Source organism: Micromonospora sp. NPDC047707, assembly GCF_040704235.1.
Lineage (GTDB): Bacteria > Actinomycetota > Actinomycetes > Mycobacteriales > Micromonosporaceae > Micromonospora.
The window spans coordinates 172,419-261,761 of the sequence record NZ_JBEYSU010000008.1; the positions used below are offsets into that span (position 1 = coordinate 172,419).

The window sequence follows — 89,343 nt, forward strand, 5'->3', positions numbered from 1 at the left end:
CGGGCACCCCGACCAACTGCCGGATCAACGGCAGCAAGTGCGACGGCAGCGCCGACCGGCCACCGTCGCCCCCGACCGGCCTGCGCTCGACCGGCCGCACCACCAGGACCGTGTCGCTGGCCTGGGACGCGGCAGCCGGCGGGGACTTCCCGGTAGCCGGCTACGACGTCTACCGCGGCGGCACCCTCGCCACCAGCGTCACCGGCACGTCGGCTGTGGTCACCGGGTTGTCCCCCGACACGGCGTACACGTTCACCGTGACGTCGAAGGACACTCGTGGGAACCGGTCCGCGGCGAGCACACCGGTCACGGTGACCACGCTCAACCCGTCCGACGACAACACGGCGCCAAGTCCACCGGGCAACCTGCGCTCGACGGGCAGGACGTCCAGCAGCGTGTCGTTGGCCTGGAACGCCTCGACCGACGCCAGCGGGATCGCCGGCTACGACGTCTATCGGGGCGGCACCCTGACCCTGTCCGTCACCGGCACCACCGCGACAGTGACCGGGCTTGCGCCGTCGACGGCCTACACGTTCACGGTGAAGGCCCGCGACCGGTACGACAACGCCTCGGCGGCCAGCAACGCGGCGACCGCGACGACCGATGACGTGGTCGGCGGTGGCGGCCATGCCCGGGTCGGATACTTCGTCCAGTGGGGCATCTACGGCCGGCAGTACTTCGTCAAGAACCTGGACACCACCGGCGCGGCGGCGAAGCTGACCCACATCAACTACGCCTTCACCAACCTCGACCCGGTGAACCTGACCTGCCTCAACGGCGTCACCAAGGGCACCACCCCCGACCCGCAGGACCCGGACCAGGGCACCGGCGCCGGTGACGCCGACGCCGACTACGCCCGACCGATGAGCGCTGCGCAGTCCGTCGACGGGCTCGCCGACACCGGCTGGGAGCCACTGCGGGGAAACTTCAACCAGCTCAAGAAACTCAAGGCCAAGCACCCGCACCTCAAGGTGTTGATCTCGCTCGGCGGCTGGACGTACTCGAAGTTCTTCTCCGACGCGGCGGCCACCGACGCGGCGCGGAAGAAGTTCGTCAAGTCCTGCATCGACATGTACATCAAGGGCGACCTGCCGGCGTACAACGGCGCCGGCGGCGCGGGCGTGGCCGCCGGCATCTTCGACGGTATCGACCTGGACTGGGAATGGCCCGGCGCCGAAGGACACCCGGGCAACCACTGGGGCCCGCAGGACAAGGCGAACAACCTGCTGCTGTTCGCCGAGTTCCGGCGGCAGCTCGATGAGCTGGGCGCGACCACCGGCAAGCGGTACCTGTTGACCGCGTTCACGCCGGCCGACCCCGCGAAGATCGCTGCCGGCTGGGACATCAGCACCTCCGACGGCACCCCGAGCGTGTTCGACTACATGGACTTCGCCAACGTGCAGGGATACGACTTCCACGGCGCGGGCAGCGACAACTCATGGGAGCCGAACCGGACGGGCCACGCCTCCAACCTCTACACCGACGCGCAGGACCCGTACACCGTCCACTTCAGCTATGCCGACGCCATCCAGGCCTACCTGGATGCCGGCGTGAACCCGCGCAAGCTCACCATCGGGCTGCCGTTCTACGGCCGCGGCTGGCAGGGCGTGACCGACGGCGGGGTGCACGGCGAATGGCAGGCCGCCACCGGCGCGGCGCCCGGCCAGTTCCCGGAGGAGGCCGGTACGCGGGGCTACAGCAACCTGATCGCCAGCGTGCCGGGCTGCACCGTCCACCACGACGAGCAGTCGATCTCGACGTACTGCTACACCGGGCCCGGTGGCCAGTGGTGGACGTTCGACGACCCCTGGTCTCTGCAGCGCAAGACCGCTTGGCTGAAGTCCAAGGGCCTGCTCGGCGTGATGATCTGGGAGATGTCCGGCGACACCGGAACACTGATGAGCGCCGTCGACGGCGGACTGAACTGAGCACGTACGCCCGGGTGGCGGAGTTCGGCCGACCCCGCTCCGCCACCCACGTCCGCTGCGGCGATCCGCTCACCGCCCTGGGTGGTCGGTCCGGGACGTGGCGTGGGACAAGGTGAGCGACGCCGGGCCCGCGACGACTACGGTGTCGTCATGGTTGGCGACCAGGTTGACGAGGCGGCGTCCGACGCCCACCGGGCGGCGCCGCGGACCGGCCGCACCGGTGACGACCCCATCCTCGACCGGGGTCCGGGCCGTGCCCGGCCCTCGGGCGACTGCCCGTACGCGGAGGTCGACCCGGCGTGAGGAGATCGGCACGGGGTCTGATCGATCTGGTCATCGAGCCGGGAACCTGGGAGTCGTGGGACGAACCCGTTGCCGACCCAACCCCGCTCGACGCCGACTACGCGGAGGCGCTGGCGGCCGCGCGCCGGGCCACCGGAGTCGACGAGGCGGTCATCACCGGCGCGGGCCGGCTCGGCGGGCGGCGGGTCGCCGTCATCGCCGGCGAGTTCGCATTTCTCGGCGGCTCGATCGGCGTCGCGGCGGCCGAGCGGCTCACCCGGGCCGTCGAGCGGGCGACCGCCGAGCGGATTCCGTTGCTGGCCGCGCCCGCGAGCGGCGGCACCCGGATGCAGGAAGGCTCGATCGCGTTCGTGCAGATGGTGAAGATCAGCCAGGCGATCACCGCGCACAAGGTCGCGGGGCTGCCATACCTGGTCTACCTGCGGCACCCGACAACCGGCGGCGTGTACGCGTCGTGGGGGTCCCTCGGGCACCTGACAGTCGCCGAGCCGGGCGCGCTGATCGGCTTCCTCGGGCCGAAGGTGCACGAGGCGCTGACCGGCTCGCCGTTCCCGGCCGGCGTGCAGGTCGCCGAGAACCTCCACCGACACGGTCTGATCGACGCGGTCGTCGCGCCGGAGCAGGTGGCGCCGCTGGCCGCGCGAGCGCTGGCCACTCTCAGCGCGCCGCGCCGCCTCCCCCGTCCGCCCGTCCCGGCGGAAGACCCGCCCGACGAACGCACCGCCTGGGACGCCGTCCGACGATCCCGGCGAGCAGACCGTCCCGGAATCCGCCGACTGCTGAGACACGCCGGCCGGGATGTCGTGCCGTTGCACGGTACGCAGAGCGGCGAAACCGGAGCCGGTGTGATCGTGGTGCTGGCCCGCTTCGGGGAGGCCCCCGCCGTGGTTGTCGGACACGACCGGCGCGACAGCCCGCCCGACCCCGCTGGCCTTCGGGCCGTCCGGCGGGGGTTCAAGCTCGCCGCGGAGTTGGGCCTGCCCGTCGTCACCGTTGTCGACACGCCGGGCGCCGCCCTGTCACCACAGGCCGAGGAGGGTGGCCTGGCCGGAGAGATCGCCCACTGCCTTGCCGATCTCGTCACCCTGCCGGTGCCGACCCTGTGCGTGTTGTTGGGTCAGGGCAGCGGCGGCGCCGCCTTGGCCCTCCTGCCGGCCGACCGTGTCATCGCCGCAGCGCACGGCTGGCTCTCGCCGCTGCCGCCGGAGGGCGCGTCGGCGATCCTCCATCGCACCGTCGAACGGGCGCCGGAGATCTCCGCCGCGCAGGGCATCCGTGCGCAGGACCTGCGGGCGAGGGGCATCGTGGACCGGATCGTGGCCGAGCGACCCGACGCCGCCGACGAGCCCGCGGCGTTCCTCGACCGGCTGGGGGCGGTACTGGCGCACGAGCTGGCCACCCTGCTCGACGTCGACCCGGCGGACCGCCTCCAGGCCCGCCGGGCCCGCTACCGTCGACTCTGACCGCGAACTCCCGCCGAATGGTCGCGATCGCCAGGTCGCCTGCTCCCGGGCTCGACCTGGTGGGTTGTCGTATAGCGGATTGACCTCGTCACCTGGATCGGTCGAGGCTTGCGGAACAGGACGCCGGATGGCTGTGCCCGCGTCCCGGACCAGGCGCACGGGCCCGGGTGGCTCCTGGCCAGGTGAACACCGGCGGAGGTCAGAAGGAGAATGGCAGTGGAGGAAGCGGCGTGGATCGGGTCGCTGGCGGCGACCGGCGCGGGGGCGCTGGTCGGCGCGGCCGCCAGCGACGCCTGGCAGACAGCCCGCGACGGCGTCGTCGCGCTGTTCCGGCGGAGCGGGCCGCGCCGGGCCGCGCTCGTCGCGGCGCAGCTCGACACCGATGCCGAGATGCTGGAGCAGACCGACCCGGCCGATCGCGACCAACTCCGCCGGCAGCTGCTGCCGGCCTGGCGGACTCGGCTGGCCGATCTGCTCGCCGAGCACGCCGATGAGGTCGGCGCCGACAGCGCCGTGGCCGCCGAGCTACGCACGGTGACCGCCGCCGTCCTGGCCGAGCTGTCCGCACCCCAGCAGACCTGGGTGCAGCGGGTTCACGCGTCCGCGCCCGGCGCGATCGCCCAGGGCGTCCAGGGCGGCGGAAACATCGTCAACCACTACGGCGAGGCGGCGCCGACGCCCGCGAGTGGCGACCCGGCGGGCAGGTGAGCAGCACCGTCGGCTCGCGCTACGTCCAGCATGTCACCGCCACCGCCGGGTTCGCCTACGGCGTGATCGGCGCCGACATCCACGTCCTCGGCGACGGCACTCCCCTGTACGTGCTGGAAGACCACCGCTCCGCCCGGCCGCCCGACTCGGTATGGCTGCTCGACGTGCCCAGCCGCATGCTCGACGCCCGCTACGCCGTCGTCGACTTCACCGGCCGCCGGACCGAACTCGCCCAGCTGCACGCCTGGCGTACCGACGTCGGACGGCGGCTGGCCGCCCGATGGCTGCACGCCCCGGGTGGGCAGGGCAAGACCCGGCTGGCCGACCAGTTCGCCGCCGAAGCGCGCGCCGCCGGCTGGAAGACCGTCACGGCCACCCACGGCCCGGGCGCTGCCATCCCCCAGCCCGGCAGCCAGGATCTACGCCTGGACGGCTCCGCCGGGCTGCTGCTCGTCGTCGACTACGCCGACCGGTGGCCGCCCAGCCACCTGAACTGGCTGCTCAGCAACGCCCTGCTCGGCCAGCCCGGGGTGGCCACCCGCATCCTGCTGCTCGCCCGGATCCCGACCTGCCCACCCGCCCTCGTCAAGACCCTCACCGATCTGCAAGCCGGCGTCTCGCACCAGTGTCTCGGCCCGCTGCTCGCTCCCGCCGGCGACCGGGCCCGCATGTTCACCGCCGCCCGTGACGGGTTCGCCGCCCACTACCCTGCCACCGACATCAGCGGCATCGAACCGCCGGTTCGGCTCGACCATCCGGACCTGGGCCTGACCCTGGCCGTCCACATGGCCGCCCTCGTCGCGGTCGACGCCCACGTCCACGGTCGACGCCCACCCGACGACGCGGCCGGACTGACCTGCTACCTGCTGGAACGCGAACACCAGCACTGGGAACGTCTCTACCAGCACCGCAACCACGACGGCCACCCCACCAACCTGGAGTACGAGAGCCCGCCGAGCGTCATGGCACAGGCGGTGTTCACCGCGGCGCTGACCGGGTCGGTCGACCATCCCACCGGCAAGGCCATTCTCACCGGTCTCGACCTGGAAACCCACCCGCAGCGCATCCTCGCCGACCACGGCAACTGCTATCCACCGGCCGACCCGACCCGGGTGCTGGAGCCGCTGTACCCGGACCGGCTCGCCGAGGACTATCTCGCCCTCACCGTCGCCGGCCACTCCGCCCACCACCGCAGCTTCCCCTGGGCGGCCCCCACCGCGATCGCCCTGCTCAGCCGCGACGCCGACGGAGCAGCCCCGGCGTGGGCGCCCCGCGCGATCACCTTCCTCGCCTCGGCAACGCAACGTTGGCCCCACCTCGGCACGGCCACCGTCCACCCGCTGCTGCGCACGGACCCGAAACTGGCCATCGACGCCGGCAGCGCCGCCCTGATCGCCCTCAGCGACCTCACCCACCTACCACTCGACACACTCAAGGCCATCGAACGACTTCTACCCCGCGACCGGCAGTTCGACCTCGAGCCGGGTGCCGCGGCGATCACCCGTGCGCTCCTCCGCCGCACCGACACCGCCACCACCGACCTCGCCGACCTCGCCGACCTGCGGGACAGGCTCAGCAGGCGACTCGTCCACGCCGGCCACTACGACGAGGCGCTGGTGCCCGCCCAGGATGCCGCCGAGGCGTACCGGCGGCTCGCCGAGGCCGACCGCGCCCACCTGCCGCAACTCGCGGCAGCGCTGGACAGCCTCTCCCAGCGTCTGGCCGAACGCAGCCGCCATCACGAAGCGCTCGCTCCCGGCCGGGAAGCGGTCGACCTGTTCCGACACCTGGCCGACGTCGAGCCGGCCGTGTTCCGGCCCCTGCTCGCGGCGTGCCTGCACAACCTCAACATGCTCCTCGGCGACCTGGGGCGCCTTGAGGAGGCCCTGACGGCGGCCCAGGAAGCGGTCCACCTGGTGCGGGGTCTGATCGAGAGCGACCCGTCCACCGACCCGAAACTGCTCGCCGGGTCGCTGCACAACCTCGCCGTCCACCTGGCGAAGCTGGGGCGGCGGGAAGAGGCACTGGCCGCCGGGCAGGAAGCCGTCGCCATTCAGCGGCGGCTGGCGCAGGACAGTCCGGCGCGCCTGCCCGGCCTCGCGACGATGCTGAACACCCTCGGTCTGGACCTGCGGAACCTGGGCCGCCACGACGAGGCGCTGGCCGTTGCCGAAGAAGCCGCCGACAAGTACCGGCGGCTGGTCGACATCAACCCGGCCGTGCACCGGCCCGGACTCGCGATGACGTCGTACAACCTCAGCCTCCACCTGTCGGCGCTGGGCCGCGACGAGGAGGCGCTCGCCGCCGCGGCGGTCGCCGCCGACCTGTACCGGCGGGTCGCCGAGGCCGACACCGCCGTGTACCTGCCCGCGCTCGGAGCGTCGCTCGACCGCCCCGGCCGGCTCCTGTCGAAGCTGGGCCGGCGACAGGAGGCCCTGGCCGCGCACCAGGAGGCCGTCACCATCCACCGACGGCTCGCCGAGGTCAACCCGACCGCCTACCAGCCCGGCCTGGCCATGGCGCTGACCCGCGCCGGCGCCGAACTGGCGGGGGTCAGCCGGCGGCGAGAAGCCCTGGAGAGCAGCCGAGAAGCAGTAGCGCTCTACCGGCGTATCGCCGAACGCCATCCGACCGCCCACCTGCCCGGCCTGCCCTACGCACTGTACGGATTCGCATGGGTACGTGCCCGGGTGGGACGCGAGCTGCGCCAGGCACTCTCGGCGGTCCGCGAGGCCATCGCGCTGTACCGGCCCCTTGCCGAACAGGAGCCGGACACCTTCGGTCCGGAACTGTGGTCGGCACACCGCACCCAGGCCGATGTGCTCGACAAACTCGGTCGTAAGGCGGAAGCGGCGCAACTACGTCACGCGCTCGCCACGGCGGCAGCCACCGTACCCCGCACCAACTCCGGCGGGCGAGCGCGATCCTCGGCAGCCGATGGTCCGCCTGAGCGGAATGGCGACGCCGGTCACCGTGCCGGGCTGTCCGGTGGGTCGAGGGAGAAGTAGTCCTCCTCTTCCTGCGTCAGGTGCAGGCGGAGCACGGCGTCCAGCCCGTACAGGGTGGCCAGCAGGTCGGGCACCGCGTCGCGGCGCAGTCGACCGTCCGGTTGTTGCGCCAGGTGGCCGCCGATCCGGTCCACCAGCCGGCTGATCTCCACATGTGTCCGGCTCATCGTCGAGGTCGCCTCGTCGCTGCCGAGCGGGCCAGCGAGGGCCGGATAGAGCTGCCGCTCCTCGGCCGCCTCGTGTGGCAGGACCTCGTCGACCAGCCGGCGGTGCACCTCGCGCAGCGCCGGCACGCACTCCGGCGCGTCGGGGCGGGTCGCCACCAGGTCGGCGGTGTCGCGCAGCCGGTCCAGCACGCCCCGCACCGCGACGTGCTCGCCGGCGTACCGGTCGAGCAGTTCCCGGGTCCGCGGCGGGACGTCCCGGCGGCGCACGCCGCCGCCGAGGGCGCGCAGCGCGTTGAGGATGACCAGCACGTCGATGCCCTCCTGGAGGAACGCGCCGGCGACCGGAGGCAGCCTGCCAGCGGCGGCGAACGCCATCGCGACGACGGCCAGGCCCATGCCGACGGTGGCGCTCTGCACCGCGATGCGGCGCGCGTACCGGGCGATCTCGACGGCGTCGGCGAGCCGGTCCAGCCGGTCGACGGTGAGCACCGCGTCGGCCACGTCGGCGGAGGCGGTCGCTCCGGTGGCGCCCATCGCCACGCCGACGTGCGCCTCGGCCAGGGCCGGCGCGTCGTTGACGCCGTCGCCGACCATCACGGTGACCGCCTGCCGGGACTCCGCCCGGACCCGGGCCACCTTCTCCTGCGGCGAGCACTGGGCGATCACATCGTCGACGCCGACGGTCTGCGCCACCTGCCGGGCGGTACGCGGCCGGTCGCCGGTGACCATGATCAGCCGGCGGAGCCCCGCCTCCCGCAGCCGCCGCACGGTCCGCCGGGCGTCGGGGCGTACCGGGTCCTCCAGCAGGATCGCCCCGAGTGGGGCCCGCTCGTCGCTGACCCAGACGGTGGAGTGGCCGGCCAGTTCGGCGCGCTCGCGTACCTGCTGCGCCCACTCGGGCGGATCGCCGACGAGCTGGCCGACCCGGATCATCCGCCCCTCCACCCGGCCGGTCACCCCGCGCCCCGGTTCCTCGGTGACGTCGGTCGGTTCGGCCAGCGGCAGCCCCCGGTCCCGGGCCTGCCGGACCAGAGCCGCGGCCAGCACGTGCGGGGAGAGCTGCTCGACGGAGGCGGCCAGGCGAAGCAGTTCGTCCCGGTCGCCGCCGGGCGCGACGACCGTCTCGGCGGCCCGGGGGTGGCCGGCGGTGAGCGTGCCGGTCTTGTCCATCAGCAGGGTCCGGGCGCGGCCGAGCAGCTCCAGCGAACCGCCGTCGCGGACCAGCACGCCGCGCCGGGCCGCCCGGGACAGCCCGGAGACGATCGCGATCGGCGTGGCCAGCAGCAGCGGGCAGGGGGTGGCCACCACCAGCACCGCCACCGCCCGGAGGAACTGGCCGGTCAGCAGCCAGGCGGCGCCGGCCAGCAGCAGGGTGAACGGCACGAACGCGGCGGCGTACCGGTCGGCGAGCCGGACCATCGGGGCCTTCCGTGCGGTGGCCTCCTCGGCCAGCCGGACGATCCCGGCGTACGTGCTCTCCGCCGCGTTCTTCGTCGCCCGCAGCCCGAACCCGGCGCCAGCGTTGACCACGCCGCTGGCCACCTGCTCGCCGGTGGTGCGAGTGACCAGCTGCGACTCGCCGGTGACCACCGACTCGTCCAGCGTGGCGGGCTCCTCCACGGTCCCGTCCACCGGTACCGCGTCGCCGGGGCCGACCACCAGCCGGTCCCCCACCGCCACCCGGTCCAGCGGCACCACCTCGATCCCGCCGTCCGGGGTACGCCGCCGGGCCTGCCGCGGCGCGCGTTCCAGCAGCGCCCGCAGGTCGCGGGTGGCCCGGCGCTGGGCGTAGTCCTCCAGCGCCTGCCCGGTCGCGACCATCACCGCGATCACCGCGCCGGCCAGGTACTCGCGGACCAGCAGGGTGCCGACCAGCGCCAGCACGGCGACCACGTCGACCCCGAACTGCCGATGCCAGAGCTGTCGCAGCGTCGACCAGACGGCCGGCAGCAGCGCCACCAGGGTCACCGCCGCCCAGATCAGCTGGGCCGCACCCCGCAGCCCGGCGGACCACAACCCGGCACCGACCAGCACGGCCAGGGTGAGCAGGGTCAGCGGGGCCCACTGGCGCCAATCCACCCGGTGCCGCCGCACCGGCCGCTCCGGCACGCATTCACCCGATTCCGCTCCCACCTGCGGATCGTCTCAACGGCGCGCGTCGCCGGACCGGGCAACCGGGGCAATCCGAACGGAGGCGAAGAGCCCGGGCGCGGGGGCCGGGTCCTGCCCGACGGCCGGTTCGTCATCGCCGCGCCGGCAAACCGCCTGTTCGACCGCGAACCTTCGCGATGCAGAGTCACCTACCCCGTCCACGTGACCGACACCGTCACCCCCGGGCAGATGTCGACCCCTGTCGGGATGGTGATCGAAGTCGTTGACCGGGGCGTGTTGACTTGGGTGACGTAGTGGCGAGCTGATCGACCTGGCGAAGGGTGGTTCCCGTGACCGACCGTATCGAGCGATCGGATGCCGCGCCGCCGGCCGTCGACGTCGCGGTCGCCGCCGCCCGGGTCGCGGTCGCCCGCCTCGCTCCCGAGGAACTGGCCGTCTTCGACGAGCTCGCCGCTGAATGGCGGAGACGGCCCGAGCGGGTCCGCTGGTCCGCGCCGGGACGGTCGGTCGGCTTCGGCGTCGAGACGGTCCTCGTCACCGAGGTCGCCCTTCAGGCCGCCGGGCAGGCCGTCGCCGAGGTACTCGTCCTCGGCGGGGCCCTGCTGGGCCGACGTTGGTGGCGGCGCCGGCAGAGCGAGCCACCGGTGGTGGTCGGGGTCGTCGAGCCTGGCGAGGGGGGCAAGCCGCCGCGGTTGGCGCTCACCGCTGAGCAGGCCCGCCGGCTGCGGTACGCGTGCCGTCAGCACGCCACCGCGCTGGGCCTCGACGCCGCGCGGGCGCGGGTCCTCGCCGACGCCGTGGTGGGTGCCCTGCATCTCGACTCCGAAGCCAAGTGACAGCGCCGTCGACGCAGCGATCCGCGCCGGCGCCGCTCACCTGGCTGTACGTGCTCGTCGCCGCGCTGACCGCCAGCTTCGGTGCGATGGTGGGCGACCTGGTGTTCCACGCATACCGGCCGCTGGCCGCCGGGTACGCGGTGGCCCTGACCGGGTGCGATCGGGCCTTCCCCGGCTACCCGTTCACCGGGCCGGACCATGACCTCGCGACGGTGAACGCCTTCCTTGGTTGTATGCGCGAACCGACACAGGTACGCGGCTGGACCATGCTCGCCGGCGCCGCGCTGCTGGTGGCCGGCCTCGCCGTACTCCTGGTGCTGGTGCCGCTGCTCGATGCCACCCGGCTGCGGCGGCACCGGCTCGCGCTGCCGGCCGCGCAGGAGCGTTTCGCCGTGCTCCGCGCCGAGGCCGGGCTGACCGGCCGGCGCGGGCCTCAGCTGATGGTGGCCGGTCCGCCGGTGCGTGAGGCGTTCACCACCGCCCGGCCTGGAGGACGGCCGTTGGTCGTGCTGCCGGCGGCGGTCGCGGCAGCACACGCCGATCCGGCCCGCTTCGACCCGGTCGTCCGGCACGAGCTGGCACACGTCCGGGCGCGTGACGTGGCCTGGGTGTCGACCATGCGTGGGCTGCCATGGGTGGTTCTTCCGGCGGTGCTGGCGGTGGCGGCCCTGCACCCCCGGGACAACTGGCCGGCCGTTACGCCGGCGCTGGTCCGCTCGGCGATCCTGGTCGCGGCGATCGCGCTGCTCGCGGCGGCGCTGCTGCGGCTGCGCGAGCACGCCGCCGACCGGCTCGTCGCCGACGACGGCGGCCCAGGCCCGCTCGCCGCCCTGCTGGCCCAGGCACCGGCCGGCACGGGCCGGGCCGGGCCGCGTCGTCTCCTGCGCCGCGCCCTGGGCCGCCATCCGGATCCCACGGCGCGGATCGCGGCTCTGTCGGCGCCGGCGGCCACGTTCGACGGCGGCTTCACCCACGCCCTCGTCACGGCCGTCGTCACCGTGACCGCGATGGGCGCCGCGAACGGCGTCGCCCACGCCCTGGACGCGACCCGTGACGCATCGGGGCCGCCGGCCGTCGTTGCCGGGCTGCTGTTCGGTCTCGGCCTCACCCCGGCGTTGTTCCGCCGCGCAACCGCCAACCGCGGCGCCGGCGGTGCCGGGGTCTGGTGGCGGCCGGTGGCCGGGGCGGCAGCCGGCTTCGTCGCCGGGGCGTTTCTGCTGCCGGTCACCTCGGGGATCGAGGCGGTCGCCTTCCCCGGAGGCACCACCGACCCCGGGTCCGCGCTGAGCAACGCCGCCGTGACCGCCGTGGCGGGCACTTCGCTCACCGTGCTCTGTGTCCTCGTCGCGCGGCTGCTCGCCGACGCGGCCCCGTCGCCCGACGTGCGCGACCGCACGCGGCGGGCGGTGACTTACCTCGCTGTGGGCGCCGTCGTGGCCCCCGCCGTCTGGGCGGTACCGGTCGCCTCGCAGGCCGTCCGTTCCCCGCGCGGTCACGTCCACGACTGGTTCGTCTTCTTCGCGCCGACGGTGTGGTGGTCGCTGTCGGCGCTCGTGCCGCTGGCCCTCGCCGTGCTGCTCCGTCGCAGGGCGGGGCGGGGGTGGTGGCGGGTGCCCGCACTGACCGCCGCCGGTGCCGCGCTTGCCGCCGCCGCGGTGGCGGCGGTGCACGCCGCCCGGCATCCGACTCGCACCGTCGCCGAGTGGATGGCGGTGCTGCAGGACGGGCAGTGGGCGGCGGCACTGGCCGGCTGGGCGGTCCTCGTGGCCCTCGGTGTCCGGCGCCGACGGCACGCCATCCCGACCGCGATCGTCGCCGCCTGGACGACGACGGCGGCGGTCGGCGTCGCGCTGCACGTCCAGTCATTGGTCGCCGGCTTGCCGCCGAACCTGTGGCGGTTCCGGATGCACGCCGTCGCCCCGCTGGTGTGGCTGCTGTACCTGACAGTGCTCACCGTCCCGGCACTCGCGGCGGTGGCTGCCGTCCGGAGCCGGAAGCCCCCGACCGCGTCCCGGACGCCACCCCCGCCGCCGCCGTCGACGGCGGCGGCGGCGCGGTCGGTGCCGGCGGAGGTCTCTGGCGGAGGTACCGATCCGGTGCACGCCGCACGAAAGTGGGCCGCGCCGCTCGGCGCCTCCGGCGTCGCGCTCGCCCTGGCCCTGCTGGCGAGCGGGCCCGCCGCCGCGCTGTTGCGCGCTCCCGGCACCGCCAGGTACGCCGCCGCAGCCGCCGACACCGGATCGCCGTCCCCGACCGCCCGCCCACCCACACCGCCGCCCCCGCGACCCGGCCACGCCGCCGACCCGGGCCGGTTACTGACGAAGACGGAGGCCGAGACGGCGGCCCGAGCGGTCAAACCGGCCCTGCCGGCTCACTGGCTGTCGAAACCGTGGAGCAAGGCGCCGGAGAACCCCATCACCCCCGACACCTGCCTACCGTTCGTCCGCGACCGGTTCCTGGACCCGCTCACGCCACACGAACGGGTCGACACGACGCTCCGCTACGAGACCCGACCCGGCCCGGTGCCCCTGGCCTCCACCACCCTCGACGTCGGGGTCACCTCGTACGCCGACCGGGTCCCCGCGACGGTGCTCACACAGGCCGAGGCCGAACGCGCCGCGTGCCGCCGCTTCGTCACCCGCGGAGAACCACCCATCACCGTCGACGTGGTGCCCGGGGCCGCGCCCGGCCTGGGCGAACAGTCCTGGCGGGTCGACCTGCGGATGTCCGCCGCCGGTTCCGGGATGACGCTGACCGGGACCTCCGCCTACATCCTGATCCGCATCGGACACAACCTGGTCAGTGTGCAGATGACCGCCGTCATGGAGCCGCTGGACGACAACCTGCTCCGCCAGGCGGTGACCCGCACCGTGGCCGCCCTGTCGGCGCCGCTCACCGCTGCTCCGGCCGGCACGCCGTCCCGACAGCTCCCGGGCCCGTCCGCACCGTCGCGCCTGCCGCGCTGACACGCATCCCGTTGGCTGGCCGGCACAGCAGCGTCGACCTCAGGTCAGCCGGTGCGAACGAGCAACGGGCGCGCCGGCGGGGCCGCGGCCGTTCCCACCCGAGGGGGAAGCCGACGGAAACGCCGGCGGCATCCCGTGGAAGCTGTCTAGGGTCAGGGCGACAGCGGCACCAGCGGCACGGGACACGACCCATGGATGCGTTCCTCGAGGCGGTGTGGGACACCAGCACCGTGACCGGTCGCCTGGTGACCACCCTGGTGATGATCGTGGCGGCGGCGCTGTTCGCGATCATCGCAGGGCGCCTGTCCACCCGCCGGGTGGACGACACGCACACCCGCTACTACCTCCGCAAGGCGGTGCACTACGTCACCGTCGCGGTGCTGCTGATCGGTCTGGCCATTCTCTGGCGGCCCTTCGCCGGTCGGATCGGCGTCGTCGTCGGGCTGATCGCCGCGGGCCTGGCCCTGGCCATGCAGGAGGTCATCGGTGCCTTCGCCGGCTGGATCAGCATCCTCACCGGTCGTCAGTTCCGGGTCGGCGACCGGATCCAGATGTGCGGCGTCCGCGGCGACGTTCTCGACATCACACCGCTGCGTACCCGGATCCTGGAGAGCGGGTCGTCCACCGACCCGGAGTCGTGGATCCGTGGACGGCAGTACACCGGGCGGGTGGTGTCGCTGTCCAACCGGTTCGTGTTCACCGCACCCGTCTACAACAGCAGCACGGTGCTCGACCATCTCTGGGAGGAACTCACCCTGCCCATCCGGTACGACGCCGACTGGCACCTGGCCGAACGGATCCTGCGGGAGGAGGCGGAGTCGATCTCCTCCACGGCGGACGCTCGGCGCGCGATAGCTCAGATGCGACACCGCTACCCGGTCGCCGAGGCCGAGGTCGATGCCCGGGTCTTCATCCGCGCCACACCGAACTGGGTGGAACTGACCGCCCGCTTCGTGGTGCCGGTACGCGCCGCCCGTCAGGTCAAGGATCAGGTCACCCGCCGCGTCCTGGACCGCCTCGCCGAGCACGGTCTGCGCGTGGCCTCGGTCACCCAGGACATCACCGTCCGCACGCCGTCGACGACGGCCGACGCGGCCCTGCGGGCTGAGCGATGACCGCCTCGCCCGGTGGAAGTGTTCCCACCCACGTCCGGCCGACATCCCCTCGCCGACGGCTGGTCCGCGGATGCGGTTCCACCGGACAGAATCGGGTACGCCCGCAGGATGGCAGGAGAACCCAGCCCGGAGCATGTGTACGTCCGGGCCCGGTCGGAGGGCGAGCGCCGGCTGTCGATGAGCGCCCTGGAACAGGCGTCCACGGGGTTCATCGCGGGGGTCACCATCGTGTTCGGGATCGTCGCGCTGGGCGTCGCCCGCGAACTGGCGGCGCCCGATTTCGCCTCCGGGGTGGGGCATCTGGTCGGCGCGCTGGCGTTCGGCATCGGTCTGGTCTTCGTGGTCGTCGGCCGCACCGAACTGTTCACCGAGAACTTCTTCGACCCCGTGGCCGCGGCGGTGGCCCGCCGGCGGATCCCGGCCGTCTGGCAGCTCGCGCGGCTGTGGATCCTGGTGCTCGTCCTCAACTTCGTCGGTGGCGCGGTCATGGCGGCCGTGTTCACCGTCGAGGGAACCCTGCCGTCCCGCGCCCACCACACCCTCGCCCTCGTCGCGGAGGAGATCGCCGCGAAGGGAGGCCTTGGGACCTTCACCCGGGGCATCGCCGCCGGAACCCTGCTGACCCTGCTGTCGTACCTGCTGCACGCCGTCGGCTCCGCCGGTAGCCGCATCGTCCTGGCGTACGTGGTCGGCTTCTTCCTCGCCCTCGGTCCGTTCGACCACGTCGTGGTCTCCGGCCTGCACCTGTTGTTCGGCATCTGGCTCGGCGCCCACGTGTCCTACGCCGACCTGGGGCGCAACGTCGTCCTCTCGGGTGCCGGAAACCTGCTGGGCGGCCTGCTGCTGATGACCCTGACCCACGCTGTGCAGGTCAGGTCCAGCGCCTGAGCCGACCGGCCGGACTGTCCGACCCGGCGACCTCGGCACCTGTGACCCGGGCCGGCTCGGCCTTGCACCGAGCCGGCCCGGGTCAGCCGATCATGGTCGCGGGCTGCGCCGACGCCCGGTCGGCCCTGGGCGCCGTTGCTAGCGTTGCAGCGTCAGCAGACCCGGTCGGTACGGCAGGAGGCCGTAGTCGCCGCCGGAGTTGGGGGAACGACCCTGGTAGAGCAACTGCAGATTGCAGGGATCGACGGTCATGGTCTGATCGGCGTTGGCCCGGATCAGCTCGCCGTGGCTGATGTCGTTGGTCCAGGTGGCGCCACTGTTGGCTCTGCCGGCGAACGGGTTGCTCTCGGTTGCGGCCTGCGGTGTCCACGAACCGCCCAGGCTGGTGGCGGTGAACGAGCGGAAGTAGCGGCCCTGTGCGCCGATCGCCTCGACGAGCATGAGGTATCGGTTCTGGCCCTGGAGCTTGTAGACCTGAACCGCTTCGAACAGGTTGTTCGTGGAGTCGCTCATGATCACCGTCGAGGTGGAGCCGAAACTGCCCGGGAAGTTGCCGATGGGCATACTGGCCCGGTAGATCCTGCCGTTGTCCCCGGCGAAGAACAGGTACATGTTCGTGTCGTCACCGATGATTGCCTGGTCGATGGGTCCGGTCGAGGAGTCGGAGATGCTGCCGGTAAAGAGTGTCTGCGGCGCCGACCAGCTGTTCGCGTTGGTCGGGTCGGTCGACGTGCGGTAGGAGAACGCCGGGCCACCCCACTGGTAGGCCAGCACCCAGACGTTTCTCGGGGCGAAGTGGAACAGGGTCGGCGCGACAGCCGCGAACGGCATGGGGTTCTGGCTCGCCGAGGCCATGTCCGACCAGTTCGTGAAGAGACCGAAGTTCATCGAGCCCCACGTCGTACCCGTGTCATGCGTCGTGGCGTAGACGAGATGCCTGCCGTTGTAGGGGGCGTGGGTGAAGTCCTTGAGCGAGACCCACCCCGGCCTCGGGTTCGCCAGCACACCTGTCGACGTCCAGCGGTACGTCGACGGAAGCGCGCACGTGCCGGGCGGCGGCGTCGTAGGGGTGCCCCCGCCGTCGACGCGGACGAGTTGCCACTGCTGGTTGCCTTGCCGGGCAGCCGCGACCTCAGCCGGTAGTAGCCACCGCCCGAGTCCACGAACTGCCACTGCTGCTGGTTGCCGTTGTTCCGCGCCCACTGCACGATCCGCGCACCGTCATTCGTGGCCAGGTTGTACACGTCCAACGCCTTGCCACTGTTGCGGTTGATCAACACGTACCACGCGGTCGGGTCGACTGTTGCCGCGGCGGCGGGTGTCGACACCACCGCCGCGGCGGCGACACCGACCACGACGGCCGTCACACCGGCGGCGACGACCCGCGGCAGCCAGCCCCGCCGAGACGGCGGCGCGAGTGATGGAGACCTACCAAAGGCAAACATGATCCTCCCTCAGTGCTGAACCCAACGGTTTTCGACGATGGGCGCACCGTGCGGCGCGTAGTGCGCCCGCCCTGACGAGCGTTAGCGCTAACAATGCGTCCGCACACCCTTGGGGTACGCCTGATCCGAACTCTCCGACGAAAGCGGGCTGCCCGTTGAACCGCAGACGTCGTCGCCCTTAACTATCGCCTGTTAGCGATAACACGCTGCTAGTCAAGCTGCCGTCTTCTGGTTTCACCGGGGCGGTGCCGCCTCACCCAGGTCGAGCAGCCCACCGGACTCCAGGACGGGCCGGTGGCCCGGAGACCGGCCCGGCGACCGGCTCAGCGGCGCGGTGGGGCACCGACGCTGCGGCGAGGGATCAGGGTCGGTGCGATGGTGTGCCGCCCGGGGCCGGTGCTGTTCGTCTCGATCTGGGCGAGCAGCAGGTCCAGACTCGCCTGGGCGACCGCGGCGAAGTCGGGTCGCACGGTGGTCAGCGGCGGGATGAAGTACGCCGCCTCCGGCACGTCGTCGAAACCGACCACGCTGATGTCGTCGGGCACCCGCCGACCGTGCTCGTGCAGAGCCCGCAGCACACCGAGCGCCAGGTGGTCGTTGGCCGTGAAGATCGCGGTGACCTCCGGCATCCGGACCAGCATCTGCCCGCACCGGTAGCCGGCCGCCGCGGACCAGTCCGCCGGCACCAGCGGTGGGATCTCGGCACCGGCCGCCTGCAACGCCTCCCGCCATCCCTCGATCCGCCCGGCGCTGTCGAACCAGTCCGGCGGCCCCGACACGTGCCATACCGTGCGGTGCCCGGCGTCGAGTAGGTGCTGGGTGGCCGCGCGGGCGCCGGCCACCTGGTCGACCGTCACCAGCGGCACCGGCCGGCGCGGGTCACCGTCCACCGTGACCAGCGGAACGTCCTTGGGTAGGCGTTCCAGAGCCTCCCCCGCCGACTCGACCGGCGCGATCACCACGATGCCGGCGACCCGGTGAGCCAGGTGCCGCTCCACCGCCGCCGAGATCGACTGATGATCCAGGTCGCGGACGCTGCCCACACTGACGGCGAAGCCGGCCTCCGCGGCCTCCTGCTCAAGGGCGGCCAGCAGGGACGCCGGGCCGTAGAGGGTGGTGTTCTGCGCGACCACGCCGATCACCTGCGACCGGCCGGTCACCAGCGCGCGGGCCGCCCGGTTCGGCCGGTAGCCGAGTTCGGCGATCGCCGCCTGGACCCGTAGCCGGGTCTGCTCGCGTACGTTGGGGTGCCCGTTCAGCACCCGGGACACGGTCTGGTGGGAGACGCCGGCGAGGCGAGCCACGTCCGTCATCGCAGGACCGCGCACGGCCACCTCCCTCTCCCGCCTCGCCCTCGCCGACGGCGCCGCTCGGCCGACGGAAGCCCCCTGGAGGGTACGAATCGTTCGGGCAGCCGCCACCGCGGTGTTTCCGAGCGGCCGGTGCCGGATCGCCGCCAGTCTACGCCAGTTGTCATGACGCCCACGGCGCGGCTGAGCTCCCGGTCGAGTGTTCCCACCGGAATGGCGATGAATTGGCGGACACCATTCTTTTCTGGGGGGGCCGGCGGCACCGCGCAAGCGGCCGCCACCTCTTTCCGGCCTGCGAGCGAGAGGTCCGTTCCCGCGCCGCGGGCGGGAACGGGAACGGCATTGCCGGCCGGTGCGTTCACCCGGGACGAAAGCGCGTCAAATTGTTCTCGCAATCCCGCCTCGGGGAGAATTTCCGGCCGTGACGTCAACCGGTACCAACCACTACGCGAATCCACGAACTGTCACTGCCGCCGGTTCCCGTCGTTACCCGACCACTGGTTCAGAAGCCCTGGGCGAGCCGGTAGTACGCCTGGTTCCACCGCAGTTCGTCAACGAGGCGGCTCGGGACGGTGTCGGCGTCGATGACCACCGCTCGGTACGGGAAATCTCGGCCAGGTCGCGCAGTTCCTCCACACCGACCGCCTGCGAGAGCACCGTGTGGTGGGGAGCGCCGGCGGTGATCCACGCCTCCGCCGAGCCGGGCAGGTGCGGACGGGGCCGCCAGACCGCCCGGGCCACCGGCAGCCGGCGCAGCGGGTGCGGCGGTGGCACGACGTCGACGACGTTGGCCACCAGCCGGAACCGCTCCCCCATGTCCGCCATGCCCAGCACCACGGCCGGACCCGGCGCGGCGTCGAAGACCAGCCGCACCGGGTCTTCCCGGCTTCCGATGCTCAACGGGTGGATCTCCACGTTCGGCACACCGGCGGCGATGCTCGGGCACACCTCGAGCATGTGCGCGCCGAGGACGAGTTCCTGACCCGGGGTGAGGTCGTAGGTGTAGTCCTCCATGAAGGAGGTGCCACCGTCGACGCCGACCGCCATCGCCTTGAGCATCCGGACCAGGACGGAGGTCTTCCAGTCACCCTCGCCGCCGAAGCCGTATCCGTCGGCCCTCAGGCGTACCGCGCGCCGGCACCGTCCACACTGCTCATGGCCCACCTCCGCACAACGACGGGCTTAGTGTTAACGCTCACATCGACGTCGTCAAGACACCTGCCGGCAACAGCTCCGTAACGGGAGGGAACAGCCGGGCCCGCCCCGCCCCGAGGATCACGGCGGATCGACAATCTGGGGGTGGTCACCGGGTTGCGACGTCACCCCGGCAGGCAGGTGTGCGGGCAGCCGGCCGACGGGCGCGTGCCGCCGATGCGAGATCGTCGATTGTTATCAAGAACATCACCGGCTGCGTGGCGACGGTCAGTCCGGGGGCGGCGACGACCGCGCCGCGTACCAGCTGCGGCCCAGCGTGGCCGTCACGCCGTGCGCGACGGTGCTGAACACCACGACGAGGCTGCCAGCGGCCCAGAGCCGCCAGTCCCGGACGCCCTCCTCCCCGCTGTACGTAAGGTAGAACAGTGCTGACACGCCGACCGGCCCGAACCAGCCCAGGAACACCGTGTCCCGCCGCGGCATCTTCAGCGCTGGACGCACCGCCAGCACCAGCGGCAAGCGACGCAACAGCAGCACCGCCACCGCGAACCCGGCCGCCGGCCAGCCCAGGTGATGCCACTCGCGCCACGGCACCTCGACTCCGAGCAGAAAGAACACCGGCAGCACCAGGTACCGGGTCAGCGCGTCGTCCAGTTCCTGCTCCGAGGCCCGCGACTCGTTGCCGATCACCCCGTTGTAGGCCAGCCCGGTGACGAACACCGCGAGGATCCCGTCGGTGTGCAGCAGCCGGGCGACACCCAGGGCCGCCACGCCGAGCACCACCGCGAAGACCAACAGAGAGCCCTCCTCGACCTCCTCCCGGGCTTCGGCCGCGCAGACCGCCCGACCAGCCGCGTAGCCGACGACCAGACCGACCAGCACCGCCCCGAGCACTCCCCACACCGCCTCCCGAACCTGACCGCCCGCCGTGAGGTGTGCCGCGGGGATCAGCGCGAGCACGACGAAGACAAAAGCCAGTCCGTCGTTGGCGCCGGACTCCCCGCTGATCACCTGCCGCAGCCGACCCGGCAGTTGCCGCTCGGCCGGGCCGCCGGAGACGATGCTGGAGGCCAGCACCGGATCGGTCGGGGTCAGGCAGGCTCCGAGCAGCACGGCCAGAACCAGCGGCAGGCCGAGGACCAGCCACGCCAGGGTGGCGGTGACCACCGCCATCCCCGCCATGACCACGGTCAACAGCACACCGACCTGACGAACCACCGACCGGTACTCCGACAGGGGAAACCGCAGCGCCACCGCCATCAGCGAGATGGCCAGCAGGATCCTGCTGGCCTCCAGCATCAGGCCGGACGCCAGCTGATGGGGCAGGTCGATCAGCCCGAGAGCCGGGCCCGCCAGGACGCCCAGGGCGAGAGCGAGCAGCGGCTCGCTGAACGGTGCCCGACGGATGGCGCTGGACAGGAAGGCCAGCAACACCGCCAGCACACCGACCAGGGCATAGCTGAGATGGAGCGACTCCACCCCGCGGCGCTACCCCGATCGCCGTGGCTCCACTCCCCGCTCGCAGGGACATTTCGACACCACGGCCGGGTAGCGTCGCCGACCAGCGGCTGTTCGGCCCCGACGTCCGGAAACATCCCCGTCGTCCCGGCCCGAGTTCGACCTCCCACCGCGCGCGCCTGACAGACTCGACTCATGGACCGACCTGTCGTTGCCGAGTTCCACGACGGTCCGCTCGACGGCACCCGCCGTGTGCAGCGTGAACTGTCGCCCGTACATGTGGAAGAGGTTCCCGGTCCGGCCGCGCCTGGCTGGTCGATGACCAAGGCCGAGTCGGCGGGACGCTCGATGGTGTACGTGCTGCGGGTCGACAACACCACCGGGCGGCCGGCCCCGGACGGGGACGGCCGCTACCGGTACGACTTTCACGGCTACCAATCAACGTAGGGGTAGCTCGGGTAGCCGTAGCCGGCTCCCCGTGCGGCCGCGGACGTCCCCGGCGGGGTCGACGAGGATCTGGTCGCTGTCGCTGAGTCCGCGAGCGGCCGGCTGCCCCGCGTGCGACGTCGCGTCCGGGCCCTGACCAGCGCCACCGTGCTCACCGCCGGCTCACTCGCACCGCTGCCGGGAGCTGTCGGATTTCCAACTCGGACGGCAGCCTCGCCCGGGCGCCCGCAACCATGGGACGGACACGGTGCGTAAGTTGCGGTACGACGAGTATGGAGGTTGGTACTTGCCGTGATGCCCGAGACCGCAGGCGAGGTTTCCCGGACGATCGACCGACGTATGGCACTGGCCCGGGAATGGGATGAGCTTGTCGAGGAGGTCCGCAAGCTCGACGACTTCAAGGATTTCTTGAAGCCCCCCCGGCTGGAGATGCTGTTGCCGGCCGCGGCGGACGGTCCCGTCGTGATCGTCAACGTCAGCCGGTGGCGCTGTGACGCCCTGGTGGTACGAACGAGCGGCGTCGAGGTCGTGAACCTTCCGAGCCTGACACTTCGTGCGGTGGTCGGTCAGACGAACGAGTATCTGCGGGTACTGCAGGAGGTGGATCAGGCTACCTACATCCTCCATCAGGCGCGGCGGCGCTACGACGACGGCGACCGGTCGCTGGACTCCATCCGTCGGTACACCGCCGCCAAGCAGTCGTGGCAGCGCGCCGCCGGCGAGCGTGACAGGACGCTCACCACCACCCTGCGATGGTTGTGGGATCAGATCGCCGAACCGGTGCTGGCGTGCCTGGGTTTCGTGGCGACGCCGGCGGACGGGGCGTGGCCGCGAATGTGGTGGTGCCCGACCGGCCCGCTGACCCTGATGCCGCTGCATGCCGCCGGCTACCACGATCCGACGGACACACCGGCCGGCCGTACCGTCCTGGACCGGGTGGTGTCGTCCTACACACCGACCCTGCGGGCATTGCTGGAGGCGCGGCGTCCGCTCGGTTCACCGCCGGCGGAGGCCCGAATGCTCGTGGTCGCGCTCGCCGACACCCCCGACGAGGTGCCGCTGGCGGCGGTGGAGCGTGAACGGGACGTGCTCGTCTCACACTTCTCCCCGCGGACCACGCTGTTGGAAGGTGCGATGGCCACCGCGGCGGTGCGGGACGAGCTCGCCCGGCACCGGTGGGCGCACTTCAGCTGCCACGGAAGCCAGAACATGGCCGACCCGTCCCAAGGCGGCCTGCGGCTGCATGACGGGAGCACGTTGAGCATCGCCGAGATCAGCGCCCGGCAGCACGACGGGGAGTTCGCCTTTCTGTCCGCCTGCATGACCGCGGTGGGCGGGGTGGACCTTCCCGACGAGGTCATCACGCTGACCGCCGCCCTGCACTACACCGGTTACCGCCAGGTCATCGGCACGTTGTGGTCGGTGTACGACGACACCGCAGCCGATGTCGCCGAACTGGTCTACGACGATCTCATGTCGGACGGCACCTTCGCTCCGGCCCGCTCGGCCCACGCCCTGCACGGCGCGATCCGCCATCTCCGCGACGTCAGAGGGCTGCCCGCCAGCGCGTGGAGTCCGTTCACCCACACCGGGCCCTGATGTGACAGTGCCCGCCACCTCTTCCCGGAGTGGTCCCGTTGACCGACCATGACGATTCCGCGCCACCGCCGGACAGCGAACCGCTGCCGTACCGTGAGGTGACCGACGAGAAGTACGCCGAGTCAGCCGCCCGCACCTTCACGGTCGACGAACCAGATCCGGGTACGCTCGTCCTCCGCGGCCCGTGCCCGCGCTGCCACGCCCTCATCGATATCGCCGTGGTCGACGGCGTCTTCCGGGCGTCCCGGCTGCTCGGCGCGGGGCCGTGGCGCCGAGGGCGGAGCACGGCCGACCACGAGGAGCCGATGCTGTGCACCTGCCAGGAATCCCACCCTGGCCGGCCGGATGATGCCGTCGGCTGCGGCGCGTACTGGACGCTGGTGCTGTCGAGGCAGGACGGATGACCCCGACCGCGCCGACCGATTCTGCCCAGCCGAGTCCGAGGTACCGGCTCTCCCCCGGTTCTCGCCCGGCCACCATCGTCGAACTGCGGACCGCCCAGGTGCGCGACCGGCTGCTGCGCACCGAACTGGCCCGCGTGCGTACCGCGGCGGCCGCCTGGCGCAACGGCTTGGGGGCGTTGCTCGCCGCGCTCATCGGGTTCAGCCTGATCAAAGGTCGCTCTGATGTCGGCCAGCTCACCACGGCCTGGGCTGCCTGGGTCGGCGTCCTTCTCCTCTTGGCGCTGGTAACGGGCACCGTGGGTGCTCTGCTGTTGATCCGGGCGGCGCACGGCCGCCCGGCGGTCACCGCGACCCGGGCCCTGACCTCGGTCCTGGCAGCCGACCACCTTGACGCGCTCGCCTCCACCGCCGCGCTGCGACGTGGCATCGCTGCCACCCTCGGCTGCACTCTCCTTCTCGTCGCCGCGGTGGGGGCCACCTGGTACGGCCCGGAGCGGGAGAAGCCATCCTTGCAGGTGACCACCTCCGCGGGCGCCGTCTGCGGATCGGTGGTCCGGCTCAACCGTGGCGTTCTCGTGTTGAAGACCACGGCGGGTGAGGTCGCCACCGACCTGACCACGGCTCTGACGATCACCGCGGTGGGCAGGTGCCCGTGACGCCCCGCTAGCTGATCCGCTGCGTGCCCGCTCCCAGCGGCGATCATCCCCGACCGTCGTCAGGAGGTCCGGTGCGAATGTCCGAACCCGAAGCAAGCGGCGACCGGGTGGCACTGGAGCGCGCCGTCACGCTCCTGACCACCCTGGTGGCCGCCACGCCGGCCGGCCACCACGACCACGCCAGGTATCTGTCCTGTCTCGGCAGCGCGCTGCACCTACGGTTCCAGCTCGGCGGGGCCGATCCCGACCTCGACGAGGCGATCCGGCTTGCGCGGCAAGCCGTTGCGGCCACCCCCGCCGAACTCGTCGCCCGCGCGGCGATGCTGTCCAACCTGGGCAACGCGCTACTGGATCGATTCGGGCGAACCGGTGTTGTGGCGGACCTGGACGAGGCCGTTGACGTTGGCCGCCGAGCCGCGGCCGCCTCCATCGGCGACCACCACCATGTCGTCTGCCTGTCCAACCTTGGCGGCGCGCTGCTCACCCGGTTCGGTCACACGGGATCGATCGCGGACCTCGACGAGGCGATCGGCATCGCCCGGCAGGCCGTAGCGACCACCCCCACGCACCACCCCGACCACCCCAGGCGGCTGGCCAACCTCGGCAGTGCTCTGCGGACCCGTTCCGAACGGACCGGCTCCGTCCCGGACCTGGACGAGGCGATCGACGTCGCGCGGCAGGCCGTGGCGACGACTCCGGCGCACCACCCGGACTACGCTGGCCGCCTGGCCAACCTCAGCCGAACGCTGAGAGTCCGATTCGAACGAGATGCCGGGACCGATGCCGACCTCGACGCGGCGATCCGCTTCGCGTGGGAGGCCGTAACAGCCACTCCCGCTCACCACCCGAAGCGCGCCACGCGCCTGTACCACCTGGGCGGCGCCCTGCTCGCCCGGTTCCACCGCACCGGGGCCGCGGCCGACCTGGATGAGGCCATCGGGTTGCTGCAGACGAGGTTCGAGCACACACGATGCCTGTCGGACCTGAACGAGGCGGTGGTCGTAGGTCGGAAAGCGGTGACTGACACCCCCACCGACCACCCCAGCCACGCCCTGTTCCTGTCCAACCTCAGTACTGCGCTCCACCTGAGGTTTCAGCACTCCGGGGCCACGGCAGACGTGGTCGACGCGATGCGCGGGTGGGAGCTGGCAAGCCGGTCGCCGGTCGCGCCGATGCGGGTGCGCCTGAACACCGCGGGCCATCGGGCCCAGCTGCTCGCGGCTCAGCGGAGCCCCGCAGCGGCCGTTGAGGCCTACGCCGCGGCGGTGGAGTTGCTCCCCTTGCTGGCGTGGCGAGGACTCAGCCAGCGCGAGCAGCAGGACCTGCTGCGCCTGAACGCCGGCTCGTTGCCCCGCGACGGCGCCGGCTGCGCAATCGCCGCCCGCCTTCCCGATCGGACCGTCGAGCTGCTCGAGTGCGGCCGCGGCACCTACTGGTCGCAGCTGCTCGACACCCGGACCGATCTGACCTCGCTACGGCAGGTCGCGCCCGATCTGGCCGCACGTCTGCACCGATGCAGCGTCGCCCTCGAACAGCACGCCCGGACGGACGTCGTCGGCTGACGATCGATGAGGAGGTGCGATGCCCGATTACTGGGACTTCCGGGTCGCCGAGGCGGTGGCGGTCATGCGACAGGTGCAAGCAGGTGCGGACCCCGCGGCGCTGGATCACGCCATCGGCCTGCTGCGGCAGACCGTGGCGGCCACCGCACACGGCCATCCGAATCGCGCCATCCACCTACAGAACCTGAGCAGCGCACTGATGTTGCGTTTCACGTTCACGGGTCTGCGAGCCGACATCGACGCCGCGGTCGACGCCGGGCTGGCGACCGTGGCTCAGGCCACGCGTGGCGACCCGCGGTTGGCCCAGTACCGGCATCAGCTCAACCGCATCCAAGTCGAACGCATCAGACTCTTCGGCCTGCCCGACGACCTGGACGCCGCCATCGCCGTCCTGCACGAGGTCGGCGCCGAACCGGACCTTCAACCAGTGCAGCGCTCCATGCTGGCCGAGAGCCTGGGCGCGGCACTACACCGTCGGTTCCTGCGCGACCACGACCCGGGGGACCTGGACGCCGCCATCGCCTTCGGACGGACCGCCGTCGCGCACGCACCCGATCGACTTCAGGCGTTGTGCGAACTGGGCAACACTCTGTGTACCAGGATCCAGGTCCAGGAGTCGCTCGATGACATCAACGAGGCCACCGACCTGATCCGGCAGGCACTCGCGGCGGTTTCGCCGGACGACGCCGCCCGTGCGGCATTGTGGTTCAACCTGAGCTTCGCGCTGCGGACACGGTACGTGCACACCGACGACGCAGCGGACCTCGCCGCAGCGGTCGACGCGGCTCGCGACGCAGTGGCCGCCATCAGCTCCGACCGCGGCGACCGTGGCTCGTACCTGGTCAATCTGGCGGCCCTCCTGCACATGCGGGCAGATCTGTTGGGCGGCGCCACCGACCTCGACGAGGCGATCGCCTTGGGGCGGGAGGCGCTGATCGGGGGTGTCGACGGCCAGGAGTCGCAGACTCACCAGTACCATCTCGCCGCCGCTCTGATCACCCGGTTCGCGGCCCTCGGCCGCTTCGCGGACCTCGACGAGGCGTTGAACCTCCTCGACGGCGCGGCGCAGACCATCAGCCCCGACAAACCCGTGGACCGGGCGGCGGCGGTGTCCGCGCTCAGCATCGGTCTGCGTATCCGGTTCGAGTGCGACGGCACCCTCCAGGATCTGGCTCGCTCGGTCGACCTGGCGCGCGAGGCGGCAGCCTGCCCGCTCCCCCCGGCCCACCGAGGAATGATGCTCGCCAATCTTTGCGCGAACCTGCGGCTCAGCGCGATGCACACCGGCGCACTGACCGAGATCGACGAGGCCGTCACCGCCGGCCGGGAGGCAACGGTGCTCCTGCGGGCACCGTCTTCGAAGGCGGCGAAGGCGATGGCCAACCTCGGCATCGCGCTGCGCACCAGATTCGAGCTGGCCGGGGCGCTGGGTGACCTCGACGACGCACTGGCCAAGCTGCAGGCCGCCCTGTCGGCTGTACCCGCAGGCCATCCTGACCGGACCCGGTGGACGTCACATCTGGCCATCACGTACCAGATCCGGCATGCACGGCTCGGTGAGCTTGCCGACCTGAACCGGGCGATCCGCAACGGCGCCGACGCGATCGCCGCCACACCGGTCCGGCACTACGACCGGCCACCCATGCTCGACCAGGCCGCCACCGCCCTGCTGACCAGATTCGATCTCACCGCGGATCCCGCCGACCTGCACCGGGCGCTGGAGTATCTCACCGAGGCAATCACCACCAGCCCACCGAGCCATCCGCAGCGCGCAAGCTATGTCGGCAACCTCTCCATCGCCCGGCGGCTCCAGTTCGAACACCGCGGGCGGACCTCCGACCTGGACGACGCGATCAAGCTCGGCCGCGAGGCGTGTCGTACAGTCGGGCCACAGCACTCCATCCGGCCGGTCACCCTGATCGATCTCTGTGAGGCGCTCCAGCTGCGGTTCGAGCGCACCGGGCAGGCCGTCGACCTGGACGATGCGGTCCGCACCGGAGAGCAGGCCGTGGCTCAAGCGCCCGCGCACCATCCGGAACGCGCGGCTGCCCTGTACAGCCTGGGCCTGGCCCGGCGACTCCGGTTCAGGCATGCCGCCCGCCGACAGGACGCCGATGCCGCCACGCAGGCATGGCGCGAGGCAGCAGACACCGTGACGGGCGCCGTGGAGATCCGACTCCTCGCCGCCTACCAGCGGGCGCAGCTCGCAGCTTCGTCCCCACACGAGCCGTGGTCGGCCGTCGCGGACGGGTACGCAACGGCGGTGCGGCTGCTGCCGCTGCTGGCCTGGCACGGCACGGCACGCGTCAGCCAACAGCGGACCCTGGCGAACTGGCCGACGCTCGCCAACGACGCCGCCGCCTGTGTGCTGGCCGCCGCTGACCCGGGATGGGCACTGGAGCTGCTGGAGCAGGGACGGACCGTGCTGTGGACGCAACTACTCAACGCCCGGGCGGACCGCGCCGCGCTCGGCGTTGCCGCTCCACAGTTGGCGGCCGCGCTCGAACGCATCCGGGACGAGCTCGACCGGACCACCGGCGTGGTACCGACCCAGGCGAGTGGGTCCTGACTCTCGACCCGCTCGATGCCGCCACCGGCAGGCTGGTGGCCGGTCAACGGGACGTGCGAAGCTGGATTTCGTTCTCAATCCGCTGTGGTCCCGGCCAGCGCGGAGTCGATGAGCGTCGCGGCAGCGGTGCGGGCGTGGCCGGCCGCTTCGCTCGTGCCGGCGATGGCGGCGGTGGTCTGCGCCCCCTCGGCGAGGATGGCCAGTTGGAAGGCGAGTGACGCAGGGCCGCCCGCGTCGGCAATGAGTTCGGCGAGACGGGCCTGGAACTCGGCCTTGTGCTCGCGGACGAGGTCGGCGATCCGTGGCGCGCTGGCACCGAGTTCGCCGAACGTGTTGATGAACACGCAGCCGCGAAAGTCGTCCTCGTCGAACCAGCGGGACAGCATGTCGTAGATGGCGAGCAGCCGATCGCGTGGTGTGTCGCCGGTCGCGACGGCCGCCTCGACGAGCTCGTTCCAATTCTGGCGCCGACGGTGCAGGACCTCCTCCACGAGGCTCTCCTTCGAGGGGAAGAGCTGGTAGAGACGCTTGAGGGAGACGCCGGCCTCGGCTCGTAGGGCATCCATGCCGACCGCCTGGACGCCGCGGCTGTAGTAGAGCCGGTCGGCGACCACCAGCACCTTCTCACGGATCGCCTCGTCGGCCTGTGCCGGCATGGTCTCCCCTCCTGTCCAGGTCCCGGTGACGACGCTCACGGCGGGATACCCGCCGAACGACTAGCGCCGAGAACGAACGTTCTCTAGCCTACTCCACAGAGCGCGAGAACGGTCGTTCTCCGACCAATCCAAGGGAGACCCTCATGCCGTACGTCACCGTCGGAACCGAGAACAGCACCACCATCGACCTCTACTACGAAGACCACGGCCAGGGGCAGCCCGTCGTGCTCATCCACGGCTACCCCCTCGACGGGCACTCCTGGGAGAAGCAGAGCTCGGCCCTGCTCGCCGCCGGCTACCGGGTGATCACCTACGACCGGCGAGGCTTCGGGCAGTCCAGCCAGCCCACCATCGGCTACGACTACGACACCTTCGCGGCCGACCTGCACACCCTCCTGGAGACACTCGACCTGACCAACGTCGTCCTCGTCGGTTTCAGCATGGGTACCGGCGAGGTGGCCCGCTACCTGAGCCGGTACGGCTCCGCCCGCGTCGCGAAGGCCGCCTTCCTGGCCGCGCTGGAGCCGTTCCTGCTGAAGACGGCGGACAACCCCACCGGCGTGCCGCAGGAGGTCTTCGACGGCATCCTCGCCGCCGTCACCGCCGACCGGTACGCCTACTTCACCGACTTCTTCCGCACCTTCTACAACACCGAGGAGCTACTCGGCGGCCGACTGTCGGAGGAAGCCCTGCGGAACAGCTGGAACGTCGCCGCCGGCGCCTCCTGGTACGCCTCCGGCGCCGCCGTACCGACCTGGGTCACCGACTTCCGTGCCGACATCGACAAGATCGACGTGCCGGCGCTGATCGTGCACGGCACCGCCGACAACATCCTGCCGATCGACGCCACCGCCCGCGAGTTCCACAAGCGGCTGCCGCAAGCCGACTACGTCGAGATCGCCGGCGCCCCGCACGGACTCCTCTGGACTCACGCCGGTGAGGTGAACGAAGCCCTGCTGGCCTTCCTGGCCAGGTAACGCCAACCCGCCGAGGAGGGGCCGCCCCGGTGGTGCGGCCCCTCACGGTGGCACTGCCACCGTCGAGGACGGTGCTGCCCGGCGGACTGGTGCCGGTGCGTCCCGCCGGCCCCACCGGCGCCCCTCGACCCCGAGGGGGTCGGGGCTGCCGACCAGGGCCTCAGGCGGGCGCGAGCAGCAACTCGAACACCGAGGTGAAGAAGGCGTCGAATGCGGCGGTGGAGCGATCGGCACGCGCCCGGATGAGTGTGCCTTCCCAGGCGTTGACGAGAAAGCCCGCGGTGACCTCGGGGGCGAGGTCGGTGCGGACCGCTCCGGCACGTTGCGCCTCGGTCAGGGTTGCCACGATGAGAGTGGTCCACGTGTCGAGGCTGTCCCGTACGGCGCCTCGGATGGCGTCGCTGTGGTCGGCGATCTCGCTGCCGAAGTTGCCGTACAGGCAGCCGCGGTGGTATCCGTACGCGACAACCTCGTCGCGCAGGAACTCGAAGTGTCTCCGGAGCCGCTCGACCGGGGGGACCGCCTCATCGGTGAGGTCCGCGAGCCGGCGTCCGGCGCCGTACCGCTCGAGCGCCACGATCGCGAGGGCTTCCTTGCTGTCGAAGTGGTTGTAGAACGACCCCTTCGGTACGCCGGCGGCGTCGGTGATGTCCTTCACGCCGGCGGCGTTGTAGCCGCGGGCGTGGAACCGATCGAGCGCGGCCGTCACGATCTCCTCACGCATGCTCTTCCTGCCCATGACGCATCACCTCCGATCCCAATATGACCAGTCGTCTCACCGCTGTCCAGTCCGCCCCGCTGTGATCCAGGGCTCGTTGACGACGATAAGACGACCGGTCATATTTGCTTCCACGCAGCCCGGCGACGCGACGATGGGAGACCTTGCGGTGACCGATCTGATGAACTCCGTTATCGAGGCCCACGGCGGTCTCGACCGCTACCGGCGATTCCGCTCCGCCACGGCCCACTTCCGTTCGGGCGGGGCGCTGTGGGCCGTCAAGAATCAGGAAGGCATCTTCAGCCAGGCCGCTGTGCGAGTCGACCTGCGCCGGCAGCACGCCAGCCACTACCCCTTCACCGCACCCGACCTGCGAACCTCGTTCACCGCCCAGCGCGTGTCCGTGGAGAGCGACACCGGCGAGGTGAAGGCCGAGCGCCTGGACCCGCGTGCCGCCTTCGCCGGCCACGTCCTCGAGACCCCGTGGGACGACCTGCACGTCGCCTACTTCGCCGGCTACGCCATGTGGACGTACCTGACGTCCCCGTTCACCTTCGCGTCGCCTGACTTCGTGGCCGAGGAACTGCCCCCGGTGGCAGAGGACGGGCAGTCCTTGAACCGCCTCAAGGTCACCTTTCCCGACCACATCGCCACCCATTGCCGGGAGCAGACGTTCTACTTCGACCAGGACGGGCTGCTGCGCAGGCACGACTACACGGCCGAGGTCATCAATGCCGGCCCGGCCGCACACTACTGCTCGGACTACCGGGAGTTCGGCGGGATCATGGTTGCCACCCGGCGGCGCGTCTACCCGCTCGGTGCGGACGGAGTAGTGGCTCGTGACCTCGAACTCGTCACGATCGACATCGACAGTGTTCTGTTCGCCTGATTCCGGCGAGCCGCAACCCTCCGGTCCTGACCGATGGACTGACGGTCCGGGCCCTGCCCGCAGCGCGCGGGCAGGCCCCGGCTCCGTTCACGCCTGGAAGTCCGGATTCATCTTGATGATGGAGAAGTGCCCGCCCTGCGGGTCGGTCAGCACCGCGAAGCGCCCCGGCGCGATCTCCGGTGGCGGCACGGGTGCGGCGCCACCGAGCTCGACGGCTCTGGCCGCCGTCTCGTCGGCGTCGCGACCGCGAAGTAGACCATCCAGTGGTTCGGCAGGTCCACCCGGGTCTGACGTCGTCCCGATTCGGCCCTCGGCGGCGAGCTTGCATCGGTTTTCTTACACACCCTCGCCTGCCCGCCGTCGAGCCTGCCAAGATGCCCTCAGAAAGATCGTGAAGCGTCTCTCAGCTCCGGTCGTAGCCCGAGCACCCGTGCTGGTCACGCCACGTGGCCGTGTCCCGGGTGCCCGGCGTTTGGCAGCGACACTGGCGGGAGGGCCGGTGGGGGGTACGTCGACAACTCAGGCCCGGCACGTGCGCGTCGAGGTACTGCACCGCTTCCGCGTGCTGGTCGACGGACGGTTCATCGCGCTGTCCGAGGGCAGTCAACGGTTGATCGGCTGCCTTGCCGTCGCCGATCAACCCCGCCCTCGGACCACCCTGGCCGGCACACTGTGGCCGGAACGCAGCGAGCGCGACGCGCACGCGTCGCTGCGGCAGGCGCTGTGGCGGCTCAACCGGCACGTGTCCGGGTTGCTGGAGCAGGAGAACCAGCACATCGGGCTGGCCCGGGGCACCGAGGTCGACCTGCACGAGATCTACCGGCTCTCCGACGCGGTCTCCGTGAGCGAGCCGAGAGTGAACCGGCAGGCGGTACGCCTGCTGGAGGGCGATCTCCTGCCGGAGTGGTCGTACGACTGGTTGGACGGTCACCGCGAGTCGCTGCGCCAGGTGCGCCTGCACACGCTGGAGGCACTCGCGCGCAACGACCTCAACGCGGGCCGTACCGCCACCGCCCTGGTGGCCGCGCTCGCCGCGGTGGGCCTCGACCAGTTGCGGGAGAGCGCCCAACGGATCGTGATCGCCGCCCACCTCGCCGAAGGCAACACGGCGGAGGCGGTCCGCCAGTACGTCCGCTTCCGCGACCTGTTGTGGGAAGAGCTGCAGCTGCGGCCCAGCCGGCAGCTCCAGGAGATGCTGCCCGAAGGGGCCAGCTGACCCACCCGCACCCGCCCGGCTGATACTTCGGTCCACCACGTGGGCGATCCTTCCTGCCCGTTCGGCCGTCGCCGGCTCCGCGTACCGTCCCGACCCGGGGTGCCGGCTGTCCGTTCGAACCTCGGCGCAGGCGTCAGCGGAGACGCGCCGACAACGCGCGCGCGACGGCTCGACAACGCGGGCGCGACGGCCCGGCCACGATCGGGAGACGGGCCGACGACGATCGACGGCGAGAATCCGCCCATGAGCGTGCAGACGACATACCCCGGCGTGTACGTCCTCGAACGTCCGTCCGGCAGCCACGCGATCACCGGTGTGTCGACGTCGTTGACCGCGTTCGTCGGCGCCGCCCGCAAGGGCCCGGGCGACACCCCCGTGCCGGTGTCCAGCTTCGCCGACTACCTGCGGCGGTTCGGCGACGTGATGGACACCGCGCAGCCGATGGGTCACGCCGTCGGGCAGTTCTTCGTCAACGGCGGCGCCCAGGCCGTCGTGGTCCGGGCGCTCGGGGCGGGCGCGGCCGCGGCGACACTGGCCCTGCCCGCCGTGAACGGGCTGACGGTGACCCTCACGGCCCGCTCGCGCGGGGCGTACGCCAACGGCAGCGGCGCCGGGACGACCGGGCAGACCGGCCTCTTCGCCCAGGTGAAGGCGGCCGACGACTTCCCGTCCGACCGGTTCAACCTGGAGCTCACCGAGTGGACGCCCGGCGTCGGCGGCGGGCCTGCGACGGTGACCGTCAAGGAGGTCTGGCGGGAGCTGTCGATGTCCCCCGCCAGCACCCGTTACCTGGTGTCGGTGCTCAACGCCAGCACCCTGGTCACCGCCCAGGTCACCGGCACGCCGGCGCCCGCGCCCTCGGCCGGGACGTCCACCGGGGCGCTGAGCCCCGCCAACGTCACGGTGACCGGCAAGGCGTTACGACTCTCGGTCGACCAGGGCCCGGCGAACGACCACGTCCTCTTCCCGACCGAGGACCCGCCCGTCTCGCACACCCTCGCGCAGGTCCGTGACCACATCAACGCGCCCGGTTCGATCTGGCCGGTGACCGCCAGCGTGTCCGGCGGCAAGCTCGTGCTGACCAGCAAGACCAGCGACCTGGACAGTGCGGTCGTGGTCGGGCTGAGCGGGCTGAACGACGCGTCGGCCGACCTCGGCCTGGGCGTGGCCCGCGGCGGCGTCGAGGTGAGTGCGAGCGCGCCGTACCGGCCGGCCGCCGCCGCGGCGGCGCCACTGGCCGGCGGCTCCGACGGGGCGACCGTCGGCGCGAACGAGATCGTGTCGGCCACCGCCGGCCAGGGCCTGCTCGCCCTGGACACGTTGGACTTTCCCCGGTTCAACCTGCTCTGCCTGCCGGGCGTGACGACCGCGGACACCGCCTCGATCAACACGGCGCTGGACTACTGCCGCCGGCAGAACGCGTTCCTGGTGATCGACCCGGCGCCGGGGCTGAACCCGGCGCAGCTGAAGACCGCCGCGAACCTGCTGCGGGCGCAGGGCGCCCACGGCGCGGTCTACTGGCCCCGGCTGGTCACCGCCGACGGCGGCGCGGACGGGTGGGGTCCCAGCGGCGCGGTCGCCGGGATCATGGCCCGCACCGACGCGTCGCGCGGGGTGTGGAAGGCCCCGGCGGGGCTGGAGGCCGGCATCGCCGGAGCGGTCGGGCTCACCGCCCCGACCAACGACGACGTCTCCGGCGCGCTGAACCCGCTCGGGCTCAACGTACTGCGCACCTTCCCCGGCGTCGGCATGGTGGTGTGGGGCGCCCGGACCCTCGCCGGCAGCGACGTCCTCTCCAGCGACTCCAAGTACGTCCCGGTCCGCCGGCTGACCGACTACATCTCGGCCAGCCTCTACCTGGGAACGCAGTTCGCCGTCTTCGAGCCGAACGACCCGGACCTCTGGGCGCAGCTGCGCCTGGCGGTCGGGGGCTTCATGCGCGGGCTGTTCCGGCAGGGCGCGTTCCAGCAGTCCGAGAAGCACGCCGAGTCGGACAGCTTCTTCGTCGTCTGCGACTCGTCGGTCAACCCGCAGACCGAGATAGACAACGGCCGGGTCAACGTCGTGGTCGGGTTCGCCCCGCTCAAGCCCGCCGAGTTCGTGATCATCACCATCACCCAGCTGAGCCAGGCGGGAGAGTGACATGGCCGAGTTCAGCGTGAACCCCACGCGCTTCGACCCGTACAAGAGCCACATGTTCCGCGTCCGGTGGGACGGCGTGTACGTGGCGGGGTTGTCGAAGATGTCCCCGCTGAAGCGGTCGACGGCACCGGTCACGCACCGGGTCGGCGGTGACCCCGGCCACGACCGCAAGAGCCCGGGCCTGACCACGTACGACGCGGTCACCCTGGAACGTGGCGTCACGCACGACCTCGCCTTCGAAGCCTGGGCGAACAAGGTCTCCAGCCTGCGCCAGCCGGGCATCTCGTTGCGGGACTTCCGCAAGGATCTCATCGTCGACGTGTTCAACGAGGCGAACCAGAAGGTGCTCAGCTACAAACTGTTCCGCTGCTGGGTCTCCGAGTACCAGGCGCTGCCCGCGCTGGACGCCGCCACGGCAGTGGTCGCCATCCAGAGCATCAAGCTGGAGCTGGAGGGCTGGGAGCGCGACACGTCGGTCACCGAGCCCGCCGAGCAGAGTGTCTGAGGCGGGCCCGGTCATGCCGGCGGCACCCGGTCTGGCGCGGCTGGTCGCCGCGCTCGACGACGGCGACGGCCTCCTCGCGCAGGCCGTCGCCGTGCTGCGCGCCGCCGCACCCGAGCCCGACCCGGCGCACCTGCCGGCCAGCGCCGCCGACCGGCAACTGCTCGCCGTGCACGAGCGCGCGGTGGGCCGCCCGCTCGAACTCACCGTCGCCTGCCCGGGCTGCGGCGCGCTGACCACCCTGCCGCTCGGCCGGGCCGACGTCGGCGAGCACCACCCGCGCAGCGCCTGGTGCTCGCCCGGGGTCGGCGTACGCGAGCCCAGTTACGCGGACCTGCTCGCCGCCCGGGGCGACCCGCACCGGCTGCTCGCGCTGTGCCGGGTCGGCGAGGGTGCCACGCTCGACGACCTGGCCCGCGTCGAGGGGTCGCTGTGCGGACCGCTGCGTTCGTCGTGCTGCGACTGCGGTGGGCCGCTGGAGGTGGACGTCGACGTGGTCGCACTGGTGCTGCGGGCGCTCAGCGGTCTACGGGTCGACATCGACCGGGAGGTGCACCTGCTCGCCTCCCGGTACGGCTGGGACCTCGCGGTGATCGAATCGCTGCCGGACGAGCGTCGTCGCCGCCTGGCCGCCCTGGTCGCGGGGACGACGCCGTGAGCGTGCCGCCGGCCGTCGCGCGGCTGGTCGCCCGCGCTACCCGGCCCCCGGTCACCGTCGACTCGCCGCTCGCCGCCCACCTGGACGACGCCGGGACCGCACTCCCGGCCGTGGCCCCACCGCCGGTCCCCCACCTGTCAACGGCGGCACCGCCGGTCCCCCGCCCGTCCCGCGAGTCTCCGCCGGCCGCGTCCCCGAACGATCACCCGGCCGAGCCGCCGAACGACCACCATCGGGCGGGAACGTCGTCGCCGGCCCGGCCCGCCGTACCGCGTCCGGGCACGCCGGCCCCGGCCCCACCCCTGTCGTCCCCGGCACGCCGGTCTCCGCCGGCTGATCCGGCCGGGTTGCCGGCTCCGGGCGCGACCGACCGGACGGCGCCCCGTCCGGTCGGTGGGCCGCCGACGGCGCCGGCGCCGGTCGTCGACCCCACCGTCGCGGACGTCGAGGGGATCCCGGCCGCGTCGCCCACCGGCGCGCCCGCCCGACCCGATGTCGCCGGCTGGCCGGACCAACCGGAGGGCAGCGCTGCGTCGGCGCCGCCGGCGGCCCGGCCCGCCGCGCTGATCCGCACGCCCGAGGTCGCGGCGGTGCCGACCGACCCCACCGTCCCCACCCCGACCCCGGCGGCACCCGGGCCGGGCACGCCGGCGCCGGAGCGCACGACGCCGGTCGGCGCCCCGGCGCCCCGCGACACGGTGAAACCCGCCCCCGTGCCACCGGTACAGATCGGACGCATCGAGATCCAGGTCGCCCCGCCACCCACCGAGACCGACCCGTTCAGCGGCTGCCGCGCGCTCGAAGAGGGCGTCACCGCCCGACGAGGGGGTGGCTGGTGAGCCTGTTCAGCCCCGGACCGCCCGTGCTGGCCGGCGTGGACGAGGTGCTCCGTGTGCTGACCACCGAGGCACTGAAGGGACTGGCCACTCCGGTCGGGGTCAGCGTCGGGCCGCTCGACCGCCCGGTCGACGGACCCCGGCTCAACTGGTTCCTCTACCGGATCGAGCCGGCGCCCGCGTACGCCAACATGGAGTCGCCGCAGCACGGCTGGCGGACCCGGCGCGGCCGCCCGCCGCTCGCGCTCACGCTGCACTACCTGCTCACCGCCGACGCCGGTGAGCTGACCGAGAGCGGCACCGAGGACGACGTGGTGCACGCCGCCCTCTCCGCGCTCATGTCGGCGCTGCACGAGAACGGGATCTTCGGCGCGGACACTCCGGTCGCGACCGGCCCCGACCGCGCCGTCACCGACGTCGCGGGCGCGTTGGAAGGCATGGTCGAACCCCTGCGGATAACCATCGAGCAGGTGCCGATGGAGACGATCACCGCGCTGTGGAACACCGGCTCGCACGCGCTGCGACTGTCGATCGGCTACCAGGTCAGCCTGGTCACCGTGCCGGCGCTGACGGCGTACACGCCGGGGCCGCCGGTGCGCGCCCGCCGGGTCGGCGTGGCACCGTCGCCGGCGCCGGTCGTCGACGACGTCCGGCCGGCGGTGGCCTGGTTCGACCAGGCTCTCACCGTACGGGCGCACGGCGTGACCGACCAGCGCCAGGTGACGTTGGGCCGGCTACCCGGCGATCCGGACGATCCCACCGACGGGCGTCCCGACCCGGCCACCACGCACAGCACCGGGCCGTGGCGGCTCACCGCCAGTCCGGCACCGGGCGGCCTCACCGTGCACCTGCCCAACGGTGAACTCGTCCCTGGCGCCCGGCCCCTCGTGGTCACCAACCTCGCCGACGGGTTGGCGGCCGGCAGCGGGTCCGCGACGGTGACGGTGGTGCCGGTCGTCGTGTCCGCCGCCGCGCCGCTGGCCTCCGGCGCCACGGCGACGCTGACGGTGCGGCACGTCACCGACGGCGGTCAGGCGTTCTTCGCCGGGCGGGCGGTGCCGTACACGGCACTGTCCGCGACCTCGATCCAGGTCGTCGTGCCCGCCCTGCCGCCCGACGCGCCCGGCGCGACGGTCCCGGTGAGCCTGCGGTGCGGCACGGTCGCCGGGCCGGCGACGGAGCTGGCGGTGGCGCCGTGAGCATCGCGACGGTGGAGGCGCCCGCCCGGGGGACACCCTCGGCGCTGACCGACCCGCGGCTGCTCGCCTGGCGGCACCTCTTCGTCTCCGGCGCCGCCGACGTGCTGCGCCGCTACCGCGAGGCGTGGGCCGACCCGACGCTGGACGACGCGACCCGCGCGGTCGCCGCCGTCGGTGTCGTCGACCCGCACCCCCGCGTCGCGCTCCTGCCGCTGCCGACCGAGGGCGAGTTCGCCGAGCTGGTCCGGGTCACCGGCATCGACGCCGCCGCCGAGGCGGTACTCGCGGTGGCCTGGTGGGCGGCGGTCGAGCCGCAGGTGGCGATCGTCTGCGGCTGCGTGCACGACGACGCCGGCCGCCGCCGGCCGAGCCTCGGCCTGCTCGCGCACGTCCTCGCCGGTGTCGGCGTGACCGTGCCGCTGACCGTGGGCGCCACCCACCCGCTGGTCCGCGGCGGGCTGCTGGACGTCCTGGTCGACCCCGACGCCCCGATCCGGCTGCCCACCACCACCGTCGCCGCGATCGCCGGCCAACGCCCCGCACCACCCGCGCCGGGCGGGGTCGCGCCGCGGGTCGCCGCCGCCGCGACGCGGATCGCCGCGCTGCTCGACGCGGGCGTCCCCGTGCTGGTCCGCTGCGAGGTGCCCGACGATCGTGCGCCGGTGCGCGACGCCGTGGCGGCGCAGCTCGGCATCGCGCCGGCTCCCGGGGTACGGCCGCCGGCGGTCGCCCGGCTGCTGCTGCGCCTCCGGCACGAGCTGCCGGCGGTCCTCCTCGAGCCGGGCGACGCGCCGCCGGACGGGACGGTGCTCGCGCTGGGCGGCGCGGACGATCCGGGCCCGCCCGGGTGGCACGTCGTCGAGCTGGCCGCGCCGCCGCTGGCCGTGGCCGAGCAGGTCTGGCGGCGCGCGCTGCGGCAGGCCGGCGTCGCCGTGAACCCGGACGAGCTGGCCGACCTGGTCGGACGGCTGCCGCTGGCCGAGCCGGCGATAGCCGCCGTGGTGGAGCGGGCCCGCGTGGCGGCGGCCGTGGACGGCCGGGCCGCGACGGCCCGGGACGTGAGCGCCGCACTGCGGTCCCAACCCCGCCACGACCCGGGTGGGCTCGCCCGCCGGCTGCCGCCGACGACCACACTCGACGACCTGGTCCTTCCCCCGGCGACCCTCGCCGCGGTACGCGACGTGGTCGCGCACGCGCGGCACTCCCCCGCCGCGCACGACCGGCTGGGGCTGACCGGCCGGTTGGGCCGGGCCGTCATCGCGCTGTTCCACGGGCCGTCCGGCACCGGCAAGACCGCCGCGGCCGAGGCGGTCGCCGCCGCGATCGACCGTGACCTGTGGGTCGTCGATCTGGCCCGGGTGGTGACCAAGTGGCTGGGCGAGACCCAACGCAATCTCGACAGCGTGCTGCGCGACGCGGCGGTGGCCGGCGCGGTGCTGCTCTTCGACGAGGCGGACGGGCTGTTCGGTAAGCGAGGCGACGTCACCGACGCCCGGGACCGCTACGCCAACCTGGAGATCGACCACCTGTTGCAGCGCATCGAGGTGCACGCCGGCGTGGTCGTGCTGACCAGCAACCGTCCGTCCGCGCTGGACGAGGCGTTCGCCCGCCGGATCCGGCTCGCCGTCCGGTTCGACCTGCCCGACCACGGCGAGCGGGAACGGATCTGGCGCCGCCACCTGCCCGACGTCGACACCGCGGCGGTCGCCCGCGAGGAGCTGTCCGGGGCCACCATCCGGGCCGCCGCGCTGGCCGCCACGGTCAGCGCCATCGCCGCGGGCACGGCGGTGCGGGCCGAGCACCTGCACGCCGCCGTCCGCCGCGAGTTGGAGAAGAGCCGCCGTCCACCCACCGCCCGGAGGCCCCGGTGACCGACATCCACGTGAACGTCGACCAGCCGCCCGAACCGGGTCTGCTTCGCGCCGCCATCGAGGCCGCGTTGGCCGGCCGGGCCTGGCCGGACGGGCCGGAGGCGGCCGTCGCGCGAGCCGTCGCGGACCACGTCACCGGCACCGACCACGGACCGAGGAGCAGGTCATGTTGATGCGCGGGATGCTGCTGTCCTTCTCCGACCCGGTGGCGGGCATGGTGCCGAGCCTGGTGCCGTTCCAGTACAACCCGGCCGAGGTGACCCGGGTACTGCGGGTGCAGCGCGGTGAGTCCGGCGGGTCCGGGCTCCGGGTGGGCGGACCGCCGGTGGAGTCGTACACGTTGAAAATCGAACTCGACGCGCTGGACGCGATCGACAAGCCGATCACCGGGTCGCTCGGCATCGGACCGCTGCTGGCGACCATCGAAGGGCTGCTCGAGCCGGGCGGCGGCGGGTTGGCCGCGCTGGTCGGGGCGATCACCGGCGCACTCGGCGGCGGTGCAGGCCCCGCGCCGGTGCCCGCACCGTCGCTGCCGCTGGTGGTACTCGCCTGGAGCCTGGAGCGGATCGTCCCGGTCCGGGTGGACAGCTGCACGATCCACGAGACCGGCTTCGACGCGATGTTGCAGCCCGTGCAGGCCACCGTGGACCTGTCGCTGACCGTGCTGCGCAGCCGGGACCTCAGCCCGGACCTGAAGCTGGCGAACGTGCTGGCGACGGCCTACCAGGCGGTACGCACCGCCAGCGCCACCGTCGGCATCGCCCAGGGCGTGGAGTTGATGCTGTGACCGGCCGGTACGCGGACCAGCCGCAGCTGGACGTGGCGCAGGACGACGGCACGACGCGGCCGATGTCGACGCCGCGGATCAGCGTCGCGCCGAGGGCCGACGTGGTGTACCCCGTCCGCGCCGGCGACCGGCTCGACCTGCTCGCGGCGGCGGCGTTGAACGACAGCACCCGGTGGTGGGTGATCGCCGACGCCAACCCGGCCGCCGACGCGCTCGCCCTGGAGGAGCCGGGGACGATGCTGGCGGTGCCCGATGCCTGAGACGCGCACCGTGATCACGGTCGACGGAAACCCGCTGACCGCGCACCAGCTGGAGCTGGTGCAGAGCGTCAGCGTCGAGGAGTCGCTCGGCAGCCCGGACAAGGCCAGCGTCACCGTCGCGATGGACACCGACAACAACAGCGCGTGGCACAGTTCGCTGGACGCGCTGGTCGCGCCGGCCACCCCGTTCACCGTGCGGGTGGGCCGGGGCGGGGCCAGCTACGAGATCGACGCCCGCAGCGTGAGCGCGAACTGGAGCTTCACGCCCGGCGGGCGGTCCACGTTGACCGTGGAGGGGATGGACCGCAGCGTCGAGATGGACCGCCGCGACGTGCAGCGGCTGTGGCAGGACACCACCGACTCGACGATCGCGCGGACGCTGTTCACGCAGTACGGCCTGGCCGCGCAGGTCGAGTCCACCCCGGCCGGGACGGACTCGGCCACCTACTCGCCGCAGCAGAGCGCCACCGACTGGGCCTTCCTGCGGGGCCTGGCCGGGCGCAACGGGTTCGACCTGCACGTCGAGTCGATCGGCGGAGTGGTCACCGGGGTGTTCAAGCGGATCGACCCGACGGCGGCGGCGCAGACCACCATCCGGCTGGGCTACGGCGAGCTCGGCGGCCGGGCCACCGCGTCGGTGCAGCTGCTCGCCGGTCAGGAGGTGCACCTGACCCGCACCGTCCCGGGAACCACCGACACCGACGTGGCCAGCGACCCGGGCACCGGGCACGCGATGGGCCCGCGGTCGCTCGGCGGGGCCACCCTGATCCGTACCCACGCCGCGGCCGGCATCAGCGTGCTGGACGCCCGGACGACCGCCACGGCGATGGCCGAGCGCAGCGCGTTCGGCGCGTCGCTGTCCACCACGCTGACCGCCCCCGACATGCCGCTGGTCCGCGCCCGCCGCACCATCACCGTCGCCGGGCTCGGCCCGACGCTGGACGGGCTGTGGCTGGTCAAGTCGGTGCGGCACACGATCACCGCCGGCGGGCACAGCCAGGCGTTGGGCCTGATCCGCAACGCGCTGGGCAGCGGGTCGGCAGGCGCCGGCGGGCTGGCCGCCCTCGCCGCGGGGGCGGCGCTGTGAACGCCGCCCACGTCGGGCTGTTCCCCGGCACGGTGCACGACAACGACGACCCGGAGAAGAAGTGCCGGATCAAGGTGGTCGTCCCGGAGCTGCTGGACGGCCCGACCGGCTGGTGCCTGCCCGCACTGCCGTACGCGGGGGACGGCTGCGGCTTCGCGTTGGTCCCCCCGGTCGGCGCGGCCGTGCTGGTGCAGTGGCCGCGCGGCGACCTGTCCGCGCAGCCGGTCTGGTCGGGCGCGAACTGGAGCGCCGGCAAGGCGGTGGCGGGTGCCGGGCCGAACACGGTCGTGCTGCTCACCCCGGGCGGGCACCGGCTCGAACTGTCCGACGAGGAGGGCGCGCTGACCGTCACCTGCTCGGCGGGCCCGGTCATCACGCTCGATGACGACGGCGTGCGGATCGACAACGGGTCGGGCGCGACCATCGTCATGCAGAACGGGCAGGTCGACATCAACGACGGCGCCCTGGTGGTGAAGTGACGTGCCCGGCTACCTGCTCACCACCGCCACCGTGGCGACCTGCCCGCACGGCGGGTCGGCGAGCTTCACCGCGGGCCAGGACCGGGTGCTGGCCGACGGCGCCCCGGTGCTCGTGCTCTCCGACAGCACGACGATCACCGGCTGCCCGTTCATGGTCGGCAACGTCGCCAGCCCGTGCACGACCGTGCGGTGGCAGTCCCCGGCCGTCCGGGTCACGGCCGGCGACCCGGTGCTGCTCGACACCAGCGTGGGGCTGTGCCTGAGCGCGGCGTCCGCGCCGCAGGGCACGCTCCAGATCAGGACGAACCAGTCGAAGGTGGAGGGCAGATGAAGCGGTTCGCCGCCCAACCCTGGGCCGTCGGCGCCGGCCGCCGGCTGGCCACCCGGTCGGCACTGGAGCACCTGGACGACCTCGTCCGCATGGTTCTGCTCACCGGGCCGAACGAGCGGCTGCACCGGCCGGGTTTCGGCGCCGGACTGGGCCCGTCGACGCTGTTCCAGCCGCTCTCCCCGGACCTGGCCGGCACCGTGCGGGCCCGGGCCCGGGGCAGCCTCACCGACGCGCTCGGCGACCGCCTCGACGTCGTGGACGTGACCGTGACCGTCGCCGACTCGACGGTGTCCGCACAGGTGGTCTACCGCCCCCGGCCGGCAGGCGAGACCCGGACTGTCACCCTCACCCTGCCGGCGGCGGCGCTGTGACCACCTTCGACGCCTACACCGAGCCGGTGCAGCCGCAGGCCAGTCCGCTGCGCCGGCCGGAGGCGCTGTTCACCGGGGGCAGCGTCATCGGGCTGCGCGCGGCCAGCGCGACCGGTTCGGGAAGCACCCGCACCGTCTCGGTCTGGCTCTACGACGACCCGCCGGCCGGGCTGACCGCCGCCGGGCTGTGGACGTTCCAGGGCCGCCCGGCGGTCACCGTCACCGGCCCGGGGACGGTCGTCGCGGCGACCACCGACCCGGACGGGAATCCGGTCCCCGCGCACCTCGACCTGCCCGTGCAGGCGGTGGGCGCGGCGCTGCCCGGCCGCGCGCCGTACCGGCTGGGCGTCGACCCGGCGGGCCTGGCCGGGCTCGGGCTCCAGGTCGATCCGCTGCGCCGGCACCTGCCGGTACGGCTCCGCCCGGAGTGCGGCGACGTGCCGGACTGCGTGCGGATTCCGGAGCAGCCCGCCCCGCTCACCCCGCCCGACTACGACACCCTGGCCCGCGACTACGCCGAGCTGCGGGCGATGCTCCTGGAACGGCTGGACGTCCTCGCGCCGAACTCCGACCACTCCCCCGCCGACGTCACGGTCACCCTGCTCGAACTGATGGCGCACCTCGGTGACCTGCTGCACTACCGCCTGGACCGGATCGCCACCGAGACCTGGCTCGGCACCGCCCGCCGCCGCGCCAGCGTCACCCGGCACGCCCGCCTGGTCGACCACCCGGTGCCCCCCGCGACCAGCGCCGCCACGTTCGTGCAGGTGCGGCGGGCCCACCCGAACGCCGGACCGACCGACAGCAGCTTCGTCGTCCAGCCAGGGGACACCGCGACCGACGCCGTCGGGGACCCGGAACGGTCGCCCGACGCCGCGCACTTCACGCTGGAGACCGACGCCCCGGTCACCGTCTTCGCCTCGCACGCCGAGGTGCCGCTCTACGACTGGACCGAGGCGGACGCGGTGCTGACCGCCGGCGCGACCAGCGCGGTGCTGGTCCGCCCCCGCCCGGCCGACGGCGCACCGCTGGCGACCTGGCTGCCGGTGGGCTCGCTGCTCGCCTTCGAGGTGGTCGCCCCCGGGCCGGCCGGCGCGCAGCAGGACTGGGCGCGGCGGCTCACCAACTGGCCGCCGGACGACGGCGGCGGCGAGCAGATCCGCCTCCCCCTCGCCTCGTACCCGGCGCAGGTGGTCCGGGTGACCCACGCGGTCGAGATGACCGACCCGCTCTCCCCGGGCCTGCCGCTGGTGCGGGTGTCCTGGGACGCCGCCGACGCGCTGACCCGGCCGGTGCCGGTCAGCGTGGACCACTCCGGCGGCACGCCCCGCGTCGGCGTGGCCCGGCTCGGCGTCCTGCCCGCCCACCACGGTCTGCTGGTCGACGGTCCGGCGGCGATCGCGCCGCTCGACCCGCTCACCGGCGGCCGACCCGACCCGGCCCGCCAGCGGGTCGCGGACTACCTGCTCGTCCGCGCCGCAACGGCGGGACTGTCCTGCGCGCCCGGCGGCCGGCCGTGGCGGCTGGACACCCGGGTGGCGCTGCCCAGCGGCATCACCGTCGGGGCGACCCGGGTGACCAGCCTGCTGCGGGCGACGGCGGAGGGGTTCAGCGTCGTGGTCGACCACGACGACGACCACCCGCCCCGGTTGCGGTTCCGCACCGGCGTGCTGGGCGTGGTGCCGCCGGCCCGGTCGGCGGTGACCGTGCGCTACGAGGTCGGCGCCGGCCCGGGCGGGCTGATCGCGGCGAACACGTTGACGCGGCTGGTGCGGAGCACCTCCCCGGCCGGGCAGCCGTGTGTGTGGGCGGAGGCCGACGCGAGGGTCACCGCGCGCAACCTCACGCCGGGGGTGGGTGGCGCCGCCGCCGTGCCGCTCGACGACGTACGCCGGGACGCTCCGCAGGCGTACGCGGCGGTGCCCCGGCGGGCGGTGCTGGTGAGCGACCTGCCGCCGTTCGCGACGCAGGTCCCCGGTGTGGCCCGCGCCGCGGCGCGCCGGTCGTGGTCCGGATCCTGGCCGGTCGGCCTCGTGGCCGTGGAGTTGGCGGGCGACGTGGACGACCCGTCGGTCGGCGCCGCGGTGGCCGAGGTGATGGACGCGGTGCGGATGGTCGGCACGGAGGTGGTCACCCTGCCGGCGACCCCGGTGGGCCTGCTCGTCGCGGTGACGGTGTGCCTGACCCCGGGGACCGATCCCGCGCTGGCCCGGCTGCGGATCCTGGCGGCGCTGCGGCCGGGCCGGCCGGGGGCGGTCTTCACGCCCGCCGCGCACCCGCTCGGCACCTCGGTGTACGTGTCGACGGTCGTCGCGGCCGTCGCCGGGGTGCCCGGGGTGGACGCGGTGCGGGTGACGGAGGCGCGCCGGCTGTCCGAGCCGGCCGGGACGTACCACGAGGTGCTGGTGGTCGGGCCGGACGAGATCGCGGTCTGCGACGACGACGCCGCCGCGCCGGACCGGGGCCGGATCGAGCTGACCGTGGAGGGTGGCCGATGAACGCACCGGAGCCCCGTGAGCTGACGCCCCGGCCCGACCCGCCGCCGGGTCTGCCCCGGCTGCGTCGCCGGCTCGCCGACCGGTACGACTTCCGCGACGGGCTGCTCGCCGGGATCGCCGGGGTGACCGGGGCGGGCGGGGCCGGACCGCTGGGCGCGCGCCTGGACGTGGCGGGCGACCCGGCCGTCGTCACCGCCGCCGAGCTGTGGTCGCGGGTGGCCGACTCGGTGGCCGCGTACACCGAACTCGCCGCCGGCGAGCGGTACCTGGGCACCGCGCAGGACTGGACGGACCTGCGCCGGACCATCGATCTGCTCGGCCACCGGCCGACGCAGCGGACCGCGGCGCACGGCTGGATCCGCTGCACGACGGACTCCGGGGCCGGTCCGCTCGTCCCGGCCGGCACCCGGGTGCAGGCGCCGGGCACGTCCACCCGGGCCGCGCAGACCTTCGAGGTGGTCACCGACACGCAGCTGCGCGCCGACTGGGCCGACCTCACCGTCACCGCCGTGCCGACCCCGCAGCCGCCGCCGGGCCGCGGGCTGCGGCTGCTCACCGATCCGGGCTTCGGCGCCGGCGACCGGGTGGCGCTGGTCGCCGAGAAACCCTCGGGGTACGTGCCGATGCCGTCGACCTGGTGGGGCTGGCTCGGCTGGATGTCGATCGTCTACACCCTGTTCGCCAGCAACCTGACGCTGCGCGCCGTGGTGACGGTGACGAAGAGGTCCGACGACCTGGGCGCCTTCCTGGTCACCACCGACCGGGAGCTCGCCGGGCTGCTGGCGCCGGTCAGCGGCACCACGTACGCCGCCTACCGGGTACGCGCGAAACTGTCGCTGGCGCACCGGCTCAGCAAGTTGTCCTACGTGAACTCCTCCGGCGCCGCCGCCACGGCCGCCGTCAGCTACCCGGGCGAGGCCGCGGCGGTCGGCTCCGGCCACCTGCTGGTGACCGACGCGAGCGCGGCGAGCCCGGGTATGAACATCCTCGTCTCGAACGCGTACGGCGCGTTCGTCACGACGGTCGAGTCGGTCAGCGGCGTGGACTGGTCGGTCGCCCCGGGGACAAAGCACCACGTCGGCCGGATCGAGCTGACCGACCCGCTGCCGCCGGGCCAGCGGAACGACGACATCGAGATCCTGCTCGTCGACCACCGGGTCGTCGCCCAGCACCACGAGCTGCCGCCGCTGGCCCCCGGCGGGACCCGGCTGCGGGTGCATCCCCGGCCCGCCGAGGTGCCCACCCGGATCGCCGTGCAGACCAGCGCCGGCTGGGAGCTGGCGGACTGCTCGCGGGACGCCGGCGACACCACCGACGACGTGGGTGGCATGCTGCTCGTCCTCGGCTCCGGGCTCACCGGGACGGCCGCGAAGGCCCCGGCGACCGCCAACCTCGTCCCGGTCCGGCACGGCGAGACGCGCCGCGGACCGCTGACCGTGGCCGACGGCGGCACCGTCGTCCCCGGCCCGGTCACCGCCGACGTCGACCAGTCGGGCCGGGTCACCGACAGTCTCACCGTCCGGGTCGGCGGGGTGGCCTTCGACGAGGTCGACAGCCTGTACGGGCGGGACCCGACCGCACCGGTGTTCACCACCCGGCTCGCCGCCGACGGCCGCCTCGTGGTCCGCTTCGGCGCCGACGCGGTACGCGGCGAGGTGACGGCGACCTGGCGGGTCGGCGGCGGCCTGGTCGGTGAGCTGGACGCGACGCGGATCGACACGTTGCTCGGCAGCGTGCGGGGCGTCCGCAAGATCGCCGGGGTGGGCCGTACCACCGGGGCCGCCGACCAGGAGGACTCGCTGCAGATGCGGCGGGCCGCCGCGGCCCGGGTCCGCGCGCTGGACCGCGCGGTGTCACTGGACGATCTGGCCGACCTGGCGCTCGGCGTGCCGGGGACGAGCCACAGCGTGGCGTGGCGGGGCGCGGGCCCGGTGGGCTGCCCCTGCGGCGGGAGCGGTCTGCATGTGGCGTCGCTGCGGTTCGGCGACACGGGGGTGCGCGCACCGCTGCCCGCCGAGCTGACCTCGCTCGCCGGCTACCTGGACGCCCGGCGGGACACCTCGGTGGGCCTGTGCGTGTGCGCGGGCGTGCCGAGCGCGCTGACCGCCACGCTGACGGTGACCGCCGACCCGCGCCGGGACCCGGTGACGGTCCGGGAGGCGGTCGGCGCGGCGCTGCTCGACCCGGCCGGCCCGCTCGCGCCCCGACCGCGCGACCTGGGCGTGCCGGTCGACGCGAGCGACGTGCTGGCCGTGGCGCAGGCGGTCACCGGGGTCGTCGGCGTGGTCGCGCTGTCGGTCACCCCGGGCGTCCGCGCGCCGTCCGCCGCCGAGGCCGCGATCGGCCGGACACCGGCTGAACGGTACGAACTGTTGAGCGTGACGGCGGTGCATCTCCAATGAGCGAACGTTTCCTGCGTATGGTGCCGCCGGCCCTGCTGAACACCGGGCCGGCCGGCGCCGACACACCGCCGCTGCTCGCGTTGCTGACGGCGTTGGAGGAGCAGTGGCTGCTGCTCGCGGCGGACGTCGACCGGGTGCTCGACGACGCCTTCCCGGACAGCGCCGCGGACTGGGCGCTGCCGTACCTGGGCGCGCTGCTGGGGCTGCCGCCGGACGCCGACCGGCGCGAAATCGCGTACGCGACCGCGCTACGCCGGCGCAAGGGGACCCCGGCCGCCCTGGAGGACTTCGCCGAGGTCGTCACGGGCTGGTCGGCACGGGTGCGCGAGGGCTGGACGGCGACGGTGTGGTGCCAGCAACTGCGCCACCCGGTCCGGCGTACCGCCTCGCTGGACCTGCGCAACGGCGAGCACCTGCTGGCGGGCACCGGGCTCGACCCCGCGCGACGGTCGGTCACGCCGGGCGGGTCGTTCCACCCGGCGGCGGCGACCGTGCAGGTGTTCCCGTGGCAGGTGCTCGGCTACGAACAGGTCCAGGTGGCGCCGCTGGGGGGCGGCCGGTTCGCGCTGCACCCGCTCGGCGGCAGCGCGCCGCTCTACCTGCGGCCGCGACCGCTGGAGATCGCCAGCGACGCCGAGGACGAGCGACCACCCGGCGAGCCGCCCGCACCGCGTCGTCCGCGCACGCCGGACGAGCTGCCGGTACGCGCCACGTGGCGGCTGATCGACGCGCTCGGCGACGTGAGCTACGGGCCGGTGTGGACGCTCGCGGCCGACCATCCCCTCACCGGTGACGGGCCGGCGCTGCTGGAGCTGACCGTGGACGGCGTGCCGCTGCCCTGGGCGAAGATCGGGCTGACCGCCCTGCCGCCCGCCGGGTCCCCCGCCGCCCCGGCGGGGACGGTGCTCGTCGACCCGTACCGGGGGGTGGTGAAACCCGCCGGGGACGTGCCGGGCACCCTCCGCGCCACGTTCTACCGGGCCGTCCCGGGGCGGCTCGGCGCGGTGGCGAGCACCGCCGAGACCCGCGACGACGCGGGCGTGGTGATCGTCGTCGATCCGGCGTCGGGTCCGCACCCCGCCGGGCAGATCGTCGTGCCCACCCTGACCGCGGCGTTCGCCGCCGCCACCGCGGCGACCAGCAGTTCCAGCGAGCCGGACGCCCCGCAGGTGGAGATCCGCCTGCTCACCAGCGACCGGCTCGCCGCGCCCGCGGCGCCGGTGACCGGCACCCCGACGCTGACCCGGTGGCGGGTCGTCGCCCCGACCGGGTGCACCCCGGTGGTCACCGGGGACCTGTCCCTGCAGCTGACCGACGTGCGGATCGAGCTCTGCGGGTTCCTCCTCGCGGGCGCGCTGCGGATCGGCGCCCAGCTCGCCGGCGTCGACCTGGTCGGGATGACCGGCGACCCGACGTCCGGGCACGGGATCGACGTGGACCCGACCGCGTGGACGGTCCGGCTGGCCGCGACGCGCTGCCTGCTCGGCCCGATCCGCGCCGACCTGTCCGCGTACCCGATCCAGCTGACCGACTGCGTCGTCGACGGGCGGGGCGCGGCGCTGATGCCGTGCGGCGGCGATCCGGGCGGCGACCCGACCCGCGCCGCGATCGCCGCCGCCGACCGGTTCCCGCCCGACCTCGTCGCCACCGGGGTCACCTTCGTCGGGCCGGTCGGAGCCGACGAGGTGTGGGTGACCGACTGCCTGTTCACCGGCGGGCTGCGCACCACCGTCACGTCCACCGGCTGCGTGCGCTACTGCCACCTGGGCGAGCACGACTCGCCACAGGCCCACCCGCCCGCGTACCACTGCCTGACCGGGCCGTTGCCGCGCTTCGGCGGGATCGGCTTCGACTCGGCCGGCTACTACGCGCCGGTGGTGGACGCCCCGTCGGCCCGCCCGTCGCCGGCACTGCTCACCGGCGCGAGCGACGGTGGCGAGATCGGCGCCTACCACCACGCCCGCCGCGGGCCGCTGGCCGCCCGGCTGGCGCAGCGCCTGCCCGAGATGACCCCGCTGACCGTGCATCCGCACCTGAGCGTCGCGCACCCGGAGGAATGACATGACCGGAGACGTCACCAGCGTCCCGTTGCGCGCCACCGACCGGTGGACCGCTGCACTCATGCAGCAGGGCCGGGTGCTGCTCGACACCGACTGGAACCTGGTCGTCGGGGGCTCCGCCCGGGACGCCCGGCAGCTCGCCCACGACGCGATCGGCCCGGCCGGGGTGCCGGTCGGCAGCACCGCCTTCAAGGTGGAGTTCGTGGGCGGGGCGTTGACGGTCCGCGCCGGGACGATGTGGATCGGCGGGCTGCTCGCCCGCAACCCCACCGACCTGGGGTACGCGGCACAGCCGGAGGTCGCCGCGCTGCCCGCGTCCGGCCTGGTGAACGTCTACCTCGACGCGTTCGTCGAGGAGGTGCAGGCGGCGGAGGACCCGAGCCTGCTCGACCCGGCCCTCGCCGGCGTCGACACCACCACCCGCACCCGGGTGGGCTGGCGGGTACGGGCCGTCCCCGCGACGTCCCCCACCTGCTCGGGCGCCGGCCTGCCCGTACCGGTGTCGACCGGCCGGCTGGACGTCTCGCGGACCGCCGCGCCGGTGTCACCGGACCCGTGCGCGCCTCCGGACGACCCGCGCAGCAAGCTGCCCGACGGGCTGCTGCGCATCGAGGTGCTCGACGCGGGCACGGAGAAGACGGCCCGGTTCGCCTGGTCGTATGCGAACGGCAGCGACGCGGTGGCGGCGACGGTGGCCGGCACGACGGTGACCCTCGCCCCGTCGCCCGCGGTGACGTTCGCCCCCGGCGACCTGGTCGAGGTGTCGACGCTGGCGCGCCGGGCCGACCGGCGCGACCACGGCGCGCTGTTCACCGTGGCGGCGGTGGCGCCGTCGGCCGGCGGCGACACGGTCACCCTCGGTACGGCCAGCCCGCTGGCGGGCGACCCGCCGGGTACCTGCCTGCGGCGCTGGGACGGGCAGGTCGTCGGCGCGGCCACCGCGGTCCCGCTGACCCTCGGCGGGGCCGACGTCGGCATCGCGTTCACCGCCCGCGCCGGCGGCTACCAGGTCGGCGACTGGTGGGGGGTGCGGGTCCGCGGCAGCGCCGCCGACGCGGTGGAGACGCTGACCGACGCCCCGCCCGACGGCGTCGTGCACACCGCCGCGCCGCTGGCCGTGGTGGACCTGACGAACAAGACCGTGCTCACGGACTGCCGGCCGACCTTCCCGCCGCTGACCGACCTGCGCGGCGGGACCTGCACGGTGACCGCGTTCCCGGGTGACGACCTGCAGGCCGCCCTGGACGCGTTGCCCGCCACCGGCGGCGAGCTGTGCCTCGCCGCCGGCACGTTCCGGGTCGGTGCCCCGCTGACCGTGACGGGCAAACAGCGGGTGGTGATCACCGGGATCGGACCGGCCACGGTGCTGGTCGGCGAGAAGCACGAGGCGGTGCTGGTCGCAACCCGCTGCCCGGACATCGAGGTCACCCGCCTGCGGGTGGAGTCCGGCCGGGCCCCCGACACCCCGCCCGGTGCGGAGCACCTGCTGGGCGCGTTGACGTTCCTGGGCTGCGACGGGGTGCGGGTGCGCGACTGCGAGGTGTGGTGCCCGGACTCGTCCGGGCGTGCGCAGTCGGGCATCTACGCGGCGCCCGACCCGGACGGCAGGCGTCCCGGCGCGGTGGAGGTGCGTGGCAACCGGCTGGAGATCGGTGACCACCAGGCGGGCGTCATCGTCGCGTCGGCGACCGAGAGCACGGTCGTGGACAACACCGTCGTGCTGTCGGCCGGCAAGGCGACCACGCTGATGACCCGCCTGGTGGCCCGCGAGCTGGGCCGGTTCGTCGCCGGCCACCTGGCCGCCGACCCGGCGGCCGGCGGCGGCGCGGCGGTCGAACTGGCCGACGGGCGCACGGTACGGATGGGCGGCCCGGCCGCGCTGCGCCGGGTGGCCGCCGACTGGGCGAAGGCCACCTCGACCCGGCGGCTGAAGTCCCGTGCCTCGCTGCACCAGGGGCTGGCGCGGTTCGTCACGGCCAGCGCCACCGAACCGCACCAGGCGGCGGTCGGCTCGGTCAGCGGCCGGTTCCTCGCGGCGGCGCTGAAGGACACCCGGGCCGTCGGGCAGGGCATCGTGGTGGCCGGCGACCGGGCGAACCTGGTCCGGGTCGAGGGCAACGAGGTGACCGGGGCGCTGCAGGGCGTCCATGTGGCACTGCGGGCGGCCGGCGGGGGCCGGCGGGTGCTCGGCCAGGTGGTGATCAGCAACAACACGGTGTCCTGCGCGGTGCCGTTCTTCTGGGGCCGCCAGCGGCACGCCTTCTACGTGGGCAGCTTCAGCAGCCTGACCATGCTGGACAACCACGCGCGGTTGCACCGTACGGGCGACCAGACCGACGGCACGCCGGTCGACGCGGTGCGGGTGACCGGCCAGCTCGGCGCGTTCCTGCAACTGCGCGGCCTCGACGCGTCCGGCCCGTTCCGGGCCGGCGTGGTGCTGCGCGACGAGGGGGCTGCGCAGAGGGTGTCGTTGCGTTACGTCAGTGACGTGCTCAACCCGCTGGGCGTCGGGGTACGCGTCGAGTCGGGCTCGTTCCTGCTGGACCGTTGCTTGCCATGACGGCGGGGAATATCCTCGTAGGTCCAGGCATGCGCCAACCCGCGGTAGGGACAGCCGAGACCTTGTGTAGCGGATGAGGGGTTCGACACCCCGTATGGCTGGACGGCACGGATGAGAAGGCGCCGACGAGGTCGGCGCCTTCTGATGTGTCCGGGATCGTTCGGGCTCACCAGCCGTTGGCGGGGGTGATCGTGCCCCCGCCGGTGGGTGAGTAGTCGGCGTTGAGCTGGCGGATCCGGATCCGGCCGGCGGCGAACGCGGCCCGGATCGCGTTCTCCAGCGCGGGGTCGCCGAGGTTCAGCCGGCCCGGTGCGATGGCGGCCTGCAACTCGGCCCGCCAGGTGGGCTTGAGGGTGGTGGCCGGCGTCGGGAAGCTGCCCACGGTGGACAGCTTCACGTCGGTCGCGATGAGAGTCACCTGACCGTTGGCGTCGATCTGGGCGGTGTAGAAGTCGCCGCCGGGCACGTTCGAGCCGGTCGGTCCCTGCAACCCGATCTCGCCGCGGGCCAGTGCCGCCCGCCAGGCCGCCGCCTCGCCCTCGTCGGCCCGGATGCCGGTGATCAGCGACCGGGCCGTCTGCGCCGACGCGGACCGCTGCCCGAGCACCTCGCCGGAGAACGGGTCGACGACCTGGCGGGCCGGGTTGGGAACGAACGCGCCGGTGGAGACCCGGATGGTCAGCGCCTGCTGCGGTTGCTGCACCGGTGCCTGCTGCTGGACCGGCGCGGGTGCCTGCTGCTGCACCGCTGCCGGCGCCTGCTGCTGGACGGTTGCCTGCTGCTGCACCGCCGCCCGGCCCTGCTGGACGAAGCCGCCGTCGCTGTCGCGCACAACGATAGTGGTCGAGGCGGAGGACTCCCCCACCCGCAGCGACGGCCCGACGTTGCCCAACCCGATCATGGCCGCGCCCGCGTACGCCCGCACGCCGCCCATGAACTGCCGGCCGAGCTGGAACGCGCGCTGCTGGGTCGGGGTGACCGTGGTGGGCTGGCGGCCGGCCAGCCCGCCGACGGTGAGCCCCAACGCGCCGGCCTGCAACGTCTGGCTCCAGTCGCCCCCCGACTGGAGGTACGTCCCGCCGGCGCCGGCCAGGCTGGGCAGCCCCACGCCGACGCCGAACCGCGCTCCGGGTGAGCTGAGCCACCGGGAGCCGGTCCCGGCCGCACCGCCGAACATGCCGAGCCCGGCGCCCCACGCCCCGGAGCGCAGCACGAAACTCGCCCGGCTCTCGCCCTCCGGGACGTCGCTGAGCGCGGCGCCGGTCATCGACCCGATCGCGTTGCCGCCGCCACCGGCGAGCGCACCGCGCCACAGCTGCCCGCCGCGACTCAGCCCGGTCGCGCCCATGCCGAGGTTGCCGGCCAGCCCCAGGCTCGCCCCGCCGCCGACGCCGATCGCGAAGCCCTCCCCGCCGACCCGTCGCCCCTCGCTCAGACCGGTCCGCAGCGCCGCCTCGCCACCGTGGCCGGCGACCAGCTCACCGCCCGCCCCACCGGCGAACCCGAGCAGGAAGCCCTCACCGCCGACGACCGCCCCGGTGCCGACCGCGGTCATGCCGGTGGCCAGCAGGCCGGTCGCGCCGGTCCCGGCGACGCCGGCCGCGACCACCGGGGCGGCGAGGATCGCGCCGATGGACAGCGCCACCGCGAACGCCAGGTTCCGGGTGATGGTCAGGCCGGTGACGATCGAACCGGCCGCCGCGACCGCCCGGTCGATGCCGTCGAGCACGATGGTCTGCGCCTGGTCGGCCTTCTCCACGGCGGTGAAGACGGCGTCCGCCATCTCGGTCAGCGAGCCGCGTTGCTGGGCGTTACGGAAGCGGCTGAGCGCGATGTTGGAGTCCGCCATCGGGTCGAGCATGCGCCGCTGGACGTCGACCGGCTCCTCACCGCTGACGACGCTGACGAAGAAGCCGACGACGTACTGGTCCTCGTAGTTCAGTCGCATGTGCTCGCGCATGCGGTACTCGGTGCTGTCGTTCACGTCCCGCGCCCGGCGCGCCGCCTCCTGCAGCGCGGCGGTGACCTCGGCCCGCACCCGGTCGGCGAGTTCCTGCGGGAAGACGAGCAGCTCGCCGTCGTGCATGACGTACGCCATACCCGGCTGCTCCTGGTAGGGCCGGATCGACTCGATCAGCCGGATGTTCGCGAGCACGCCGGACCGGTCGGCGCCCGCCGCCGGGGACAGGGCGCGGGCCAGTCGCTGCTGCTGCCGCTGCGCGCTCGCCCGGCCGAGTTCCGCACCGAGGCCGGGCTCCAGGTTGGCGAGTTCCTGGCGCAGGACCGACCGGTCGGCCCGGCTCAGGTCGGGACGCTGCAACCAGGCGGTGATCAGGTCCACCTCGGCCCGGATCTCGTCCGGGTCGGTGAGCTGTCTGCTGTTCCGCTCCCGCAGGATGCGCGGCATCTCGGTCTGCTCGGGCAGCTCCGGCTGGGCGGGCCCCTGCCCCGCCCGTCCGCGGCCACGGCGTCGCGGTGGCGGCCGGTCGGCGGCCCGGATGGCGGCCTGCCGGCGGGCGAGCTCCGCCTGCAGGGCCTCCTTGGCCTCCATCATCCGGTCGGTCTCCTGCGAGCCCACGATCTGCCGGTTGAGCCATTCGTCGACGGCGCGCAGCTCGTCCACCAGCTCGGTGAACCCGTAGTGCCGGACATCCGGGGTCGTCTGCAGCCAGTCCTCGGGGGCGAACGCGACGTACGACGTGCCGGTGGTGCGCAGCGGCCCGAGCGCGTCGAGGTCGTGCGCGCCGTGGTGCGCCTGCGCCTCCGCGTCGTCGGGTGCGGCATCCCCGTCGCCGGACTGCTGGGCGGCGTGGATCAGCTCGTGGGTGAGCAACGCGTCGGGGAGCTCCTGCCCCGGCCCGACCGCGATCCCGATGTCCCGCCCGGCGGTGAACGCGGCGGCGCGGGCGGCCCGGGCCGCCGTCCGCACGTGCGGGCCGGTGTGCACCCGTACGCCGGCCAGCGACACGCCGGTTGCGGCCTCGACGGATGCACGGACCGCGCCGTGGACGGGCCGGACCGGGTCGGCGAACGCCCGCTCCAACGCGACCCGGCCGAACTCGGATCCGGCTGCCGGCCGCGGCGACGCGGACGGGCGTTGCTCGGTGGTCGGAACGGTCTTCACCGCGGGCGGGGCGGCGCTCGGGGCGGCAATGGCGTGGGATTGGCTCACCGCAACTCCATCCGTCCCTGCCCATCATGCCGGCGCGCCGATGGTCGAACAAGGACCGTTCGGGCTGGTGAGCATCACCGCGCCAGCGGACCGCCGCGCGGCTACCCTCGCGTGGCGCGGGCGGCGGCGTCCTGCTGGGCGCGGGTCAGCGCGTCCACGAACGAGCGCATCTGCGGGACCGCGGCCTCCTGGACCTGCTTCAGTTGCGCCATCATCTCGGACAGGTCCACCGCCGGCCCACCATGGCCGCGTTGGGCCTGCTGCTCGTCCAGGGCCGTGTTGACCGCCTCGACGATCGCGGCGGCTACCCGCTCCATCGGCAGCCCCTTCAACCCCGGATCGAGGGTCAGCGCGGCGAGCCGTCCATTCGCGCCCAACTCGGCCTCGACCCAGCCGTTCGCCGCGCTCGTGCGCACCGGCTCCGCGCCGCCGGTGGCTGCTTCCTGCACCCTGCCGGCGGCGGCGACCACCTGGTCCAGCATCTCGGCGAAACCCTCACTGCTCGGACGCATACCCCGCTCCCCTGTCCCCTCGGCCGCCCCTGAGCGTACGAACATGCCACACCGTCCGCGGCCCGCACCCGACGGACCCGGGACCGTCCGCGTAACCCGCGGGTTGGCGTCTGCCGATAGGATCCGTGCCGCCACAGTCCGTCACTCGATCGGGGGAACGGTGCCAGGCTTCGACGTGCAACCGGAGGCGATCCTCACCGCCGGCAACAACCTCGCCACCAGCGGCGAGGATTTCCTGGAGCAGTTGGCGGCGTTCGAGGCCGCCACTGCCGCCTACGACGGCGCCTGGGGCGACGACACCATCGGCACCTACATCGGCACCGCCTACGTCGCCGTCGCGCAGTGGGCGCTCGACTGCTGGCACACCGTCGCCGACGAGCTGGCCGCCGCCGGCGACGACCTGGTCGGCGTGGCGGAAGCCTACGAACGGGTCGAGGCGGACGCCTTCACCGCGTTGAACGCCCTCGGCGAGAGCCTCGGCTGACCGGCATGGGACTGCAGCTACCGGGTGAGCTGGTGTCCATCCTGGGCATGCTCGGCTACGACTGGCCCACCTCGGACGAGGAGCGGTTGTTCCAGCTCGGGCAGTTGTGGGTGGAGTTCGCGCCGAAGATGGAAGCCGCGGGAGCCGCGGCCCTCGCCTCAGCCTCCACCTACTTTGCGAACAACCAGGGCGAGGCGGCCCAGGCTTTCCAGGCGTGGTGGAACGGCGCCGACAGCCCGGCGAACGCGCTTGCCCAGGGCATCCCCGGCGCCTCTCTCGTCGGGGCGGGGATCATGGTCTGCGCCGGCGTCGTCCTCGCCCTCAAGATCCAGGTGATCGTGCAGTTGGCGATCCTTGCCGTGCAGATCGCCCAGGCCATCGCGACCGCCGCCGTGACGTTCGGTGCCTCGCTCCTCGAAATCCCGGTCTTCAAGATGATCACCTCGCTGATCCTCGACCAGCTCATCGCCATGGCCGTCGAAGCGGTGCTCAATGGCTAGAGGCCGAGGCGGGCGAGGCAGCGGACGGCGTGCGACCCCGGGCGGCGCACCGAACGCCCGCGGACCGATCGGCGCTGCCGGACGAGTGATCCCCGCCCCACGCACCCGCGCCCGGATCGACTTCAACGCCGGTCAGCCCGGAGCGTGGAACCGCACGGTGAACCGGCGCAAACTCCAACCCAACACGACCTACGTCGAACGCACCACCGGCTACACCTACAAGACCGACTCCAAGGGCCGGGTCACCCACTTCAGCGGCCGTCTCCAGGCGGTGGACGGACACCGCAACGCCTACCAGCAGCGCGTCGCCGGCAGGCCGTTCCGCAAGTCGACCGACCAGGGCGGCCACCTGTTCGCCCACATCTTCCGCGGTCCCGGCGAACGCATCAACCTCGTGGCGATGGACTCCAACCTCAACCTGTCCGCCTGGAAAAGGATGGAGAACAGGTGGGCGCGGGCCCTGGACCCGGACCACCCCACCCCCGGCGCGGGCTCCCAGACCGTCCGGGTCGAGGGCCGGGTGCACTACGATCCGAACTCAGCATCAACCCGGCCGACCGCGTTCACTATCACCGAGCAGATCGACAACGGCCCCAAACGCACCCACCGATTCCGGAATCCATGAAAGGTGCCGTCGTGCCTGACGGTCGTGACAGCGACATCATCACCCGCATCGGGCAGATCCTGCTGTCGGTCCTGCCCGACAACGCGGAAACCATCATCGCCAACGGCGAAACCGACGTCGACTACGCCAACGCGTCCCTGGAACTTCGGGGGCCCGACGGGAAAGCGTTCTACTTCTCCTGGGACGACAACCCCGACGAGGCCGTCGACGAGATCACCGACCTGCTCATCGACCTGCGGCAGGTGATGATCGACGACGGCGGCGACCCCTGGTACGGGTTCACCATGGCCGTCCAGCGCGACGGCGCCTTCGAGGTCGACTTCTCGTACGAGCCCCCCGCCGACTGACCGGACGCCACACCGGACCCCCTGTTCCGATGCTGGTGAACGTCCGACAGCGCAAGAAGCTCACCGCCCGCCTGATGGCGTCGCTGCTACGTGACGATCTTCCGGCCGTGCTTGCGCTGTTGCGCGCGGGGGCAGACCCGAACGCGGCAGACCGTGACGGCACCACGCCTCTCTACCTGGCCGCGCTGCAGGACAAGCGTGCGGCGGTGCGGATCCTCCTGGACGCCGGTGCGGACCCGAACGTCGAGAGCGGGCGCGGCGAGGAGGGAACACCGTTGACTGGAGCCGCAGCGTGGGGACATGCCGATGTCGTCCGCGAACTCCTGACAAGGGGCGCAGATCCGAACCTCCGCGAGGACCACGGCAGCGGGCTGTCGCCCCTCGAATGGGCCGTCCGAAGTGGCCACCCTAAGACGGAATCGCTGCTCAAAGCCGCAGGGAACGGTTGAGCGACGAGGACGCTGCGAGCTCATGCGACTGCAGCACTCTGGCCCAGGTGCTTCTGCTGGGGTTGTAGCCCGGCACCGGCGCACGATCAGCGGCATGCCAGTGCGTTCAGCCGAGGGTGGGCCGCCCCTCGGCGATCTGTTCTTCCACCGGCCGACCGGACCAGGCCAGCCATGGCTCCGCGCCGGACTTGGGTACGACCACAGGTCCGTTGCCTACCAACGAATCGGGTATGTCCCTTGACTCGATGAAGGCGCGTGACTGGTAGCCCACGGACCATGCGGTCTCGTGCTCTCGCGCGCCGATGATCACCCATTCACCGGTGTGGATCTTTTCCATGCGACGTCCGTCCGACCGGCAGCCAGGCCAGCTCGGCGTCACGCTGCCTAACGCGCGGCAGATCCGGGTACTTGACCGATGCTCGCTGGCCGTGGCGAGGCCACGCGCGTTCGAGGTGCGGTGGACATCTATGGTCCCTGCATGTCGATCACCGACCAGGACCTGGTCATCGAAGCGGCGGAAGCCGGGGCTGCGGTCGTCCGCTCGCACTACGGATCATCGCTGACACGCTTGCAGAAGTCCGCAGGTGACTTCGCCACCACGGCCGACATCGAGGCCGAAAGAGCCATCATCGACGTGTTGCGTACCGCGCGCCCGGACGATCTCGTGCTGGGTGAGGAGAGCGGGCGCACGGGCAACGGCGACAACGATCGTACGTGGCTGGTCGACCCGTTGTGCGGAACGTTGAACTATGCCGTGCGTAACATGCTGGCCTCGGTGAATGTGGCGCTGCGAGCCGGTGAGCAGGACACGGTGGCCGCCGCCGCGGACCCGTTCACGAACGAGGTGTTCTGGACTGACGGTGCCGCTGCATACGTGCGTCGCGGTGGTTCGGACCAGCGACTTGCCCCGTCGGCCGAGTCGAGACTGGTCGACGTCAATCTCGACCCACCGTTTCCCAACAAGGGAGTCTTCTCGGCCGCCCGGATGCTCGCCGACGAAGGATTCATCGAGCAGTTCCGCCCTCGCGTCGTCTCCACCACCCTGGCCGTGGCTTGGGTCGCCGCTGGCCGCCGCGCCGCCTACGTCACCGATGGTCACCTGTCCGACAGCGTTCATTTCGCGGCGGGAATCGCCCTCTGCCAGGCAGCCGGTTGTGTGGTCACCGGAATCGACGGCCAGCCGATGCACACCGGTCTGGGCGGTCTGGTGGTGGCTGCGGACGAGCAGACGCATGCCGCCATACTGACCCTCGTCGCGAACCAGCGCCCACGAACGGAGTGATCCGGTTTCCCCTTGGCGCAGCGGGCATCGTCGTCGCTGGGCGCGCCTGCCGTCGAGGAAGCGGTGACCCGCACGATCCTCCACCGCCTTGGGGAGGCCGGCATTCCCATCGCCTCCGCCACCCGGGAGGTGACGCTCCGCCGGGCAGCTGGTGGCGAGTCGTGACGGACACCGTGTCCGGTCCATCCACACTCGCCGCCAGGCCCGGGTCCCGACGGCGGCACCGCTGCGGAACCGGCGGCGGTACCTTGTCCGGTCCGGCGGTCCGGGCAGCGGGACGGTTGCGGTCGCATCGGCGGGACGGGCGGGCGTCACAGGTCCGCCGGCTGTGGTCGGCGGAGCAGGGGTACGCCCGGCGGCCGCCGCGCCCGCCGCCGGGCGGACGTCCAGCAACCGGTCGAGCCCGGTGCGGTGCAGCGCGTGGTATGCCTCCGGGCCGACGTTGACCAGGCAGAAGCGGGATCCCACGTGCCCGCAGGCGCGGCGGGCGTCGAGCAGGGTCCGGGCGGCTGCCATCGGCAGGTGCCCGGCGTGACGCAGGTCGACGACGAGCATGCGCGGCCGTCGGGCGAGCGCCAGGTCCATGAGCAACTGTCGGAGGCGGGCCGCCGCGGCTGCGTCCACGACGTCCGCGACCGCCACCACCGCACAACCCCGACCGGCCTCGTACGTGCGCACGCGCAGGTCCCCGTGGCCGTCGACGGCGGGCCGCGGTTCCGAGGTCCGTTCGGACAGCGTCGCCCGCAACTGGGCGAGGGCCTGCGTGAGCACCCGCGACACTGTCATCTGCGAGGTGCCGAGGTCGGCGGCGATCTGCGCCTGCGTACGGTTGCGGTAGAAGTACTCGTGCACGGCGTGCCGGGCCCGGGGCGCCAGTCGCTCGACGGCGGCCCGCAGCGTTACCCGGTCGCACACCGCTTCCAAGGCCTCGTCCCGCGCGCCGAGCAGGTCCTGCTGTTCGCAGCTGTCGTCGTCGGGCCTCGCCGGCCGGTTCAGCGAGTCCGCCCGGTACGCCGACATGCTGCCCTCGGTGGCGCGGACGTCGGCCGCGCTGACACCGAGGGCGGCGGCGATCTCCCCTGCCGACGGCCGCCGGTGCAGGCGCTGCGTCAGGTCATCGCGGGCCCGGGTGACCTCCAGGCACCGCTCCTGCAGCCGCCGCGGCACGTGCACGCTCCACACCCGGTCCCGGAAGTGCCGTTTCAACTCGCCGAGCACGGTGGGGGTGGCGTAGCCGGTGAAGCTGGGGCCCCGGCCCGGGTCGTACCCGTCCACCGCCTTGACGAGCGCGAGCGCCGCGACCTGCTGCAGGTCGTCGAGGCCCTCGCCCCGGTGCTGGTAGCGCCGGGCCAACCGCCGGGCCAGCGGCAGGTTCCAGCGCACCACGTCCTGCCGCAGGCGGTCACGCTCGCCACCGGAGCACCGTGGGTCGCGCAGCCGGCGGATCGCCGCGACGGTCGCCTGCTCCCGGCGCTCGGCCCCGACAACACCGGTGTGGGTGTCCCGGACAGCATCGATCGAATACATGTCGCTCCCGTGGTCGTCGAGTGGGCGGGCCGTCGGCCCTGCCGCCGCGGGGCGCGGATGGTGCTCAACGGACGGCGCCAGCGCCGCTGGCACGGGCTCCACACCGATCACGCCCCGCCACCTCGGCACCGGTTGGCGGACCTGCCGTCCGGCGCCTCACGGTCAGCAATCTCCTCGACGTCGCCCGGAAAACCGCCTTTGAAGGATCGTCAACGACTTGTCACCGACCTGTGCAACGCCGACCGGCCCAGCGTCGAACGTCCACCCGGCGAGGTGACGGGAGGGCCGGTCGGACAACGCGCCGCTTGGGACCCACGGGCATCGTCGGTCGGCTCCCTTCCGTCGGTATCGGACCGGTTCGGCGCTACCACCGACGCCCGCGGTGGTCCGGAAACCGGGGGGACGGCCCTGCGTCGGGGCCGGCCGGGACGGGTAGAGCCAGCCGCCGACCGAGGAAGGGAGACGATCATGTTCAGCCTCACCGCCAACCGGGAAACCGCCGCGGAGGAAGCCGCTGCCCTGCTCGATCCGGCCCTGGACCGTGCGCTGCTGTGGCAACGCCTCGACGTCGTCGGCACCGACTTCGCCGTCGTCGACCAGCAGCTCACCGCCGCCGACGGCGTCGCGCTCATCGGCGGAGTCCTGCCGTACTGCCTGCACTACCGCCTGCGCCGGGAGCCGGACGGCCGGTGCACCACGCTGTCGGTGACCACCGAGGGCGCCGGCTGGCGCCGCCGCGTACGCCTGCGACGCGACGCGGAACAGTGGCGGGTCGACACGCACGAGAGCGGCGACCTCGACGCCGCGCTGCGCCGCGCCGGACGTCCAGTGGCCCCAATCGCCGGCATCGATGACACCAACCGCCTCGACGCCGTCGGTGAGATCGCCATCGCCCGCGCACCGCTGTTCGCCACACTGCCAGGGCGACACCGCGACGGGTCGGAACCGACGCGCACCCGGGTCGGCCTGGTCGTACCGCCGTCACTGGCCGTCGTCGTCGTCGACAGCCAGCGGCATCCGCTGCCCGACGGCGGCATGCGCGTCGAGTCCGACACCGGCAACGCCACCATCTCGTTCGACAAGGCCGGATTCGTGACCCACTGGCCCGGCGTCGCCCGACGGGCACCAGCCCACCCGGCCTGACCGGTGCCGTTTATCCGCCGCACCGCCCCGGTAGTGGCTGCGGAACGCCCTGTGCGACGACCGACAACGACAGAAGGGAGACCCCGATGACCCGCCAGAGTTCCCTGTCGCTGACCAAGCTCGGCGACAGCGATCAGGTCCTCGTCGACCCCGCCGAGGACATCCGGGGCCGCAAGGTCCGCGACCGGGACGGAAACGACCTGGGCAAGGTCGACGACCTGCTCGTCGACAGCGAACGGCACAAGGTACGGATGCTGCGGGTGGAGCACGGCGGCATCCTCGGCCTGGGCGCCACCCCGTCGTACCTCCCGGTCGACGCCGTCACCAGCATCTCCGACGACGTCGTGTGCGTGAGCGAAGCCCGGGACCGGGTGTCCGACGCACCCCGGTACGACCCCGACCTCGTCGACGAATCCGACTACTACCAATCCCTCTACGACTACTACGGCTACCCGCCGTACTGGGGAGCCGGCTACGTCTACCCGACCTACCCCTACTACCGCTTCTAGCGGCGGGCACGGTGGTGTGCCGGACCGAACCGGCACACCACCGCCCCGGCCCTCGCCGGCGGGACGGTCAGGCGCGCGGCCGGCGAGGCCAGGTTCAGGCTTCCAGCCGGCGGACCCGGTAGCTGACGTCGTGCACTCCGGGTGTGCGCCAGGCGAGGATGTGCGCCTTGGCGCTCAGCTCGGCCGTGACGAACGGATGACGATTCCTGCCCACCCCTGTGACGGTCCGGCGATGGGCGGCGGTCCGAGGTTTGCCGGCGGGGGGTTCGGGTAGCGGGCCAGCCAGGGCGCAGGCCTGCGCCGCCGGACGACCGCGGAGGAGGACGGAGCCGTGACGCGCCGATCGCGCTGGGTGGCACTGCTGGGCAGCGGAGCGATGCTGGTCGCCACCGCCGGCTGCACCGCCGACGACGGTGACACGGCGACGGCGGCACCGACCGCCGGGGCGACGGCCGCGCCGGCACCGGCCAGCGTCGACCTGCCACAGATCATCGCGCGGTTGCAGCCCTCCGTCGTCACCGTACGGGTCGGGCAGGGCCTCGGCTCCGGGGTGGTGTTCCGGGACGGCGGGCTGATCCTCACCAACGAGCACGTCGTGGGTGATCGGGAGAGCGTGGAGGTCGCCCTCGCCGACGGCACGCGCGTACCGGCCCGGGTGGTCGCCGCCGACGCCGTCACCGATCTCGCCGTGCTCCGCGCCGAGCGCGCCGACCTGCCGCCCGCCCCGTTCCGCACCGAGCTGCCCCCGCCCGGCGAGCCGGTGGTCGCCCTGGGCAGCCCGCTGGGCTTCCTCAACAGTGTCACCGCGGGCATCGTCTCCGGCGTCGGCCGGGAGATCCCCGGTTCGGCGAGCCAGGGCAACGCCCTTGTCGACCTGATCCAGACCGATGCGGCCATCTCGCCCGGCAACTCGGGCGGCGCGCTCGCCGACTACTCCGGGCGGGTGATCGGCATCAACGACGCGTACCTCCCGCCGCAGACCGGCGCGGTGTCCATCGGGTTCGCGATCCCCGCCGCCACCGCCCTGGACATCGCCGACGACCTGCTCGACGACGGCCGGGTCACCCAGCCGTACCTCGGGGTGGCGGTGGCCCGGCTGACCCCGCAGATCGCCAGGTCGCTCAATGCCGGCACCGACCGGGGGGTCCTGGTTCGGGACGTCGACGGGAACGGTCCGTCGGCCGCGGCCGGCCTGCGCCCGGGGGACATCGTCACGCAGGTGGCCGGTGAGCGCACCGACACGCTGGAGGAGTTCCTCGGCGCGCTACGGTCGGTCGAGCCCGGCCAGCGCGTGTCCGTGACCTACCTGCGCGACGGCGACACCCGGCAGACCACCGTCACACCGACCGCCGCCACCCGCTGAGGCCGCCGTGCCCGACCGCCACCGGAAGCCGCGGCCATACCGCGCCGGGCGATCTCGCCGTCCGCGGCTCCCGCTCCGCCGGACGCCTGCTGCGCGCCGGCTTGGCGGATCGAGCCGGCCGGACAGGTTGATCACCGCTCGGGTGTGGCGGTCGCTGCTGTGAGGGTTGACAACGCAACGGCTCAGGTGACCGGACCGCCGCCGAGTTCCACCGCCGCCCGACGACCGGACGAGGCGCCTGGCCACGAGCGTCCTGAGACGATTGACAGGTCCTGGTCGACGCGCAGTAGCCGTAGCACGCGGTGGACGCGCGGGGCCGGATCTGACACGATGAGCCGCCCACCGTGCTGACGCAGCCGCCGGTTCAGGTCGATCAGGTGCCCGACGGCGGCAGCGTCGATGTGTCGACACTCGGACAGGTCGACGACGAGACGTGCCGGCCGCAGTGCCAGGAGTTGGCCGCACAGCGCCTCCACCTGCGGCACGCATGCCAGGTCACACTCGGTGATCCGCACCTCGACGAGCGACAGCCGGCAACCGCCTGGTGCTGGCGTCGTCACGGGACACCCTCCTTTCGTCATGTCGCTGCTCGATAAATCACGCTGGGCGATTGCCGTAGCGGTCGCCGCGCGGATCGATGACAGTTGCTCAACAAGTGCCGAAACGAAGTATCAGGGATCCAAGAGCGAGATTCTGAGCGACTGATCGGGCCGGCGGCCTTCACAGCAGCTAGATTCCCGACAGCCCGGTCAACAGACGCCGCTCCAATTCCGATAATCGCCGCTCAATACCGGCTACGCTCCGTCCCCTCAACCGCCGGCCTGGAGGCAGCCATGCCCCGCACCCACCAGCAGACCCATCAGTCTGTTGTGTGCCCGACGACGGAGGTGGCGTCGCCGGTAGGGGTGAACTGCTCCCGCACGCCCGACTACGGTCGAACGTCCGGCACTGTGCGCCACAGGCGCCGGCGCCACCGCGGGGCCCTCGGCGCGAACCGCACGGTGGTCGGTGTCGTCGGCGCGCTGCTGGCCGGGGCGGCGGTCGTACCGGTGCCGCCCGATGCCGGACCCAGAGAGCGTGAGCACATCCTGCGCGATTCGGGGCCGAGGCGATGCTCGTGCCGGCGGACGGTGTGGGACCCCGAATCACGCGGGTGCCGCCGCCGGCCTGGTGGGTCACGCGGGCAACGCGGTCATAACACCGTCGGTATTGCTCATTCGGACTGCGCGCGCCGTTGTCACTCGATGCTCTCCTCTATTCACGTCGATGCATCGATAGGAGGCAGTCATGTGGAGACGGCTCACCGCCGCCGGCGCGACGGTTCTCGCCCTGGCGCTGCCCGCGCCGCTCGGAGCCAGCGCGGGCAGCGCTGTCCCCGATCCGGGCAGCGCGGGTGCGTACGCCGCCGGCTACGTCGACACCACCGTCAGCGCGGCCGGCCGATCCTTCTCCGCCCGGGTCTACTATCCCGCCACCACCCCCGGCAACGGCCAGCCCGTCGCGGCGGGCCGGTTCCCGGCCATCGCCTTCGGGCACGGCTTCCTGCAGGGGATCTCGCGCTACCACTCGACCCTCGGCCACCTCGCCACGTGGGGCTTCATCGTCGTCGCGCCCGGCTCGCACGGCGGGTTGTCCCCGAACCACAGCGCCTTCGCCGACGACCTGAACGCCGCGCTCGCCTGGACGGTCGCGCAGGACGCAACCGCCGGGTCACGGTTCGCCGGGCGCGTCGACACCGACCGGCTCGGCCTGTCCGGTCACTCCATGGGCGGCGGCGCCAGCCTGCTCGCCGCGGCCCGCAACCCGCGCGTCGTGACGGTGGCCAACCTGGCCGCCGCCGAGACGAACCCGTCCGCCAAGGCAGCCGCCGCGACGCTCACCCTCCCGGTGCAGCTGGTCGCCGGGGAACGGGACAGCATCGCCGGGATCTCCGGCCACCAGCGGCCAATTTACGACAGCAAGCCACCCGCGAAGCAGCTACGCACCATCCGGGGCGGCTACCACTGTGGCTTCCTGGACAGCTCCTCCCTCTTCTGCGACAGCGGAAGCATCAGCCGAGCCACCCAGTTGCAGCTCACCCGGCGACTGCTCACCCAGTGGTTCCTCCGCCACCTGGCCGGCGACGCGGCGTACGACGCGGCGGTCTGGGGCACGCCCGCGCAGACCGATCCGGCGGTCGCCTTCGAGGGCGTCCGCTGACCGACCCGGCCGGGCCGCCGACCCCCGGATGGGCCGGGTGCGCCGAGCCGAAGCGGTCAAGTCCCAAGCTCGACTCGGCGCACCCCCACCGCATGACGAACGGGCGCTACCGGAGACGGAACGTCCGGGTGGCGTACGGGCCGAGCGGAATCGCGGCGCCGCAATCGAACACCTGAGCGGCGCCGGTCTCCGCCAGGTCGCACTCCGTCAACGAACCGTCGGCGCCGGACAACGCGGGGCTCCGGCGGCGGCCGGGCGACCGGACGGGATGCGATGATGAGGTCCATGCCTCTCGGGACCGGGTCGACCGCTGCGCCGTTCGCCCACCTTCAGGCACAGCACGCGACCCTGTACCGACAGGTTCTCGACGTCTTCGTCCGGGCCAAGCAGCGGTTCACCGTGCATCTGCGTCCTGAGGATGTCGTCGCCGAGATCGGCGCCGGCCCGTCGCTGGAGACCGTCCGTGCCGCCCTGGACCAGCTCGCCGACTGGGGCAACCTGCGCGCCGACCCGGACACTGGCCGGGTCACCACGGTCGAGGACTTCCACCGGGCCCGCTATCTCTACCAGCTCAGCCCGGAGGGGCATGCGGTCGAGGAGGCGGTCGCCGCCTACGAGGCGGCGCTCGGGCGGCGCGGGGCGTTGCAGTCGGTCGCGCTGTCCGACATCGCGGAGCAGCTGCGGGCACTGCTGGTCGTCGCCGAGGCGGCCGCAGCCGGCGAACTCCCGGACTCGGCCAAGACCCACCTGCTGATGATGAGCCTCGTCGACCGGTTCACCGGCCTGGCTGACAACGCGCAGGCCTTCATGGCATCGTTGCGCCGGGCCATCGACTTCGCCGACGCCAACGTCGCGGCGTTCCTGGCGTACAAGGAACAGTTGATCGCCTACCTGGAACGGTTCATCGCGGATCTGGCCAACCGGGGCGCGGAGATCGCGCTGCTGGCCCGGCAGATCGAGGCGGCCGGCGTTGACCCGCTGCTGCTGGTGGTGGCCCAACGCGAGGCCGCCGACGCGGCCCCCACCGAGGTACCCGAGGATACCGGCACCGACCCCAAGTCGGAGGCGACCGGCACCGCGGCGCAGGCCGATCCGGCAGCCGGCGCCCGGACGGAGACCGCCGCCGGTGTGACGGACGATGTCGGTACGGACGCGGGCGGCCCCCACAGCCATGAGGCCGCCGTCGGGGAGGCGCTCGACGCATGGCGGCAGCGCTGGGTTGGACTGCGGGACTGGTTCGTCAGCGCTGACGGCAGCCGCCCGTCGCAGGCGCGGCTGTTGCGGACGGCTGCGATTGGGGCGATCCGGCAGCTGCTCGGCATTGTGGCGGCGATCAACGAGCGGCGGTCCGGACGCTCCGACCGTACCGCCGACTTCCGCCGGCTCGCCCTCTGGTTCGCCCAAGTCCCCGACGACGACGCGGCACACCGGCTCTGGCACACGGCGTTCGGCCTCTCCCCCGCCCGGCATCTCACCGTGACCGCCGAGACGCTCGCCGTCACCGAGCAGCAGCCGGTCCCGGCGGCCACCCCGTGGGCTCAGGCCCCGCGGCTGCAGATCAGCCCCCGGCTGCGCCGCACCGGCTCGTACGAGCGGCGCGGCTCGCCGAATCGTGTGCTCGACCGCACCGAGCAACGGCGCCTGCTCGCCGAACGGATGCGACACGAGGCGGAACAGACCGCGCGGGCCCGCGCCGCACTGGCCACTGCGGGCCCGGTCACCCTCTCCGAGCTGGCCCGACTCGACTCCGCCGAGTTTCGGCTCTTCCTCCAGTTGCTCGGCGACGCCCTGGCGGCCAGCCGACCCGACGGCTCTGGGGCAGAGACCACCACCTCCGACGGGACGATGGCGGTACGGCTGCGTCGGGTGGCCGGCGGCGCGACAGTCCGGATCGTGACCGAGGACGGGGTGCTCGCCGGACCGGAGCACCTCATCGAGATCGTCGATCTGGTCGGGGCGGACCGGTGAGGGCACGCGGCGCCGCCGAGGATGTCCCCGAGGCCCGCAAGCGCCGGGCGGCCCGGCTGCTGCTCGCCCGCCCGCTGCTGGTCGCCGGGCAGACCGCCGACGACGAGTTCCGCCTGGTTCGGGCGTACGCGGCGGAGCTGCGCGAATGGTTCGACCGGGAGACCGGCTGGCGGCTGCTCGCCGACGCCCAGACGATACGGCTGATGAAGCTGACCGCCGACCCCCTCGACGGCAGCCACCCGGCCCGGGACCCGCGCTCGCGTACCCCCTTCTCCCGGCAGCGGTACGTCCTCACCTGCCTCGCCCTGGCCGCGCTGGACCGCGCCGACGGGCAGATCACCCTGGGCCGGCTCGCCGAGGATGTGGTGGCAGCGGCCGCCGAACCGACCCTGGTCGCGACCGGTTTCACGTTCGCACTGGACCGCCGGGAGCGGCGGGCCGACATGGTCGCCGTGGTCCGCCTGCTGCTGCACTGGGGCGTGCTACGCCGGGTCGCCGGAGACGAGGAGGCCTACCTCGGCGCCGGCGGCGACGTCCTCTACGACGTGGACCGACCCGTCATCGCCGGTCTGCTCGCCACGACCCGGGGGCCGTCGATGCTCGGCGGGGCGACCCTGAAAGATCGGCTGGCAGCGCTGACGCTGGAGGTCGTACCGGACGTCGACGACGCCCGCAACCGGGCGCTGCGGCACCGACTGACCCGGCTGCTGCTGGAGCAGCCAGTGGTTTACTACGACGAACTCACCGAACCGGAACTGGCGTACCTGACCAGCCAGCGGCACGCACTGTTGACCCGGATCACCTCGTTCACCGGGCTGGTCGCCGAGGTGCGACGGGAGGGGATCGCGATGGTCGACCCCGACGACGAGCTCACCGACGTACGGATGCCGGCCGAGGGAATGCAGAGCCACCTGACCCTGCTGCTGGCTGAGCGGATCGCCGCCAGCGACCACGGAGTACGCGTCAGCGACCTGCACCGACACGCCCGGGAGCTGGCCCGCGAGCATCGGTCGTACTGGCGCAAGCACGCCACCGATCCCGGCGCGGAGGTGGACCTGGTCGCCACGGCTCTCGACGCGCTGCGCGCGCTCAAGCTGGTCACCGTCGAGTCGGGCGACGACCCGCTCGTGCTACCCCGCCCGGCGATCGCCCGGTACGCCCTGGCCGAGCCAACCATCCGAGAGCCCGCCGCTGCCGCGCCGGCCGAGGGGCCGGGGCCACATTCGCCCGAACGAACGAGGGAGTCAGCCCGGTGACCGACGCACTGCCGCAGCCCGACCGGCAGCGGTGGCAGCCGCTGCGCGCCGGACTGGTCGACGTCTTCTACTACGACCAGGAGGAGTTCCACTTCCACGGCGGAAGCCTGCTGCTGCGCGGCAACAACGGCACCGGCAAGTCGAAGGTGCTGGCTCTGACCCTGCCGTTTCTGCTCGACGGGGAGCTGACGCCGTACCGGGTCGAACCCGACGGCGACCCGAACAAGCGGATGGAGTGGAACCTGCTGCTCGGCGGCAAGCATCCGCACCCGGAACGGCTCGGCTACACCTGGCTGGAGTTCGGCCGCCGCGACCGCGACGGCGACCACTTCGTCACCATCGGCTGCGGCCTCAAGGCGGTCGCCGGTCGGGGCATCGCCCGGCACTGGTTCTTCGTCACCAGCCAACGGATCGGCGTCGACCTGGCACTGGTCAGCCCGACCGGCACCGCCCTTGCCCGGGACCGGCTGCGCGACGCGATCGGGACCGCCGGCATGGTCTACGACCGGGCGGTCGACTACCGGCGGGCCGTCGACGAGGCGCTGTTCGGGCTCGGCAACCGCTACGAGGCACTGGTCTCGCTGCTGATCCGGCTCCGCCAGCCGCAGCTGTCGAAACGGCCGGACGAGAAGAGCCTGTCCCGGGCGCTGAGCGACGCGCTGCCACCGCTGGACGAAAACCTGATCACTCAGGTCGCCGAGGCGTTCCGGGGGCTCGAAGGCGAACGGGAGACGCTGCGCGAGCTCGCCGAGACCAAGCGCGCCGCAGACGACTTCCTGACCCGCTACCGGGAGTACGCCCGAGTGGCGACCCGCCGCCGCGCCACCGTCCTGCGCCAGCAGCACAGCCGGTACGAACACCTCGGCCGGGAACTCGCGGACGCCCAGCGCGGCTGGGAGCAGGCCGACGCCGAGCTCACCGGGGCGCTGACTCGCCTCGACGAGTTGGCGACCCGGACACAGGAGTTGGGTACCCGCCTCCAGGCGCTGCGGGAGAGCCCGGAGGCGCGGACCGCTGACCACCTGCGCCGGCTGGCTGAAGTTGCCGCAGACCGGGAGCTGATTGCGGGCCAGCAGCAGCGGCGGCTCGGCGAGTTGCAGGCGGAGGCGGCCCGCGCCGCCCGAGACGCGCAGGACGCCGTCCGGCGGCTGCGGGACGCCCAGGCGTCCGAGGAGGCGACCCGCGACCGGGCGGCCCAGCAGGCCGTGACGGCCCGGATCGGCGACCGGCACACGGCCCGGGTGGCGGCGGCCCTGCCGTACGGGGTCGGCGAGGCGACCCGGGCCGCCGAGGAGCTGGTCGAGTCGCGGAGATCGGCGCTGCGTACCCTCGACAGGTTGCGCAGCACCGCCGAGGCCGCGCGGGATCGGGCCGAGCGGGCCCGCGAGGAGGTGGACCGGCTCGACGCCGAGGTCGCCGCCGCCGACCTACGCATCGCCGACGCCGAGACGGCCGCGACGGATGCCGGGCATCGGCTGGTCGACCAGACCCGGGAGCACCTCGCCGGACTGGTCGAACTTCCGGTCGGCGACCCCGAGGCGGTGCTCGCCGAGCTCGAACTCTGGGTTGCCAGCCTGGCCGGGGAGAACCCGGCGGCCCGGGAAACGGCCCGCGCCGCCCGAGCCGCGACCGAAACCCTGGCCCGCGCCGACGCCGCTCTCGACGCCGAGGAGGGCGGGGCCGGGGCCGCGCTGGCACAGGCCGAGGCCGAACTTCGTGAGCTCGAGGAGGGCGGGCACCACCCACCGCCGTCTCCCTATACCCGGGCCGACGAGGTACGCCGGGACCGGCCCGGCGCTCCACTGTGGCGGGTCGTCGACTTCGAGCCGGAGGTGACGCAGCGGGCGCGGGCCGGCATCGAGGCCGCGCTGGAGGCGGCCGGTGTGCTCGATGCCTGGCTCGACCCGGACGGCGCACTGCGCGACCCGGTCACCGGGGACGCCGTGCTGCGCCCCGGCCCGCCGGCAGCCGCGAATCTGGGCACCGTGCTCCACCCGGCGATCGACCGCGCCGATCCGGGCTGCGCCGCGTTGAGCGACGGGGCGGTCACGGCGGTCCTCGCCGCGATCGGCCTCGGCGTCGACTCGACGGCGACGACCTGGGTCGACCCGAGCGGCGCCTTCCGCAACGGCGTCCTCGCCGGGCGGTGGGCCAAGCCCGCGGCGGAGCACATCGGCGACGGCGCCCGGGAGGCGTACCGCCGGGCCCGGATCGGGCAACTGCGGGATGAGATCGCCCGGCTCTCGGCGACCCTGACCACGATCGCCGAAGCGCGCGGCGAGTTGCGCGAGCGGCGCGACCGGATCACCGCGGAGGCGGACAGCCTTCCCCCCGATCAGCGCCTGCGAGAGGCACACGCCCTGGTCCGCGGCGCCCACGAGGCCCGCCGCGGCACGGCCGACCGCCGAGCGGAGGCTGACGGGCGGCTGCGCCAGCGTCACACCGAGGCAGCCTCCGCGCTGGCCGAGGCGGCCGAATTCGCCGCCGACGTGGACCTGCCGTACGACGTCGACGAGCTGGCTGTGGTTCGCGACGGGTTGCACGCGTACCAGCTGGCGCTCGCGGCCTGGTGGCCGGCGGTGACCGCCGTACGGACCGCGACCGGCTACCGGGACGAGACGGCCAGCCGCCACGCGGAGCTGTTGGAGCGGCTGGAGCCGGCGGCCGCCGACGCGGCCCGGGCCCGCGACGCGGCGACCGCCGCCCGGGTGGAGTACGAGACCCTCGACGCCGCAGCCGGCGCCTCCGTCGCCGAGCTGGAACGGCGTCTCGCCGAGGCGACCACGCAGCTCGACGAGTGCGAACGGGAGCGCGGGGAGGCAGGCCGGCAGGAAGCCGCGGCCCGCGACGCCCGGGGTAGGGCCGACGGGCTGCGCGAGCGCCTCCACGCGGAGCTGGACGAGGCGACCGCCGGCCGCGATGCCGCCGTCAACGGGTTGCGTGCGTTCGCCGGTACGGGTTTGATCGCGCTGGTCTGCCCCGGGCTGGAGGTGCCGGAGCTGGCGCAGCCGTGGGCGGCGACCCCAGCGGTGACCCTGGCCCGCGGCATCGAACGGGAGCTCGCCGACGCCGATGACGACGACCGCCGCTGGGACCGGCTGCAGCAGCAGGTCAGCGTCGAACTCAAGACGCTGACCGACAGCCTCTCCCGGCACGGGCACCAGGTGCTGCCCACGGTCCACGAGGAGACCATGGTCGTCGAGGTGACCTTCCAGGGCAGCACCCGCAGCGTCGCCGACCTCTCCGCCGCCCTGGTCGACGAGATCGACGAACGGCACCGGCTGCTCTCGGCGCACGAGCGTGAGGTGTTGGAGACTCACCTGGTCAACGAGGTGGCCGGGGCGCTCCAGGAGCTGATCGTCGGCGCCGAGCGGCAGGTCGGTGGGATGAACACCGAGCTGGAGCGCCGCCCCACCTCCACCGGGATGCGCCTGCGGCTGTTGTGGCGCCCGACTCGGGACGCCCCGGCCGGGCTGGCCGAACTGCGGGCCCGGCAGCTACGGCAGAGCACCGACGTGTGGAACGACGAGGACCGGCGCGCCGTCGGTGCGTTCCTGCAGGAGCAGATCAACCGGGAACGCCTGCGCGACGACGCGGCGACCTGGACCGAGCAGCTCACCCGGGCGCTGGACTACCGGGCCTGGCACGAGTTTGCGATCCAGCGACACCAGGACGGGCAGTGGCGGCCGGCGACCGGTCCGGCCTCCGGCGGCGAGCGGGTGCTCGCAGCGAGCGTGCCGCTGTTCGCAGCCGCCTCCTCCTACTACGGGTCGGCGGGTAACCCGCACGCGCCCCGGCTGATCGCGCTCGACGAGGCGTTCGCGGGGGTCGACGACGACTCCCGGGCCAAGTGCCTCGGCCTGCTCGCCACCTTCGACCTGGACGTGGTGATGACCAGCGAACGGGAGTGGGGCTGCTACCCGCAGGTGCCGGGCCTGGGCATCGCCCAGCTGGCCCGCCACGACGGCATCGACGCCGTTCTGGTCACGCCGTGGCGGTGGGACGGCCGGGAACGGCGGTTGATGACCCGTCCGGAGCCCGCACCGCGTCCCCCGCACCAGCGCGAACCCGAGCCGCAGGATCACCAGCAGGTTGCGGCACCGGGGCTCTGGGAAACCGAATGACGGACCTGGAGCGCCTGCGGCGGCAACTCGGCGGCCCGGAGACCGGGCGGCTGCTGCAACGCCTACGCCGCCGGCTCACCCGGGGGCAGCCGCTGACCGGCACACTCTCGCTCAACCAACCGAGCCCGGACGAACGCCGGGCCATCGAAGGGCTGCTGGGCCGCCCGCCCGGCCGGGGCGGCACCCTGACGGTCAACCTGGACGAACTCGACCAGGTGGTCCGACGCAGCGGCATGCACCCAGCCGGATTGGCCGCCGCGGTCGAGGCGCTGACCGGGACCATCGCCGTACTCGCCGACGTTCGGGCCGCCGAGGCAGCGGCCTGGCGCGCCGCGTCAGCGCCACTCGTCGCGCTCGGCGAGGCCCGTACCGAGCTGGCCGGGTGGTGCACCGATCCACGTACCACCACGCTGCTGCGCCGGCTGTCCGGCTCGCCGGAGGCGGCGGCCCGCCTCGCCAATGCGCTGGTCGCCGTGCTCGGCGCGTTGCCGGCCGCCGGGGAGCCGCTGAGCCGGCTGGCGGCGCGGACGACGGACGACGCGCACGCCCTCGACCCGGACCGACCGCTGGCCACCCTGGTCCGCTCGGCCATCCGGGCAACCTGGTGGGGCAGCGAGCCGCTGCCGGAGTCGGCCGCCATGCAGCGCCGGATGCTCTGGTACGCGGTCGGGGTCACCGTCGACGAACTCTCCTCCACGGTGCTCGCGGTCAACCTGCCCACCCGGCCCGGCTGCCGGCTGCACACCCTCGCCGGGCCAGCCACGGCGCTCGGCGAACCGGTGGTACTCACCCTGCGACAGCTCACCCGCGACGAGCCGAGATTCGCGCCGGAAGAAATCTATGCCTGCGAGAACCCGACCGTGCTCGCCGCCGCAGCCGACGAACTCGGCCCGGCCTGCCCGCCGCTGGTCTGCGTCGGCGGGCAACCCACCACGGCCGCGCTGCGCCTGCTCACCGCGTTGACGGCGGACGGCGCCCGGCTGCGCTACCACGGCGACTTCGACTGGGGCGGCCTGCGGATCGCCAACCTGCTGCACGCCCGGCTGCCCTGGCGACCGTGGCGTTACCAGGCCGAGGACTACCTCGCCGCGCTCGCGGTGCATGGTTCGACCCGGCCGCTGCGAGGCAGCACTGTGGATGCGGCCTGGGATCCCGAACTCGCCGCGGCGTTGCAGGGCCGCGGGGTACGGGTGGAGGAGGAACTCGTCCTCGACGACCTCCTCGGCGACCTGTCCGAATTCGCCAGCGCCTGAACCGGTTCTGTCTTGGCGGTGAGCGATCTGCTTGCCCCTTTGCGGTTTCCAGAACTCGTCGCACCTCTGCGACAGCTCAACCAGACCCCGCGCGCACAGATGTCGGCAGATGTCAACTCAGCTCGCCCGCGGCGGCGAGGCCCTGCGGAACTGGCCGCCGGTCTAGTTAGCGACTCAAGGATCTTGGTGTCGAGGGTGTAGCGCGTGGGTCGTCGCTGCGAGATGTCTGACATCGAGTGGGAGGCGCTGTCGCGGTATCTGCCGTCGGCGGTGACTGGTGGTCGGCCGCGGATCGATGACCGGCGGGTGCTCAACGGGACCGTGTGGAAGTTCCGAGCTGTCGAGCGGATGCTCGCCGGGGTCCGGGCCGATGCGGACGCGGCTGGGGACATCGACCGGCTGCTCTCGGTCGACTCGTCCATTGTGCGGGCCCACCAGCACGCCGCGGCCAGCCGCCGGGACGGTCACCTGCACAAGGAACCACCGGGTGGCGTGGCCACCGAACCCCGACGATCACGGGCTGGGCCGGTCGGCGGCGGGGTCACCCACAATGACGCACCTGGCCTGCGAGCAGGGCCGCGAAACCCTCGCCGTGGTGATCACTGTCAGGGCAGCGCGCAAACAGCCCGGCAGTTCATCACCGTGCTGAATGGATCAGTGATCGTCGGGGTCGATGTAGCGGTCGGGGTTGGTGGCGGTGGTGTGGGGGCCGTGGTCCGACGGCAGATCGTGCAGCCATCGGCGCAGGCCGGGGTCGGTGGTGAGGGTCCAGGCGGGGCCGGCAGGGTGCTCGTCGTGCAGGCCGGTGGCCACGGGCATGGCGGTGGGCACGTCGGCGAGGGCGTCGAGCAGGCTGGCCTCGCGGCGGCGGTGGGGCACGCGCAGCAGGACGGGGTATCGGGGGCCGTACCCGGCGAGGCGCTCGTAGGCGCGCAGCTTGCGCAGCACGCTGGCAGGCGGCTCGGTGCCGTTGTCGTGTTCGAGGAAGAACCCCACGGTCCGGCCGCCGGCGGTCCAAATGCCGTGGCCGTCGGGGCGGATCCCGGCGAGATGGTAGGCGGCGGTGGCGTGCTGCTCGGACCACCAGCGTCGCAGGTGGGCACGTGAGTCGGTGCGCGTGTAGGCGATCAGGTCGACGAAGAGCTGGTTGACGCCGAGCAGGTGCCGCAGCCGGGGGCTGCCGATGATGCGTTCGGTACGCTCGATGCTGCTGCGTGGCGGTCGAGCGTCCGGCCGGTCGGGATCGGTGTATGTGGTGGGATGTACGAGCATCCCGAGCGGGCCGAGGGTGTAGAGGTGCTGGCTGTCGCCGGTGGTGACGTCAACGAACCGGTGCACGGCGTCGATGCGGTGCAGGGTGTCCAGGCGCAGCCGGGCCGAGCGCTCCGACGGGAACAGCGCCCGGGTGATCTGGGCGGTGGACAGCACGTAGTGCTCAGCGAGCCACGGGAGAAGCTCACGGTCGAGCAGGGTCAGCCGCCGCAGGTGCGACAGTCGCTGTGACTTGTTGGACGGAGTTCGGGGCGACGACGGACGGAACACGGGAATGGAGGAATCGCTGTTCATGAGGTGTTTCTTCAGGGAGTAGCGGGAAGGGACCCCTCCCGTGGGGAGGAAGTCTGGAACTGTCGCCGCTGATGACGGTGGACGGTCACGGGGCGGCGTGCTGAGGCCGTGCCGCGGGAACCGTGACCGGCAGATCCACACCGAGCCCCGGTCGATCGCCAGTTGGCAGCAACTGGGGTGTTCGAGCCTGCCTCCGCAGACCAGCACGATCCGTGCCTCTCACCGCGCTGACGCCTGCGCCGTCTTACGGTCTACACCCAGCGACGGCGATCGATCGGCACCGGCCAGCGGGATCGTCGGATCCGGCACTCCACCACCACGCTGATGGAACTGTCGACTCAGGACGCTAGCCCTTCGCCTCCAGGGCGGAGCGTTCCCATCTGGCCAGGTCGGCGGCGGCCGCGTAGGTCGAGCGGAGGAACTCGGTCAGCACGGCGTCGGGATCGGGCGCGCTGGCGACCGTCTCGTAGGGCAGCACGCACTCCCGCAGGTCTTGGTCGTAGAAGGCGGCCGTGCGCTCTGGATAGCCCGGCGGCTCCGGATAGGCGTACGCATAGAAGGCGCCTTCCTCGCCGCCGCCCGGCCAGAAGCCGAAGCTCGCCAGCTCGTGCGAATAGCCCTCCTGCATCACCGCCGGCGGGCAGTTGGGCACGCCGCCCGGGTGGGCCGGGGCGACGCGGCCGGAGAATCGCGTGTAGGCCAGATCCATCGCTCCCCAGAAGAAGTGCACCGGGCTTGCCTTGCCCACGAACTCTGAGCGGAAGCGGCCGAGGACGCGTTCGGCCTGCAATAGTTGCTGCCAGAAAAGATGCGCGGCCTCCCCGTCGTACGACTTGTTCTTGTGGTCGTCAGCGAAGGGGATCGCGATCTCGACCTCGTTGGGAATCGCATGGATCTGCGGCTCGAGTCCGAGCGCGGCCAGCGTTTCGAGGGTTTCGCCGTAGAACGTCGCGACTGGCTTTGGTTCGAGGGCGATGTCGCTCGAGCCGCCGTCGCTGGTGCGCAGGCGAAGCCGGTGATCGAGGAAGTCGAACTCGATGTCGAAGGCCCCCTCGCGGTACGGCACCGGCGACGTGGTCAGGCCACGCGCGGTCGGATAGAGCGTGACGTGCCACCAGTGGTTGACCGCCGGCGCGTAGGCCATGCGAATCTTGCCGATGATCTGGGTCCACATGTGCAGCGTGTCGCGGGTGTCGGCCCAGTCCGCCACGCGCAGCCGGGGCCATGACGCGGTGATCGCGTTCTGCATCGCCTTAACCCGCCCAGCCGGTCGACGTGGCCGCCTTGAGAATGATCTCGGCCACCGCGGTGGGCTCCGAGGCGGGGATCGCATGCGACGCACCGGGAAGTTCCACGCTCGCGCGAGCACCGGCGCGCTCGGCCATGAAGCGGTGTGCCTCGAGCGGGATGTTGTAGTCCAGCTCCGGGTACACGAACCAGGACGGCACGGTCTTCCACGCCGGTTCGCCGGAGCCCTCGTTAAGCGCCGTGGTGTTGAGCGGGCGCTGGGCGGCCGCGTCGACGGCGGCTCGCTCGGGCGGGACATCGGCGGTGAACTGGTGGTGGAACTTATCCTGCTGGATGTACAGATCAACCGTTCCGTCCGGCAGGGGGACTTCCTGGAGGGTCTCGCCAAGGGTGCCACCGGGGAACTTGCCGGACAGCTCGCCGATGCTCTCACCGGCTTCAGGCGCGAAGGCGGCAACGAACACGAGCGCCTTGACGTGGTCGTGGCCGACAGCGGCGTTGGAGATGACCGCCCCACCGTAGGAGTGGCCGACGAGTACGACCGGCCCGCCGATCGTGGCCACGACGCTGGAGATGACGGCGGCATCGCCGGACAGGCTGCGCAACGGGTTGGGCGCGGCGACGACCGGGTAGCCGTCGGCGTGCAGCCGCTGGATCACGCTGTTCCAGCTGGCGGACTCGGCGAACGCGCCGTGGACGAGGACGATGGTGGGTTTCATTCCAGTGCCTTTTCATCGGGTCGACAGCAGGACGGTGGACAGGAACTCGGCGGCCTGGCGGATCGCAGCCTCGGCCGCCCGGGTTTCACGGAGCACGTTGAGCATCACGAAGTCGTGAATGACGCCCTGGTAGCGCACCGCGGTAACGGGCACGCCGGCTTGACGCAATTTGTCGGCATACGCCTCCTTTCGTCACGCAGCACATCGGCCTCGGCGACGATGACCAGGGCCGGCGGCAACCCGGCCAGTTGCTCGGCGGTGGCGCGCAGCGGCGAGGCGGTGACTCGGCACGCTGCGCGGCGTCGGTGGTGTTCCTTCAGTGATCTGCGTCGTGGGTCAGTCCGGGGTTTCGGCCCCGCCGTCCACGAGTTCGTACTGCAGCGCCCCCGACGGGCAGCGCCGCACCACTTCGGCCAAGCGCTCGGCCTCGGCACCGTCGGGCCGAATCCACGGGCGCTGGCCCGTGTCGAAGACTTCCGGCAAGCCGCGCACGCACTCGGCGGCGTGTAAGCAACGCCTCGCCTCGAACGTGACGGTGATCTTCTGGCCCTCATACGCTTTCTTCTCGGTTCTGCTGCTCATGCGGGCCTCCGTCGCTGCCATGTCCGGCTGTTCAATCGCTGACTCTGCTGTAGGACTGGTACACCAGGTCCTGATACTCGGGGTGCCTGGCGATCCACCCCGCGATAAATGGGCAGGTGGCCAGGACCAGCAGGTTCGCGGCGCGCGCCTCGTCGAGGGCGGTGCGGGCCAGTGCTGCCCCGACTCCCCTGCCCTCGTACTCGGGCGGAACCTCGGTGTGGACGAACGCGACGAGTTCCGTGGTACGGATGTACTGCGCGACGCCCGCGACCTCGGACTCTCCCTCGATTCGGGCCTCGTACCGCTTGGCCTCGGGAGCATCACTCACTCTGACTGCCATGTGTCCTCCAGGTGTCTTTGGCGTGGGTCTGAATTCACACCGGTTCGGTCTGTCTAGGTGATGCGTCACTTAAGGTCACCGGCCTTCTGGGCCGACCCGTTATCAGGACTTGGTGGACAACGCGTCGCTGGGCGTCGCCAGGTTGAGCGGGCGCAGCCGTCTCCGCGTCGTCTCGGCGAGCGCGGCAATCCTGCGGCCACCACCCAGTGTGCGTCAGCAACCGGCCACGACCAGTGACACCGCGTCACATGCGGTGATGACACGGCGCCACTGCCGGATGAGCTGCGCGCGCTTCAAGAAGGCCTGACCACCCTGGCCACGGAGCCGCCGAATCGAGCGGATGACCAGTACTCATGGAGTGCTCTACGACCTGGTCGCCGCCGACCAGTACTCCGTAGAGCGGCCAGTCCGGGTCGGTCAGGATGCCGGCCACCAGGCCACAGATGATCAGCGACACGGTGTTGGTCAGAATCGTGCGGTCACGCATCGCATTCTGGTCAACCTCGATCCACATGGTGCAGCCAGTTGGCGGTGCCACGGCCCCGGCGGGCCGCTCACCGTCACAACGTGGCGATCACGACCTCGGCCGCCCGGGCGATCAGGGCGTTGTCGTAGCCGGCGTCCTTCTGGTCGCGGCTGGACAGCACCGCGAGGACGATCGGCGCACGATCCGGGGGCCAGATCACCGCGATGTCGTTGCGGGTGCCGTAACCGCCGGCACCGGTCTTGTCCCCGACGACCCAGCCGTCGGGCACACCGGCGCGGATCAGCTCGCCGCCGGTGGTGTTGCCCCGCAGCCAGCCGTTGAGGATGTCGCGGTCCGCGGGTTCGAGGGCGTCGCCGACGGCGTACGCCCGCAGGTCCTGGGCCATGGCCCGCGCGGTGCTGGTGTCCCGCCGGTCACCCGGCCTGGCCTCGTTGAGCGCGGTCTCGTAGCGCGCCGGATCGGTGACCTTGTCGCCGACCTCGCGCAGTTCCTTCTCGAACTTCTGCGGTCCACCGAGCCGGCGCAGCAGCAGGTTACCGGCGGTGTTGTCGCTGTACCGCACGGCCGCGTCGGCGATCGCGCGCAGCGTCATGCCGTCGGCGACGTGCCGCTCCGTGATCGGCGAATAGGTCACCAGGTCGTCCGCCGAGTACCGCACCACCCGGTCCAGCTCGGCGTCGGTGGTCTCGTCGAGGACCTCCGCGGCGGCCAACGCCTTGAAGGTCGAGGCGTACGCGAACCGCTCGTCGGCCCGGTACCCCACCGTCCGGCCGGTGCCGGTGTCGATCGCGTAGACCCCCAACCGCGCGTCGAACCTCTCCTCCAGCCGTCGAAACTCGCGGTCCGGGTCGGTCTGGGCGGAGACGGTGGCCGTCGCCACGGGGTCGGGCGGCGGCGGCCCGGCGGCATCAGCGGGGCCGCACGCGGCCAGGGACACCGCCGCCACCGAGGCCACCAGACGGTGTGTCGCAAAGGTCATCATCGCTCCTTGCTCGCTGCCGTGGGTCCGGCGCGGGCGACGCCGGTCGGACAGGACTCGACCCTGGCAGGGATCTGGCATGCGGTCGAAGACGGAACTGGCGGTGTTCATGCTGATCTGGCATTGCCGGCGCGGCGCGGATCGGACCGGTCCTGCTCGAGATCAGGCCGTCAGGAGCTGGGATCCGCGAAGGGACCGTCGGCGGTGAACGCCCGCTTCGCGAAGCGTTCGGCGATGCGCCAGTGGGTGGCGGTGTCCGGGTGGAGCTGGTCGGGCAGCGGCAGGTCGGCGAAGTCGGATCGGCCGTAGAGGTCGAGGCCGTCGAGGTGGTGCAGGTTCGGGTCGCCGGCCGCCCGCCACGTGGTGATGCGGGCCAGCTCGTCCCGGATGACGCCGGGTCAGCTTTCCGCTCGCCCGCTCCGCCGGGTCGCCGGTGGCCCGGAAGCGCACCTGTCCGGTGCCGAGGCGGTGGGGCTGGTGGCGTTGGAGCCCTGGCTGATGGAACTGCCGTGGTGCAGCCAGACCCGGCGCCCCCGGTCGGGTACCGGTGCGACGGGGGCGTCGGTGCGCAGGGCAACGAGTTCGGTCCTCTCGTGGTGCGGCAGCCAGATCTCGACGTCCTTCACGCGGTCGGACAGTCCGGTGAAGCGGACGGTCCCGGGTGGGCCGGATCGGCGCTCCGTGGTCCCGCTGGTCATGTCGATGGTCACCGTGTCGCCACCGGTCACGCTGGCCTGGTCGGTAACAGCCGGTGTGGCAGCACACCGCGCGCCGTGTGCTGCACGTCGAGTGCGCCGCGCAGGAGGTCCGTGCTGATCGGGGTGGTGATCCAGGTGGAGGTCATGCTCTCGATCCGTCGATCGGTGTGGGGTGGGTCGCGCCCGGGAAGGACCGGCCGGCCCGCCGATTACAGCCAGTCGTGCTCGCGGGCGTAGCGCGCCGCTTCGTGGCGGGTCCGGGTCTGGGTCTTGCGCATGGCGTTGGAGAGGTAGTTCCGTACGGTTCCCGGCGCGAGGTGCAGCCGAGCGGCGATGTCGACGACCGAGTAGCCCTCACCGGTGACCCTCAGCACGTCGACCTCGCGGTCGGTCAGGGGGCAGTCCTCGGTGACCGCGAGTGCGGACACGTCCGGGTCGATCCAGCGTCTACCTGCGTGCAGGGTGGCGATGACTGAGGTGATGTGGGCCGGCTCGGCGGACTTGCTGACGAAGCCCTGGACGCCGAGTCTCAGGGCCTTGCGCAGCACGCCGGGCCGGGCGTGCCGGGTCAGCATGAGGACCACCTGCTCCGGGCGCGTACGGCGGATCTCCGCGACCGCGCCGAGGCCGTCCACGCCGGGCATCTCCAGGTCGATGACCAGGACGTCGGGCCGGTGCCGCAGGGTGGCCTCGATGGCGGTCTCGCCGTCCTGCGCCTCGGCGAGGACGGTGATGTCGCCTTCCAGCGGCAGCAGTGCGGCGAGGGCCGTACGGAGCAGCACCTCGTCGTCGGCGAGCACGATGGTCGTCATCGACCGTCCTCCTCCCCCGGGGCCGGTGGGGCCGCGGCGCCACGGGCGGGCGGGAACGTCGCGGCCGTCCGGAACCGCCCCTCGTGCTGCTCCACGATCAGCTCACCTCCGTCGCCTGCCACCCGCTGCCGCAGCGCGGACAGTCCCCTGAGCTGCGGCGGTGTGTCGGCGGTCGCGCCGTCGTTGACGATGGTGATGCCTGACTCGGAGAGCGTGATCTGCACCTGGGTGGCCTGCGCGTGGCGCAGGATGTTGGTGGTCGTCTCGCGCAGCACCTGGCCGAGCAGTTCGCTGACGCGGACGTCCACGTCAGCCTCCCGGGTCACCCGGACCCGGATGCCGGCGGCCTCGAACAGGTTCTTCGCGTTCTCGATCTCGGCGGTGAGGTTGAGCCGCCGTTGGGCGTAGGCGAGTTCCTTGGTCTGTGCGATGGTGTCGCTGACCAGCGCGTACGTCTCCCGCAGTTCCTTCTCCGCCCGTGCGGTGTCGCGGAGCAGCAGTCGCTGGGCCAGAGCGATCTTCAGCTTGACCACGTGCAAGGTGTGGCCCTGGATGTCGTGCAGGTCGCTGGCGAACCGGACGCGCTCCCGGACCACGGCCAGCTCCGCCTCGCGTTCCCGGGTCTGTTCGAGCTCCCGGATGAGGTCGTAGAACCGCTCGCCCACCATCGTGAAGACCGTCACGACGACGGTGAGGGCGGTCGGGATGAGGACGTAGGTGACCAGGACGTGACCGATGTCGTCCCGCTGCACCAGCAGCCGCGCCGCGCCGACGGCGGCGACATAGCAGAACAGCCCGGCCACCGCCAGCCTGCGGTGTCGCCGGACCTCGCGCAGGGCGAGGGATCCCACGGCGCAGAACCCCCAGTAGGCGTTGGGGCTGCCGGTCACCAGGACCCCCAGTGGCCACACCGCTGCCCCGACGATCACGCACGGCAGCGCTACCCGTGCCAGGTCGTTGGCCGTCCACCGTTCGAAGGCCACCACGGCCGCCACGGCTCCGGGCGCCAGGACGACGAGGTGCCACCAGGTACGCGCGTCGGTGTAGAGCAGGACCACGGCGGCGATCACGACCGGCGGCAGGGACGTCGCCAGGTTGAGCCGGCGCAGCCTTCCCTGCGTCGACTCGGTGAAGCGCGGCGATCGTGCGGTCACCGCACCAGTATCCGGCAGCCAGGGGCCACGACCAGTGACAGCACGTCACATACGGTGATGACGTGGTGCCACTGACGGGCCGGCGGCGCCCGCGCTGTCATAGGGTGCATGTCCACCACACCCGTCATCGAAGTCGACCGGCTGAACCTCACCTACGGTGACTTCCACGCCGTCAAGGACCTCTCCTTCGAGGTACGACCCGGAGAGCTGTACGCGCTGCTCGGCACCAACGGGGCCGGGAAGACCTCGACCTTGGAAGTTGTCGAGGGCCACCGGAGGCCGGCCTCCGGCACCGTGCGCGTCTTCGGGCACGACCCGGGCGACCGGCGCGTGGTCCGTCCCCGAATGGGCGTCATGCTCCAGGAGAGTGGTTTCTCCCCGGACCTCACGGTTCGTGAGTCCGTCCGGCTCATCGGCCAGCTCACCCGGCGCAGCGACGACGTCGGCCGAGTGCTCGACCTCGTCGACCTCACCGGCCGGGCCAGCCGCAAGGTGTCGCAGCTCTCCGGTGGCGAGAAGCGGCGGCTGGACTTCGCCACCGCCGTCTACGGCACCCCGGAGCTGCTCTTCCTGGACGAGCCGACCACCGGCCTCGACATTCAGTCCCGCGACGCCGTCTGGGCGACCGTCGACCGGCTCCGCGAGAACGGCGCGACCATCGTGCTCACCACCCACTACCTGGAGGAGGCACAGCAGCGCGCCGACCGCATCGGGCTGATGCACCAGGGCACCCTCCACCGCGAGGGCACCGTGGCCGAGTTGACCCGCACCCTCCCGGCGGTCATCCGCTTCACGCTGCCCCCGGCGGCGCCGACGCTGCCGCTGCAGGCCGCCGTCGGCCCCGACGGAAAGGTCGTGGTCGAGACCGTCGCCCTGCAGAAGGACCTGCATGTCCTGCTCCGGTGGGCCCAGGACCACGCCGTCGAGTTGCAGGGCCTGGAGGCCGGGCCGACCCGCCTCGACGACGTCTTCCGCGCCATCAGCAACTGACCCGCCACCTCGACAGGAGTGCCACCGTGTTGTCCATCGCCGCAAGCGAGCTGATCCAGATCTTCCGCAACCGGCTGGTACTGATCACCAGCCTCATCATCCCGGTAGTCGTCAGCGCGTACTTCGTCCGCCAGCACGAGACCTACGCCGCCCTCGGCAGCCTCGGCTACATCGCCGCGATCGTGATGTTCACGATCACCGCCTTCGGCCTCTACGCCACCGCCGTCACCACCCTGGCCTCCCGACGGCAGAACCTCTTCCTCAAGCGGCTGCGCTCCACCGCCGCAAGCGACACCGGCATCCTCGCCGGCCTGCTACTGCCCGTCGTCGTCCTCGCCCTGATCCAGGTCACCGCGATCCTGACCGCCCTGGCCCTGGTCGCCGGCGGGCCGGCCAACGTCGCACTGCTCGTGGTGGCGACCGTCGCCACCCTGGCCATGATGATCGGGCTGGCCCTGGCCACCGCCGGGCTGACCAACTCACCCGAGCACGCCCAGGTCACCACCCTGCCCGTCACCCTCGGCGTGATCGCCGTGTCCAGCTGGATCGGCATCACCGGCACCACCGACCTCACCTGGCTCAAGCGACTCCTGCCCGGCGGCGCCGCCACCGAACTGACCATGAACGCCTGGAACGGCGGCGTCGCCGTGACCGAATCCCTCGCCCTGCTCGCACCCACCCTGGCCTGGGTCGCCATCGCCGTCACCCTTGCAACCCGACTCTTCCGCTGGGAGCCCCGCCGATGACCACCGAACCCCGGTCGGACGTCCCGACCCTCGCGGAAGATCTCCTACTGCTCCTGTTCCAGCCCAGGTCCGGGACGATCGCGGGGGAGAACACGCTGTTCTACGTCCTCGGTGGAGCCGTCCTCGCGGACCTCGCCCTCGGCGAACATCTGACCACGCCGGCCCGGGGCCGGGTCAGGAGTGTGGAGGGCCACCCACCGTCGGACGACCTCCTCCGCCCGGCATGGGACTACCTCGCCGAGAAACCGAGGGGGGTGCAGACGGCACTGGCGGCGATCGGTCCCGCCCTGCGCAAGCCGGTGTTGGACAGGCTCATCACGCGAGGCGAGATCGACCAGCAGCCGCACAAGGTGCTAGGCCTGTTCCGCACGACCGCCCTGCGCGAGGGTGGGACCGGACGCCGGGCGCGTCTGCTCGCCGACGTCCGGCACGCCCTCGTGGACGGTGCACAGCCGCAGACCCGCATCGCCGCGCTCGCGGCACTGCTCTCCGCGAGCGGTACCCTCCCGCAGTTCCACCGCGAGATCCCGTGGACGGCACCGGTGATCAACCGGGCCAAGGAACTCGAGCGCGGCGACTGGGGCGCCGACGCCGCGGCGCAGGCCGTGACCCGCACCGTGACGGCCACGGTCGTCAACAGCGCCATCGCGGCCATCACCGTGCTTCCGCGCAGCTAGTGCGCCGCACTGAAACGACGCCGGGTGAGCCGCACCACATCGTACGCCCGGTGCCACCACATTTGGGACGACATCGACACCCACCCGAGGTGTACGGCGTGCCCGCCGAGCTCAGCCTGCTCCGGCCGCGTGCGGGCCGGGCGCGGGACAACTACACGCCGGTGGCGGCGTCGGCTACCTCAGCTATCCGGCACACCCGACCCACGCCGCACCGTGTCGACATCCACCAGACGCGGTCCCGTACAACTAAGGAGACGCACGTGACCTCCCCGTCTTCCGCGCCGGATGCCGACGCCGAGCCCACCCGTCCTTTACGACGGCGGTGGCTCCGGATCGTATCCGGCGTCCTCGCCACCGTGGTGGCCGCCGTCAGCCTCGGCGTCGCCGCCCTGCAGCTCGGCCTGCCCTGGCAGATGGGCGACGGCGACCGCAACCACGTCTACGAGGGCGACGCCGGTTCGCAGCGCTACCAGGTCCACCTCCCGCCCCAGCACAAGGGGACGACCCGGCTACCGGTCATCATGGCGATCCACGGCTGCGGCATGACCGGCTACGGGTGGAACTCCATGAAGTCCACGACGCAGTTCAACCGCCTGGCCGACCGGGAGGGCTTCATCGTCGTCTACCCCACACAACTGATCACCCGCAACCTGATCGCCTGCTGGAACTCCGCCGACCCACGGCATCAGCACCGGTACACCGGCGAACCCGCGCTGCTCGCCGGCGTCGCCCGCCAGGTGGTCGAGAAGTACGACGCGGACCCCGCGCGGGTGCACGTGGCCGGCGCCTCGTCGGGCGCGGGTACCGCGGTCATCCTCGCCGCGACCCACCCCGACATCTTCGCCACGGTGACCTCGGTCGCCGGCGGCGAGTACGGACTCAACCAGGTCGACCCGGACGATCCCGACTCGACGTCGCCGCTGGACACGGCACGTCAGGCCTGGGCCCAGATGGGCGACCGGGCCCGCCGGGTGCCGCTGCTGGTCATCCAGGGCGAGCGGGACGAGGTCGTGCCGCCCCTGGTCGCCACCCGCCTCGTCGAACACTGGACCGCGGTGGGCGACCTCGTCGACGACGGCCTGCCCAACGACAGCCTCGACACGACCGAGAAGACCGTGTCCATGCCCGCCGCGGCGGGGCGGCACGCGTACACGCAGACGACGATCTCGGCGCCGGACGGCTCGTCGATCGTCGAGGCGTACCGCGTCCAGGACATGGGGCACGTCTGGCCCGGTACGGACGGCGACGGCCGCTACACCGATCACGCGGGCCCCGATGCCAGCGCGATCGTGTGGGAGTTCGCCGAGCGCCACCCGATGCCGTGAGGACCGCGTCGGCCCGGCCGCGCCTATCCGGGGCCGGTCGTCTCCTCAGCCAGGTCGACCGGGCGCGCCTTGAGCTTGGTGGCGATGCACATCAGCGCGCGTCGGTCCGCGGGGCTGAGCGGGTCGATCTCGCGGGAAGACTGATCGCCTTCGACGACGCCCGGGTGCGCTGACAGCGCGACCAGGGGTTGACACACACGAGTTACCAACCAAAGGGGTGGTTCACGGTGCGGAATTCGCAATCGGCTGAGGCCGGCGTGACCCTGGGTGGTACTGCTGTCCGACCAGGACGGCGGCCACCCAGGCCCTGACCATCCGGACCCCGCCGGCTGGGCACCGCGTGTCGAGCGTGCGGTACGCGACAGTGGGCGCGCCTGGACGGTCCTGCGGCCGGGTTGGTTCATGCAGGTTCTCACCGATCCGCGCTTCTACCGCGACCAGATCGTCGGTGCCGGTGAGCTGCCGTTTCCCAGCGGCGACGCCATGGTGGCCTGGATCGACGCCCGGGACATCGCGGCCGTCGCCGCGCGGGCGCTGCTCGAGGACGGGCATGCCGGCCGGACGTACCGGATCTCCGGTCCGGAGGCACTGTCGTTGCCGCGCACCGCGGAGCTGCTCTCCGCCGCGGCAGGGCATCCCGTGACCCACCGGGACGTGACCGTCGACGAGGCTGTTGCCGGTCTTGAGGGCTTCGAACGAGACCTCTCCGCGCTGACGTTCGAGCGGGTACGCGCCGGCAGGTTCGCGGAGGTAACCGACATCGTCGAGCACGTCACCGGACGGCCGGCGCGTACGCTGCGGAGCTTTCTCGCCGACACCGAGCCGGCGTTGCGGCGCGGGGGTCGCTGACATCCGGGACGGCCGACCTCACGAGGGCCTTTCTCGACCGAGCCCTGCGTGCCGCCTGACCGCACATGGAATGGTACCGAAGTGCGCACCGGCGAGAGCGGCACCGTCCGGTCGACGCACGCGGGATCGGCGCCAGCGGAACCCTGACAGATACCGAGGTGTGAGATGCCAGATGTGAACCCGGTTGCAGCTCAGCGCATCGAGGCCGCTGTCGTTGCTGCCCTCGCCGTCGTCGTGACCGTCACCGCCGGGTACCCGTGGTGGTGGCTGCTTGCCCTCTTCCTCGTCTTCGACCTGTCAATGCTCGGCTACCTGCACGGGCCACGCCTTGGAGCCACCTGCTACAACCTGGCGCATTCCTACACCCTGCCGGCGTTGCTCGGTGCGGTCGCCGTGATCACGGCCGCACTCCGCGACCCGATCGACTGGCTCGGAGTCCTGGCCGTCGCCTGGGCATTCCACATCGCGGTCGACCGCGCCCTCGGTTACGGCCTCAAGACGACCGAGGGGTTCGAACACACACACCTCGGTCGGATCGGGAAGGCCCGGCCCCACGACCGCTGAACCAGCCGCTTGGTGGAGGCGCTCGGGAGACGGCCCGACGGCATCCGCAAGCTCCGGGCCAGCAAGCGAAATTTCGTGCTGTCCGGCCACCGTTAGGCCAAGGGATCCGAAGGCGGCCGGCGGCCCGCGTTCGATCCGGTCGTCTACCGGCAGCGTCACCTAGACGAGTGATTCCCAACTCTGGGTTGAGCGGCGTGGCATGTTGACCAGCGCAAGTAGAGAGGGCATCGATGGTCGTTTGTGAAGACAGACCTCGACACCCTCTTGACCGCACTGTACGTGCTTATCGACGACCA

Annotated in this window: 76 protein-coding genes and 5 pseudogenes (1 of these 81 cut by a window edge); 57 read left to right on the forward strand and 24 right to left on the reverse strand. The window is 72.7% G+C overall.

Going from position 1 to position 89,343, the window contains the following annotated elements; translation table 11 throughout:
- The 5 genes from AB0873_RS12035 to AB0873_RS12055 form a co-directional block, all read left to right on the forward strand.
- Positions 1-1,928: the 3' portion of a glycosyl hydrolase family 18 protein gene (locus AB0873_RS12035; protein WP_366599688.1), read on the forward strand. The gene continues 355 nt to the left of window position 1, outside the view; only the last 1,928 of its 2,283 coding nucleotides appear in the window; its start codon lies beyond the left edge, outside the window; the stop codon is at positions 1,926-1,928.
- 150 nt (positions 1,929-2,078) lie between these two features.
- Complete coding sequence (locus AB0873_RS12040) at positions 2,079-2,231, forward strand: hypothetical protein (RefSeq protein ID WP_366599689.1); 153 nt, start codon at positions 2,079-2,081, stop codon at positions 2,229-2,231.
- On the forward strand, positions 2,228-3,694 hold the full coding sequence (locus tag AB0873_RS12045) for a carboxyl transferase domain-containing protein (RefSeq protein ID WP_366599690.1): 1,467 nt from the start codon (positions 2,228-2,230) through the stop codon (positions 3,692-3,694). Before AB0873_RS12040 ends, AB0873_RS12045 begins: the two co-directional genes overlap by 4 nt.
- Before the next feature lie 216 nt (positions 3,695-3,910).
- Positions 3,911-4,402, forward strand: a complete 492-nt coding sequence (locus AB0873_RS12050; protein WP_366599691.1) for a hypothetical protein — start codon at positions 3,911-3,913, stop codon at positions 4,400-4,402.
- Complete coding sequence (locus tag AB0873_RS12055) at positions 4,399-7,410, forward strand: tetratricopeptide repeat protein (protein ID WP_366599692.1); 3,012 nt, start codon at positions 4,399-4,401, stop codon at positions 7,408-7,410. The genes AB0873_RS12050 and AB0873_RS12055 overlap by 4 nt, the downstream gene beginning before the upstream one ends.
- On the opposite strand, the gene AB0873_RS12060 is transcribed toward AB0873_RS12055, so the two are convergent.
- A complete protein-coding gene (locus AB0873_RS12060; RefSeq protein ID WP_366599693.1) occupies positions 7,371-9,710 on the reverse strand; it encodes a heavy metal translocating P-type ATPase in 2,340 nt (779 codons plus the stop codon). The genes AB0873_RS12055 and AB0873_RS12060 overlap by 40 nt on opposite strands.
- 308 nt (positions 9,711-10,018) lie before the next feature.
- On the opposite strand from AB0873_RS12060, the gene AB0873_RS12065 reads away from it, so the two are divergent.
- The 4 genes from AB0873_RS12065 to AB0873_RS12080 all read left to right on the forward strand — a co-directional run bounded on the left by AB0873_RS12065 (position 10,019) and on the right by AB0873_RS12080 (position 15,494).
- The gene (locus tag AB0873_RS12065) at positions 10,019-10,525 is read left to right on the forward strand and encodes a hypothetical protein (protein ID WP_366599694.1); all 507 of its coding nucleotides are present in this window, start codon (positions 10,019-10,021) and stop codon (positions 10,523-10,525) included.
- Complete coding sequence (locus AB0873_RS12070; RefSeq protein WP_366599695.1) at positions 10,522-13,491, forward strand: M48 family metalloprotease; 2,970 nt, start codon at positions 10,522-10,524, stop codon at positions 13,489-13,491. The genes AB0873_RS12065 and AB0873_RS12070 overlap by 4 nt, the downstream gene beginning before the upstream one ends.
- A gap of 191 nt (positions 13,492-13,682) precedes the next feature.
- Positions 13,683-14,606: a mechanosensitive ion channel family protein gene (locus tag AB0873_RS12075; RefSeq protein WP_366599696.1), complete on the forward strand. Its 924-nt coding sequence runs from the start codon at positions 13,683-13,685 to the stop codon at positions 14,604-14,606.
- 108 nt (positions 14,607-14,714) lie between these two features.
- Entirely contained in the window at positions 14,715-15,494 is a 780-nt protein-coding gene (locus AB0873_RS12080; RefSeq protein WP_366599697.1) for a formate/nitrite transporter family protein, read from the forward strand.
- 138 nt (positions 15,495-15,632) lie between these two features.
- Here the strand turns inward: AB0873_RS12080 and AB0873_RS12085 are convergent.
- The 4 genes and pseudogenes from AB0873_RS12085 to AB0873_RS12100 all read right to left on the reverse strand — a co-directional run bounded on the left by AB0873_RS12085 (position 15,633) and on the right by AB0873_RS12100 (position 20,883).
- A pseudogene (locus AB0873_RS12085) lies at positions 15,633-16,939 on the reverse strand (non-reducing end alpha-L-arabinofuranosidase family hydrolase).
- A gap of 323 nt (positions 16,940-17,262) precedes the next feature.
- The gene (locus AB0873_RS12090) at positions 17,263-18,252 is read right to left on the reverse strand and encodes a LacI family DNA-binding transcriptional regulator (RefSeq protein WP_196255622.1); all 990 of its coding nucleotides are present in this window, start codon (positions 18,250-18,252) and stop codon (positions 17,263-17,265) included.
- Positions 18,253-18,751: 499 nt separating this feature from the next.
- Positions 18,752-19,374: pseudogene (locus tag AB0873_RS12095) on the reverse strand (L-arabinose isomerase); the annotation flags it as partial.
- A 297-nt stretch (positions 19,375-19,671) separates the two neighbouring features.
- Entirely contained in the window at positions 19,672-20,883 is a 1,212-nt protein-coding gene (locus tag AB0873_RS12100) for a sodium:proton antiporter (RefSeq protein WP_155331519.1), read from the reverse strand.
- A gap of 174 nt (positions 20,884-21,057) precedes the next feature.
- Between AB0873_RS12100 and AB0873_RS12105 the strand changes: the two genes are divergently transcribed.
- The 6 genes from AB0873_RS12105 (at position 21,058) to AB0873_RS12130 (ending at position 28,099) form a co-directional block, all read left to right on the forward strand.
- Positions 21,058-21,309, forward strand: a complete 252-nt coding sequence (locus AB0873_RS12105) for a hypothetical protein (RefSeq protein ID WP_366599698.1) — start codon at positions 21,058-21,060, stop codon at positions 21,307-21,309.
- A 294-nt stretch (positions 21,310-21,603) separates the two neighbouring features.
- Positions 21,604-22,908 (forward strand): CHAT domain-containing protein, encoded by a 1,305-nt coding sequence (locus tag AB0873_RS12110; protein WP_366599699.1) that lies wholly within the window; start codon positions 21,604-21,606, stop codon positions 22,906-22,908.
- 38 nt (positions 22,909-22,946) lie between these two features.
- Positions 22,947-23,312, forward strand: a complete 366-nt coding sequence (locus tag AB0873_RS12115) for a hypothetical protein (RefSeq protein ID WP_366599700.1) — start codon at positions 22,947-22,949, stop codon at positions 23,310-23,312.
- Complete coding sequence (locus AB0873_RS12120) at positions 23,309-23,968, forward strand: hypothetical protein (protein WP_366599701.1); 660 nt, start codon at positions 23,309-23,311, stop codon at positions 23,966-23,968. The genes AB0873_RS12115 and AB0873_RS12120 overlap by 4 nt, the downstream gene beginning before the upstream one ends.
- Before the next feature lie 77 nt (positions 23,969-24,045).
- A complete protein-coding gene (locus AB0873_RS12125; RefSeq protein ID WP_366599702.1) occupies positions 24,046-25,530 on the forward strand; it encodes a tetratricopeptide repeat protein in 1,485 nt (494 codons plus the stop codon).
- A gap of 19 nt (positions 25,531-25,549) precedes the next feature.
- Positions 25,550-28,099, forward strand: coding sequence for a hypothetical protein (locus AB0873_RS12130; RefSeq protein WP_366599704.1), 2,550 nt, complete (start codon positions 25,550-25,552; stop codon positions 28,097-28,099).
- 74 nt (positions 28,100-28,173) lie between these two features.
- On the opposite strand, the gene AB0873_RS12135 is transcribed toward AB0873_RS12130, so the two are convergent.
- Entirely contained in the window at positions 28,174-28,755 is a 582-nt protein-coding gene (locus tag AB0873_RS12135) for a TetR/AcrR family transcriptional regulator (RefSeq protein WP_366599705.1), read from the reverse strand.
- A 143-nt stretch (positions 28,756-28,898) separates the two neighbouring features.
- Here AB0873_RS12135 and AB0873_RS12140 point away from each other — a divergent pair, with 143 nt between their 5' ends.
- On the forward strand, positions 28,899-29,732 hold the full coding sequence (locus AB0873_RS12140; RefSeq protein ID WP_366599706.1) for an alpha/beta hydrolase: 834 nt from the start codon (positions 28,899-28,901) through the stop codon (positions 29,730-29,732).
- A gap of 160 nt (positions 29,733-29,892) precedes the next feature.
- On the opposite strand, the gene AB0873_RS12145 is transcribed toward AB0873_RS12140, so the two are convergent.
- Positions 29,893-30,471: a TetR family transcriptional regulator C-terminal domain-containing protein gene (locus AB0873_RS12145; protein ID WP_366599707.1), complete on the reverse strand. Its 579-nt coding sequence runs from the start codon at positions 30,469-30,471 to the stop codon at positions 29,893-29,895.
- Positions 30,472-30,619: 148 nt separating this feature from the next.
- On the opposite strand from AB0873_RS12145, the gene AB0873_RS12150 reads away from it, so the two are divergent.
- From AB0873_RS12150 to AB0873_RS12240, 19 genes are all read left to right on the forward strand, one after another.
- Positions 30,620-31,339: a hypothetical protein gene (locus AB0873_RS12150; RefSeq protein ID WP_366599708.1), complete on the forward strand. Its 720-nt coding sequence runs from the start codon at positions 30,620-30,622 to the stop codon at positions 31,337-31,339.
- 532 nt (positions 31,340-31,871) lie between these two features.
- Positions 31,872-32,555: a BTAD domain-containing putative transcriptional regulator gene (locus tag AB0873_RS12155; RefSeq protein WP_366599709.1), complete on the forward strand. Its 684-nt coding sequence runs from the start codon at positions 31,872-31,874 to the stop codon at positions 32,553-32,555.
- A gap of 243 nt (positions 32,556-32,798) precedes the next feature.
- On the forward strand, positions 32,799-34,697 hold the full coding sequence (locus tag AB0873_RS12160; protein ID WP_366599710.1) for a phage tail sheath subtilisin-like domain-containing protein: 1,899 nt from the start codon (positions 32,799-32,801) through the stop codon (positions 34,695-34,697).
- A 1-nt stretch (position 34,698) separates the two neighbouring features.
- Positions 34,699-35,202 (forward strand): phage tail protein, encoded by a 504-nt coding sequence (locus AB0873_RS12165; protein WP_111134925.1) that lies wholly within the window; start codon positions 34,699-34,701, stop codon positions 35,200-35,202.
- 13 nt (positions 35,203-35,215) lie between these two features.
- Positions 35,216-35,857: a hypothetical protein gene (locus AB0873_RS12170; protein WP_366599711.1), complete on the forward strand. Its 642-nt coding sequence runs from the start codon at positions 35,216-35,218 to the stop codon at positions 35,855-35,857.
- On the forward strand, positions 35,854-36,696 hold the full coding sequence (locus tag AB0873_RS12175; protein WP_366599712.1) for a hypothetical protein: 843 nt from the start codon (positions 35,854-35,856) through the stop codon (positions 36,694-36,696). The genes AB0873_RS12170 and AB0873_RS12175 overlap by 4 nt, the downstream gene beginning before the upstream one ends.
- Entirely contained in the window at positions 36,693-37,892 is a 1,200-nt protein-coding gene (locus AB0873_RS12180) for a DUF4255 domain-containing protein (protein WP_366599713.1), read from the forward strand. The genes AB0873_RS12175 and AB0873_RS12180 overlap by 4 nt, the downstream gene beginning before the upstream one ends.
- A complete protein-coding gene (locus AB0873_RS12185; RefSeq protein ID WP_366599714.1) occupies positions 37,889-39,763 on the forward strand; it encodes an AAA family ATPase in 1,875 nt (624 codons plus the stop codon). The genes AB0873_RS12180 and AB0873_RS12185 overlap by 4 nt, the downstream gene beginning before the upstream one ends.
- The gene (locus AB0873_RS12190; RefSeq protein ID WP_155331506.1) at positions 39,760-39,936 is read left to right on the forward strand and encodes a hypothetical protein; all 177 of its coding nucleotides are present in this window, start codon (positions 39,760-39,762) and stop codon (positions 39,934-39,936) included. Before AB0873_RS12185 ends, AB0873_RS12190 begins: the two co-directional genes overlap by 4 nt.
- Positions 39,930-40,550 (forward strand): hypothetical protein, encoded by a 621-nt coding sequence (locus AB0873_RS12195; RefSeq protein ID WP_366599715.1) that lies wholly within the window; start codon positions 39,930-39,932, stop codon positions 40,548-40,550. The genes AB0873_RS12190 and AB0873_RS12195 overlap by 7 nt, the downstream gene beginning before the upstream one ends.
- Positions 40,547-40,810 (forward strand): hypothetical protein, encoded by a 264-nt coding sequence (locus tag AB0873_RS12200; protein WP_155331504.1) that lies wholly within the window; start codon positions 40,547-40,549, stop codon positions 40,808-40,810. The genes AB0873_RS12195 and AB0873_RS12200 overlap by 4 nt, the downstream gene beginning before the upstream one ends.
- Positions 40,803-41,897, forward strand: coding sequence for a hypothetical protein (locus AB0873_RS12205; protein WP_366599716.1), 1,095 nt, complete (start codon positions 40,803-40,805; stop codon positions 41,895-41,897). The genes AB0873_RS12200 and AB0873_RS12205 overlap by 8 nt, the downstream gene beginning before the upstream one ends.
- A complete protein-coding gene (locus AB0873_RS12210) occupies positions 41,894-42,376 on the forward strand; it encodes a phage baseplate assembly protein V (RefSeq protein WP_366599717.1) in 483 nt (160 codons plus the stop codon). Before AB0873_RS12205 ends, AB0873_RS12210 begins: the two co-directional genes overlap by 4 nt.
- Position 42,377: 1 nt before the next feature.
- Positions 42,378-42,707, forward strand: a complete 330-nt coding sequence (locus tag AB0873_RS12215; protein WP_366599718.1) for a hypothetical protein — start codon at positions 42,378-42,380, stop codon at positions 42,705-42,707.
- Positions 42,704-43,078 (forward strand): hypothetical protein, encoded by a 375-nt coding sequence (locus AB0873_RS12220; RefSeq protein WP_155331501.1) that lies wholly within the window; start codon positions 42,704-42,706, stop codon positions 43,076-43,078. The genes AB0873_RS12215 and AB0873_RS12220 overlap by 4 nt, the downstream gene beginning before the upstream one ends.
- Complete coding sequence (locus AB0873_RS12225) at positions 43,075-45,576, forward strand: baseplate J/gp47 family protein (protein WP_366599719.1); 2,502 nt, start codon at positions 43,075-43,077, stop codon at positions 45,574-45,576. The genes AB0873_RS12220 and AB0873_RS12225 overlap by 4 nt, the downstream gene beginning before the upstream one ends.
- Positions 45,573-47,978: a hypothetical protein gene (locus AB0873_RS12230; RefSeq protein WP_366599720.1), complete on the forward strand. Its 2,406-nt coding sequence runs from the start codon at positions 45,573-45,575 to the stop codon at positions 47,976-47,978. The genes AB0873_RS12225 and AB0873_RS12230 overlap by 4 nt, the downstream gene beginning before the upstream one ends.
- Positions 47,975-50,038 (forward strand): phage tail protein, encoded by a 2,064-nt coding sequence (locus tag AB0873_RS12235; protein WP_366599721.1) that lies wholly within the window; start codon positions 47,975-47,977, stop codon positions 50,036-50,038. Before AB0873_RS12230 ends, AB0873_RS12235 begins: the two co-directional genes overlap by 4 nt.
- A gap of 1 nt (position 50,039) precedes the next feature.
- On the forward strand, positions 50,040-52,598 hold the full coding sequence (locus tag AB0873_RS12240; RefSeq protein ID WP_366599722.1) for a DUF6519 domain-containing protein: 2,559 nt from the start codon (positions 50,040-50,042) through the stop codon (positions 52,596-52,598).
- A 166-nt stretch (positions 52,599-52,764) separates the two neighbouring features.
- On the opposite strand, the gene AB0873_RS12245 is transcribed toward AB0873_RS12240, so the two are convergent.
- The gene (locus AB0873_RS12245) at positions 52,765-55,770 is read right to left on the reverse strand and encodes a DUF4157 domain-containing protein (protein ID WP_366599723.1); all 3,006 of its coding nucleotides are present in this window, start codon (positions 55,768-55,770) and stop codon (positions 52,765-52,767) included.
- Positions 55,771-55,871: 101 nt separating this feature from the next.
- Positions 55,872-56,282, reverse strand: a complete 411-nt coding sequence (locus AB0873_RS12250; protein ID WP_366599724.1) for a YbaB/EbfC family nucleoid-associated protein — start codon at positions 56,280-56,282, stop codon at positions 55,872-55,874.
- A 160-nt stretch (positions 56,283-56,442) separates the two neighbouring features.
- Between AB0873_RS12250 and AB0873_RS12255 the strand changes: the two genes are divergently transcribed.
- The 5 genes from AB0873_RS12255 (at position 56,443) to AB0873_RS12275 (ending at position 58,687) form a co-directional block, all read left to right on the forward strand.
- A complete protein-coding gene (locus AB0873_RS12255; RefSeq protein ID WP_366599726.1) occupies positions 56,443-56,766 on the forward strand; it encodes a PE domain-containing protein in 324 nt (107 codons plus the stop codon).
- A gap of 5 nt (positions 56,767-56,771) precedes the next feature.
- Complete coding sequence (locus tag AB0873_RS12260; RefSeq protein WP_155331493.1) at positions 56,772-57,266, forward strand: hypothetical protein; 495 nt, start codon at positions 56,772-56,774, stop codon at positions 57,264-57,266.
- Between the two features lie 85 nt (positions 57,267-57,351).
- Positions 57,352-57,891 carry a DNA/RNA non-specific endonuclease gene (locus tag AB0873_RS12265; protein WP_366599727.1) on the forward strand — a complete coding sequence of 180 codons (540 nt, stop codon included), beginning with the start codon at positions 57,352-57,354 and terminating at the stop codon, positions 57,889-57,891.
- A gap of 11 nt (positions 57,892-57,902) precedes the next feature.
- On the forward strand, positions 57,903-58,238 hold the full coding sequence (locus AB0873_RS12270) for an immunity protein YezG family protein (protein WP_196255619.1): 336 nt from the start codon (positions 57,903-57,905) through the stop codon (positions 58,236-58,238).
- Between the two features lie 29 nt (positions 58,239-58,267).
- Positions 58,268-58,687, forward strand: coding sequence for an ankyrin repeat domain-containing protein (locus AB0873_RS12275; RefSeq protein WP_366599728.1), 420 nt, complete (start codon positions 58,268-58,270; stop codon positions 58,685-58,687).
- Positions 58,688-58,793: 106 nt separating this feature from the next.
- Here the strand turns inward: AB0873_RS12275 and AB0873_RS12280 are convergent, their stop codons facing one another.
- A complete protein-coding gene (locus AB0873_RS12280; protein WP_366599729.1) occupies positions 58,794-59,024 on the reverse strand; it encodes a YrhB domain-containing protein in 231 nt (76 codons plus the stop codon).
- 141 nt (positions 59,025-59,165) lie between these two features.
- Between AB0873_RS12280 and AB0873_RS12285 the strand changes: the two genes are divergently transcribed.
- Positions 59,166-59,969: an inositol monophosphatase family protein gene (locus AB0873_RS12285; protein WP_366599730.1), complete on the forward strand. Its 804-nt coding sequence runs from the start codon at positions 59,166-59,168 to the stop codon at positions 59,967-59,969.
- A 384-nt stretch (positions 59,970-60,353) separates the two neighbouring features.
- Here the strand turns inward: AB0873_RS12285 and AB0873_RS12290 are convergent.
- A pseudogene (locus tag AB0873_RS12290) lies at positions 60,354-61,496 on the reverse strand (SigB/SigF/SigG family RNA polymerase sigma factor); the annotation flags it as partial.
- Between the two features lie 468 nt (positions 61,497-61,964).
- Here AB0873_RS12290 and AB0873_RS12295 point away from each other — a divergent pair.
- The 3 genes from AB0873_RS12295 to AB0873_RS12305 all read left to right on the forward strand — a co-directional run bounded on the left by AB0873_RS12295 (position 61,965) and on the right by AB0873_RS12305 (position 64,511).
- On the forward strand, positions 61,965-62,639 hold the full coding sequence (locus AB0873_RS12295) for a putative glycolipid-binding domain-containing protein (RefSeq protein ID WP_366599731.1): 675 nt from the start codon (positions 61,965-61,967) through the stop codon (positions 62,637-62,639).
- 86 nt (positions 62,640-62,725) lie between these two features.
- Positions 62,726-63,148: a PRC-barrel domain-containing protein gene (locus tag AB0873_RS12300; protein ID WP_366599732.1), complete on the forward strand. Its 423-nt coding sequence runs from the start codon at positions 62,726-62,728 to the stop codon at positions 63,146-63,148.
- 331 nt (positions 63,149-63,479) lie between these two features.
- Positions 63,480-64,511: a trypsin-like peptidase domain-containing protein gene (locus AB0873_RS12305; protein ID WP_366599733.1), complete on the forward strand. Its 1,032-nt coding sequence runs from the start codon at positions 63,480-63,482 to the stop codon at positions 64,509-64,511.
- Positions 64,512-64,693: 182 nt separating this feature from the next.
- Here AB0873_RS12305 and AB0873_RS12310 read toward each other — a convergent pair whose 3' ends face one another.
- The gene (locus AB0873_RS12310) at positions 64,694-65,071 is read right to left on the reverse strand and encodes an STAS domain-containing protein (RefSeq protein WP_366599734.1); all 378 of its coding nucleotides are present in this window, start codon (positions 65,069-65,071) and stop codon (positions 64,694-64,696) included.
- A gap of 19 nt (positions 65,072-65,090) precedes the next feature.
- Between AB0873_RS12310 and AB0873_RS12315 the strand changes: the two genes are divergently transcribed.
- The 7 genes and pseudogenes from AB0873_RS12315 to AB0873_RS12345 all read left to right on the forward strand — a co-directional run bounded on the left by AB0873_RS12315 (position 65,091) and on the right by AB0873_RS12345 (position 75,311).
- Positions 65,091-65,216: a hypothetical protein gene (locus AB0873_RS12315; protein ID WP_366599735.1), complete on the forward strand. Its 126-nt coding sequence runs from the start codon at positions 65,091-65,093 to the stop codon at positions 65,214-65,216.
- 293 nt (positions 65,217-65,509) lie between these two features.
- Positions 65,510-65,637 (forward strand): annotated as a pseudogene (locus AB0873_RS12320) (AMP-binding protein); the annotation flags it as partial.
- Positions 65,638-65,798: 161 nt separating this feature from the next.
- Positions 65,799-66,710 carry an alpha/beta hydrolase gene (locus AB0873_RS12325; RefSeq protein WP_366599736.1) on the forward strand — a complete coding sequence of 304 codons (912 nt, stop codon included), beginning with the start codon at positions 65,799-65,801 and terminating at the stop codon, positions 66,708-66,710.
- Positions 66,711-66,995: 285 nt separating this feature from the next.
- Positions 66,996-68,678, forward strand: coding sequence for a TIGR02677 family protein (locus AB0873_RS12330; RefSeq protein ID WP_366599737.1), 1,683 nt, complete (start codon positions 66,996-66,998; stop codon positions 68,676-68,678).
- Positions 68,675-69,934 carry a TIGR02678 family protein gene (locus AB0873_RS12335; protein WP_366599738.1) on the forward strand — a complete coding sequence of 420 codons (1,260 nt, stop codon included), beginning with the start codon at positions 68,675-68,677 and terminating at the stop codon, positions 69,932-69,934. Before AB0873_RS12330 ends, AB0873_RS12335 begins: the two co-directional genes overlap by 4 nt.
- Positions 69,931-74,058 (forward strand): TIGR02680 family protein, encoded by a 4,128-nt coding sequence (locus AB0873_RS12340; protein WP_366599739.1) that lies wholly within the window; start codon positions 69,931-69,933, stop codon positions 74,056-74,058. The genes AB0873_RS12335 and AB0873_RS12340 overlap by 4 nt, the downstream gene beginning before the upstream one ends.
- Positions 74,055-75,311: a TIGR02679 family protein gene (locus AB0873_RS12345; RefSeq protein ID WP_366599740.1), complete on the forward strand. Its 1,257-nt coding sequence runs from the start codon at positions 74,055-74,057 to the stop codon at positions 75,309-75,311. The genes AB0873_RS12340 and AB0873_RS12345 overlap by 4 nt, the downstream gene beginning before the upstream one ends.
- 654 nt (positions 75,312-75,965) lie before the next feature.
- Here the strand turns inward: AB0873_RS12345 and AB0873_RS12350 are convergent.
- From AB0873_RS12350 to AB0873_RS12405, 12 genes and pseudogenes are all read right to left on the reverse strand, one after another.
- Positions 75,966-76,877, reverse strand: a complete 912-nt coding sequence (locus tag AB0873_RS12350) for a replication-relaxation family protein (RefSeq protein WP_366599741.1) — start codon at positions 76,875-76,877, stop codon at positions 75,966-75,968.
- Positions 76,878-77,223: 346 nt separating this feature from the next.
- Positions 77,224-78,126 carry a DUF5996 family protein gene (locus AB0873_RS12355; protein WP_366599742.1) on the reverse strand — a complete coding sequence of 301 codons (903 nt, stop codon included), beginning with the start codon at positions 78,124-78,126 and terminating at the stop codon, positions 77,224-77,226.
- 4 nt (positions 78,127-78,130) lie between these two features.
- On the reverse strand, positions 78,131-78,844 hold the full coding sequence (locus AB0873_RS12360) for an alpha/beta hydrolase (protein WP_155331478.1): 714 nt from the start codon (positions 78,842-78,844) through the stop codon (positions 78,131-78,133).
- Positions 78,845-78,856: 12 nt separating this feature from the next.
- Positions 78,857-78,997, reverse strand: coding sequence for a hypothetical protein (locus AB0873_RS12365; RefSeq protein ID WP_366599758.1), 141 nt, complete (start codon positions 78,995-78,997; stop codon positions 78,857-78,859).
- Between the two features lie 12 nt (positions 78,998-79,009).
- Positions 79,010-79,278: pseudogene (locus AB0873_RS12370) on the reverse strand (alpha/beta hydrolase fold domain-containing protein); the annotation flags it as partial.
- A complete protein-coding gene (locus AB0873_RS12375) occupies positions 79,181-79,426 on the reverse strand; it encodes a (4Fe-4S)-binding protein (protein WP_155331477.1) in 246 nt (81 codons plus the stop codon). The gene AB0873_RS12375 and the pseudogene AB0873_RS12370, both read right to left, overlap by 98 nt.
- A gap of 31 nt (positions 79,427-79,457) precedes the next feature.
- Positions 79,458-79,766, reverse strand: coding sequence for a GNAT family N-acetyltransferase (locus AB0873_RS12380; protein ID WP_366599743.1), 309 nt, complete (start codon positions 79,764-79,766; stop codon positions 79,458-79,460).
- Between the two features lie 244 nt (positions 79,767-80,010).
- Positions 80,011-80,280, reverse strand: coding sequence for a hypothetical protein (locus AB0873_RS12385; protein ID WP_366599744.1), 270 nt, complete (start codon positions 80,278-80,280; stop codon positions 80,011-80,013).
- A 46-nt stretch (positions 80,281-80,326) separates the two neighbouring features.
- Entirely contained in the window at positions 80,327-81,232 is a 906-nt protein-coding gene (gene bla / locus AB0873_RS12390) for a class A beta-lactamase (RefSeq protein WP_155331474.1), read from the reverse strand.
- 398 nt (positions 81,233-81,630) lie between these two features.
- Positions 81,631-81,960: a hypothetical protein gene (locus tag AB0873_RS12395; protein ID WP_366599745.1), complete on the reverse strand. Its 330-nt coding sequence runs from the start codon at positions 81,958-81,960 to the stop codon at positions 81,631-81,633.
- Positions 81,961-82,139: 179 nt separating this feature from the next.
- Positions 82,140-82,742: a response regulator transcription factor gene (locus AB0873_RS12400; RefSeq protein ID WP_155331473.1), complete on the reverse strand. Its 603-nt coding sequence runs from the start codon at positions 82,740-82,742 to the stop codon at positions 82,140-82,142.
- On the reverse strand, positions 82,739-83,896 hold the full coding sequence (locus AB0873_RS12405) for a histidine kinase (RefSeq protein WP_155331472.1): 1,158 nt from the start codon (positions 83,894-83,896) through the stop codon (positions 82,739-82,741). Before AB0873_RS12405 ends, AB0873_RS12400 begins: the two co-directional genes overlap by 4 nt.
- A gap of 108 nt (positions 83,897-84,004) precedes the next feature.
- On the opposite strand from AB0873_RS12405, the gene AB0873_RS12410 reads away from it, so the two are divergent.
- The 6 genes from AB0873_RS12410 (at position 84,005) to AB0873_RS12435 (ending at position 89,047) form a co-directional block, all read left to right on the forward strand.
- Positions 84,005-84,886 (forward strand): ABC transporter ATP-binding protein, encoded by an 882-nt coding sequence (locus AB0873_RS12410; RefSeq protein WP_366599746.1) that lies wholly within the window; start codon positions 84,005-84,007, stop codon positions 84,884-84,886.
- A gap of 26 nt (positions 84,887-84,912) precedes the next feature.
- Positions 84,913-85,632 carry an ABC transporter permease gene (locus AB0873_RS12415; RefSeq protein WP_366599748.1) on the forward strand — a complete coding sequence of 240 codons (720 nt, stop codon included), beginning with the start codon at positions 84,913-84,915 and terminating at the stop codon, positions 85,630-85,632.
- Positions 85,629-86,309 (forward strand): GPP34 family phosphoprotein, encoded by a 681-nt coding sequence (locus tag AB0873_RS12420; protein ID WP_366599750.1) that lies wholly within the window; start codon positions 85,629-85,631, stop codon positions 86,307-86,309. Before AB0873_RS12415 ends, AB0873_RS12420 begins: the two co-directional genes overlap by 4 nt.
- A gap of 260 nt (positions 86,310-86,569) precedes the next feature.
- Positions 86,570-87,634 (forward strand): PHB depolymerase family esterase, encoded by a 1,065-nt coding sequence (locus AB0873_RS12425; RefSeq protein WP_366599751.1) that lies wholly within the window; start codon positions 86,570-86,572, stop codon positions 87,632-87,634.
- A gap of 402 nt (positions 87,635-88,036) precedes the next feature.
- Positions 88,037-88,483 (forward strand): hypothetical protein, encoded by a 447-nt coding sequence (locus tag AB0873_RS12430; protein ID WP_366599752.1) that lies wholly within the window; start codon positions 88,037-88,039, stop codon positions 88,481-88,483.
- Between the two features lie 165 nt (positions 88,484-88,648).
- Positions 88,649-89,047, forward strand: a complete 399-nt coding sequence (locus AB0873_RS12435; protein WP_366599753.1) for a DUF4260 domain-containing protein — start codon at positions 88,649-88,651, stop codon at positions 89,045-89,047.
- Positions 89,048-89,343 lie beyond the last annotated feature (296 nt).

Excerpts from the sequence above, each read along its gene's own strand:
- AB0873_RS12040 (WP_366599689.1), top strand. The coding sequence starts at position 2,079 with ATGGTTGGCGACCAGGTTGACGAGGCGGCGTCCGACGCCCACCGGGCG.
- AB0873_RS12075 (WP_366599696.1), top strand. The coding sequence starts at position 13,683 with ATGGATGCGTTCCTCGAGGCGGTGTGGGACACCAGCACCGTGACCGGT.
- AB0873_RS12080 (WP_366599697.1), top strand. The coding sequence starts at position 14,715 with ATGGCAGGAGAACCCAGCCCGGAGCATGTGTACGTCCGGGCCCGGTCG.
- AB0873_RS12090 (WP_196255622.1), bottom strand. The coding sequence starts at position 18,252 with ATGACGGACGTGGCTCGCCTCGCCGGCGTCTCCCACCAGACCGTGTCC.
- AB0873_RS12105 (WP_366599698.1), top strand. The coding sequence starts at position 21,058 with ATGGACCGACCTGTCGTTGCCGAGTTCCACGACGGTCCGCTCGACGGC.
- AB0873_RS12110 (WP_366599699.1), top strand. The coding sequence starts at position 21,604 with ATGCCCGAGACCGCAGGCGAGGTTTCCCGGACGATCGACCGACGTATG.
- AB0873_RS12120 (WP_366599701.1), top strand. The coding sequence starts at position 23,309 with ATGACCCCGACCGCGCCGACCGATTCTGCCCAGCCGAGTCCGAGGTAC.
- AB0873_RS12125 (WP_366599702.1), top strand. The coding sequence starts at position 24,046 with ATGTCCGAACCCGAAGCAAGCGGCGACCGGGTGGCACTGGAGCGCGCC.
- AB0873_RS12130 (WP_366599704.1), top strand. The coding sequence starts at position 25,550 with ATGCCCGATTACTGGGACTTCCGGGTCGCCGAGGCGGTGGCGGTCATG.
- AB0873_RS12135 (WP_366599705.1), bottom strand. The coding sequence starts at position 28,755 with ATGCCGGCACAGGCCGACGAGGCGATCCGTGAGAAGGTGCTGGTGGTC.
- AB0873_RS12140 (WP_366599706.1), top strand. The coding sequence starts at position 28,899 with ATGCCGTACGTCACCGTCGGAACCGAGAACAGCACCACCATCGACCTC.
- AB0873_RS12145 (WP_366599707.1), bottom strand. The coding sequence starts at position 30,471 with ATGGGCAGGAAGAGCATGCGTGAGGAGATCGTGACGGCCGCGCTCGAT.
- AB0873_RS12160 (WP_366599710.1), top strand. The coding sequence starts at position 32,799 with ATGAGCGTGCAGACGACATACCCCGGCGTGTACGTCCTCGAACGTCCG.
- AB0873_RS12165 (WP_111134925.1), top strand. The coding sequence starts at position 34,699 with ATGGCCGAGTTCAGCGTGAACCCCACGCGCTTCGACCCGTACAAGAGC.
- AB0873_RS12170 (WP_366599711.1), top strand. The coding sequence starts at position 35,216 with ATGCCGGCGGCACCCGGTCTGGCGCGGCTGGTCGCCGCGCTCGACGAC.
- AB0873_RS12195 (WP_366599715.1), top strand. The coding sequence starts at position 39,930 with ATGTTGATGCGCGGGATGCTGCTGTCCTTCTCCGACCCGGTGGCGGGC.
- AB0873_RS12205 (WP_366599716.1), top strand. The coding sequence starts at position 40,803 with ATGCCTGAGACGCGCACCGTGATCACGGTCGACGGAAACCCGCTGACC.
- AB0873_RS12220 (WP_155331501.1), top strand. The coding sequence starts at position 42,704 with ATGAAGCGGTTCGCCGCCCAACCCTGGGCCGTCGGCGCCGGCCGCCGG.
- AB0873_RS12230 (WP_366599720.1), top strand. The coding sequence starts at position 45,573 with ATGAACGCACCGGAGCCCCGTGAGCTGACGCCCCGGCCCGACCCGCCG.
- AB0873_RS12235 (WP_366599721.1), top strand. The coding sequence starts at position 47,975 with ATGAGCGAACGTTTCCTGCGTATGGTGCCGCCGGCCCTGCTGAACACC.
- AB0873_RS12240 (WP_366599722.1), top strand. The coding sequence starts at position 50,040 with ATGACCGGAGACGTCACCAGCGTCCCGTTGCGCGCCACCGACCGGTGG.
- AB0873_RS12250 (WP_366599724.1), bottom strand. The coding sequence starts at position 56,282 with ATGCGTCCGAGCAGTGAGGGTTTCGCCGAGATGCTGGACCAGGTGGTC.
- AB0873_RS12260 (WP_155331493.1), top strand. The coding sequence starts at position 56,772 with ATGGGACTGCAGCTACCGGGTGAGCTGGTGTCCATCCTGGGCATGCTC.
- AB0873_RS12275 (WP_366599728.1), top strand. The coding sequence starts at position 58,268 with ATGCTGGTGAACGTCCGACAGCGCAAGAAGCTCACCGCCCGCCTGATG.
- AB0873_RS12280 (WP_366599729.1), bottom strand. The coding sequence starts at position 59,024 with ATGGAAAAGATCCACACCGGTGAATGGGTGATCATCGGCGCGCGAGAG.
- AB0873_RS12285 (WP_366599730.1), top strand. The coding sequence starts at position 59,166 with ATGTCGATCACCGACCAGGACCTGGTCATCGAAGCGGCGGAAGCCGGG.
- AB0873_RS12295 (WP_366599731.1), top strand. The coding sequence starts at position 61,965 with ATGTTCAGCCTCACCGCCAACCGGGAAACCGCCGCGGAGGAAGCCGCT.
- AB0873_RS12300 (WP_366599732.1), top strand. The coding sequence starts at position 62,726 with ATGACCCGCCAGAGTTCCCTGTCGCTGACCAAGCTCGGCGACAGCGAT.
- AB0873_RS12315 (WP_366599735.1), top strand. The coding sequence starts at position 65,091 with ATGTCGCTGCTCGATAAATCACGCTGGGCGATTGCCGTAGCGGTCGCC.
- AB0873_RS12325 (WP_366599736.1), top strand. The coding sequence starts at position 65,799 with ATGTGGAGACGGCTCACCGCCGCCGGCGCGACGGTTCTCGCCCTGGCG.
- AB0873_RS12330 (WP_366599737.1), top strand. The coding sequence starts at position 66,996 with ATGCCTCTCGGGACCGGGTCGACCGCTGCGCCGTTCGCCCACCTTCAG.
- AB0873_RS12345 (WP_366599740.1), top strand. The coding sequence starts at position 74,055 with ATGACGGACCTGGAGCGCCTGCGGCGGCAACTCGGCGGCCCGGAGACC.
- AB0873_RS12350 (WP_366599741.1), bottom strand. The coding sequence starts at position 76,877 with ATGAACAGCGATTCCTCCATTCCCGTGTTCCGTCCGTCGTCGCCCCGA.
- AB0873_RS12355 (WP_366599742.1), bottom strand. The coding sequence starts at position 78,126 with ATGCAGAACGCGATCACCGCGTCATGGCCCCGGCTGCGCGTGGCGGAC.
- AB0873_RS12360 (WP_155331478.1), bottom strand. The coding sequence starts at position 78,844 with ATGAAACCCACCATCGTCCTCGTCCACGGCGCGTTCGCCGAGTCCGCC.
- AB0873_RS12375 (WP_155331477.1), bottom strand. The coding sequence starts at position 79,426 with ATGAGCAGCAGAACCGAGAAGAAAGCGTATGAGGGCCAGAAGATCACC.
- AB0873_RS12380 (WP_366599743.1), bottom strand. The coding sequence starts at position 79,766 with ATGGCAGTCAGAGTGAGTGATGCTCCCGAGGCCAAGCGGTACGAGGCC.
- AB0873_RS12385 (WP_366599744.1), bottom strand. The coding sequence starts at position 80,280 with ATGTGGATCGAGGTTGACCAGAATGCGATGCGTGACCGCACGATTCTG.
- bla (WP_155331474.1), bottom strand. The coding sequence starts at position 81,232 with ATGACCTTTGCGACACACCGTCTGGTGGCCTCGGTGGCGGCGGTGTCC.
- AB0873_RS12400 (WP_155331473.1), bottom strand. The coding sequence starts at position 82,742 with ATGACGACCATCGTGCTCGCCGACGACGAGGTGCTGCTCCGTACGGCC.
- AB0873_RS12410 (WP_366599746.1), top strand. The coding sequence starts at position 84,005 with ATGTCCACCACACCCGTCATCGAAGTCGACCGGCTGAACCTCACCTAC.
- AB0873_RS12420 (WP_366599750.1), top strand. The coding sequence starts at position 85,629 with ATGACCACCGAACCCCGGTCGGACGTCCCGACCCTCGCGGAAGATCTC.
- AB0873_RS12430 (WP_366599752.1), top strand. The coding sequence starts at position 88,037 with ATGCAGGTTCTCACCGATCCGCGCTTCTACCGCGACCAGATCGTCGGT.
- AB0873_RS12435 (WP_366599753.1), top strand. The coding sequence starts at position 88,649 with ATGCCAGATGTGAACCCGGTTGCAGCTCAGCGCATCGAGGCCGCTGTC.